Source organism: Streptomyces sp. NPDC093071 (assembly GCF_044754545.1).
Classification (GTDB): Bacteria; Actinomycetota; Actinomycetes; order Streptomycetales; family Streptomycetaceae; genus Streptomyces.
On record NZ_JBIVPH010000003.1, the window covers coordinates 167,271 to 280,177 of the forward strand.

General features: G+C 73.6%; 97 protein-coding genes, 1 tRNA gene and 2 pseudogenes (2 of these 100 cut by a window edge). 43 read left to right on the plus strand and 57 right to left on the minus strand.

The genetic code is table 11. The features are described 5' to 3' along the window. Window positions 1-352 (plus strand): annotated as a pseudogene (locus tag ACIQD7_RS12080) (pseudouridine-5'-phosphate glycosidase); its annotated part reaches 545 nt to the left of the window's first position; the annotation flags it as partial. A gap of 266 nt (window positions 353-618) precedes the next feature. Beyond that, window positions 619-1,527, plus strand: coding sequence for a carbohydrate kinase family protein (locus ACIQD7_RS12085; RefSeq protein ID WP_402441482.1), 909 nt, complete (start codon window positions 619-621; stop codon window positions 1,525-1,527). A gap of 33 nt (window positions 1,528-1,560) precedes the next feature. Here ACIQD7_RS12085 and ACIQD7_RS12090 read toward each other — a convergent pair whose 3' ends face one another. Both ACIQD7_RS12090 and ACIQD7_RS12095 read right to left on the minus strand, forming a co-directional pair. Beyond that, the gene (locus ACIQD7_RS12090) at window positions 1,561-2,196 is read right to left on the minus strand and encodes a uridine kinase (RefSeq protein ID WP_402441483.1); all 636 of its coding nucleotides are present in this window, start codon (window positions 2,194-2,196) and stop codon (window positions 1,561-1,563) included. A 4-nt stretch (window positions 2,197-2,200) separates the two neighbouring features. Continuing rightward, complete coding sequence (locus ACIQD7_RS12095; RefSeq protein ID WP_402441484.1) at window positions 2,201-2,677, minus strand: hypothetical protein; 477 nt, start codon at window positions 2,675-2,677, stop codon at window positions 2,201-2,203. Window positions 2,678-2,720: 43 nt separating this feature from the next. Here ACIQD7_RS12095 and ACIQD7_RS12100 point away from each other — a divergent pair, with 43 nt between their 5' ends. After that, the gene (locus tag ACIQD7_RS12100; protein ID WP_402441485.1) at window positions 2,721-3,473 is read left to right on the plus strand and encodes an SDR family NAD(P)-dependent oxidoreductase; all 753 of its coding nucleotides are present in this window, start codon (window positions 2,721-2,723) and stop codon (window positions 3,471-3,473) included. Window positions 3,474-3,521: 48 nt separating this feature from the next. Continuing rightward, window positions 3,522-3,878 carry a MerR family transcriptional regulator gene (locus ACIQD7_RS12105; protein ID WP_351974138.1) on the plus strand — a complete coding sequence of 119 codons (357 nt, stop codon included), beginning with the start codon at window positions 3,522-3,524 and terminating at the stop codon, window positions 3,876-3,878. On the opposite strand, the gene ACIQD7_RS12110 is transcribed toward ACIQD7_RS12105, so the two are convergent. Beyond that, window positions 3,868-4,605, minus strand: a complete 738-nt coding sequence (locus tag ACIQD7_RS12110) for a winged helix-turn-helix transcriptional regulator (protein ID WP_402441486.1) — start codon at window positions 4,603-4,605, stop codon at window positions 3,868-3,870. The genes ACIQD7_RS12105 and ACIQD7_RS12110 overlap by 11 nt on opposite strands. A 100-nt stretch (window positions 4,606-4,705) precedes the next feature. Here ACIQD7_RS12110 and ACIQD7_RS12115 point away from each other — a divergent pair, with 100 nt between their 5' ends. The 3 genes from ACIQD7_RS12115 to ACIQD7_RS12125 all read left to right on the plus strand — a co-directional run bounded on the left by ACIQD7_RS12115 (window position 4,706) and on the right by ACIQD7_RS12125 (window position 7,147). Then, on the plus strand, window positions 4,706-5,917 hold the full coding sequence (locus ACIQD7_RS12115) for a pyridoxal phosphate-dependent aminotransferase (RefSeq protein ID WP_402441487.1): 1,212 nt from the start codon (window positions 4,706-4,708) through the stop codon (window positions 5,915-5,917). An 82-nt stretch (window positions 5,918-5,999) separates the two neighbouring features. After that, window positions 6,000-6,458: a hypothetical protein gene (locus ACIQD7_RS12120; protein ID WP_121832735.1), complete on the plus strand. Its 459-nt coding sequence runs from the start codon at window positions 6,000-6,002 to the stop codon at window positions 6,456-6,458. 11 nt (window positions 6,459-6,469) lie between these two features. Next, entirely contained in the window at window positions 6,470-7,147 is a 678-nt protein-coding gene (locus ACIQD7_RS12125) for a DUF2293 domain-containing protein (RefSeq protein WP_121832734.1), read from the plus strand. A 47-nt stretch (window positions 7,148-7,194) separates the two neighbouring features. Here the strand turns inward: ACIQD7_RS12125 and ACIQD7_RS12130 are convergent, their stop codons facing one another. From ACIQD7_RS12130 to ACIQD7_RS12140, 3 genes are all read right to left on the minus strand, one after another. Then, entirely contained in the window at window positions 7,195-7,992 is a 798-nt protein-coding gene (locus ACIQD7_RS12130) for a chaplin (RefSeq protein WP_402441488.1), read from the minus strand. Between the two features lie 127 nt (window positions 7,993-8,119). Next, window positions 8,120-9,388 carry an SWIM zinc finger family protein gene (locus ACIQD7_RS12135; protein WP_402441489.1) on the minus strand — a complete coding sequence of 423 codons (1,269 nt, stop codon included), beginning with the start codon at window positions 9,386-9,388 and terminating at the stop codon, window positions 8,120-8,122. Then, the gene (locus ACIQD7_RS12140) at window positions 9,385-12,243 is read right to left on the minus strand and encodes a DEAD/DEAH box helicase (RefSeq protein WP_402441490.1); all 2,859 of its coding nucleotides are present in this window, start codon (window positions 12,241-12,243) and stop codon (window positions 9,385-9,387) included. The genes ACIQD7_RS12135 and ACIQD7_RS12140 overlap by 4 nt, the downstream gene beginning before the upstream one ends. A 345-nt stretch (window positions 12,244-12,588) precedes the next feature. Between ACIQD7_RS12140 and ACIQD7_RS12145 the strand changes: the two genes are divergently transcribed. Continuing rightward, window positions 12,589-12,924: a hypothetical protein gene (locus tag ACIQD7_RS12145; RefSeq protein ID WP_402441491.1), complete on the plus strand. Its 336-nt coding sequence runs from the start codon at window positions 12,589-12,591 to the stop codon at window positions 12,922-12,924. A gap of 113 nt (window positions 12,925-13,037) precedes the next feature. Continuing rightward, window positions 13,038-13,307: a DUF6343 family protein gene (locus ACIQD7_RS12150; RefSeq protein ID WP_402442330.1), complete on the plus strand. Its 270-nt coding sequence runs from the start codon at window positions 13,038-13,040 to the stop codon at window positions 13,305-13,307. Between the two features lie 41 nt (window positions 13,308-13,348). Here the strand turns inward: ACIQD7_RS12150 and ACIQD7_RS12155 are convergent, their stop codons facing one another. From ACIQD7_RS12155 to ACIQD7_RS12165, 3 genes are all read right to left on the minus strand, one after another. Beyond that, on the minus strand, window positions 13,349-13,717 hold the full coding sequence (locus ACIQD7_RS12155; protein ID WP_402441492.1) for a tetratricopeptide repeat protein: 369 nt from the start codon (window positions 13,715-13,717) through the stop codon (window positions 13,349-13,351). A gap of 72 nt (window positions 13,718-13,789) precedes the next feature. Next, window positions 13,790-14,395, minus strand: a complete 606-nt coding sequence (gene coaE / locus ACIQD7_RS12160) for a dephospho-CoA kinase (protein ID WP_402441493.1) — start codon at window positions 14,393-14,395, stop codon at window positions 13,790-13,792. Window positions 14,396-14,426: 31 nt separating this feature from the next. Continuing rightward, window positions 14,427-15,365 (minus strand): PAC2 family protein, encoded by a 939-nt coding sequence (locus ACIQD7_RS12165; protein WP_053648869.1) that lies wholly within the window; start codon window positions 15,363-15,365, stop codon window positions 14,427-14,429. 222 nt (window positions 15,366-15,587) lie between these two features. Here ACIQD7_RS12165 and ACIQD7_RS12170 point away from each other — a divergent pair, with 222 nt between their 5' ends. After that, window positions 15,588-16,535 (plus strand): right-handed parallel beta-helix repeat-containing protein, encoded by a 948-nt coding sequence (locus ACIQD7_RS12170; protein WP_161373454.1) that lies wholly within the window; start codon window positions 15,588-15,590, stop codon window positions 16,533-16,535. Window positions 16,536-16,632: 97 nt separating this feature from the next. Here the strand turns inward: ACIQD7_RS12170 and rpsA are convergent, their stop codons facing one another. Beyond that, a complete protein-coding gene (gene rpsA, locus ACIQD7_RS12175; RefSeq protein WP_121830289.1) occupies window positions 16,633-18,141 on the minus strand; it encodes a 30S ribosomal protein S1 in 1,509 nt (502 codons plus the stop codon). 347 nt (window positions 18,142-18,488) lie between these two features. Here rpsA and ACIQD7_RS12180 point away from each other — a divergent pair, with 347 nt between their 5' ends. After that, on the plus strand, window positions 18,489-19,328 hold the full coding sequence (locus ACIQD7_RS12180; protein ID WP_402441494.1) for a class I SAM-dependent methyltransferase: 840 nt from the start codon (window positions 18,489-18,491) through the stop codon (window positions 19,326-19,328). 175 nt (window positions 19,329-19,503) lie between these two features. Then, entirely contained in the window at window positions 19,504-22,080 is a 2,577-nt protein-coding gene (gene hrpB / locus ACIQD7_RS12185) for an ATP-dependent helicase HrpB (protein WP_402441495.1), read from the plus strand. Window positions 22,081-22,458: 378 nt separating this feature from the next. On the opposite strand, the gene ACIQD7_RS12190 is transcribed toward hrpB, so the two are convergent. Next, window positions 22,459-24,330 (minus strand): lytic transglycosylase domain-containing protein, encoded by a 1,872-nt coding sequence (locus ACIQD7_RS12190; protein ID WP_402441496.1) that lies wholly within the window; start codon window positions 24,328-24,330, stop codon window positions 22,459-22,461. A 266-nt stretch (window positions 24,331-24,596) separates the two neighbouring features. Here ACIQD7_RS12190 and ACIQD7_RS12195 point away from each other — a divergent pair, with 266 nt between their 5' ends. Further along, entirely contained in the window at window positions 24,597-25,496 is a 900-nt protein-coding gene (locus ACIQD7_RS12195; protein ID WP_402441497.1) for a DUF4184 family protein, read from the plus strand. A gap of 217 nt (window positions 25,497-25,713) precedes the next feature. Here ACIQD7_RS12195 and ACIQD7_RS12200 read toward each other — a convergent pair. Both ACIQD7_RS12200 and polA read right to left on the minus strand, forming a co-directional pair. Beyond that, window positions 25,714-26,412, minus strand: a pseudogene (locus ACIQD7_RS12200) (serine hydrolase); the annotation flags it as partial. A 247-nt stretch (window positions 26,413-26,659) separates the two neighbouring features. Beyond that, window positions 26,660-29,371 carry a DNA polymerase I gene (gene polA, locus ACIQD7_RS12205; RefSeq protein ID WP_402441498.1) on the minus strand — a complete coding sequence of 904 codons (2,712 nt, stop codon included), beginning with the start codon at window positions 29,369-29,371 and terminating at the stop codon, window positions 26,660-26,662. A gap of 122 nt (window positions 29,372-29,493) precedes the next feature. On the opposite strand from polA, the gene ACIQD7_RS12210 reads away from it, so the two are divergent. From ACIQD7_RS12210 to ACIQD7_RS12240, 7 genes are all read left to right on the plus strand, one after another. Next, window positions 29,494-31,776 carry an FdhF/YdeP family oxidoreductase gene (locus tag ACIQD7_RS12210; protein ID WP_402441499.1) on the plus strand — a complete coding sequence of 761 codons (2,283 nt, stop codon included), beginning with the start codon at window positions 29,494-29,496 and terminating at the stop codon, window positions 31,774-31,776. A gap of 97 nt (window positions 31,777-31,873) precedes the next feature. Continuing rightward, on the plus strand, window positions 31,874-32,377 hold the full coding sequence (locus tag ACIQD7_RS12215; RefSeq protein WP_161373461.1) for a PaaI family thioesterase: 504 nt from the start codon (window positions 31,874-31,876) through the stop codon (window positions 32,375-32,377). Window positions 32,378-32,963: 586 nt separating this feature from the next. Further along, complete coding sequence (locus tag ACIQD7_RS12220) at window positions 32,964-34,202, plus strand: branched-chain amino acid ABC transporter substrate-binding protein (RefSeq protein WP_121830280.1); 1,239 nt, start codon at window positions 32,964-32,966, stop codon at window positions 34,200-34,202. 100 nt (window positions 34,203-34,302) lie between these two features. Then, entirely contained in the window at window positions 34,303-35,232 is a 930-nt protein-coding gene (locus ACIQD7_RS12225; protein WP_121830279.1) for a branched-chain amino acid ABC transporter permease, read from the plus strand. A gap of 5 nt (window positions 35,233-35,237) precedes the next feature. Beyond that, window positions 35,238-37,073, plus strand: a complete 1,836-nt coding sequence (locus tag ACIQD7_RS12230; RefSeq protein WP_402441500.1) for a branched-chain amino acid ABC transporter permease — start codon at window positions 35,238-35,240, stop codon at window positions 37,071-37,073. Between the two features lie 3 nt (window positions 37,074-37,076). After that, window positions 37,077-38,048, plus strand: coding sequence for an ABC transporter ATP-binding protein (locus ACIQD7_RS12235; protein WP_402441501.1), 972 nt, complete (start codon window positions 37,077-37,079; stop codon window positions 38,046-38,048). Beyond that, a complete protein-coding gene (locus ACIQD7_RS12240) occupies window positions 38,045-38,761 on the plus strand; it encodes an ABC transporter ATP-binding protein (protein ID WP_121830277.1) in 717 nt (238 codons plus the stop codon). The genes ACIQD7_RS12235 and ACIQD7_RS12240 overlap by 4 nt, the downstream gene beginning before the upstream one ends. An 87-nt stretch (window positions 38,762-38,848) precedes the next feature. On the opposite strand, the gene ACIQD7_RS12245 is transcribed toward ACIQD7_RS12240, so the two are convergent. Continuing rightward, a complete protein-coding gene (locus ACIQD7_RS12245; RefSeq protein ID WP_062756575.1) occupies window positions 38,849-39,508 on the minus strand; it encodes an ANTAR domain-containing response regulator in 660 nt (219 codons plus the stop codon). Between the two features lie 100 nt (window positions 39,509-39,608). Between ACIQD7_RS12245 and ACIQD7_RS12250 the strand changes: the two genes are divergently transcribed. After that, a tRNA-Leu gene (locus tag ACIQD7_RS12250) sits at window positions 39,609-39,681 on the plus strand. A gap of 109 nt (window positions 39,682-39,790) precedes the next feature. Beyond that, window positions 39,791-40,570: a helix-turn-helix domain-containing protein gene (locus tag ACIQD7_RS12255; RefSeq protein WP_402441502.1), complete on the plus strand. Its 780-nt coding sequence runs from the start codon at window positions 39,791-39,793 to the stop codon at window positions 40,568-40,570. A gap of 18 nt (window positions 40,571-40,588) precedes the next feature. Here ACIQD7_RS12255 and ACIQD7_RS12260 read toward each other — a convergent pair whose 3' ends face one another. The 3 genes from ACIQD7_RS12260 to pyk all read right to left on the minus strand — a co-directional run bounded on the left by ACIQD7_RS12260 (window position 40,589) and on the right by pyk (window position 43,337). Further along, on the minus strand, window positions 40,589-40,876 hold the full coding sequence (locus ACIQD7_RS12260) for a hypothetical protein (RefSeq protein WP_402441503.1): 288 nt from the start codon (window positions 40,874-40,876) through the stop codon (window positions 40,589-40,591). Between the two features lie 108 nt (window positions 40,877-40,984). After that, a complete protein-coding gene (locus tag ACIQD7_RS12265) occupies window positions 40,985-41,809 on the minus strand; it encodes a GAF domain-containing protein (RefSeq protein WP_402441504.1) in 825 nt (274 codons plus the stop codon). 100 nt (window positions 41,810-41,909) lie between these two features. After that, window positions 41,910-43,337: a pyruvate kinase gene (pyk, locus tag ACIQD7_RS12270; protein WP_402441505.1), complete on the minus strand. Its 1,428-nt coding sequence runs from the start codon at window positions 43,335-43,337 to the stop codon at window positions 41,910-41,912. 272 nt (window positions 43,338-43,609) lie between these two features. On the opposite strand from pyk, the gene ACIQD7_RS12275 reads away from it, so the two are divergent. Further along, entirely contained in the window at window positions 43,610-45,418 is a 1,809-nt protein-coding gene (locus tag ACIQD7_RS12275; RefSeq protein WP_402441506.1) for a bifunctional metallophosphatase/5'-nucleotidase, read from the plus strand. A gap of 8 nt (window positions 45,419-45,426) precedes the next feature. Here ACIQD7_RS12275 and ACIQD7_RS12280 read toward each other — a convergent pair whose 3' ends face one another. From ACIQD7_RS12280 to ACIQD7_RS12300, 5 genes are all read right to left on the minus strand, one after another. Then, window positions 45,427-46,866 (minus strand): lysine N(6)-hydroxylase/L-ornithine N(5)-oxygenase family protein, encoded by a 1,440-nt coding sequence (locus tag ACIQD7_RS12280; RefSeq protein ID WP_402441507.1) that lies wholly within the window; start codon window positions 46,864-46,866, stop codon window positions 45,427-45,429. Next, a complete protein-coding gene (locus ACIQD7_RS12285) occupies window positions 46,863-48,248 on the minus strand; it encodes a pyridoxal phosphate-dependent decarboxylase family protein (RefSeq protein ID WP_402441508.1) in 1,386 nt (461 codons plus the stop codon). The genes ACIQD7_RS12280 and ACIQD7_RS12285 overlap by 4 nt, the downstream gene beginning before the upstream one ends. Before the next feature lie 133 nt (window positions 48,249-48,381). After that, window positions 48,382-50,868: an aminopeptidase N gene (gene pepN, locus ACIQD7_RS12290; protein WP_402441509.1), complete on the minus strand. Its 2,487-nt coding sequence runs from the start codon at window positions 50,866-50,868 to the stop codon at window positions 48,382-48,384. Window positions 50,869-50,977: 109 nt separating this feature from the next. Continuing rightward, window positions 50,978-51,331 carry a chorismate mutase gene (locus ACIQD7_RS12295; RefSeq protein ID WP_402441510.1) on the minus strand — a complete coding sequence of 118 codons (354 nt, stop codon included), beginning with the start codon at window positions 51,329-51,331 and terminating at the stop codon, window positions 50,978-50,980. 11 nt (window positions 51,332-51,342) lie between these two features. Continuing rightward, a complete protein-coding gene (locus ACIQD7_RS12300; protein WP_402441511.1) occupies window positions 51,343-52,230 on the minus strand; it encodes an AraC family transcriptional regulator in 888 nt (295 codons plus the stop codon). Window positions 52,231-52,337: 107 nt separating this feature from the next. On the opposite strand from ACIQD7_RS12300, the gene ACIQD7_RS12305 reads away from it, so the two are divergent. Next, complete coding sequence (locus ACIQD7_RS12305; RefSeq protein ID WP_402441512.1) at window positions 52,338-54,101, plus strand: beta-galactosidase family protein; 1,764 nt, start codon at window positions 52,338-52,340, stop codon at window positions 54,099-54,101. Window positions 54,102-54,217: 116 nt separating this feature from the next. Here ACIQD7_RS12305 and ACIQD7_RS12310 read toward each other — a convergent pair whose 3' ends face one another. After that, window positions 54,218-54,988: a trypsin-like serine protease gene (locus ACIQD7_RS12310; protein ID WP_121830268.1), complete on the minus strand. Its 771-nt coding sequence runs from the start codon at window positions 54,986-54,988 to the stop codon at window positions 54,218-54,220. A 178-nt stretch (window positions 54,989-55,166) separates the two neighbouring features. Between ACIQD7_RS12310 and ACIQD7_RS12315 the strand changes: the two genes are divergently transcribed. Continuing rightward, window positions 55,167-56,051, plus strand: coding sequence for a hypothetical protein (locus tag ACIQD7_RS12315; RefSeq protein ID WP_391166617.1), 885 nt, complete (start codon window positions 55,167-55,169; stop codon window positions 56,049-56,051). A gap of 93 nt (window positions 56,052-56,144) precedes the next feature. Next, window positions 56,145-57,623 carry an ankyrin repeat domain-containing protein gene (locus tag ACIQD7_RS12320; RefSeq protein ID WP_402441513.1) on the plus strand — a complete coding sequence of 493 codons (1,479 nt, stop codon included), beginning with the start codon at window positions 56,145-56,147 and terminating at the stop codon, window positions 57,621-57,623. Window positions 57,624-57,633: 10 nt separating this feature from the next. Here the strand turns inward: ACIQD7_RS12320 and ACIQD7_RS12325 are convergent, their stop codons facing one another. The 8 genes from ACIQD7_RS12325 to ACIQD7_RS12360 all read right to left on the minus strand — a co-directional run bounded on the left by ACIQD7_RS12325 (window position 57,634) and on the right by ACIQD7_RS12360 (window position 69,032). After that, a complete protein-coding gene (locus ACIQD7_RS12325) occupies window positions 57,634-58,056 on the minus strand; it encodes a ribonuclease domain-containing protein (RefSeq protein ID WP_402441514.1) in 423 nt (140 codons plus the stop codon). Between the two features lie 186 nt (window positions 58,057-58,242). Next, window positions 58,243-59,886, minus strand: coding sequence for a DEAD/DEAH box helicase (locus ACIQD7_RS12330; protein WP_402441515.1), 1,644 nt, complete (start codon window positions 59,884-59,886; stop codon window positions 58,243-58,245). A gap of 329 nt (window positions 59,887-60,215) precedes the next feature. Then, complete coding sequence (locus ACIQD7_RS12335) at window positions 60,216-60,467, minus strand: hypothetical protein (protein ID WP_402441516.1); 252 nt, start codon at window positions 60,465-60,467, stop codon at window positions 60,216-60,218. A 19-nt stretch (window positions 60,468-60,486) separates the two neighbouring features. After that, window positions 60,487-60,870: a VOC family protein gene (locus tag ACIQD7_RS12340; protein ID WP_161373711.1), complete on the minus strand. Its 384-nt coding sequence runs from the start codon at window positions 60,868-60,870 to the stop codon at window positions 60,487-60,489. Window positions 60,871-60,958: 88 nt separating this feature from the next. Continuing rightward, complete coding sequence (locus ACIQD7_RS12345) at window positions 60,959-61,678, minus strand: vWA domain-containing protein (RefSeq protein WP_402441517.1); 720 nt, start codon at window positions 61,676-61,678, stop codon at window positions 60,959-60,961. Between the two features lie 170 nt (window positions 61,679-61,848). Further along, window positions 61,849-63,309 carry a glutamate synthase subunit beta gene (locus tag ACIQD7_RS12350; RefSeq protein WP_121831843.1) on the minus strand — a complete coding sequence of 487 codons (1,461 nt, stop codon included), beginning with the start codon at window positions 63,307-63,309 and terminating at the stop codon, window positions 61,849-61,851. Then, window positions 63,302-67,864, minus strand: a complete 4,563-nt coding sequence (gene gltB / locus ACIQD7_RS12355; protein WP_402441518.1) for a glutamate synthase large subunit — start codon at window positions 67,862-67,864, stop codon at window positions 63,302-63,304. Before gltB ends, ACIQD7_RS12350 begins: the two co-directional genes overlap by 8 nt. Window positions 67,865-68,303: 439 nt before the next feature. After that, the gene (locus tag ACIQD7_RS12360; protein ID WP_402441519.1) at window positions 68,304-69,032 is read right to left on the minus strand and encodes a VIT1/CCC1 transporter family protein; all 729 of its coding nucleotides are present in this window, start codon (window positions 69,030-69,032) and stop codon (window positions 68,304-68,306) included. Between the two features lie 255 nt (window positions 69,033-69,287). On the opposite strand from ACIQD7_RS12360, the gene ACIQD7_RS12365 reads away from it, so the two are divergent. The 7 genes from ACIQD7_RS12365 to ACIQD7_RS12395 all read left to right on the plus strand — a co-directional run bounded on the left by ACIQD7_RS12365 (window position 69,288) and on the right by ACIQD7_RS12395 (window position 77,791). Further along, window positions 69,288-70,283 (plus strand): ADP-ribosylglycohydrolase family protein, encoded by a 996-nt coding sequence (locus tag ACIQD7_RS12365; protein ID WP_402441520.1) that lies wholly within the window; start codon window positions 69,288-69,290, stop codon window positions 70,281-70,283. 359 nt (window positions 70,284-70,642) lie between these two features. Further along, complete coding sequence (locus ACIQD7_RS12370; RefSeq protein ID WP_402442332.1) at window positions 70,643-72,103, plus strand: ADP-ribosylglycohydrolase family protein; 1,461 nt, start codon at window positions 70,643-70,645, stop codon at window positions 72,101-72,103. Beyond that, entirely contained in the window at window positions 71,994-73,235 is a 1,242-nt protein-coding gene (locus ACIQD7_RS12375) for an ADP-ribosylglycohydrolase family protein (protein WP_402441521.1), read from the plus strand. The genes ACIQD7_RS12370 and ACIQD7_RS12375 overlap by 110 nt, the downstream gene beginning before the upstream one ends. Beyond that, window positions 73,232-74,710: an ADP-ribosylglycohydrolase family protein gene (locus ACIQD7_RS12380; protein WP_402441522.1), complete on the plus strand. Its 1,479-nt coding sequence runs from the start codon at window positions 73,232-73,234 to the stop codon at window positions 74,708-74,710. The genes ACIQD7_RS12375 and ACIQD7_RS12380 overlap by 4 nt, the downstream gene beginning before the upstream one ends. Beyond that, on the plus strand, window positions 74,707-75,627 hold the full coding sequence (rbsK, locus tag ACIQD7_RS12385) for a ribokinase (protein ID WP_121831832.1): 921 nt from the start codon (window positions 74,707-74,709) through the stop codon (window positions 75,625-75,627). The genes ACIQD7_RS12380 and rbsK overlap by 4 nt, the downstream gene beginning before the upstream one ends. Further along, window positions 75,624-76,913, plus strand: coding sequence for a CaiB/BaiF CoA transferase family protein (locus tag ACIQD7_RS12390; protein WP_402441523.1), 1,290 nt, complete (start codon window positions 75,624-75,626; stop codon window positions 76,911-76,913). The genes rbsK and ACIQD7_RS12390 overlap by 4 nt, the downstream gene beginning before the upstream one ends. After that, window positions 76,910-77,791: a CoA ester lyase gene (locus tag ACIQD7_RS12395; protein ID WP_121831830.1), complete on the plus strand. Its 882-nt coding sequence runs from the start codon at window positions 76,910-76,912 to the stop codon at window positions 77,789-77,791. The genes ACIQD7_RS12390 and ACIQD7_RS12395 overlap by 4 nt, the downstream gene beginning before the upstream one ends. A 76-nt stretch (window positions 77,792-77,867) precedes the next feature. Here the strand turns inward: ACIQD7_RS12395 and lgt are convergent, their stop codons facing one another. From lgt to hisI, 11 genes are all read right to left on the minus strand, one after another. Beyond that, window positions 77,868-78,860 carry a prolipoprotein diacylglyceryl transferase gene (gene lgt, locus ACIQD7_RS12400; RefSeq protein WP_402441524.1) on the minus strand — a complete coding sequence of 331 codons (993 nt, stop codon included), beginning with the start codon at window positions 78,858-78,860 and terminating at the stop codon, window positions 77,868-77,870. 97 nt (window positions 78,861-78,957) lie between these two features. Continuing rightward, complete coding sequence (locus ACIQD7_RS12405; RefSeq protein WP_402441525.1) at window positions 78,958-79,779, minus strand: DsbA family protein; 822 nt, start codon at window positions 79,777-79,779, stop codon at window positions 78,958-78,960. Between the two features lie 64 nt (window positions 79,780-79,843). Continuing rightward, window positions 79,844-80,674, minus strand: coding sequence for a tryptophan synthase subunit alpha (gene trpA / locus ACIQD7_RS12410; protein WP_402441526.1), 831 nt, complete (start codon window positions 80,672-80,674; stop codon window positions 79,844-79,846). Next, window positions 80,671-81,960 carry a tryptophan synthase subunit beta gene (gene trpB / locus ACIQD7_RS12415; RefSeq protein ID WP_402441527.1) on the minus strand — a complete coding sequence of 430 codons (1,290 nt, stop codon included), beginning with the start codon at window positions 81,958-81,960 and terminating at the stop codon, window positions 80,671-80,673. The genes trpA and trpB overlap by 4 nt, the downstream gene beginning before the upstream one ends. A gap of 500 nt (window positions 81,961-82,460) precedes the next feature. Continuing rightward, entirely contained in the window at window positions 82,461-82,733 is a 273-nt protein-coding gene (trpM, locus tag ACIQD7_RS12420; RefSeq protein ID WP_402441528.1) for a tryptophan biosynthesis modulator TrpM, read from the minus strand. A 7-nt stretch (window positions 82,734-82,740) separates the two neighbouring features. Continuing rightward, complete coding sequence (gene trpC / locus ACIQD7_RS12425) at window positions 82,741-83,550, minus strand: indole-3-glycerol phosphate synthase TrpC (protein ID WP_121834028.1); 810 nt, start codon at window positions 83,548-83,550, stop codon at window positions 82,741-82,743. A gap of 139 nt (window positions 83,551-83,689) precedes the next feature. Further along, complete coding sequence (locus ACIQD7_RS12430; RefSeq protein WP_402441529.1) at window positions 83,690-84,298, minus strand: DUF2752 domain-containing protein; 609 nt, start codon at window positions 84,296-84,298, stop codon at window positions 83,690-83,692. Window positions 84,299-84,375: 77 nt separating this feature from the next. Beyond that, complete coding sequence (locus tag ACIQD7_RS12435; protein ID WP_062756547.1) at window positions 84,376-84,630, minus strand: HGxxPAAW family protein; 255 nt, start codon at window positions 84,628-84,630, stop codon at window positions 84,376-84,378. 140 nt (window positions 84,631-84,770) lie between these two features. Beyond that, window positions 84,771-85,418, minus strand: coding sequence for a TIGR02234 family membrane protein (locus ACIQD7_RS12440; RefSeq protein WP_390755289.1), 648 nt, complete (start codon window positions 85,416-85,418; stop codon window positions 84,771-84,773). 14 nt (window positions 85,419-85,432) lie between these two features. Beyond that, complete coding sequence (locus tag ACIQD7_RS12445; RefSeq protein ID WP_161374030.1) at window positions 85,433-86,935, minus strand: anthranilate synthase component I; 1,503 nt, start codon at window positions 86,933-86,935, stop codon at window positions 85,433-85,435. Window positions 86,936-86,946: 11 nt separating this feature from the next. Beyond that, complete coding sequence (hisI, locus tag ACIQD7_RS12450) at window positions 86,947-87,297, minus strand: phosphoribosyl-AMP cyclohydrolase (protein WP_402441530.1); 351 nt, start codon at window positions 87,295-87,297, stop codon at window positions 86,947-86,949. A gap of 83 nt (window positions 87,298-87,380) precedes the next feature. On the opposite strand from hisI, the gene ACIQD7_RS12455 reads away from it, so the two are divergent. Continuing rightward, window positions 87,381-88,016 carry a TIGR03085 family metal-binding protein gene (locus ACIQD7_RS12455; protein ID WP_402441531.1) on the plus strand — a complete coding sequence of 212 codons (636 nt, stop codon included), beginning with the start codon at window positions 87,381-87,383 and terminating at the stop codon, window positions 88,014-88,016. A 22-nt stretch (window positions 88,017-88,038) separates the two neighbouring features. Here the strand turns inward: ACIQD7_RS12455 and ACIQD7_RS12460 are convergent, their stop codons facing one another. The 10 genes from ACIQD7_RS12460 to hisD all read right to left on the minus strand — a co-directional run bounded on the left by ACIQD7_RS12460 (window position 88,039) and on the right by hisD (window position 95,771). Then, window positions 88,039-89,286 carry an MFS transporter gene (locus ACIQD7_RS12460; protein ID WP_402441532.1) on the minus strand — a complete coding sequence of 416 codons (1,248 nt, stop codon included), beginning with the start codon at window positions 89,284-89,286 and terminating at the stop codon, window positions 88,039-88,041. After that, window positions 89,283-89,870 (minus strand): ArsR/SmtB family transcription factor, encoded by a 588-nt coding sequence (locus tag ACIQD7_RS12465; RefSeq protein ID WP_402441533.1) that lies wholly within the window; start codon window positions 89,868-89,870, stop codon window positions 89,283-89,285. Before ACIQD7_RS12465 ends, ACIQD7_RS12460 begins: the two co-directional genes overlap by 4 nt. 118 nt (window positions 89,871-89,988) lie before the next feature. After that, complete coding sequence (gene hisF, locus ACIQD7_RS12470; protein ID WP_402441534.1) at window positions 89,989-90,744, minus strand: imidazole glycerol phosphate synthase subunit HisF; 756 nt, start codon at window positions 90,742-90,744, stop codon at window positions 89,989-89,991. Next, on the minus strand, window positions 90,741-91,139 hold the full coding sequence (locus tag ACIQD7_RS12475) for a RidA family protein (protein ID WP_402441535.1): 399 nt from the start codon (window positions 91,137-91,139) through the stop codon (window positions 90,741-90,743). Before ACIQD7_RS12475 ends, hisF begins: the two co-directional genes overlap by 4 nt. Further along, complete coding sequence (priA, locus tag ACIQD7_RS12480) at window positions 91,136-91,873, minus strand: bifunctional 1-(5-phosphoribosyl)-5-((5-phosphoribosylamino)methylideneamino)imidazole-4-carboxamide isomerase/phosphoribosylanthranilate isomerase PriA (RefSeq protein ID WP_402441536.1); 738 nt, start codon at window positions 91,871-91,873, stop codon at window positions 91,136-91,138. Before priA ends, ACIQD7_RS12475 begins: the two co-directional genes overlap by 4 nt. Window positions 91,874-91,875: 2 nt before the next feature. Then, window positions 91,876-92,526 (minus strand): imidazole glycerol phosphate synthase subunit HisH, encoded by a 651-nt coding sequence (hisH, locus tag ACIQD7_RS12485; RefSeq protein WP_121831508.1) that lies wholly within the window; start codon window positions 92,524-92,526, stop codon window positions 91,876-91,878. Then, complete coding sequence (locus ACIQD7_RS12490) at window positions 92,523-92,687, minus strand: hypothetical protein (RefSeq protein ID WP_163013881.1); 165 nt, start codon at window positions 92,685-92,687, stop codon at window positions 92,523-92,525. Before ACIQD7_RS12490 ends, hisH begins: the two co-directional genes overlap by 4 nt. Before the next feature lie 2 nt (window positions 92,688-92,689). After that, window positions 92,690-93,283: an imidazoleglycerol-phosphate dehydratase HisB gene (gene hisB / locus ACIQD7_RS12495; RefSeq protein WP_030205445.1), complete on the minus strand. Its 594-nt coding sequence runs from the start codon at window positions 93,281-93,283 to the stop codon at window positions 92,690-92,692. Further along, window positions 93,280-94,386 (minus strand): histidinol-phosphate transaminase, encoded by a 1,107-nt coding sequence (locus ACIQD7_RS12500; protein ID WP_402441537.1) that lies wholly within the window; start codon window positions 94,384-94,386, stop codon window positions 93,280-93,282. Before ACIQD7_RS12500 ends, hisB begins: the two co-directional genes overlap by 4 nt. Before the next feature lie 41 nt (window positions 94,387-94,427). After that, on the minus strand, window positions 94,428-95,771 hold the full coding sequence (hisD, locus tag ACIQD7_RS12505; protein WP_402441538.1) for a histidinol dehydrogenase: 1,344 nt from the start codon (window positions 95,769-95,771) through the stop codon (window positions 94,428-94,430). 194 nt (window positions 95,772-95,965) lie between these two features. Here hisD and ACIQD7_RS12510 point away from each other — a divergent pair, with 194 nt between their 5' ends. From ACIQD7_RS12510 to ybaK, 4 genes are all read left to right on the plus strand, one after another. Further along, window positions 95,966-97,579: an oxidoreductase gene (locus ACIQD7_RS12510; RefSeq protein ID WP_402441539.1), complete on the plus strand. Its 1,614-nt coding sequence runs from the start codon at window positions 95,966-95,968 to the stop codon at window positions 97,577-97,579. Between the two features lie 157 nt (window positions 97,580-97,736). Further along, window positions 97,737-98,777, plus strand: a complete 1,041-nt coding sequence (locus ACIQD7_RS12515) for a hypothetical protein (RefSeq protein ID WP_121831505.1) — start codon at window positions 97,737-97,739, stop codon at window positions 98,775-98,777. Between the two features lie 11 nt (window positions 98,778-98,788). Then, window positions 98,789-99,526, plus strand: coding sequence for an LON peptidase substrate-binding domain-containing protein (locus ACIQD7_RS12520; RefSeq protein WP_402441540.1), 738 nt, complete (start codon window positions 98,789-98,791; stop codon window positions 99,524-99,526). Between the two features lie 79 nt (window positions 99,527-99,605). Next, window positions 99,606-100,103 carry a Cys-tRNA(Pro) deacylase gene (ybaK, locus tag ACIQD7_RS12525; RefSeq protein ID WP_161374037.1) on the plus strand — a complete coding sequence of 166 codons (498 nt, stop codon included), beginning with the start codon at window positions 99,606-99,608 and terminating at the stop codon, window positions 100,101-100,103. A 15-nt stretch (window positions 100,104-100,118) separates the two neighbouring features. On the opposite strand, the gene ACIQD7_RS12530 is transcribed toward ybaK, so the two are convergent. From ACIQD7_RS12530 to ACIQD7_RS12545, 4 genes are all read right to left on the minus strand, one after another. Beyond that, the gene (locus ACIQD7_RS12530) at window positions 100,119-100,733 is read right to left on the minus strand and encodes a DUF2567 domain-containing protein (protein WP_402441541.1); all 615 of its coding nucleotides are present in this window, start codon (window positions 100,731-100,733) and stop codon (window positions 100,119-100,121) included. 34 nt (window positions 100,734-100,767) lie between these two features. Further along, on the minus strand, window positions 100,768-101,592 hold the full coding sequence (locus ACIQD7_RS12535) for an ABC transporter permease (protein ID WP_402441542.1): 825 nt from the start codon (window positions 101,590-101,592) through the stop codon (window positions 100,768-100,770). Between the two features lie 454 nt (window positions 101,593-102,046). Next, entirely contained in the window at window positions 102,047-103,027 is a 981-nt protein-coding gene (locus tag ACIQD7_RS12540; RefSeq protein ID WP_401502659.1) for an ABC transporter ATP-binding protein, read from the minus strand. Between the two features lie 20 nt (window positions 103,028-103,047). After that, window positions 103,048-104,379 carry an NYN domain-containing protein gene (locus ACIQD7_RS12545; protein WP_402441543.1) on the minus strand — a complete coding sequence of 444 codons (1,332 nt, stop codon included), beginning with the start codon at window positions 104,377-104,379 and terminating at the stop codon, window positions 103,048-103,050. Between the two features lie 226 nt (window positions 104,380-104,605). Here ACIQD7_RS12545 and ACIQD7_RS12550 point away from each other — a divergent pair, with 226 nt between their 5' ends. Then, window positions 104,606-104,779, plus strand: a complete 174-nt coding sequence (locus tag ACIQD7_RS12550; RefSeq protein WP_163013880.1) for a hypothetical protein — start codon at window positions 104,606-104,608, stop codon at window positions 104,777-104,779. Between the two features lie 73 nt (window positions 104,780-104,852). On the opposite strand, the gene dnaE is transcribed toward ACIQD7_RS12550, so the two are convergent. Further along, entirely contained in the window at window positions 104,853-108,392 is a 3,540-nt protein-coding gene (gene dnaE / locus ACIQD7_RS12555) for a DNA polymerase III subunit alpha (protein ID WP_402441544.1), read from the minus strand. A 190-nt stretch (window positions 108,393-108,582) separates the two neighbouring features. Here dnaE and ACIQD7_RS12560 point away from each other — a divergent pair, with 190 nt between their 5' ends. From ACIQD7_RS12560 to ACIQD7_RS12575, 4 genes are all read left to right on the plus strand, one after another. Next, window positions 108,583-109,941, plus strand: coding sequence for a DUF2252 domain-containing protein (locus ACIQD7_RS12560; protein ID WP_402441545.1), 1,359 nt, complete (start codon window positions 108,583-108,585; stop codon window positions 109,939-109,941). 37 nt (window positions 109,942-109,978) lie between these two features. After that, complete coding sequence (locus tag ACIQD7_RS12565; protein WP_402441546.1) at window positions 109,979-110,665, plus strand: hypothetical protein; 687 nt, start codon at window positions 109,979-109,981, stop codon at window positions 110,663-110,665. A gap of 70 nt (window positions 110,666-110,735) precedes the next feature. Further along, entirely contained in the window at window positions 110,736-111,551 is an 816-nt protein-coding gene (locus tag ACIQD7_RS12570; protein WP_383410967.1) for a DsbA family protein, read from the plus strand. Window positions 111,552-111,856: 305 nt separating this feature from the next. Beyond that, a protein-coding gene (locus tag ACIQD7_RS12575) for an alkaline phosphatase D family protein (RefSeq protein WP_402441547.1) crosses the window boundary here: on the plus strand, window positions 111,857-112,907 show its 5' portion. The gene runs 599 nt beyond the window's last position; only the first 1,051 of its 1,650 coding nucleotides appear in the window; the start codon lies at window positions 111,857-111,859; its stop codon lies beyond the right edge, outside the window.

Here is a 112,907-nt window from a genome sequence, read left to right on the forward strand (position 1 = left end):
GCACTTCCCCGGCTTCTACCTCTCCTCCTCGGGCGAGCCCGTGGACTGGACCCTGCGGACGCCGGAGGAGGTGGCGGGGGTGATGCGCGCGCAGGACCGGCTCACGGGGCCCCGGACGGCGCTCGTCGTGGCCAACCCGGTTCCGGAGGCGGAGCAGTTGGACCCCGCGCTGCACGACCGGGTGCTCGCGGACGGCCTGGCGGCGGCGAAGGAGAAGGGGATCACGGGCCAGGCGGTGACGCCGTTCCTGCTCGAATACCTGACGGTCCACACGGAGGGGGCGTCCCTGGAGGCCAACCTGGCGGCGGTACGGGGGAACGTGCGGCTCGCGGCGGGGATCGCGGGGGCGTACGGGGCGCTCGGAGCGGACGCGAGGGGTCCGGAAGCGCGCGGGGCGGGCACCAGGGGAAGGCCGGAGGCGTACGGGGCGGGCGCGGGAGGGCCGGAGGCCTACAGCGCGAACATACCCGGGGCGGGAGGGGCGGGCGGCACGGAGATACGCGGCGGCACGCACGACGCGGGGACGCACGACGCGGGGGTGCTCGGTACGGGGACGCTCGGCACGGAGACCCACCCCACGGGAACGCCCGGCACGGAGGCGCGCGGCGCGGGCGGCCGGTGAGCCGCGCCCGGCGCGCGCTGCTCGTCGTCGGGGACGTGGTCACGGACGTCGTCGCCCGGCACCGGGCCCCGCTCGCGCCGGCCACGGACACGGCGGCGGAGATCCGGACCCTGCCGGGCGGCGCCGGGGCCAACGCGGCGTGCTGGGCGGCGCGTTCCGGCGGCGGGGAGGTGCGGCTGCTCGGCCGGGTGGGGACGGACGCGGCCGACTGGCACGAGCGGGCGCTGCGGGCGGCGGGCGTGCGTCCGCTGCTCGTCCGGGATCCGGAGGCGGCGACGGCCACCGTCATCGCGCTCGTGGACGCCACGGCGGAGCGCACCTTCCTGACCGACAGCGGTGCCGCGCTGCGCCTCTCCCCCGCCGACTGGTCCCCGAAGCTGCTCGACGGCGTGGCCCGGCTGCACCTCTCGGGATACCTGTTCTTCGCCGACCGGAGCCGGGGGACGGCCCGGCGGGCGCTGCGGGACGCCGGGGAGGCAGGGGTTCCGGTGAGCGTGGATCCGGCCTCGGCGGGGTTCCTGGAGGAGTTGGGCGCCGACCGGTTCCTCGCGGCCGCGGAGGGCGCCGAAGTGCTGCTGCCCAACGCCGACGAGGCCCGGACGCTCACCGGGCACGCCGCACCGGAGCGGGCGGCGGCGGAGTTGAGCCGGCGCTTCCCGCTGGTCGTGGTCACCCTCGGGGCGGCGGGCGCGCTGGTCGCGGAGGGCGGCGCGGTCACCGCGCGGGTGGCGGCGCCTCCGGTGCGGCCGGTGGACTCGACGGGCGCGGGCGACGCGTTCACCGGGGCGTTCCTGGCGGCCCGGCTCGCGGGCGCGGATCCGGCGGAGGCGGCGGAGGCGGGGTGCGGGGCGGGCGCGGAGGCGGTCGCCGTGGTGGGCGGCAGGCCGCAGGCGGACGGCTTCTGAGAACCGGCGCAGGAGGACCAGCGCGTCCCGGGTCTACTTACCGAGCCCCGTCCAAGCCGGATGACGCGGGTCGTCGGCGCGTACGACGACGTCGGCCGCCTCCTCCGGGTCGACCTCCGTCGCGTACCGGGCGAAGGCGGGAAGCGTCCAGGCCTCCTCCGTGCGCCGGGCGAGGGCGGCGGGCGAGAGCCGCAGGTGCACGGCGAGGTCGAAGGGGAACCAGTGGCCGAGCAGGAAGGGGCCGTGCAGGACGAGAACACCGCCGGGCGGCAGCGTGACGTACGGGCTGCGGGTCGCCCGGTCCGTGACCGGGTCCCAGAGGTCGGGCAGCACGCGCCCGGTGCCGCCGGGCTCCAGCGGGCCGAAGACCTCCCGCCACAGGGCCCCGGTGTCGGTCCACCCGCCGTAGTACGCGTCGGGGTCCCGCTTGCCGTACTCGTACCGGAGGGAGGCGGGCCGCAGGAAGCCGTCCGTGCCCGCCAGGTGGACGGGGCGCCCGCGTGCCCGCAGGGCCTCGGCCAGCGCGGCGGCCAGTTCGGCGCCGGGCGCGGCGGGCGCCCCGTCGATGCCGACCTTGAGCCACGGGCCGCCGTCGCCGGGGGCGGCCGCGTCGACGTGCCCGGCGAGCGCCTCCGCCATCCGGTCCCAGGTGATCGCCTCGTACCGCATCCCCTCACTCCGCCCGCGCGTCCACCGGAACCGGACCGTCGTCACCGGGACCGCGCAGCGGTACGCCGAGCCGGTCGGCGAGGGTCCGCGCGGTGGCGAGGGGCTCCGTCCAGGCGGCCTCCCGCCATTGCGCCAACGGATGCGGGCGTCCGGACGGACCGGGCAGGACGGCACCGAGCACCAGGATCCAGCCCTGCGTGTCGCCGTCCCACTCCAGCTCCAGGGCCACGGGCGGCCCGGGCAGCGCGGCGGCCTTCCCGGCGAGGGCGTCCACGTCCCGGGGCGGCGGCACGAGCCGGTCGGCGAAGATCTCCGTGCGTACGGTGACGAGGCGGAAGCAGTCGTGCAGGGCGGGCCGGGGTACGACGCCGGCCTTCAGGACCTCCTCGGTCGCCGTGAGCCGTCTCCGCCGGACGACGAGCGCGTCCACGCGCTCGCGCGCCTCCTGGGGCAGGGCCGTCCACAGTTCGTGCGGGGTCATGGCTTGACCTTGTCACTGGCGTCACCGTTTGACCATCGGATTCATGGACACCACCACACCCACCAGGGTCGTCGTCGTCACGGGCGCGGGCACCGGCATCGGCCGGGCCACCGCGCGGGCCTTCGCCGGGCAGGGGGCGACCGTCGTCGCCGTCGGCCGCAGGGCGGAGCCGCTGCGGGAGACCGCCGGGGGCCGGCCGGGGATCCACCCGTTCGCCGCCGACGTCACGGCGGAGGGCGCCCCCGAGGAGATCGTCCGGACCGCCCTGGCCGCCCACGGCCGCCTCGACGTCCTCGTCAACAACGCCGGGATCTCCACCGGCGGCCCGCTCGGCACCCTCGACCGCTCCGTGATCACCCCGCTCCTGGAGACGAACCTCGTCGCCCCGACCCTGCTCACCCGGGCCGCCGCCCCCGCGCTCCGGGAGTCCCGGGGCGTGGTGGTGAACGTGTCGACGACCGTCGGCCAGCGCGGCTGGCCCGCCAACTCCTTCTACCCGGCGACCAAGAGCGCCCTGGAGACCCTGACCCGCTGCTGGGCGGTGGAGCTCGCGCCGGCCGGGGTCCGGGTGGTGGCGGTCGCCCCCGGACCGGTCGACACCCCGATCGGCCTGCACGCGGGCCTGTCCCCGGAGCGGCTGGAGGAGGTGCGGGCCTGGCAGCTCGCGCACGTCCCGCTGGGGCGGCTCGGCAGGCCCGAGGAGGTCGCGTGGGCGATCACGTCCCTCGCCGCGCCCGAGGCCTCCTTCACGACCGGCACGGTGCTGCCCGTCGACGGGGGCGCGCTGGTCTTCTGAACGGCGGTCGGCCGGGCCGTGGTACGACTGTGCGGGGAGGTGGCGTCCTTGCGCATCGGCGAACTGGCCCGGCGGACCGGGGTGTCGGCCCGGGCCCTGCGCCACTACGAGCAGGCGGGTCTGATCGCGTCGTCCCGGGCGGCCAACGGCTACCGGGTGTACGAGGAGGGCGCCGTCACGCGGGTGGCGAACATCCGGTACCTGCTGGACGCCGGGCTCACCCTGGACGACGTCTCCGCCTTCCGCTCCTGCCTGGACGGGGACGTGTCCTCGGCCCCGCCGTCCGCCCGCGGGCTCGAGATCGCCCGCGAGCGGCTGGCGGTGCTCGACGCGCGGATCGCGGCGCAGACCGCGGCCCGCGACCGCCTGGCGAAGGCCCTGGAGGCGGAGTCGGTCAGGACGTGAGGCCGACGGCCACGACCGGGCCCGGCCCTCTGTCCGAACCCGAACCCGAACCCGAACCCGACCCTGGCCCCGAACCCGAACCCGAACCCGGCCCCAAATCCGAATCCGAACCCGCCCCCGGCTCCGCCCGTTCGAACTCCGCCCGCCCCGCCGCGACCGCCTCTCCGAGCGTCACCTCCCCGGCCGCCAGCGCCCGGCACGTCGCCGCGTCGGTCCGCAGCCGGGCGTCGGGCGACTCCACCGGGCCGTCCCCGTACGCGACATCGCCGACGGGCCCGACCCGTACGTGGAACACCCCCTCGTCCAGGGTGACTTGGATGGTCCCCGGCTCCTGCTCCGCGAGCGTCCCGAGGAGCGGGATCGCGTGCCAGTGCGCGCGCACGGCGTCGGTCGGCCGCGGTTCCCCCAGGTCGGGCGCCCCCCACGCGGCGAGGGCGCGCAGGACGGGCAGCAGGTCCCGGCCGCGCGGGGTGAGCTCGTACACGAACGCCGAGGCGGGCGGGGGAAGTCGGCGGCGGGTGACGAGCCCGGTGGCCTCCATGTCCTTGAGGCGGCCGGCCAGCATGTCCGTGCTGACGCCGGGCAGATCGGCGTGGAGGTCGGTGTAGCGGCGCGGCCCGGCGAGGAGTTCGCGGACGACGAGCAGGGTCCAGCGGTCTCCGACGAGGTCGAGGGCGCGCGCGGCGGCGCAGTGCTGGTCGTAGCTGCGGCGTGTCTGACGTGGCATACGCCGCAGTCTAGACATGTCGTTGGACTTTCCAAGCTCGAACTTGGTAAAACCAAGCAACAACGAGCGGTGCTGATTCCGGGAACTGGGGAGGTCGGACATGGAGTTCCGGCAGTCGAGCAAGCTGAACGAGGTCTGCTACGAGATCCGCGGCCCGGTGATCGAGCACGCCAACGCCCTGGAGGAGGCGGGCCACAGCGTCCTGCGCCTCAACACGGGCAACCCGGCCCTCTTCGGCTTCGAGGCGCCCGAGGAGATCGTCCAGGACATGATCAGGATGCTCCCCAGGGCCCACGGCTACACCGACTCGCGCGGCATCCTCTCCGCCCGCCGCGCGGTGGCCCAGCGCTACCAGGAGATGGGCCTCCCGGAGGTCGACGTCGACGACGTCTTCCTCGGCAACGGCGTGTCGGAGCTGGTCTCCATGGCCGTGCAGGCGCTCCTGGAGGACGGCGACGAGGTCCTGATCCCCGCCCCCGACTTCCCGCTCTGGACGGCCGCCACCACCCTCGCGGGCGGCAAGGCCGTGCACTACCTCTGCGACGAGTCGGCCGACTGGTACCCGGACCTCGACGACATGGCATCGAAGATCACCGACCGTACCCGGGCCGTCGTGATCATCAACCCCAACAACCCCACCGGCGCGGTCTATCCGAAGGAGATCGTCGAGGGCATCCTCGACCTCGCCCGCCGCCACGGCCTGATGGTCTTCGCCGACGAGATCTACGACCGGATCGTCTACGACGACGCCGTTCACTACCCGGCCGCCTCCCTCGCCGACGACCTGGTCGTCCTCACCTTCGGCGGCCTCTCCAAGACCTACCGGGTGGCGGGCTTCCGCTCCGGCTGGCTGGTCGTCACCGGCCCGAAGCGGCACGCCGCCAACTACCTGGAGGGCCTCACCATGCTGGCCTCCATGCGCCTGTGCCCCAACGCCCCCGCCCAGTACGCCATCCAGGCCGCGCTCGGCGGCCGCCAGTCGATCCACGAGCTGACCGCCCCGGGCGGCAGGCTGCGCGAACAGCGCGACCGCGCCTGGGAGAAGCTCAACGAGATCCCCGGCGTCTCCTGCGTGAAGCCCAAGGGCGCCCTCTACGCCTTCCCGCGCCTCGACCCGGCCGTGCACAAGATCCACGACGACGAGAAGTTCGTCCTCGACCTGCTCCTGCGGGAGAAGATCCAGGTCGTCCAGGGCACCGGCTTCAACTGGCCGCGTCCGGACCACTTCCGCATCCTCACCCTGCCGTACGTCGACGACCTCGACGCCGCGATCAGCCGCATCGGCCGCTTCCTGAGCGGATACCGGCAGTAGCGGACACGGGCGGTGACGTCCGCCCTCCCGGCTGTCATGATCAAGGGGTCGAACGGCCGAGGGAACGGGAGGGCTGCCGGTCATGGACGCCGCACTGATAGCCGTGGCGGGAACCCTGTTGGGTGTCGTCTTCACGCACTGGTTCCAGGGGCGGGCCGCCGAGCGCACGGCCTCGCTCGCCCGGTCCGAACAGCTCCGGCAGGAGCGGATCGCGACCTACAGCGCCTTCGCCGGCGCGGTCGTCGACTACCGGCACAGCCAGAACGACCGCTGGTTCCGGGCGGCCGAGGAGCCCGGCTCGGAGGAGGCGGAGGAGTCCCGCTACGCCTCCTACCGGCAGCGCACCGCCGCCCGGCAGGCCCTCTTCCGCGTCCAGCTGGTGTGCGACGACCCGGAGACCCGGCGCCTGGCCGAGAAGGCCTTCGAGGAGACCCACTGTATGCACGAGGCGGTGGGGACCGCGGACCGCGCCCACCGCTCGGAGCGGGCGAAGGAGGCCCTCGCCCTGTTCGTCGCTTCCGCCGCGCCCGGCGTCCGCTGACGGGGGCGGACGTGGACCTCGTCGCGCCGGTCGTCGTCGAGCCGCTCAGGAGCCGCCGCTGCTCGGAGTGCCGCCGGGGGCCGCTGGAGCGGATGATCCTGGAGTTCAACGCGCCGGTCTGCCTGGACTGCGCCGACCTCGGGCACCTGGTCTTCCTGCCCCGGGGTGACACGGCCCTCACCCGCCGCGCCCGCGAGGGCAGCACCCTCTGGGCGGTGGTGGTACGGCACAACCGGCGCCGCACCCGGTACGAGCGCCGGGGCCTCCTCGTCGAGGAGGCGGCGCTGGCCGAGGCGGAGCGGGCCTGTCTGGCGGACGCGGAGGCGCGCGCCAGGCGGCGGGCCCGGGACGCGGAGCGGCGCGCGGCCCTCGACGTCGAGGTCACCGCGGCCCTCCGGGCGGAGATCCTGCGGCTCTTCCCGTCCTGTCCGGCGGACCGGGCCGGCGAGATCGCCGCCCACGCCTCGGCGAAGGGCAGCGGGCGGGTGGGGCGCACGGCCGCGGGCCGCTCGCTCGACCTCGGCGCGGTGACCGCCGCGGTACGGGCCGGCGTACGGCACGTGGACACCCCGTACGACACCCTGCTGATGCAGGGGGTGCCCCGTCACCAGGCCCGGACGAGGGTCGCTCCCGCCATCGAGGCGGTGCTCCGGGCCTGGCGCGGTGGCGGCGGGGACGCGCGCGGCTGACGGCTCGGGCGTCCGTGCGCGCCGGTCCCGCCGCGCGGACCGCTTCCTCAGGCCTGGTCTCCGGCGCGGCGGGCGCGACGGTACAGCAGGGCGCCGCCGAGGAGCAGCGCGACGCTTCCCGAAGCGGCGTAGCCGAGGGCGTCCGCCGAACCGGTGTGGGCCAGCGCGGCCTCGCCCGTCACGCCCTGCGGCGCGGGGGCCGGGGCGGGCACGGGGGCGGGCGGCACGGTCTGCGGGGCCGGGATGTTCCGCACGGGGGTCTGCGGGCGCGGCGTCGGCTTCTCGATCGGCTGGGCCGGCTTCGCGGGGCCGTTGACCGCGGTGTTGCCGAAGGCAGGGTTGCCGATGCCGACCACGTTGACCGAGTTCCCGCTGACGTTCACGGGGACATCGACGGGGAGCTGGAGGCCGTTCCCGGAGAGCACGCCGGGCGATCCCTCGGCGTGGCCCTCGGCGGAGGAGCCGCCGCCGTTGGAGGAGCCGCCGCTCTGGGAGCCGCCTCCGGAGCCGCCCTGCTCTCCGCCGCGCGGGGTGCCGGGCTCGTCCTTGTGCGCGTGGGAGCGGCCGTCGTCCTCGTCCGATCCGTAACCGCCCGGCTCGTCGGAGACGTTGGCGCAGCCGTTGCCGAAGGCCGGGTTGAGCAGCCCCACGACGTTGACCGTGTTGCCGCAGACGTTGACCGGCACGTGCACCGGCAGCTGAACCGTGTTGCCGGAACCGACTCCCGGCGAACCGACCGCGGCGCCCTGGGCGCCGGCGTCGGCGTGCGCGGCGCCCGCCGAGAGGGCGAGCGCCCCGCCCGTGACCAACAGTGTGGCCAGACCACTTCGGCGAATCTGCCTCATGGCTTCCTGCCTTCCGGAGGTGTGCACGGGCAGTTGCCCGTACCCGAATCAACGCGGCGGACGTGCGCGCCGGATCCGGCCCCCGGAGGGTTTCACCCCAACGAGTGTGGCCTGTTCGAGTGTGGACTCACCGTCCCAGGAGGCCGTCGAGGGTGCCGACCGGGTCGGGGTCGGGGTGGCCGCGCGGCCACCAGTCCTCGCGGTCGGCGTCCGACTCGTAGCCGTACCAGAGGCCGTCCCGGCCGAGGCGGAGCTGGAGGGAGCTGGCGGAGAGCCGGTTGCGCCAGGGGCGGAAGGCGGGGAGTCCGGCGGCGAGCAGCGCGGGTCTGGCCCGGTCGAACGGGCCGGCCGGCGGGTCCCAGGCCTCCTCCAGGACCGCGAGGCCCTCGGCCCCGCCCTGCCGCCAGGCGGCGACGGCGCGGGCCAGGTCCGTGGGGGTGCGGTCGAGGGCGTGGGCCAGGCCCCGGTAGAGCGCGCGGGTGGAGGCGGTGAGCCCGGAGCCGGGGTGCGCGGCGGCGAGCCGGACCGCGTCCTGCCAGGGGGTGAGGGCGGCGACCGGGTCGAGGCCCGTGGTGAGGAAGGCGTGGGCGCGGGCGGTGGCCTCGGTGGCGAGGAGGTCGAGCGCGAGCGGGTCGGGGGCGGCGGGGTCGGGCGGGAAGACGGCCGGGCGGCCGGGCCGGTCGGGGAGCGGCAGCGGGGCGGGCAGCGGCGGGAGCCCGGCCCCGGCGGCGTCGAGGGCGGTGCGGGCGGGGACGGTGGGCATCGGGGACGCGGCGGCGTCCGTCTCCGCGGCGGACCGGGCCGCGTTGCGCCGGGTCAGTTCGGCGAGGAGCTCCTGCTCGCCGCGGCCGCGCATCAGGAAGAGGACGAACGGGTCCTCGTCGAGGAGCCGGGCGGCCTGGTAGCAGAGGGCGGCGGCGTGCTTGCAGGGGTAGCCGTCGTCCGGGCAGGAGCAGTCGGGGACGAGGTCGCCGGGCGCGGGCAGCAGTCCGGTGACCGCCTCCAAGGCGTGCGGCACGTCCTTGTCGAGGAGGGCGGCGATGTGGTCGGGGCGCGCGGCGGCCCCGTCGAGGAACTCCTCCCAGCCGTCGTCGCCGAGGGTCCGCATCCTGATCTCGGTGCGGTACGGGCGGGGCCGGCTGCCGTGGACGTAGGCGACGACCCGGCCGGGGGTGACCGTGATCGCGTCGACGTGCCCGCGTCCCGCGTAGGCCTTGCCGCGGGCGAGGCGGGCCGGGTCGAGGGCGGTGTCCTCCAGGGCCTCGACCCAGGCGTTCCCCCACCAGGTGGCGGCGAACCGCCCGTCGGGGGCCGCGCGGGGCGCGACCTGGGGGAAGGAGCGGCGGCGGTCGTCGTGGCGGGGGACGGCCGCGCGCACGGCCCGGGCGCGGTTCACGAGGGCCTCCTCAGGGACACCAGGTCGGCGAGCTCCCGGTCGGTGAGTTCGGTGAGGGCGGCCTCGCCGGAGCCGAGGACGGCGTCGGCCAGGGCCCGCTTGGCGCGGAGCATCTCGGAGATCCGGTCCTCGACCGTGCCCTCGGCGATCAGCCGGTGGACCTGGACCGGCTGGGTCTGGCCGATGCGGTAGGCGCGGTCGGTGGCCTGCTCCTCGACGGCCGGGTTCCACCAGCGGTCGTAGTGGATCACGTGGCCGGCCCGGGTGAGGTTGAGGCCGGTGCCCGCGGCCTTGAGGGAGAGCAGGAAGACGGGGACCTCGCCGTCCTGGAAGCGGTCGACCATCCGCTCCCGCTCAGCCACCGGGGTTCCGCCGTGGAGGAGTTGGGCGGGGATGCCGCGCGCGGCCAGGTGGTCGGCGAGGAGCCGCGCCATCGACACGTACTGGGTGAAGACGAGCACGGACCCGTCCTCGGCGAGGATCGTGTCGAGGAGTTCGTCGAGGAGGGCGAGCTTTCCCGAGCGGCCGGCGAGGCGGGCGGTGCCGGGGCCGCGCGGGGCCTGCTCCTTGAGGAACTGGGCGGGGTGGTTGCAGATCTGCTTGAGCGAGGTGAGCAGCTTCATGACGAGGCCGCGCCGTGCCATGCCCTCGGACTCCTCGATCCGCGCCATGGTCTCGCGGACGGTCGCCTCGTAGAGGGAGGCCTGCTCCCGGGTGAGGGGGACGGGGTGGTCGGACTCCGTCTTGGGCGGCAGCTCGGGGACGATGCCGGGGTCGGACTTGCGGCGGCGCAGCAGGAAGGGCCGCACCAGCCGGGCGAGCCGCTCGACGGCCTCGTCGTGCTCGATCTCCTCGTGGTTCTCCACGGCCCGGGCGTGCCGGGAGCGGAAGGCCTTGAGCGGTCCGAGGAGTCCGGGGGTGGTCCAGTCGAGGAGGGCCCACAGCTCGGAGAGGTTGTTCTCGACGGGGGTGCCGGTCAGGGCGACCCTGGCGGGCGCGGGGATCTCGCGCAGCGCCTTGGCCGTCGCGGAGAACGGGTTCTTGACGTGCTGCGCCTCGTCGGCGACGACCATCCCCCACTCGTGCGCGGCCAGCCGGGCGGCGCTGGTGCGCAGGGTGCCGTAGGTGGTGAGGACGAAGCCGTCCCCGGCGCCGTCCAGGTCCCGGTCGGCGCCGTGGAAGCGCCGCACGGGCACGTCGGGGGCGAACTTCCGCACCTCCCGCTGCCAGTTGCCGAGCAGGGACGCCGGGCAGACGACGAGGGTGGGGGCGCGGCGGGCGCGGCGCAGGTGGAGGGCGATGAGGGTGACGGTCTTGCCGAGGCCCATGTCGTCGGCGAGGCAGCCGCCGAGGCCGAGCGAGGTCATCAGGTCAAGCCAGGCGAGGCCGCGCAGCTGGTAGTCGCGCAGGGTGGCGGTGAGGCCGGGCGGGGCCTGTACGTCCTCGGGTCCGGCCAGGAGCCGGTCGCGGAGGGCGGCGAGCGCCCCGACGGGGACGGCGGGGACGGTCTCGCCGTCCACCTCGGCGGTACCGGTGAGGGCGACGCCGAGGGCGTCGACCGGTTCGAGCAGGCCGAGTTCCCGCTTGCGGGCCTTGCGGACCAGGTCGGGGTCGACGACGACCCACTGGTCGCGCAGGCGCACGACGGGCCGGTGGGCCTCGGCGAGGAGGTCCATCTCGTGCTCGGTGAGCGGGTCGCCGTCGAGGGCCAGCTGCCAGTCGAACCGCAGCAGTTCCTCGCTGTCGAAGAAGGAGGTGCCGTCGGTCGCGGAGCCGGGCGCGGCGAGCGCCGGGCGGACGACGGCGGAGGCGCTGAGCGTGCGGGCCAGCTCGCGCGGCCAGTGGACGGCGACCCCGGCGTCGGCGAGCCGGGCGGCGGCGGGGCCGAGCAGCTCGTACAGCTCGTCCTCGGTGACGGCGAGGACGTCGGGCACGTCCCGCTCCAGGAGCCGGGCCAGCGGGGGCCAGACCCGGGCGGCGCGGCGCAGGGCGAGGACGGCGTCGATCCGGGCGCGGGGGCCGAAGTGCTCGCCCTCCCCCGTCCACAGGGCCGTGGCGTCGATGACGAGGGTGGGGTCGGCGAGGCTGTGGACCTGAAGGAGGGCGGCGGCCGCGTGCCGCTCGCCGCCGCTCCTTTCCGCGCTCCCTTCGCCGGGGGCGCCGATGTCGAAGAGTTCGTACGCGGACAGGTCGAGGCGGAGCGAGACGCGGACCCCGGCGTCCATCCCGGCCGCCGCCTCGGCGGCCCAGGCACGCGCGCGGGGCAGGTGCTGCGGGGCGCGGGCGGCGAACGGCGCCCCGACCGCGTGGGCGGCGGCCGGGGTGCGGGGCAGGGTGTCGGCGACGGCGTCGAGGAAGGCGCGGACGAGGGCTTCGGGCTCGGGCAGCCGCAGCGGTCCGCGGCCGGGGACGGGCACGGCGTGGGCCTCGGCCGGCAGGGCGGCGGCGACGGCCCGCAGATGGGCGATGTCGTCGGCGTCCAGGGGTCCGGCCCGCCAGGCGTCCAGGTCGTCGGCGGTGAGCCCGGGCAGGAGCCGTCCCCGGGCGGCCAGGTGCAGGGCGTGCAGGGCGGCGGCGCCCCAGCCCGCGGTGGCGGGGTGGGCGGCCGGGTGGTGGCGGGCGGCGACGAGGTGGGGCAGGGCGGCCTCGACCGGGAGCGTGACGGCGGGGACCAGGCGGCTCCGGGCTCCGGTGCCGTGCCGCCGGGCGACGGTCAGCTCGACGCGCTCCGCGCCGGCCGCCGTCCCCGGATCCGGCAGCGCGCCGCCGTCGGGGGCCCAGAAGGCGACCCGGCCCTCGCGGGGAAGGGCGGCGGGCAGGAAGACGGCAGCGCCGGTGATCCAGGTGTGTGTCACGGCTCCGCTCTCCTCCCCCGGCCGTCCGCCGCGCGTCGGAGTTCGGGCGAACTCCGACGTGGACCTCCGACCTTACGGGCGGGGTCTGACAACGGGACCGCCGACGGGTCCGGCCATGGGACCGGCCACGGGTCCGGCCGTGGTCGCCGGGCGGTTCCCCCGGGCGGCCCAGCACCGGATGACACGGGGGTCGGCGGGCGGGAGGGTGGGCCTGGACCGGGGTCGGGCCCGGAGGCACCGCCCACCACGGCCCACCACGGCCGATCACCGTCCGTAGCGGTTCGACACCGTGCCGTCGCCGTCCGTCGCCGTCCGTCGGCTTTGCCCGACAGAAGAGGAACCGCCATGTCCGTTCGCCGGCGTCTCACGACCGCCACCGGGGCCGTGCTGCTCACTCTCGCCGTCGCCGGCTGCTCGGGCCTCGGCCGCACCGCCGTGGGCACGATCGAGTACGAGACGGGGCGCGACGTGGGGGTGATGGTGACGAGCCCCTCGGTGAAGGGCTGCCACCGCCTGGCACCGGCCGGCGCGACCAGCGTCGAGAACAACACCCTGGTGGACATCGTGCTGTACCCGACCACCGACTGCCGGGGCAAGGAGTCCACCTATCTGCCGGCCAGCACCGGGGAGCACATCGTTCCGGACACCCCGCCCTGGCGCAGCTACAGCGTCATCCACTAGGGCGCCGGGCCGCCGGGGCCGGTCCGGCCCCCTCCTTCGGTTTCGCCCGGAACGGGTCCATGCTGGAAGTGTCCGGAAGTGTCCGGGAAACCCTCACGGGAGACGTGACCGCCATGCGAACCGGGAGCGAGCCGGTGACCGCGCGCAGTCCCTTGCGGATGCGGTTCTGGCTGAGTGTGTGGGGGCTGCTGTGGGCGGCCTTCGGCACGGTCGCGTTCGCCCTGGTGGGCCGCCCCGGCTGGGCGGCGGCCTGCGGGGTGCTGTTCCTGGTGGTCCTGTGCGACCTGGTCCTCGTGGTGCGCCGGATGCGGCAGGGTCCGCACTGGCAGCCGGGCCGGGACGTCCCTCCGTACGACTCCGACCGCGGCGGCGGGAAGCGCTGAGCGCCGTAACCCCGCCCCGTACACCCCTTGCCCCGTACGTCTCAGCTCTGCGAGTCGAAGCCCGCCGCTTCCAGGTACTCCGGCTTGGGGTCGAGCGCGGCGGCGAGGCGGAAGTGCCGGGTGGCCCGGTCGGTCTGTCCGGAGCGCTCGAAGGTGCGGGCGAGGGCGAAGTGCGCGAACGCGTTGTCCGGCTCGCGCTCCAGGACCAGTTCGAATTCCAGCTGCGCGGGCCGCAGCTGGGCGGCGGCGAAGAAGGCCCGCGCGCGCAGCAGGCGCGCGGCCGTGTTCTCGGGATGGGCGGCGATCACCGAGTCCAGCAGCTTCACGGCGCCCCGGGGGTCCCGCGCGGCCAGCAGGTGCTCGGCGGCGCGGAAGTCGATGACGTGCGTTTCCGGATTGCTGTCGGCCACGATGGCATCCTTCCCCTCGTTCGGTGGTTGAACACCGGACCCGGCGGCCGCATTCCGCCCGGTCTCCGGGGCCTAGGACGGGGCGGCGGCCCGTCGGGCCAGTTCGTCCCAGGCCTTTCGCACCTGCGGCTCCAGCTCGTCGAGCGGCCCGTCGTTGTCGATGACGAGGTCCGCGACGGCCAGCCGCTGCGCGCGCGTGGCCTGGGCCGCCATCCGGGCCCGGGCCTCGGACTCCTCCATGCCCCGGAGCCGTACGAGCCGGTCGAGCTGGGTCTCCGGGGAGGCGTCCACGACCACGACCAGGTCGTAGAGCGGCGCGAGCCCGTTCTCGGTGAGCAGGGGCACGTCGTGGACGACGATGTCCCCGGTCTCCGCGCGGCTCTCCAGCTCCGCCGACCGGGCGCCGACCAGGGGGTGGACGATGGCGTTGAGGGTGGCCAGGCGGTCGGGGTCGGAGAACACGAGGGAGCCGAGCTTCGGCCGGTCGAGCACCCCCTCCGCGGTGAGGACGTCCTCGCCGAAGGCCTCCACGACGGCCGCGAGCCCCGGGGTGCCGGGCTCCACGACCTCGCGGGCGATCCGGTCCGCGTCGATGAGGACGGCTCCGTACGAGACGAACAGCCGTGACACTTCGCTCTTGCCGGCGCCGATCCCGCCGGTCAGGCCCACCTTCAGCATGAGCGGCAGCTTAGGGCCTGTCCCGGCGGGGCTACGCGTCGCCCTCCCGCTCGGCGAGGAAGCGCTCGAACTCGCGGCCCAGCTCGTCCGCCGACGGCAGGTCGGCGGGCTCGGCGACGAGGTTGCCACGGGTCTCGGCCCCGGCCACCGCGTCGTACTGGTGCTCCAGGCCCTGCACGAGCGCCACCAGCTCCTCGTCGCCCTCGCCGATCTGGCGGTCGATCTCGGTCTGGGTGCGGCGGGCCTCCGTCCGCAGCGAGTGGGCGACGCCCGGCAGGACGAGGCCCGTGGCGGCCGTGACGGCCTCGAGCGCGGTCAGGGCCGCGTCCGGGTACGCCGAGCGGGCCACGTAGTGCGGGACGTGGGCGGCGACGCCGAGGGTGTCGTGGCCGGCCTCCGTGAGCCGGTACTCGACGAGGGACTCGGCGCTGCCGGGCACCTGGGCCTCGTCGAAGGGGCTGCGGTGGCCGGGCATGAGGTCGGTGCGGCTGCCGTGCGGGGTGAGCCCGACCGGGCGGGTGTGCGGCACGCCCATGGGGATGCCGTGGAAGTTGACGGCGAGGCGCACGCCGAGGCGCTCGACGATCTGCCGGACGGCGGCGGCGAACCGCTCCCACTCCACGTCCGGCTCCGGGCCGGAGAGGACGAGGAAGGGGGCGCCGGTGGCGTCCTGCACGAGGCGGACTTCGATGGACGGCGTTTCGTACGCGGTCCAGCGGTCGCGCCGGAAGGTCAGCAGCGGGCGGCGGGCCCGGTAGTCCACGAGCCGGTCGTGGTCGAAGCGGGCCACCAGCTGGTGCGGAAGGGTGTCGAGCACGCGCTCGACGATCTGCTCGCCGGTCTCGCCCGCGTCGATGTAGCCGTCGAAGTGGTACAGCATGACGAGGCCGGCCGACTCCTGTGCCAGAGCCATGTCGACGACGGCCACGCCCTTCGGGTCCCATTCGTACAAATCCTGCGGATCAAGCACGATTACCGCTCCTCCTCGTGTTCTCTCTGGGAACGCGCCGGGTGCCGCCGCCATTCCCGGGGCGCGCGATCTTTCGGCGGGAACGGCTCGAACTCCGGGCACTGGTCCAGACCTTGACACGGTCAGGGCGGCTCCCTACCGTCTCCGGACAGCGTCGCGTTCAGTCTCTCGATCCCCGTGCACATACAGGAACACCCCCCATTCCTGCCCCGGAAGGCTTCCATGCGCACTCGAACGCTGCTCCTCCCCCTCCTCCCGGCGCTCCTCGCCGTCCCCCTCACGACCTCTCCGGCCGCCGCGGCGACCATCGAGGTCGCGACCGCCGCCCAGCTCAAGTCGGCGCTCACCGCCGCGCGCCCCGGCGACACGATCCACCTCGCGGACGGCACGTACACCGGGAACTTCAAGGCGACCGTGCCGGGCACCCCGTCCGCCCGGATCACCCTGACCGGCTCCTCGCGCGCGGTGCTGACGGCTCGCGGCGGCTACGGGCTGCACCTCAACGGCGCCTCGTACTGGACGGTGGAGGGGGTCACGGTAACCGGCGGCCAGAAGGGGATCATGACCGACGCCGCGGACCACGTGGTGATCGACGGGGTGACCGTGCACAACCTGACCATGGAGGGCGTGCACTTCCGCAACTCCAGCAGGAACGGCGTCCTGAAGAACTCGCGGATCCACGACACCGGGAACGACGGCCGGGGCATGGGCGAGGGGGTGTACGTCGGCACCGCGAACGACCTCTCCGACCGGAGCGACGGCGCGCAGATCCTGAACAACGTCATCGGGCCGGACGTGGGCGGCGAGAGCGTCGACGTCAAGGAGGGCACGACCGGGGCGAGGATCGTCGGCAACACCTTCGACGGGCGCGGGCTGACCGGTGCCAACTACGACGACTCCTGGGTCGACGTGAAGGGCAACGACGTCCTCGTGGAGGACAACACCGGGGTGAACACGACGAACAACGGCTTCGAGACCCACAGTCAGCAGAGCGGCTGGGGCTGCGGGACGGTCTTCCGCGGCAACCGCGCGAACCTGACGGGCGCGACCGGTCCGCAGCGGCTCGCGATCAACGTCACCCACCAGAGCGGCTCGTGCCGGACCACGGTGTACGCCTCGAACACGGTGACCGGCGGGAACGGCCTGACGAACATCGCCGTCACGCCCTGAGCGGGCCCCGGGGGAGAGGAAAAGACCCGAGGCCCGCTCCCCCGGAGGGGAGCGGGCCTCGGTTTCGCTAGCGGCTAGCGCTCAGCGGAGAGCCTGTTCAGCTCTGGCCGCCGGCCAGCTTCTCGCGCAGGGCGGCGAGCGCCTCGTCCGACGCCAGGGCGCCGGAGTTGTCGTCCGACTCCGAGGAGTACGAACCGCCCGAGATGCCCGCACCGGCGTTGCCACCGGCGGCCGGGGCGGCAGCGCCCTCGGCAGCGGCGGCCTCGTCGGCCTCGCGGGACTTGATGACCTGCGCCTGGTGCTGCTCGAAGCGAGCCTGCGCCTCGGCGTACTGGGTCTCCCAGGCCTCGCGCTGGGTCTCGAAGCCCTCGAGCCAGTCGTTGGTCTCGGGGTCGAAGCCCTCGGGGTAGATGTAGTTGCCCTGGTCGTCGTAGGACGCGGCCATGCCGTACAGGGTCGGGTCGAACTCGACCGAGGCCGGGTCGGCACCGAAGGACTCGTTGGCCTGCTTCAGCGAGAGGCTGATGCGGCGGCGCTCGAGGTCGATGTCGATGACCTTGACGAAGATCTCGTCGTTGACCTGGACGACCTGCTCCGGGATCTCCACGTGGCGCTCGGCCAGCTCGGAGATGTGGACCAGACCCTCGATGCCCTCGTCCACGCGGACGAACGCACCGAACGGAACCAGCTTGGTGACCTTACCCGGGACGACCTGACCGATCTGGTGGGTCCGGGCGAACTGCTGCCACGGGTCCTCCTGGGTCGCCTTCAGCGACAGGGAGACGCGCTCGCGGTCCATGTCCACGTCGAGGACCTCGACGGTGACCTCCTGGCCGACCTCGACGACCTCGGACGGGTGGTCGATGTGCTTCCAGGACAGCTCGGAGACGTGCACGAGACCGTCGACGCCGCCCAGGTCCACGAAGGCACCGAAGTTGACGATCGAGGACACGACGCCGGAGCGGACCTGACCCTTCTGGAGGGTCGTGAGGAAGGTCTGGCGGACCTCGGACTGGGTCTGCTCCAGCCAGGCGCGGCGGGACAGGACCACGTTGTTGCGGTTCTTGTCCAGCTCGATGATCTTCGCCTCGAGCTCCTTGCCCACGTAGGGCTGGAGGTCGCGGACACGACGCATCTCGACGAGGGAGGCCGGCAGGAAGCCACGGAGGCCGATGTCGAGGATGAGACCACCCTTGACGACCTCGATGACGGTACCGGTGACGATGCCGTCCTCTTCCTTGATCTTCTCGATGGTGCCCCAGGCGCGCTCGTACTGGGCGCGCTTCTTCGAGAGGATCAGGCGGCCTTCCTTGTCCTCCTTCTGGAGAACCAGGGCCTCGATCTCGTCGCCGACCTTGACGACCTCGTTCGGGTCGACGTCGTGCTTGATCGAGAGCTCGCGGCTCGGGATGACACCTTCGGTCTTGTAACCGATGTCGAGCAGGACCTCGTCCCGGTCGACCTTCACGATGACGCCGTCGACGATGTCGCCGTCGTTGAAGTACTTGATCGTCTCGTCGATCGCGGCGAGGAAGGCTTCCTCGTTACCGATGTCGTTGACCGCAACCTGCGGGGTGGTGGCGGTGGTCTCGGTGCTGCTCGTCATGTGGGAAAGGGCTCCGGTTACGGACAGAAAGTCGTAGGTACTGCTACGCCGAGAGCCCGTATCGCACCAAGAAGCCGGACAGCCAATGAGGCCCCCTGCCCGCGGACGGGAGGAGCCTCGAAAACCGAGGGGACATACACCAGGTACGAGCGCGGCCTGCTCCGTCTGAGGCACGCAGACCCGCAGCGCAACCTTTAGCATACGGAAGCAGCCGGACAGGGTCAATGCGCGAAGCGCGCACCCGGGGCAGATCCGCTCAACTCCGGCACCACTCATGTCCTTCCACGCCGTGTCGGCGTGGCCCGCCGCACGGCGGTACTGACGCGCAAACTACATCGGCGGGCGAGATGAACCAAGAGTACGGACACGAAGACGCGGTCGAGGACGGCGCCGACGGGGCGGAGGCGACCCGGCGTGACGCGGGGGACGCGGAGAGCAGCCGGGCGAGCCGCGGATGGTGGGACCGGAACGCCGACGAGTACCAGAGCGAGCACGGCTCCTTCCTGGGCGACGACCGGTTCGTGTGGGGTCCCGAAGGACTGGACGAGGCCGAGGCCGGGCTGCTCGGCCCCGCCGCCTCCCTGAAGGGCCTCGACGTCCTGGAGATCGGCGCGGGCGCCGCGCAGTGCTCCCGGTGGCTGGCGGCGCAGGGGGCACGGCCGGTGGCGCTCGACCTCTCGCACCGGCAGCTCCAGCACGCGCTGCGGATCGGCGGCGGGGTGCCACTGGTGGAGGCGGACGCGGGGGCGCTGCCGTTCCGGAACGACTCCTTCGACCTGGCCTGCTCGGCGTACGGGGCGGTGCCGTTCGTCGCCGATCCGGTGCGGGTGTTCCGGGAGGTGCGCCGGGTGCTGCGGCCGGGCGCGCGCTGGGTGTTCTCGGTGACGCACCCGATCCGCTGGGCCTTCCCCGACGAGCCGGGGCCCGAGGGGCTCTCGGTCGCGGCCTCGTACTTCGACCGCACGCCGTACGTCGAGCAGGACGAGGAGGGGCGGGCGGTGTACGTGGAGCACCACCGGACGCTCGGTGACCGGGTGCGGGACGTGGTGGCCGGCGGGTTCCGCCTCGTGGACCTGGTCGAGCCGGAGTGGCCGTCCTGGAACGGCCAGGAGTGGGGCGGCTGGTCCCCGCTGCGGGGGAACCTGATCCCGGGGACGGCGATCTTCGTGTGCGAGCGGGCGGAGTAGCCGGGGGCGGAGTAACCAGGGGTGGAGTGGCCGGGGGCTGAGCAGCCAGGGGTGGAGTAGCCGGGGGCGGACGCGCCGCCCTCACCGGCCGTGTTCATATACGGCAGTCGTACTTATGGGTGGGCCCTGTGGACAACGGGGCCCGCCTTTTTCTTCCGCGTACGAGACTGAGTGCGTGATCCGACACGAAGCGCTCGACCGTCTCCCCGTCCGCCATGCCGTCCCCGAGCTGCTCTCCGCGCTCGCGGAGCGCGGCACGGCGGTGCTGTCCGCTCCTCCCGGCACCGGCAAGACGACGCTGGTGCCGCTGGCGCTCGCGGGGCTCATAGGGGACGGGCCGGCGCGCCGGGTGCTGGTGGCCGAGCCGCGCCGGATGGCGGTGCGGGCGGCGGCCCGGCGGATGGCGTGGCTGCTCGGCGAGGAGGTCGGCGGCGCGGTCGGCTTCTCGGTGCGCGGCGAGCGGCGGGCCGGACCGGCGACCCGGGTCGAGGTGGTGACCACGGGCATCCTGCTCCAGCGGCTCCAGCGCGACCCGGAGCTGGCGGGAGTCGACGTGGTGCTGCTCGACGAGTGCCACGAGCGGCACCTGGACGCGGACACGGCGATGGCGTTCCTGGTGGACGTACGGGCGGCCCTGCGACCGGAGCTGAACCTGATCGCGGCCTCGGCGACGAGCGACGCCGAGGCCTGGGCCCGGCTGCTCACGACCCTCGACGGCGGCGATCCCGCGCCGATCGTGCGGAGCGAGGGCGAGGGGCACGGGTACGAGGTCCGGTTCGCCGCGCCGCCGTCCGGGATCAGGCCCGCGCACGGCACCTGGGTCGATCCGGAGCTGCTGCGCCACGTGGCGGCGACGGTACGGACCGCGCTGGAGCGGCACGCGGGCGACGTCCTCTGTTTCCTGCCGGGTACGGGGGAGATCGCGCGGACGGCGGGGCTGCTGTCCGGGCTGGACGCCGAGGTGCTCCAGCTGCACGGGCGGGCTCCGGCGGCGGTGCAGGACGCGGTGCTGCGGGGCGTCGAGCCGGGCGGGCGGCGCCGGGTGGTGCTGTCGACGTCGGTGGCGGAGTCGAGCCTGACGGTTCCGGGGGTGCGGGTGGTGGTCGACTCGGGGCTCGCGCGGGAGCCCCGGACGGACCACGCCCGGGGGCTCGGGTCGCTGGCGACGGTGCCGGTGTCGACGGCCGCGGCGACGCAGCGGGCCGGGCGTTCGGGACGCGAGGCGCCGGGTGTGGTCTACCGCTGCTGGTCGGAGGCGGAGGACGGCGGCCGGGCGCGGTTCCCTTCGCCCGAGATCAGGATCGCGGACCTGGCGGACTTCGCCCTGCGGGCCGCCTGCTGGGGCGATCCGACGGCCGGGGGGCTCGCGCTGCTCGACGCGCCGCCGGCCGGGGCGATGGAGGCGGCCCGTTCGGTCCTCGGGTCGATCGGCGCCGTGGACGCGGCGGGCCGGGCCACGGAGCGGGGGGTGCGGATGTCCCGGCTGGGGCTCCACCCCCGGCTGGGCCGCGCCCTTCTGGACGGTGCGCCGGAGGTCGGGGTCCGGCGGGCCGCCGAGGTGGTCGCGCTGCTCGGCGAGGAGCCGCCGCGCGACTACGGGGACGACCTGGCGGCGGCCTGGCGGGCGGCCCGCCGGGGCGCGGACGGGTACGGCGCGCGGTGGAAGGCGGAGGCGCGGCGTCTGGAGCGGGCGGCGGGCGAGGCGGCGGCCGGGGACATTACGGCGGAGGCCGGGGCAAGGGGCGGTGTTCTGACGGCGGTTGGGGAGGGTGACGACGCCGTGGCGGGTCTGGTGACGGCGCTCGCCTTCCCGGAGCGGGTGGCCAGGGCCCGGGAGCAGGGCGGCTATCTGATGGTGTCGGGGAGCGGCGCGCGGCTCTCCGAGGGCTCCGGGCTGCGGTCCGCGCCGTGGCTGGCCGTGGCGGTGGCGGACCGTACGGCGCGGGACGCCACGGCGCGGGTGCGGCTCGCGGTGGCGGTGGACGAGGCCGTGGCGCGGCGGGCGGCCGGGCACCTGCGGTCCACCGGCGAGGAGGTCCGCTGGGAGGACGGGGACGTGGTCGCGCGCTCGGTGGACCGGCTGGGCGCGGTCGAGCTGACGGTGCGGCCCCTGGGCGCCGGGGCCGACCGCGCGCTGGTCCGGGAGGCGCTGCTCGACGGTCTTCGGCGCGAGGGGCTCGGGCTGTTGCGGTGGAGCCGGGAGGCCGGGGAGCTGCGCGAGCGGCTGGCGTTCCTCCACCGGGAGGTCGGCGGGACGTGGCCGGACGTGTCGGAGGAGGCGCTGGTCGAACGGGCCGGGGAGTGGCTGGAGCCGGAACTGTCCCGGGCCGGGCGCCGCGCCGATCTGGGGCGGATCGGCGCCGGTGAGGCCCTGCGGCGGCTGCTGCCGTGGACGTCGGGCGAGGCGAGCCGGCTGGACGAGCTGGCGCCGGAGCGGATCGAGGTGCCGAGCGGTTCGCGGATACGGGTGGAGTACGGGGGCGACCGGCCGGTGCTCGCGGTGAAGCTCCAGGAGATGTTCGGTCTGGCGGAGACGCCCCGGGTGGCGGGGGTGCCGGTGCTCGTCCACCTCCTCTCCCCCGCCGGACGGCCGGCGGCGGTGACGGCCGACCTGGCGTCGTTCTGGCGGGACGGCTACCGCGCGGTGCGGGCGGAGTTGCGGGGGCGGTATCCGAAGCATCCGTGGCCGGAGGACCCGTCCGCGGCGGTGGCGACCCGGCACACCAGCGCGCGGCTCAGAGGGGGGCGGTGATCCCGGGGTCGGGGTAGGGGCCGGGGACCTGGCAGGGGCCGGGCGGGGCTCCGGAGGGCGGAGCGGGGGCGGGTCGGTGGGCGGCGGGCCGGTGGACCGGTGGGCCGGTGGACCAGGGCAGGTGGACCGGGGCGCTCCGGGGACGCGAAGCGCCGCCCCTCTCGTCCGGTGCGGACGGAGGGGCGGCGCGGGGAGACGCGGTGCGGTCGGACCGTGCCGGTCCTCGGACGGGTTGGCCAGGTCCCGTCCAGGCGGTCAGGCCCTGGCGAGGCCGGACAGTCCTTGGTGGGTCCGGTCAGTCCTTGGCGAGGCGGTGTCAGGCCTTGGCGGAGCCGGACACACCTTGGCGGGGGAGCCGGACACACCTTGGCGGGACGGTCAGTCCTTGGGCGTGGCCGAGGAGGAAGAGGCCGTCGGCGCGGCGGACGACGACGAGGGAGAGGTGGACGGTGAAGGGGAGGTGGACGGCGAGGGGGTGGCCTCGGGCGTGCCGCTCCCGGTGGGCTCCGGAGTGGGGGTGGTGTCGGGCTCGGTGACGTCGAGCTCGACGAAGAGGGTGCCGCCGCCGGGCGCGGTCAGCTTGAGGTAGTACGTGCCCTTCTTGTCGCCCGCGAGGAGGTCGCCCGCCTTGAGGGTGAGGGTGCCGTCCGTGGCGGTCGTGAGGGTGGCGGTGCGGGAGGACGTGCTCTTGAAGGTCGGGCCCTCGGTGCTCGCCCCCTCGGCCGTCTTCGAGGTCACGATCTGCGCGGTGACGCGCACGCCGGGGGCGAGGGCACTCTTGTCGGTGGCCTTCACCTGGACCTGCTGGTCGAAGGCGGTGCCGGTGGCGGCCGACAGCGGGTCGTCGCCGACGCGGACGAGGGTGTCCGCCTGCCGCTCGGTGACGGTCACGGCGAAGTCGGCCGCGCCCAGGCTCCGGCCCACGACGGTGGCCCGGATCGTGAACGCCCCGGTCTTCTCGCCGGCCCGCAGTGCCGGGGAGGAGGCGATGCCGGCCGCCGTGGTGGTGGCGGTGACGGCGGTCTTGCCCCCGGCGAAGCGGGTGTCGGTGGCGCCGACGATCTCGAAGCGGACGCTCACCTTGGAGACCGGCTTGCCCGAGGCGTCGAGCGCCGCGACCCGGGGGGTCTTGGCGAAGTCGCTGTCGGTGGTGGCGGTCAGCTTTCCGTTGGCGGCGACCGCGAGCGTCGCCACCTTCCCGGCCGGCGTGGTGGGCGGCGTCGGGTCGGTGGTGGGGGGCTTGGTCGGAACGGTCGGCGGCTTGGTCGTGCCGGGCTTGGACGGCTCCGCCGGCTTCGGGTTCTGGGTGCCCGGCTTCGGCGCGGGGGACGTCGGGGAGGGAGACGTCGGCGCGGGGAGGAACGGGGCGGTGGGGCTGGGGAAGCCGCCCGGGCGGCGGTCGTCGCTACGGTCGACCGGCAGCACGCCCGTCCCGTCCGGGACCTGGTGGGTGCCGCGCTTGTAGTACTCGAACCAGGACAGGACCGTGTTCAGGTACTCGGTCGAGCGGTTGTAGCTGAGGATCGCGCGGTCGAGGTCGGCCCGGAGCGCGAGGTTGCGGTCGTTGGCGCAGAGGTAGAGACCGGCGGCCTGCGCCGCGTCGTAGATGTTGTTCGGGTCCTTCTTCCCGTCGCCGTTGGCGTCCTGGCCCCAGGTGGCCCAGGTGGACGGGATGAACTGCATCGGGCCGACGGCGCGGTCGTGGACCTTGTCGCCGTCGTAGGCGCCGCCGTCGGTGTCGGAGATGTTGGCGAAGCCGACGCCGTTGAGGGCGGGGCCGAGGATCGGCGAGGTGGTCGTGCCGTTGGCGTCGACCCGGCCGCCGCGCGCCTGCCCGGACTCGACCTTGCCGATGCCGGCGAGCAGTTGCCACGGCAGGTTGCAGCCGGGGTCGGTCGAGCGGATCGACTGCTCGGCCCGCTTGTAGGCGGAGAGGACGGACGCGGGTATGCCGGCCTCGGCCGGTCCCATGATCACCGGCAGGTTGACGCTCGTCCCGGGCTTGCCCGGCTTGTTCGGCGTCTTCAGCGGCGGCAGTTCCGTGTAGTACGGCGAGTCACCGGTCGCGGAGCCCACGCCGGACGGCGGGGCGGTGTCCCCGGCACCGACGGCGCGGTCGCCGCCGGAGTTGTCCGTGGTCGGCTGGATCGCCTCCGGTGCCTGCGAGGCGGCGAGCGCGGCGACCGCCGCGGCCACCACCGCCCCGCTGGTGGCCCCCCTGCGCAGCCGGCGGCCGATGTCCGGTGCCATATGAGTCGTCCCTCCCCGATCGACTGAGGCCCCGCGCTCCCCGCGCGTGGCCTCCGGTGACCCTATGCCAACTCCGTACCGGCGAGTACCGGCCGGTGACCGTGTTTCACGCTTTCGTCACCTGTTGGCCGCCTCCCGATCAAACGGGGACGGGAACCGACCGGGCCGCCCGGCGCCTCTTGCACTGCGACCGATCATGGACCGCCGGCCCGTGCCCACCGGACCACGTCCACCGGCCGTCGCCGGCCGAACCCCGGGAGCCCCCCTTGCCGTTCACGCTGAGCCACGCCGCCGCCGTGCTGCCCGGGCTGCGCCGGAACGGGACCGCGCGCGGGCCGCTGGTCGCGTCCGCCCTCGTCGCGGGTTCCTTCGCCCCCGACACGACCTACTTCGCGGCCACGGCGTTTCCCGACGCGATGGCCTTCGGGGACGTGACCCACTCCCCCGTCGGGATCGTCACGGCCGACGTCCTGATCACGGCCGCGCTCGTCGCCCTCTGGCTGACCGTGCGCGAACCGCTCGTGGCGCTGCTGCCCGCCCGGTGGCGGGGCAGGGTGTACGGGCTCGTCGTGGGCCGCCGCTGGCGGGAGCGGCACCCGGCCGCGCTCGCGGGCTGGTTCTTCCTCTCGGCGGCGCTGGGCGCCACCACCCACGTGGTGTGGGACTCGTTCACCCACATCGACCGTTGGGGCACCCGGGCGATCCCCTTCCTCGGCGAGATCGTGGCCGGCTTCCCGGTCTACCTCTACGCGCAGTACGGGGGTTCGGCGCTGGCCCTGGGGCTCCTCGGCCGGTTCGCCGTCCGGGCGCTGCGCGCCACCGCGCCCGGGGCGGAGCCGCCCGCCGGCGTGCCGGTCCCGGACCGACGCGGGCGACTCCTCGCGGCCGGGCTCATCGGCGGCTGCGTCCTCGCCGGGGTCGCCCACCGGGTGCTGCGCTGGGCCTCGTACTGGGGCTGGGACCGGATCGAGACGCCCTTGGACGTCATTCCGACGGCGTGCTTCGGGGCCGGCGCCGGGCTCGCCGTCGGGCTCGTGCTGTACGGGACGGGGGCGCGGCTGCGGGCGGTGTCGCGCGCTCCGGGTGCGGGGACCCCGGCCCCGGCCACGGCTCTCCCGAGCGCGGAGGAGGACCGGGTGTCCCGGCCGGAGCGCTCCCGTCCGTGACCTCGCCGATCTTCTCCGAGGGGGTGAAGCCGCGGGCCGCCGCGCCGTCGGAGAGCCTGCGGTGCACGGCCAGGGCGACCCCCTCCAGGGTGCGGATGCCGTACCGCATGGTGGGGTTGCCGTGGCTCAGGAGGGCGAGCCGGTAGTCGGTCGCGGAGGCCCCGGCCGTCCCCCTCGCGGGGCCCGTGCCCCTGGTCCTCCCCTTGCCGGCGGCCGGGCGCACCACGCCGACGCTGTGGACCCGCCAGGCGTGGGTGGCGCGGGGCAGCCAGCCGTTCTTGAGGTGGACCTTGACCGTGCGGGGCGCGCCCGAGGTGACGCCCCAGGCCTGGTCGCGGACGATCTGGCCCATCAGGGACAGCGCCTCGGCGCGGCGGGACACCGCGGCGAGGAGGGCCAGTTGGTCGCGGGCGGTGGTCCGGGTCAGGCCCCAGTAGCCGCCGTGGCCGGGGACGGTGTCCCGGGCCCCGACGTCGCGCAGCACCCGGGTGAGGCGGGCGCGGGAGAGCCCCTGCCACAGCTCGCCGGCCGCCTTGTTGTCGGAGCGGGTGATCATCGCCCTCATCCGCTGGGACTCCAGGCGGGTGGGCGCACGGCCGAGTTCCGCCGCGCGCCCGAGGACGGCCTCCAGGATGAGGACCTTGGCGACGCTGGCGGAGTCGTACACCAGGGTGTCGTCGAGCCGGCAGCGCAGTCCGCGCCCGGGGTCGTGCAGGGCGACGGAGACCGTGCCGTCGCGGTTCCGGAGGGCCGTCGCGATGTCCCGGGACAGCCGGGCGGCGAGGGCCGGTTCGCGGGACGAGGTGCAGAGTGCGGGCGCCCGGTGCGCCTCGGCGGGCCAGGCGGTGCCCGATGCCCCGAGTACGGCTCCGAGCAGGGCCCAGGCACGGAGGCGGGCGCGGAGGCTCGTGATCATGCTGCTCAGTCTCGTGAGCCCGGCCGCCGGGACGCCCTCCGGAGTGGTCCATCCGGCGCAAACCACGCGCTCCCGGGGGCCGGTGACAACGACCGCGCGACCGACCCCGGGACCGTGGGGCCGCCCCCGGGCCCCACCACCGGCGACCGCGCGACCACCCCGGGTCCCACCGACGGCTGAACGACCGAACGACCGAACGCCCCCGGGCCCGTACGGCGTCCGTACGGCCCCGGGGGCGGGCGGTGTGTCAGTGCGCGGCGGAGTCCCAGTCGCGGCCGACGCCGACGGAGACGTCGAGCGGGGCGCGCAGATGGGCCGCGCCGGACATCTGCTCGCGGACCAGGGCCTCGACCTGCTCGCGCTCGCCGGGGGCGAGTTCGAGCACGATTTCGTCGTGGACCTGGAGGAGCATCCGGGAGGTGAGGCCCGCCTCCGTGAGCGCCCGGTCGACGTTCAGCATGGCGACCTTCACGATGTCGGCGGCCGTGCCCTGGATCGGGGCGTTGAGCGCCATCCGCTCGGCGGCCTCGCGGCGCTGGCGGTTGTCGCTGTTGAGGTCGGGCAGGTAGCGGCGGCGGCCCAGCATCGTCTCGGTGTAGCCGGTGGCACGGGCCTCGTCGACGACGCGCCGCAGGTAGTCCCGGACCCCGCCGAAGCGCTCGAAGTAGGTCTCCATGAGGATCCGGGCCTCGGCCGGGTCGATGGTCAGCTGCTGCGCGAGGCCGAAGGCGGAGAGGCCGTACGCCAGGCCGTACGACATGGCCTTGATCTTGCGGCGCATCTCGGCGTCGACGGCGGACCCCTCGACGCCGAAGACCTGGGAGGCGACGGTGGTGTGCAGGTCCTCGCCGGAGGTGAAGGCCTCCAGGAGGCCCTCGTCCTCGGAGAGGTGGGCCATGACCCGCAGCTCGATCTGGCTGTAATCGGCGGTCATCAGGGACTCGAAGCCCTCGCCGACGACGAAGCCGTGCCGGATGGCCCGGCCCTCGTCGGTGCGCACCGGCACGTTCTGCAGGTTCGGGTCGGTGGAGGAGAGGCGGCCGGTGGCGGCGACGGTCTGGCTGAAGGTGGTGTGGATCCGGCCGTCGGCGGCGACGGTCTTGATCAGGCCCTCGACGGTGGAGCGGAGCCGGGCCTGCTCGCGGTGGCGGAGCATGATCACGGGCAGCTCGTGCTCGGTCTGGCCGGCCAGCCAGGCGAGCGCGTCGGCGTCGGTCGTGTAGCCGGTCTTGGTCTTCTTGGTCTTCGGGAGGTTCAGCTCGCCGAAGAAGACCTCCTGGAGCTGCTTGGGCGAGCCGAGGTTGAACTCGTGGCCGACGGAGGCGTGCGCCTCCTTCACGGCCTGCTGGACGGCGCCGGCGAACTGCTGCTCCATGGCCTCCAGGTGCTCGCGGTCGGCGGCGATGCCGTGCCGCTCCAGGCGGGCGAGGAGGGCGGAGGTGGGCAGCTCGACCTCGTGGAGGAGCTCGCGGGCGCCGACCTCGCCGAGCCGCTCCTCGAAGGCCCCGCCGAGGTCGAGGACGGCGCGGGCCTGGGCCATCAGGGCCTCGGCCTCCGCGGTGTCGTCGGCGCCGAAGGCGAGCTGCCCGTCGGAGGCGGCCGCCGGGGCGAGCTCGCGGCCGAGGTACTCGACGGAGAGCGCGTCCAGGGCGAAGGAGCGCCGGCCGGGCTTGACGAGGTAGGCGGCGAGGGCGGTGTCCATGGTGACGCCCGCGACGCTCCAGCCGTGCTCCGGGAAGACCCGCATGGCGCCCTTGGCGTTGTGCATGACCTTGGGGCGGTCGGGGTCGGAGATCCACGCGGCCCAGGCCCGCTCGTCGGCCTCGTCGATCTCGCTGGGGTCGAACCAGGCGGCGGCGCCCCCGGCGGCGGCGAGGGCGACTTCGCCGACGCTGCCGGTGCCGAGCGCCCAGCTGTCGACGGTGGCGACGCCGAGGGGCTCGGTGCCGTGCTCGGCCAGCCAGGGGGCGAGCTCGCCGGCGGAGAGGACGGCACCGTCGAGCTCGACGCCTGCGGCGGGCGCCGGGGCGTCCTCCTCGGCGGAGCCCGGGTCGACGGCGAGGAGCCGCTCGCGCAGGGAGGGGTTGCGGATCTCCAGGGTGTCGAGGACGAGGGCGACGGCCGCGCGGTCGTAGGGCTCGCGGGCGAGGTCGGCCACCGTCTTCGACAGCTCGACGTCCCGGACCATCTCGGTCAGGCGCCGGTTGAGCTTGACCGACTCCAGGTGGTCGCGGAAGTTCTGCCCGGCCACGCCCTTGACCTCGTCGGCCCGCTCGACGAGCTGGTCGAAGGAGCCGAACTGACCGATCCACTTCGCGGCGGTCTTCTCGCCGACCTTGGGGATGCCGGGCAGGTTGTCCGACGGGTCGCCGCGCAGGGCCGCGAAGTCGGGGTACTGCGCGGGGCTCAGTCCGTACTTCTCCTGGATCTTCTCCGGGGTGAAGCGGGTCAGCTCGGAGACGCCCTTGGTGGGGTAGAGCACGGTGACGCGGTCGGTGACGAGCTGGAAGGAGTCCCGGTCGCCGGTGACGATCAGGACGTCGAAGCCCTCGGCCTCGGCCTGCGTGGCGAGGGTGGCGATGACGTCGTCCGCCTCGAAGCCGTCGACGGCGAAGCGCTGCGCGCGCATCGCGTCGAGCAGCTCGCCGATCAGCTCGACCTGGCCCTTGAACTCGTCGGGGGTCTTCGAACGGTTCGCCTTGTACTCGGGGAACTCCTCGGACCGCCAGGTCTTGCGGGACACGTCGAACGCGACCGCGAAGTGGGTGGGCGCCTCGTCGCGCAGCGTGTTCGCCAGCATCGAGGCGAACCCGTAGATCGCGTTCGTCGGCTGCCCGGTCGCGGTGGTGAAGTTCTCCGCGGGCAGCGCGAAGAAGGCCCGGTACGCGAGCGAGTGCCCGTCCATCAGGAGCAGGCGGGGGCGGGTGTCTGCGGTGTTCTTCGATGCTGTCTCGGCCACGGGACGATCCTGCCACGGCCCACCGACAATCCCCTCCTCACCGGCCGGGGTGCCGGGCTGTCGGTGCCGCGTGACAGGATCGGAGACGTACGCCGCAGGACGACCGCTCAAGGGAGAGCGCGATGGTCAGCAAGCCGCCGGCCGGTGACCCGGTCCAGGACGCACCGCAGGTCACGCCGCCGCAGCACGCCGCCGCCGGGCTGCCCGCCGTCGGGCACACCCTGCGGATCGCCCGGGAGCAGATGGGGTCCCTGCGCACCGCGCGGACCCTCCTCAAGGTCAATCAGAAGGACGGCTTCGACTGTCCCGGCTGCGCCTGGCCCGAGGAGGACAAGCGGCACGTCGCGGAGTTATGCGAGAACGGCGCGAAGGCCGTCGCCGAGGAGGCGACCCTGCGCCGGGTCACCCCGGAGTTCTTCGCCGCGCACCCGGTGGCCGACCTGGCGGAGCGCAGCGGGTACTGGCTGGGCCAGCAGGGCCGCATCACACAGCCGATGCTCCTCCCCGAGGGCGGCGACCGGTACGAGCCGGTGACCTGGGAGCGGGCCTTCGGGATCCTCGCGGAGGAGCTGCGGGCCCTGGACTCCCCCGACGAGGCGCTCTTCTACACCTCGGGCCGGACCAGCAACGAGGCGGCGTTCCTGCTCCAGCTCTTCGCCCGCGAGTTCGGCACGAACAACCTGCCGGACTGCTCCAACATGTGCCACGAGTCCTCGGGTTCGGCGCTGACGGAGACCATCGGCGTCGGCAAGGGCAGCGTCTCCCTGGAGGACCTGCACCGGGCGGACCTGATCGTCGTGGCCGGGCAGAACCCGGGGACGAACCACCCCCGGATGCTGTCGGCCCTGGAGAAGGCGAAGGCCGCGGGCGCCCGGATCATCTCGGTGAACCCGCTGCCGGAGGCCGGCCTGGAGCGGTTCAAGAACCCGCAGACCCCGCGGGGGATGCTCAGGGGCGCCGCGCTCACCGACCTCTTCCTCCAGATCCGGATCGGCGGCGACCAGGCCCTCTTCCGCCTCCTCAACAAGCTGGTCCTGGCGACCCCGGGCGCCGTCGACGAGGAGTTCGTACGCGAACACACCCACGGGTACGAGGAGTTCGCGGCGGCCGCCGGGGAGGCCGACTGGGACGAGACGCTGGCGGCGACCGGCCTGGAGCGCTCCGAGATCGAGCGGGCCCTGGAGATGGTCCTCGCCTCGGAGCGCACGATCGTCTGCTGGGCGATGGGCCTCACCCAGCACAAGCACTCCGTGCCGACCATCCGCGAGGTGGTCAACCTGCTGCTGCTCCGCGGGAACATCGGGCGGCCGGGCGCGGGCGTGTGCCCGGTGCGCGGCCATTCGAACGTGCAGGGCGACCGGACGATGGGCATCTTCGAGCGCCCCGCGCCCGCGTTCCTCGACGCCCTGGACAAGGAGTTCGGGATCGTCTCGCCGCGCCACCACGGCTTCGACGTGGTCCGCTCCATCCAGGCGCTGCGCGACGGCGAGGCGAAGGTGTTCTTCGCGATGGGCGGCAACTTCGTGGGGGCGACGCCCGACACGGAGGTGACGGAGGCGGCGATGCGCCGGGCCCGGCTGACCGTCCACGTGTCGACGAAGCTGAACCGCTCGCACGCGGTGACGGGCGCGCGCGCCCTGATCCTGCCCACCCTCGGCCGCACCGACAAGGACGTCCAGAAGGGCGGGCGGCAGTTCGTGACGGTCGAGGACTCGATGAGCCTGGTGCACGCCTCCCGGGGCAACCTGCCCCCGGCGAGCCCGCACCTGCTGTCCGAGCCGGCGATCGTGGCGCGGATGGCCCGCGCGGTCCTCGGCGACGGATCGGCCACGCCCTGGGAGGAGTTCGAGGCCGACTACGCCCGGATCCGGGACCGCATCGCGCGCGTGGTGCCCGGTTTCCAGGACTTCAACGCCCGGCTCGCGGCGGACCCGGGCGGCTTCGCGCTGCCGCACGCCCCGCGCGACGAGCGCCGCTTCCCCACGAAGACCGGCAAGGCGAACTTCACGGCCGCGCCCGTCGAGTACCCGAAGGTGCCGGAGGGCCGGCTGCTCCTCCAGACGCTGCGCTCGCACGACCAGTACAACACCACGATCTACGGCCTGGACGACCGCTACCGGGGCATCAAGGGGGGCCGCCGGGTCGTCCTGGTGCACCCGGAGGACGCGGCGGCGCGCGGCCTGGCCGACGGGGCGTACGCGGACCTGGTGAGCGAGTGGACGGACGGCGTCGAGCGGCGGGCGCCCGGTTTCCGGGTGGTGCACTACCCGACGGCCCGGGGATGCGCGGCGGCCTACTACCCGGAGACGAACGTGCTGGTGCCGCTGGAGTCGACGGCGGACGTCAGCAACACCCCCGCGAGCAAGTCCGTGATCGTCCGTCTGGAACAATCCCCTTCCACCTGAGCGAACGCTTAGTACGCTCGGGCGGAAGCGACGCGATCGGCGCGACCGACGGCACCACGCCGGTCGGCGGCCGCACGAAGACGAACGGAGCCGGGCCATGGGTGAGCAGCAGCACGTGAAGTTCCCGCAGGAGGTCATCGACGAGTACGCGGCGCTCGGCGTCGACCTCCCGGCCCTCTTCTCTGCCGGGCACCTCGGCAACCGGATGGGCGTGCAGATCCTGGAGGCCTCGGCCGAGCGGGTCGTCGGCACCATGCCGGTGGAGGGCAACACGCAGCCGTACGGGCTGCTGCACGGCGGGGCGTCGGCGGTCCTCGCCGAGACGCTCGGCTCCGTGGGCTCGATGCTGCACGGCGGGGTCTCCCGGATCGCGGTCGGCGTCGACCTCAACTGCACCCATCACCGCGGGGTCCGCAGCGGTCTGGTGACCGGCGTGGCGACCCCGGTGCACCGCGGGCGGTCCACCGCCACGTACGAGATCGTGATCACCGACGAGCAGGACCGGCGGGTCTGCTCGGCGCGGCTGACCTGCCTGCTGCGCGAGATCGGCCCCAAGGACGCGGAGAACGTCCCGGGGGCGGGGACGGGCGCGGGCGCCTGAGACCCGCACGCGGAGGAGGACGGAGGGGCGGCACCCGAGGGGTGCCGTCCCTCCGCCGTTTCCCCGCCACCCTGCCGCCCCTCCGCCACCCTGCCGCTCCCCCGCCGCCCCTCCCCGCGTCATCCCGCCCCCGCCCCTTGTCACTCTCCGTGATCTTCGCACGATGTGGAATCCCGGGAAGCGGAGGAGCCGGTTCGTCCGCTGAGGTTTCTGCCACTGTCCGATATCCGGAGAGTCGCCGAGAGCCTCCGTCAGGACCAAGAATCACTCAAGCCCCTTAGCGGAACTGCGCGTTCTCACTATGTGATCACCGCGTAAAGAACCCTTATGCCCCGGTTTGCCCAGTCGCCGCGCACACTCTTTCCCCGTCGGCATAACAAGACAGTCACATCCTGACCTCGCCGCTCCCCGACCCTCCCCACCTGCGCTTAGAGTCACCGCCAGTCACCGCGCCGCCGGGCGCGTCCTACTGCACGGCCCTGTACCAACCCCAGTACGGCCCGGCGTTCCAAAACGGCACCCCTCACTCCGCAGCTTCACGGCACCGCTCTCGTCCGAGGGGGCCGCGCCAGGGAAAGGACCCTTCGTGCGAAACCGTTCGTTGCTCATACTCACCACCGCGGTCACCGCGGGAGCCCTCACGCTCACTGCCTGTGGTTCGCGCGACGACAAGGGCGGCGCCGGGAACGGCGGCAGCGGCAACGTCACCGTGACCATCGGCCTCGACGCCCCGCTCACGGGTGAGCTGTCCGCCCTCGGCCTCGGCATCAAGAACTCCGCCGACCTCGCGGTCAAGACGGCCAACAAGAAGGAGTACGTCAAGGGCGTCACCTTCAAGCTGGAGTCCCTCGACGACCAGGCCCAGCCGTCCTCCGGCCAGCAGAACGCCACCAAGCTGGTCGCCGACAAGACCGTCCTCGGCGTGGTCGGCCCGCTGAACTCCGGCGTCGCCGAGTCCATGCAGAAGGTCTTCGACGACGCCAAGCTGGCCCAGGTCTCCCCGGCCAACACCAACCCGGCGCTCAGCCAGGGCATCAACTGGGCCTCCGGCGACAAGAAGCGCGGCTACAAGTCGTACTTCCGCACCGCCACCACGGACGCCATCCAGGGCCCGTTCGCCGCCCAGTACGTCGTCAAGGAGGCCAAGAAGACCAAGGCCTTCATCATCGACGACAAGAAGACCTACGGCGCCGGCCTCGCGGGCACCTTCAAGGGCGAGTTCGAGAAGCTCGGCGGCAAGGTCGTCGGCACCCAGCACGTCGACCCCGAGGCCAAGGACTTCTCCGCGGTCGCCACCCAGGTCAAGAGCTCCGGCGCCGACGTCGTCTACTACGGCGGCGAGTACCCGGCCGCCGGCCCGCTGGCCAAGCAGATCAAGGAGGCCGGCGCCAAGGTCACCGTCGTCGGCGGTGACGCGCTCTTCAGCCCCGAGTACGTCAAGCTCGCGGGTGCCGCCGCGGCCGAGGGCGACTTCGCCACCTCCGTCGGCGCCCCGATCGAGGAGCTCGCCTCCGCCAAGGAGTTCCTGACCAACTACAAGGCCGAGAACTACAAGGAGGCCTTCGAGGCCTACGGCGGCTACTCCTACGACTCCACCTGGGCCATCATCGAGGCCGTCAAGAAGGTCGTGGACGGCAACGGCGGCAAGCTGCCGGACGGTGCCCGCGCCAAGGTCGTCGAGGCCCTCCAGGGCGTCTCCTTCGAGGGCGTGACCGGCAAGGTCGCCTTCGACGAGTTCGGCGACACCACCAACAAGCAGCTGACGGTCTACAAGGTCGAGGGCGGCGCGTTCAAGCCGGTCAAGTCCGACACCTTCGGCGGCTGACCCCACCACCCCACTTCCAGCACCACCTTCACCGCGCGGGGGGCCGCACCAGGCTCCCCGCGCGGTGTCACATCCGTCGAAAGTCTCGGAGGACAATGCGGTGAACGAACTGCCGCAGCAGCTGGTCAACGGCCTGCTACTGGGATCCATGTACGGGCTGGTCGCCGTCGGCTACACGATGGTCTACGGCATCGTCCAGCTCATCAACTTCGCCCATGGCGAGATCTTCATGACCGGCGGCTTCGGGGCGCTCACGGTCTGGCTCATCCTGCCCGGCGGCACCAGCCTCTGGGTCGCCCTGCCCCTCATGATCATCGGCGCCGTCATCGTCGCCACGGCGATAGCCGTCGGAGCGGAACGTTTCGCCTACCGACCGCTCCGCGGCGGACCCCGACTCGCCCCGCTCATCACGGCGATCGGCCTCTCGCTCGCCCTCCAGCAGGCCGTCTGGGCCTGGTACCCCGAGGCGAAGTCCGCCCGGACCTTCCCGCAGATCCCCGGCGGCCCGATCGAGATCGGCCCGGTCACCATCCAGACCGGCGACGTCTTCCTCGTCATCGCCGCCCCCGTCTGCATGGCCTTCCTCGCCTTCTTCGTCATGCGCACCCGCACCGGACGCGGTATGCAGGCCACGGCCCAGGACCCGGACACCGCCAAGCTCATGGGCATCAACACCGACCGCATCATCGTGGTCGCGTTCGCCCTCGGCGCCGCCTTCGCCGCCGTCGGAGCCGTCGCCTACGGCCTCAAGTACGGCGTCGTCGACTACAAGATGGGCTTCCTCCTCGGCCTCAAGGCGTTCACCGCCGCGGTCCTCGGCGGCATCGGCAACATCTACGGCGCCATGATCGGCGGCGTCGTCCTCGGCGTGGCCGAGACCATGGCCACCGCCTACATCAGCCACATCCCCGGCATGGAACAGCTCGGCGGCCAGTCCTGGGCCAACGTCTGGGCCTTCGTACTCCTCATCGTCGTACTCCTCGCCCGGCCCCAAGGCCTCCTCGGCGAGCGCGTCGCGGACAGGGCGTGAGCACCATGACCACCATCTCCGAGAACCCCACGGCACCCGCGGCCGACCCCGCGACCGTCCCGGCCACCGGCCTCATCGGCTTTATCCCGGTCCACGTCGCCCGCGCCCTCACCCTGGGCGGCGGCCTCCTCACCGTCGTGAGCTGTTTCCTCTCCTGGACCTGGACCGCCACCTTCCCCGGCGACCTCACGTTCTACGGCTCCCCGGCCGGCCTCCAGATGCAGGTCCTGGTCGCCGGACTGCTCACCACCCTCTTCGCCCTCTCCGCCTACGACGTCAAGGGCACCCGCTGGCTCACCCCGGCCGGCGCCGACGGCGCGGTCAAGCTCGCCGCCCTCGCCGCCTTCGCCACCGCCTGGTACACCGTCGCCGCCATCAGCATCCAGCTCGGCGGCCCGGTCAACCTGGAGCCCGGCGGCGTCGTCGTCGCCGTCGCCACCCTGCTCGCCCTGGTCGGCGCCCTCGCGCTGCCCTTCGAGCGGCCCGCGACCCACCCCGCCGACCCCGAGGACACCGGCTGGGACCAGTTCAAGCACCGCGCGGGCAACGGCTGGACCTCCTTCAAGGCCGCCTTCGCCGCACCCCACGCACCCCGCAAGCTCCCCCCGCTGCCCACCTCCGTCGAGATCCTGATCATCGCCGGCGTCCTCGCCGTCGCCCTCGGCGTCTTCACCTACGGCATCGGCACCCAGTACGACGAGCTGTTCATCGGCTTCCTGATCACGGCCGGCCTCGGCTTCGCCGCGGTCAACAAGTCCGGCCTGATGCAGCAGGCCACCCAGCTCACCGGCAAGCACCAGAACCTGACCATCGCGGGCGCGTTCACCGCGGCGGCGCTGTTCCCCTTCACCCAGACCGACGACCAGTACGCGACGCTCGGCGTCTACATCCTGATCTTCGCCACCGTCGCCCTGGGCCTCAACATCGTCGTCGGCCTCGCCGGCCTCCTCGACCTCGGATACGTCGCCTTCCTCGGCGTCGGCGCCTACGCGGCCGCCCTCGTCTCCGGCGCCCCGACGTCCCCCTTCGGCGTGCACCTCCCCTTCTGGGCCGCCATCCTCGTCGGCGCCGCCGCCTCGCTCGTCTTCGGCGTCCTCATCGGCGCCCCCACCCTGCGACTGCGCGGCGACTACCTCGCCATCGTGACGCTCGGCTTCGGCGAGATCTTCCGCATCGCGGTGATGAACACCGACGGCACCTCCGGCCCCGACATCACCAACGGCTCCAACGGCATCGCCTCCATCCCGAACCTCAACTTCTTCGGGTTCGACTTCGGCGCCGAGCACACCATCGCCGGCTTCACCATCGGCCGCTTCGCGAACTACTTCTTCCTGATGCTGCTGATCATGGCCGTCGTCGTGCTGGTCTTCCGGCGCAGCGGCGACTCCCGCATCGGCCGCGCCTGGGTCGCCATCCGCGAGGACGAGACCGCCGCGCTCGCCATGGGCATCAACGGCTTCCGCGTCAAGCTCATCGCCTTCGCCCTCGGCGCCGCGCTCGCCGGCCTCGCCGGCACCGTGCAGGCCCACGTCACCTACACCGTGACCCCGGAGCAGTACCTCTTCGCCGGTCCCATCCCGCCCAACTCCGCCTTCCTGCTCGCGGCCGTCGTCCTCGGCGGCATGGGCACGATGAGCGGCCCGCTGGTCGGCGCCGCGCTGCTCTTCCTCATCCCGAACAAGCTCCAGTTCATGGGCGAGTACCAGCTCTTCGCCTTCGGCCTCGCGCTCGTACTGATCATGCGCTTCCGCCCGGAGGGCATCATCCCCAACCGGCGCAACCAGCTGGAGTTCCACGAGAAGGACGAGACGCCCGCCACGCTCGCCAAGGCAGGTGCCTGAACCATGACGACCACCACCACCAAGGCCGACGCCACCACGGAGCCGGCCGCCCCCGAGACCGTGCTCGACGCACGCGGGGTCACCATGCGCTTCGGCGGCCTCACCGCCGTCCGCGACGTCGACCTGACCGTCCGCAGCGGCGAGATCGTCGGTCTCATCGGCCCCAACGGCGCCGGCAAGACCACCTTCTTCAACTGCCTCACCGGTCTGTACGTCCCCACCGAGGGCGAGGTCCGCTACAAGGGCCAGGTCCTCCCGCCCAAGTCCTTCAAGGTCACCGCGGCCGGCATCGCCCGCACCTTCCAGAACATCCGTCTCTTCAACAACATGACGGTCCTGGAGAACGTCCTCGTCGGACGCCACACCCGCACCAAGGAAGGCCTCTGGTCCGCCCTCCTGCGCGGCCCCGGCTTCAAGAAGGCCGAAGCCGCCTCCGAGAAGCGGGCCATGGAACTCCTGGAGTTCATCGGCCTCCAGGACAAGGCCCAGCACCTCGCCAAGAACCTCCCCTACGGCGAGCAGCGCAAGCTGGAGATCGCCCGCGCCCTCGCGAGCGACCCCGGCCTCATCCTCCTCGACGAGCCCACCGCCGGCATGAACCCGCAGGAGACCCGGGCCGCCGAAGAACTCATCTTCGCCATCCGGGACATGGGCGTCGCCGTCCTCGTCATCGAGCACGACATGCGCTTCATCTTCAACCTCTGCGACCGGGTCGCCGTCCTCGTCCAGGGCCAGAAGCTGATCGAGGGCGACAGCCAGACCGTCCAGAGCGACGAGCGGGTCATCGCCGCGTACCTGGGCGAGCCCATCGAGGGGGACGCGCCGGCCGGCACCCCGGCCGACGACGCCCCGGAGGCCGAGGCTCCGGCGGCAGCCGACGCCCCGGAAGAGGACACCGCTCCGGAGGAGACCGCCGAGAAGCCCTCGGCGGACACCCCGCACGACCCTGCTTCGGGCAAGGAGAACGACGCATGACCGCACTGCTCGAAGTCGAGGACCTGCGCGTCGCCTACGGAAAGATCGAGGCCGTCAAGGGCATCTCCTTCTCCGTCGAGGCCGGTGAGGTCGTCACCCTCATCGGCACCAACGGCGCCGGCAAGACCACCACCCTGCGGACCCTCTCCGGCCTCCTCAAGCCGGTCGGCGGCCAGATCAAGTTCGAGGGCAAGTCCCTCCGCAAGATCCCCGCCCACAAGATCGTCTCGCTGGGCCTCGCCCACTCCCCCGAGGGACGCCACATCTTCCCCCGGATGTCGATCGAGGAGAACCTCCTCCTCGGCGCCTTCCTCCGCAAGGACGGCCCCGGCATCGCCAAGGACGTCCAGCGCGCCTACGACCTCTTCCCCATCCTGGGCGAACGTCGCAAGCAGGCCGCCGGCACGCTCTCCGGCGGCGAGCAGCAGATGCTCGCCATGGGCCGGGCCCTGATGTCCCAGCCCAAGCTGCTCATGCTCGACGAGCCCTCCATGGGCCTCTCCCCGATCATGATGCAGAAGATCATGGCCACGATCGCCGAGCTGAAGGCCCAGGGCACCACCATCCTGCTCGTCGAGCAGAACGCCCAGGCCGCGCTCGCCCTCGCGGACCACGGCCACGTCATGGAGATCGGCAAGGTCGTGCTCTCGGGCACGGGCCAGCACCTGCTCCACGACGAGTCCGTCCGCAAGGCGTACCTCGGCGAGGACTGACCCTCCCCGCCCGCACCGAGACGGAAGGCCCGCCCCACAGTGCCGTGGGGCGGGCCTTCTCCTTCTCCGTACGCGTACGGGCCGGAGCTACTGCTCCTTGTTCTTGGCCGCCTTCTTCTCCTCGGCGTCCTCGATGACCGCCTCGGCGACCTGCTGCATCGACATGCGGCGGTCCATCGACGTCTTCTGGATCCAGCGGAACGCGGCGGGCTCCGTCAGGCCGTACTGGGTCTGCAGCACCGACTTCGCCCGGTCCACCAGCTTCCGGGTCTCCAGGCGCTGGGAGAGGTCGGCGACCTCCTTCTCCAGGGCCCGCAGCTCGGCGAACCGGGAGACGGCCATCTCGATGGCCGGCACCACGTCGCTCTTGCTGAAGGGCTTCACCAGGTACGCCATGGCACCGGCGTCCCGGGCCCGCTCGACCAGCTCGCGCTGCGAGAAGGCGGTGAGCATGAGGACGGGGGCGATGGACTCGCCGGCGATCTTCTCGGCGGCCGAGATGCCGTCGAGGACGGGCATCTTCACGTCGAGGATGACAAGGTCGGGGCGGTGCTCACGGGCGAGCTCGACGGCCTTGGCACCGTCCCCGGCCTCGCCGACGACCGTGTAGCCCTCTTCCTCGAGCATCTCTTTGAGGTCGAGGCGGATCAGGGCCTCGTCCTCGGCGATGACGACACGGGTCGTCAGCGGCGGGACGTGCGGCGCCTCGGCGTCGTCGGCGGGCTGGGGCGACTCGGGGGCGGTCACGGGGGCTCCTCGTTGCAGGGCAGGTACTGCTACATGAGCCTACCTAGGTCCTGTATGTTTGAGGCACAGCAGGTTGCCCATGACCTTCGTTTCGAAGGATGCCCCGGTAGCCCAGCGGAAGAGGCAGTGGTCTCAAACACCATACAGCGTGGGTTCGAATCCCACCCGGGGCACTTCCCCTTCGATTCCAAGGACTCCAAGGGTGCTGTCGATCTTCACTCGTCGCAGTGAACGTTCCTACGGCTCCGGTCACGCGGATCGCGGCTCGGCAAAGCTGCCGTCATGGAACAGCACAACCCTTCGACCCGCGAAGAAGCACTCGCACTTCTACGCCGGGGCCTGAGCAACCGGGCGGTCGCCGAGCGTCTCAACGTGCCGAGGGGCACGGTCGGTTGGTGGCTGTCCGAGGACCGCCGGAAGCGCGGCGCCCCGTTCGAGCGCCCCACGGACTGCCCCGTGTGCACCCACCGCACGTTCGACGCACCGGCGTACGCCTACCTCCTGGGGCTCTACCTCGGTGACGGCCACATCACGTCGAGGGCCAAGCAGCACCACCTGTCGATCTTCTGCACCACCTCGTGGCCGGCGTTGATCGACGCCGCCGAAGCGGCGATGCGCAGGGTGATGCCCCTGCCGACCGTCCGGCGAAGGTCCAGGCAGGGGTGCACCGAGGTGAAGTCGTACACCAAGCACTGGGCGTGCATGTTCCCCCAGCACGGCCCCGGCAAGAAGCACGAACGCACGATCGCCCTGGAGCCCTGGCAGCAGGAGATCGTCGACGCGCACCCCTGGGAGTTCATCCGCGGACTGGTCCACTCGGACGGCTGCCGGACCATGAACTGGACCACCCGCCTCGTCAACGGGCAGCGCAAGCGGTACGAGTACCCGCGCTACTGGTTCACCAACGTCTCGGACGACATCCGGCGGCTGTACACCGACACGCTCGACAAGCTGGGTGTCGAGTGGACGCACTGCACCCGGGGCGGGAAGCCGTACAACATCTCCGTCGCCCGCAAGGCCTCCGTCGCGCTCATGGATCTTCACGTGGGGCCCAAGTCCTGAGCCGCCCGTACCGAAACGTCAGCGTCGGGTCCGGCCTCCCGTGCGGCGGGCGATCCTGCGTGCGTATCCCACGACGGCGACTCCGGTCGCGAGGGCAGCCGCCGTCGGGCCGGTCCACCACCAGCCGTCCGTCATCCGAGCCAGGGCGAAGCCGACCACCGTGAAGGCGCAGGTGGCCAGTGCGGTGACGGCGAGGTGCGGCAGGGCCTCGTCCTGCGTGCGTGCCAGGTCCGCGTCGACTCGTTGTGTCGCGCGCAGTCGCGCCTGGCGGCGCCTGGCGTCCATCTCCAGCAGGGCCTCGGACACGGGAGGGGATTCCTCGCGTCGGGACTCCGCGTCGCGGTCGTCTTCGCGCGGCCCGTCTCCCGGTGTCCCCGCCATGATTCACCTCGTTCCGTTCGGCCGGTCGTCCGCTCAGGGTGTGATGGGCACCCGGCCGGCGACCAGCAGCGTGGCCAGTGCCTCGATCAGGCGCAGGTGTTCGGCGGCGAAGCGCTCCGGTTCGGAGGCGTCCACCGCCAGCATGCCGAACTGCCGGGTGCCGTCGACGACAGGGGCGGCGATGACCGTCGTGTAGCTGTTGGCCGAGGTGGGGAGCAGGTGGCTGATCCTGCTGGTGGTCCCGTCCACCACCCACAGTTGGCCGGGGTCCAGGATCTCCGTCCTGATGTGGGTACCCCCGGTGCCGGTCCCGGGAATCACCTGGCGGGGCGGTGCGGCGTTCGGGGGGTAGAAGTCGACGCGTTGGAAGTCTCCCGCCGAGTCGAGCTCGTAGTAGGCGCTTCGGGCGCGTGCCGGGGACAGGGGGGTGACCGGTGGGATGGTCAGGTTCACCGATGCTTCCAGCACCGTCCGTACCAGGGAGTCGAACTCGGTGGTCATGGTCGGGTCCGGTGCCGCGCCGGGCGGCGGTGGGTTCAGCGCGGTCTGGCGGGAGGCCTGTGCGCGGATGTGCGCCGCGACCTTCGGCAGCACCGTCGCGCAGAGGAGGGCCAGTTCGGTCTCGGCCTTGATCGCCCGTTCGCGTGCCTTCGTCCGTGCCCGTTCGGCCAGGTGGTTCTCCACGAAGGTCCCCAGCACCGCCACCATCGCCAGTGACATGCCGACCAGGTAGATCGGGCTCTTGTCGTCGTCCTTGGCGAAGCCTTCGCCGTAGGTGCCGACGGCCACCAGGCCCGCACCGGAGAGTGCGGATATGGAGAAGAAGAAGATCACTTTGCGCCAGTACGCCCACCCCATGCGCGCTTCCTCCCCTTGTTCGGCGCGGCCGCCCCACCCGGGTCCATCATCGTCGCACAGCCTCCGGGCGTCGGGCCGTGGGCGGCCGCGGTCGCCCGGGTTATGTCAGGGGGTCGCCGATGTGGTGGACGCGGACGAGGTTGGTGGAGCCGGCGACGCCCGGTGGGGAGCCGGCGGTGATGACGACGGTGTCGCCCTTGGTGCAGCGGCCGATGCGGAGGAGTTCCTCGTCGACCTGGGCGACCATGGCGTCGGTGGAGTCGACGTGGGGGCCGAGGAAGGTTTCGACGCCCCAGGTGAGGTTGAGCTGGGAGCGGGTGGCGGGGTCGGGGGTGAAGGCGAGGAGGGGGATCGGGGAGCGGTAGCGGGAGAGGCGTTTGACGGTGTCGCCGGACTGGGTGAAGGCGACGAGGAACTTGGCGCCGAGGAAGTCGCCCATTTCGGCGGCGGCGCGGGCGACGGCGCCGCCCTGGGTGCGGGGTTTGTTGCGTTCGGTCAGTGGGGGGAGGCCCTTGGCGAGGACGTCCTCTTCGGCGGCTTCGACGATGCGGCTCATGGTGCGGACCGTTTCGACGGGGAAGCGGCCGACGCTGGTCTCGCCGGAGAGCATGACGGCGTCGGTGCCGTCGATGACGGCGTTGGCGACGTCGGAGGCCTCGGCGCGGGTGGGCCGGGAGTTGTCGATCATGGAGTCGAGCATCTGGGTGGCGACGATGACCGGTTTGGCGTTGCGCTTGGCGAGTTTGATGGCGCGCTTCTGGACGATCGGGACCTGTTCCAGGGGCATTTCGACGCCGAGGTCGCCGCGGGCGACCATGATGCCGTCGAAGGCGGCGACGATCTCTTCGATGTTGTCGACGGCCTGGGGCTTCTCGACCTTGGCGATGACGGGGAGGCGGCGGCCCTCCTCGTCCATGACGCGGTGGACGTCCTCGATGTCGCGGGCGCTGCGGACGAAGGAGAGGGCGATGACGTCGGCGCCGGTGCGCAGGGCCCAGCGGAGGTCTTCGATGTCCTTGTCGGAGAGGGCGGGGACGGAGACGGCGACGCCGGGGAGGTTGAGGCCCTTGTGGTCGGAGACCATGCCGCCCTCGACGACGCGGGTGCGGACGCGGGGGCCGTCGACGGCGGTGACTTCGAGGGTGACGCGGCCGTCGTCGACGAGGATGCGTTCGCCGGTGGTGACGTCGTCGGCGAGGCCGGGGTAGGTGGTGCCGCAGGTGTGGCGGTCGCCTTCGACGGGTTCGACGGTGATGGTGAATTCGTCGCCGCGTTCAAGGAGTACGGGGCCTTCGCGGAAGCGGCCGAGGCGGATCTTCGGGCCTTGAAGGTCGGCGAGGACGCCGACGCTGCGGCCGGTCTCGTCGGAGGCTTTGCGGACGCGCTGGTAGCGCTCCTCGTGCTCGGCGTAGGTGCCGTGGCTGAGGTTGAGGCGGGCGACGTCCATTCCGGCCTCGATCAATGCCTTGATCTGGTCGTATGTTTCGGTGGCGGGCCCAAGGGTACAAACGATTTTCGCTCGGCGCATGGGACGAGCCTAGGGCTTACCGGTCGGTAGTGAATCCGCCTGTCATGACTACCCAACGTCCTTTCCGTGAAAGGTTGTTGACAAGACTTGAATCTGTGCGGCGGGGTGCTCCGATGAGCGTTTTTCGGCTCTTTTCCGGCGGCCCGACGCCGTCCGCAGATCGAACACTTTTCCACTCCGTAACCCGCGAGACCTGTTGCGGACGGGTCTCCTGGGCCAGAATCTACGCGCGTTGTGCACCTGAGCGACGCCACTGGACCAAGGAGAAGCACATGCCGTTGAACCGCCGGACGTTCCTGGAGGGCTCCGTCGCCGTCGGAGCCGGGGCCGCCCTCACCGCCGGGGCCGTCGCCCCCGCCGAGGCCCACGGACCCGGGCACGGACACCGCCCGAAGCCGGCCGAGCGGTACTCCTTCACCGTCATGGGGACGACCGACCTGCACGGGAACGTCTTCAACTGGGACTACTTCACGGACAAGGAGTTCGACGACAAGGCGCACAACGACGTCGGCCTCGCCAAGATCTCCACGCTCGTCGAGCGGGTGCGCGAGGAGAAGGGGAGGCGCAACACCCTCCTCATCGACGCCGGCGACACCATCCAGGGCACCCAGCTGTCGTACTACTACGCCAAGGTCGACCCGATCACCGCGCGGCGCGGCCCGGTGCATCCGATGGCGCAGGCGATGAACGCCATCGGCTACGACGCCGCCGCCCTCGGCAACCACGAGTTCAACTACGGCATCCCGGTGCTGCGGAAGTTCGAGGAGCAGTGCGACTTCCCGCTGCTCGGTGCCAACGCGCTCGACGCGAAGACGCTGCGGCCGGCGTTCGCCCCGTACAGCATCCACCGGCTGCGGACCCCGCGCGGCCGGGAGGTGAAGGTGGCCGTGCTCGGTCTGACCAACCCGGGCATCGCGATCTGGGACAAGGCGAACGTCAGCGGGAAGATGGTCTTCCCGGGCCTGGAGGAGCAGGCCGCGAAGTGGGTGCCGAAGCTGCGCTCGATGGGCGCGGACGTGGTGGTCGTCTCGGCGCACTCCGGTTCCAGCGGCACCTCCTCGTACGGCGACCAGCTGCCGTACGTCGAGAACGCGGCCGGGCTGGTGGCCGAGCAGGTGCCGGGGATCGACGCGATCCTCGTCGGGCACGCGCACACCGAGATCCCCGAGTACCGGGTCGCGAACAAGGAGACCGGCAAGGAGGTCGTGCTGTCCGAGCCGCTGAAGTGGGGCCAGCGGCTCACCCTCTTCGACTTCGACCTGGTGCGGGAGCGGGGCCGCTGGACCGTCGAGAAGGTCGGCGCCCAGGTCCTGAACTCCAACACGGTGGAGGAGGACCGGAAGATCGTGCGGCTGCTCTCCGACGAGCACCGGAAGGTCGTCGCGTACGTCAACCAGGTCATCGGCACCTCGACGGCGGCGATGACGACGGCCGACGCGCCGTGGCGGGACGAGCCGATCATCGACCTGATCAACGCGGTGCAGGCGGAGACGGTGAAGGCGGCCCTGGCGGGCGGCGCGCATGCGGGCCTGCCGGTGCTCTCGCAGGCCTCCTGCTTCTCCCGTACGGCCCGGATCCCGGCCGGTCAGGTCACGATCAAGGACGCGGCCGGGCTGTACCCGTTCGAGAACACCCTGGAGGCGCGGCTGCTGACGGGCGCCCAGCTGAAGGACTACCTGGAGTTCTCGGCGCGGTACTACGTGCGGACCCCGGCGGGCGCCCCGGTGGACACGGCGAAGCTGACGAACGCGGACGGCACGCCGGACTACAACTACGACGCGGTGTCGGGTCTGACGTACGAGATCGACATCGCGAAGGAGGCCGGGTCGCGGATCGTGAACCTGGCCTTCGAGGGGAAGCCGCTGGACCCGGCGGCGAAGTTCGTCCTCGCGGTGAACAACTACCGGGCGAGCGGCGGCGGCGCGTTCCCGCACGTGGCGAACGCGCAGCAGCTGTGGGCGAATTCGGACGAGATCCGCAACACGATCATCCAGTGGGTGCGGGCGAAGGGGACGGTCGACCCGGGGCAGTTCGCGTCGGTGGACTGGAGGCTGACCCGGGACGGCGTGCCGGTGTTCTGACCGGCGCGTCAGTGCTGGACGAGAGGCGTCAGCTTCCGGCCCTGGGCCGGGATGCCGGGCGCCTCTCGCGCTTCCAGGCCGAAGCTGGTGAAGGCGGTGCGGCGCGGCAGGGGGTAGGGCTCCTTGCCGGTGATCGCGTTGAGGATGGTGGCGCTGCGCCAGGCGGCGAGGCCGAGGTCGGGGGCGCCGACGCCGTGGGTGTGGCGTTCGGCGTTCTGGACGTGGACGGCGCCGGTGACGGAGGGGTCGAGGACGAGGCGGTAGTGCTCGTCGATCCGGGGGCGTCCGGCGGAGTCGTGGCGGACGTAGGGGTCGAGGCCGGCGAGGACGCGGTCGAGGGGGCGTTCGCGGTAGCCGGTGGCGAGGACGACGGCGTCGGTGGTGAGGCGGGTGCGGGCGGACTGCTGGACGTGTTCCAGGTGGAGTTCGACGCGGGTGGTGGCGACGCGGCCGGCGGTGCGGACGCGGACGCCGGGGGTGAGGACGGCGTCGGGCCAGCCGCCGTGGAGGGTGCGGCGGTAGAGCTCGTCGTGGATGGCGGTGATGGTGGCGTCGTCGATGCCCTTGTGGAGCTGCCACTGGCGGGGGACGAGGCCGTCGCGGACCTGTTCGGGCAGGGCGTGGAAGTAGCGGGTGTAGTCGGGGGTGAAGTGCTCCAGGCCGAGCTTGGAGTACTCCATGGGGGCGAAGGCCTCGGTGCGGGTGAGCCAGTGGATGCCCTCGGCTCCGGCGGGGCGGGCACGCAGCAGGTCGAGGAAGATCTCGGCGCCGGACTGGCCGGAGCCGATGACGGTGACGTGCCCGGCGGCGAGGAGGGTCTCGCGGTGGGTGAGGTAGTCGGCGGAGTGGACGACGGGGACGCCGGGGGCGTCGGTGAGGGGGCGGAGGGGTTCGGGGACGTACGGCTCGGTGCCGACGCCGAGGACGACGTTGCGGGTGTAGGCGCGGCCGAGGGCCTCGGCCTCGCCGTCGGGGTCGATCTGGGTGTAGTCGACCTCGAAGAGGCGGCGTTCGGGGTTCCAGCGGACGGAGTCGACCTGGTGGCCGAAGTGGAGGCCGGGGAGGCGTTCGCTGGCCCAGCGGCAGTAGGCGTCGTACTCGGCGCGCTGGATGTGGAACTTCTCGGCGAAGTAGAAGGGGAAGAGGCGTTCGCGGCTCTTCAGGTAGCTGAGGAAGGACCAGGGGCTGGCGGGGTCGGCGAGGGTGACGAGGTCGGCGAGGAAGGGGACCTGGAGGGTGGAGCCGTCGATGAGGAGTCCGGGGTGCCAGTGGAAGGCGGGGCGCTGTTCGTAGAAGGCGGTGGAGAGGCCGCCGGGGACGCCGTGGGCAAGGGCGGCGAGGGAGAGGTTGAAGGGGCCGATGCCGATGCCGACGAGGTCGTGGGGTCGGTCGGTGTCCGGGGTGTTCTGGGGCCGGTCGGTGTCCTGTTCGGGGGTGCTGCCGGTCATCGGTGCGCGCTGCCTTCCACGAGGGTGATGAGCTGGTCCAGGTCGCCGGGGGTGGCGTGGGGGTTGAGCAGGGTGGCCTTGAGCCAGAGGCGGCCGTCCGCGCGGGCCCGGCCGAGGACCGCCCGGCCTCCGGTGAGGAGGGAGCGGCGGATCGCGGCGACGGCGGTGTCGTGGGCGCCGTGGGGGCGGAAGAGGACGGTGGTGAGGACGGGCCGGGCGCGCAGGTCGAGGCCGGGGGTCTTCTCGATCCGGTCGGCGAGGTCCTGGGCGAGGTCCATGCAGGTGTCGACGAGGGCGCCGAGTCCGGTGCGGCCGAGGGCGCGGAGGGTGACGGCGGCCTTGAGGACGTCGGGGCGGCGGGTGGTGCGCGGGGAGCGGCCGAGGAGGTCGGGGAGGCCGGCGTCGGTGTCGTCGTCGGCGTTGAGGTAGTCGGCGGTGTGGGCGAGGGCGGCGAGGTCGGTGGTGTCGCGGACGGCGAGGAGTCCGGCGGCGGCGGGCTGCCAGCCGAGTTTGTGCAGGTCGACGGTGACGGTGCGGGCGCGGTCGAGGCCGTCGAGGAGCCGGCGGTGGGTGCGGCTGAAGAGGACGGGTCCGCCGTAGGCGGCGTCGACGTGGAGGTCGGCGCCGTGGGCGGCGCAGACGTCGGCGAGGGCGGGCAGCGGGTCGATCAGGCCTTCGTCGGTGGTGCCGGCGGTGGCGGCGACGAGGAGCGGGCCGGGGGTGGCGGTCAGGGCCGCGTCCAGGGCTCCGGGTTCGAGGGTGCCGTGGGGGGTGGGGACGACGACGGGGGCGGGGAGGCCGAGGAGCCAGGCGGCGCGCCGGAAGGAGTGGTGGGCGTTGGCGCCGACGACGGTGCGGACGGGGCCTTTTCCGGTGTGGCGTTCTCTGGCGAGGAGGAGGGCGAGTTGGTTGGACTCGGTGCCGCCGGTGGTGACGAGGGCGTCGGGGCGGGGGGCGCCGGGGTGGATCTCGGCGGCGAGGGCGGTGGTGACGAGGGCTTCGAGGGCGGAGGCGGCGGGGGCCTGGTCCCAGGAGTCCATGGAGGGGTTGAGCGCGGAGGCGGCCAGGTCGGCGGCGGCGGCGAGCGCGAGGGGCGGGGTGTGGAGGTGGGCGGCGCAGAGCGGGTCGGCGGGGTCGGCGGCGCCGGCGGCGAGGGCGTGGACGAGGGTGCGGAGGGCTTCGTCGGGGCCGGTGCCGGTCTCCGGGAGTACGGCTCCGAGTGCCGCCGTGCGGCGTGCCACGGCCTCCGGTCCTCCGGCCGGGAGGGGGCCGCCGCGTTCCTCCGCCCCGGTGCGCAGCGCGTCGAGGACGGCGCCCAGGAGGGGCCGCAGGGCGTCGGCGCCGGGGACGCCTCCGGCGAGGGGTGGGGGTGCGGCACGCATGGACGACAGGGTGCCGGGGGGTGCGGGGGTTTGTCCGGCGAGTGCGGGGGTGTGACCCGAACGGGGGACACGGGGTGGTGTTTCGGGGGCGGGTGGTGCGGGGAGCGGGGTCGTTCCCCGCACCACCTGCGGGTCAGGCCTCCCTGATCCGCAGGGCCCGGCGGAGGTCGTCGAGCTGGTCGACGAGCTTGCGGTGGAGGGCCGGGATCATGGGGGTGTCGGCCAGGTGGCGTTCGCCGAGGGCCAGGGAGTCGGCGTCGACCGCGTGGGCGGGGAAGGCGTGGCGTCCGGCGGCTTCGGCCATGGCGGGGCCGCGCCGGTCGCCGAGGGCGACGGCCGCCTCGTAGAAGCGGGGCACGTACGCGCTGACGAGGTCGGCCTGTTCGGGCTGCCAGAAGCCCTGGGCGGTGGCGGTGAAGAGGTAGTTGGAGAGGTCGTCGGAGTCGAAGAGGGCGGACCAGGCGGCCGCCTTGGCCTCGGGGGTCGGCAGGGCGGCGCGGCAGCGGGCGGCGCCCTCCCGGCCGGTGGCGCTGGGGTCGCGCTCCAGCTCGGCGGCGATGGCGGCCTCGTCGACGGCGCCGAGGACGGCGAGCCGGGCGAGGATGCGCCAGCGCAGTTCGGGGTCGAGTTCGGGGCCGCCGTGGACGGTGCCCTCGTCGAGCCAGGAGGCGATCTTGTCGGGGGTGGTGGCGCTGTCGACGAAGGCGCGGACGGCGGTGAGGCGCAGTCCGGGGGCCTCGCCGTCCTCGGTGCGGCGGAGCAGGGCGCGGGCGATCCCGCTGATGGTGGCGAGGGCGGCGGGGCGTTCGTCGGCGGTGACGTAGTGGTCGGCGATCTGGTGGCGGGCGAAGGCCAGGACGCCCTGGACGAGGGCGAGTTCGGTCTCCTCGGTGAGGTGGGCTCCGGCGACGGCGAGGTATTCGACGGGGGCGAGGTCGCCGTCGCGGACCATGTCGCGCAGGGCGTTCCAGACGACGGCGCGGGTGAGCGGGTCGGGGATGCGGGAGAGGCCGTTCAGGGCGGACTCGGCGGACGTCTCGTCGAAGCGGAGCTTGGTGTAGGTGAGGTCGCCGTCGTTGAGGACGACGAGGGCGGGGCGGGGGCCGGTGAGTTCGGCGGGGGCTTCCTGGGGGACGTCGAGGGCGTGGCGTTCGCGCAGGACGAGGTCGCCGGAGGGGTCGCGGTCGTAGAGGCCGGCGGAGAGGCGGTGGGGGCGGGCGCCGTCGCGGTCGACGGTGAGGTTCCAGTGGAGGCCCTCGCCGTCGAGGCGGGGGGTGAGGGTGTCGACGCCGGTGGTGCGCAGCCACTGCTCGGCCCAGCCGTGGACGTCGCGGTCGGTGGCGGCGGCGAGGTTGTCGATGAAGTCGGCGAGGGTGGCGTTGCCGAAGCGGTGCCGCTTGAAGTGGATGTTGATGCCGGCGAGGAAGTCCTTCTCGCCGAGCCAGGCGACGAGCTGGCGGAGGGCGGAGGCGCCCTTGGCGTAGGAGATGCCGTCGAAGTTGAGGAGGGCGGAGGCGGTGTCGGGGACGGCCTCGGGGTCGGGGGCGACGGGGTGGGTGGAGGGCCGCTGGTCGGCCTCGTATCCCCAGGCCTTGCGGGTGACGCCGAAGTCGACCCAGGTGTCGGGGAAGAGGTCGGAGCAGGCCTCGTTGACGGTCTGGTAGCCCATGTACTCGGCGAAGGACTCGTTCAGCCAGATGTCGTCCCACCAGCGCAGGGTGACGAGGTCGCCGAACCACATGTGGGCCATCTCGTGGGCGATGACCATGGCGCGGGTCTGGCGCTCGGTGACGGTGACGGCGGAGCGGAAGACGAACTCGTCGCGGAAGGTGACGAGGCCGGGGTTCTCCATGGCGCCGGCGTTGAACTCGGGGACGAAGGCCTGGTCGTACGAGTCGAAGGGGTAGGGCTCGTCGAACTTCTCGTGGTACCGGTCGTAGCAGGCCCTGGTGACGGCGAGGATCTCGTCGGCGTCGGCGTCGAGGTGGGCGGCGAGGGAGCGGCGGCAGTGGATGCCGAAGGGCAGGCCCGCGTGTTCGGTGCGGACCGAGTGCCAGGGGCCGGCGGCGACGCAGACGAAGTAGGTGGAGAGCAGCGGGGTGGGGGCGGCCTTCCAGGTGCCGTCGGGCTGCCGCTCGGTGATGCCGTTGGCGAGGACGGTCCAGCCGTCGGGGGCGGTGACGGTGACCTCGAAGACGGCCTTGAGGTCGGGCTGGTCGAAGGCGGCGAAGACGCGCTGGACGTCCTCCATGAAGAGCTGGGTGTAGACGTAGGACTCGCCGTCGCTGGGGTCCGTGAAGCGGTGCATCCCCTCGCCGGTGCGGGAGTAGCGCATGGTGGTGGTGACGCGCAGCTCGTGCTCGCCCTCGGTGAGGCTCAGCGGGAGCCGGTTGCCGTCGAGGGCGGCGGGGTCGAGGGGCTCTCCGTCGAGGGTGGCGGAGTGCAGGGTGACGGGCTTGAGCTCGACGAAGGTGTCCCCGGCGGCGCGGGCGGTGAATCGGACGGTGCTGGTGGACTCGAAGGTCTCTGCGCCGGTGGTGAGGTCGAGGTCCACCAGGTAGCGGTGGACGTCGAGGAGCTGGGCACGGGTCTGCGCTTCGTCGCGCGTCAGTACGGACATGGGGCCTATGCTGCCCGATGCCCGGGGCCGTCGGCAGGGGTGCGGGGAGAACCTTGCCGGGGCGTGACCTGCTGGTGCTTCCCGCGGGGCCTTCCGTCCACGCGCTTCGTCAGCGCGTTCCGTCCGCGATCGTCTCGTGGTGGCGGATGACCTCGGCGATGATGAAGTTCAGGAGCTTCTCCGCGAAGGCCGGGTCCAGTTTCGCGCTCTCGGCGAGTTCGCGCAGGCGGGCGATCTGGCGGGCCTCGCGGGCGGGGTCGGCGGGCGGGAGCTGGTGCTCGGCCTTGAGGACGCCGACCTGCTGGGTGCACTTGAAGCGCTCGGCGAGCATGTGGACGACCGCCGCGTCGATGTTGTCGATGCTGTCGCGCAGCCGGGTCAGCTCGGCGCGGACGGCCGCGTCGGCGGCCGGGGTCTCTTCGGCGGCCGGGGTCGGGGTCGGGGTCGGGGTGGAGTCGCTCATGACCTGCGAGCTTAGACCGAGCGCGGGGGGATCGTCGGCGGGTGTTCGGGATCCGGGACGCGATGGCTCCAGCCGCCGGGCACGGACCGCCCCTGCTGTTCGCGGAAGCGGATCGGGGCGGTGCCGACCCGGCGGGTGAAGAGCCGGGAGAAGTAGGCGGGGTCGTCGTAGCCGACGCGCCGGGCGACGGCGGAGACCGGCAGCTCGGTGGCGGCGAGGAGTTCCTTGGCGCGGCCGAGGCGGACGGTGAGCAGGTAGTCCTTGGGGCTGCACCCGGCGGCGCGGCGGACGGCGGTGCGCAGTTCGGCGGGGGTCATGCCGTGGCGGGCGGCGTGCTCGGCGACGGAGAGCGGCTGGAAGGCGTCGCGGGCGAGGGCGGCGAGGACGGGGTCGCCGTCGGCGTTGGTGTCGGCGCGGGCCCGGCGCAGGGCGACGAGCAGTTCGTGGACGGCGGCGCCGGTCTCGACCTCCAGGAGGGGGTTGCCGGGCCGGGCGGCGCGGGCGATCCGGGCGATGGCGGCGCGGGCCGGGGCGGCGTCGGAGAGGGGGACGACGGGCCGGTCCGGTTCGATGTAGCCGAGTTCGGTGTACGTGGCGGTGGCGGGTCCGGAGAAGTCGACGAAGGCCTCGTCCCAGCCGGTGCCGGGGTCGGCGCCGTAGTGGTGGGGGGTGCCGGGGGTGAGCCAGATCAGGGCGGGGGCGGTGACGGCGGCGCGCCGCCCGTCGGCGCCCCGGTACCAGCCGGCTCCGGCGGAGACGACGACGGCCACGTGGTGGTCGAGGGTGCGGGGCCCGACGGTGGGCAGGGCGCCGTGCTGGAGGCCGACGCCGAGGCAGACGAGGCCGAGGCGGTGGTGGACGGGGCCGGGCGTGAAGTAGCGCATCCAGGTGTGGTACATGCGGTGGTGCCCCTTCCCCGGGGCCCCGGTCGGGCGGGCCCTAACGTCCAAACTGCGACGATCTTTGTCCATGGACGGGTTCCCCGCCAGGGGGTGAGGTGGTGCCCATGAGCACGTTCGCTGTGGGTGACGAGGACTTCCTGCTCGACGGGCGGCCGGTGCGGCTGCTCTCGGGGGCGCTGCACTACTTCCGGGTGCACGAGGGCCACTGGGAGCACCGGCTGGGGATGCTGCGGGCGATGGGCCTGGACTGCGTGGAGACGTACGTCCCGTGGAACCTGTACGAGCCGGAGCCCGGCCGGTACGGGGACGTGGCGGCGCTCGGCCGGTTCCTGGACGCGGTGGGGCGGGCGGGGATGCGGGCGATCGTGCGCCCGGGGCCGTACATCTGCGCCGAGTGGGAGAACGGCGGGCTGCCGCACTGGCTGACCGGGCCGCTCGGGCGGCGGGTGCGGACCCGGGACCCGGAGTTCCTGGCGCCGGTGGAGGCCTGGTTCCGGCGGCTGCTGCCGCAGGTGGTGGAGCGGCAGGTCGACCGGGGCGGTCCGGTGGTCCTGGTGCAGGTGGAGAACGAGTACGGGAGCTACGGCAGCGACGGGGAGTACCTGGAGTGGCTGGCGGGGCTGCTGCGGGAGTGCGGGGTGGTCGTGCCGCTGTTCACCTCGGACGGCCCGGAGGACCACATGCTGACGGGCGGGTCGGTGCCGGGGGTGCTGGCGACGGCGAACTTCGGCTCGGGGGCGCGGGAGGGGTTCGCGACGCTGCGGCGGCACCGCCCGTCGGGGCCGCTGATGTGCATGGAGTTCTGGTGCGGCTGGTTCGACCACTGGGGCACGGAGCACGCGGTGCGGGACGCGGCGGACGCGGCGGCGGCACTGCGGGAGGTCCTGGAGTGCGGGGCCTCGGTCAACGTATACATGGCGCACGGCGGGACGAACTTCGGGGGCTGGGCGGGGGCGAACCGGGACGGGGAACTGCACGACGGTCCGCTGCGGCCGACGGTGACCTCGTACGACTACGACGCGCCGGTGGACGAGGCGGGGCGGCCGACGGAGAAGTTCTGGCGCTTCCGCGAGGTCCTCGCGGAGTACGCGGAGGGGCCGCTGCCGGAGGTGCCGGAGCCTCCGGCCCGGCTCGCGGCTCCGGTGCGGGCCGGTTTCGAGGAGTGGGCGGCGCTGGACGCGGTCCTGGAGGTGCTCGGCGACGAGGAGGTGGTGGCGGGGGCGCCGCCGGCCTTCGAGGAGCTGGGGGTGGACCGGGGCCTGGTCCGCTACCGGGTGGCGGTGCCGGGTCCCCGGCAGCCGTACCCGCTGGGGGTGACGGGGCTGCGGGACCGGGCGGTGGCGTACGTGGACGGGGCCTTCGCGGGGGTCCTGGACACGGGGGCCGGCGAGGACGTGACGCTCGCGGAGCCGGTGGCGGGTCCGGCGGTGGTGGACCTGTGGGTGGAGTCCCTGGGCCGGGTGAACTACGGGCCGCGCCTGGCGGAGCCGAAGGGGATCACCGGGGGCGTGCGGCACGAGCGGCAGTACCTGCACGGGGTACGGGCGCGGGCGCTGCGGCTGGACGCGTTCGGGGCGGCGGCGGTCGGGAAGGTGGCGTTCGCGTCGGGCGCGGGCCGGGACGGCGGCCCGGGGCTCTACCGGACGGCCCTCGACATGGCGGGCGCGGGGGACGCGGTGCTGCGGCTGCCGGGGGCGACCCGGGGCTTCGTCTGGGTGAACGGCTTCTGCCTGGGCCGCTACTGGTCGGCGGGCCCGCAGGAGGCGCTGTTCGTGCCGGGTCCCGTGCTGCGGGAGGGGCCGAACGAGGTGTGGGTCCTCGAACTGGAGGGGGACGCGGGGTCCGGGGTGGTGCTGGACCCGCTGTGATCCCCTTCCCTCCCGGGAGGAGTCCGTGCACACCGGGCCGGCCCACACCGGCCCGGTGCACGGGAGGGGTGCTCCGGGGCCGAGGCCGCCCCGGAGCGCCCGTTCACGGGGTGCCGCTACAGCGTGGCGGCGGCGGACTTGATGGCGGCGGCGAAGGTCGAGACCTCCGTGTAGACGCCGGGGTAGTTGGGCCGGGCGCAGCCCTGGCCCCAGCTCACGATGCCGACCTGGACCCAGGCGCCGGCGTTGTCCTTGCGGAACATCGGGCCGCCGGAGTCGCCCTGGCAGGTGTCGGTGCCGCCCTGGGCGTAACCGGCGCAGATCTCCTCGGCGGGGACGAGCTCGTTGCCGTAGGAGGCCTTGCAGGAGGCGTCGGAGACGAACGGGACGTTCGCCTTGAGCAGGTAGCGCTGCTGACCCCCGCCCTCGCGGGCGGCGCCCCAGCCGGCCACCGTGAAGGTGCCGGTGTTGTAGGCGGTGGTCTCGGCGAGCTTCAGGTTGGGCAGGGAGGTGATGGGGCTGGCGAGCTTGATGAGGGCCCAGTCCTTGCCCTTGCCGTTGTAGCCGGGGGCCTGGAGGACCTTGGTCGACTTGACCTTGATGGCGCTGCCGCTCTGGAGGTCCACGACTCCGGCGGTGGCGGTGATGCTGGTGTTGTTGCCGGAGCCGCTCACACAGTGGGCGGCGGTGAGGACGACCTGCGGGCTGATCAGCGAGCCGCCACAGCCCATGGAGAGCCTGACCATCCAGGGGAACTCGCCCTGGGCGGCGCGGGTGCCGCCGACGACGGGGGCCGGGGCGGCGGAGGCGGTGGTGGTGGGCTGGAGGCTGACGGCCGCGAGGACGACGGCGCCGGCGGCGGCCAGCTTCTGGAGCGCGCGGACCATTCTGTTCTTCGTCACGTATCTGCCTTCTCTCGTGGGGGGTCGACCTCGACGGCTCATGACATGCGCCCGTCAAGGTGTGGTCCGCATTATGAACAGCGCTCAACCGCCGTCACAAGGAAGCCTTTTCGGCCAGATGAGATGTGAGGGACCGTACAGTGGGCGGGAGGGGGGATCCGGTATGCCGCACCGTCAGGAGCCCGACCGTGTCGTCCACGGCTTTCCGCACCGGGCCGCGGTCGGGGCCTCGCTCACCGCGCTCTACCGCCGCCTCTCCCCCGACGGCGTGCGCCGCTGGCCGACGAGCGTGACCGCCGCCGACGTGGCCCTCGGCGACCACGAGGACCTGCACCTGGGCACCCAGCGGGTGGCCGGCGCCCTGGTCCGGCACCTGCGGCTGCCCGAGGCCCGGATGGTGGTGACCTTCCGGCGGATGGAGCACGCCGGCACCGTCGAACTCGCGCCCGGACCCGAGTACTTCGTGGAGGTGAACGAGCGCTTCCGGACCCGCCGCCGGGACATCGGCGCGGTCCTCGCCCACGAGATCACCCACGTGCTGCTGCACCGGCTCGGCCTGCGCTTCCCCCGGACCGCCGAGAACGAGATCCTCACCGACGTGGTCACCGCCTATCTGGGCGCCGGCTGGCTGCTGCTCGACGCGTACCGCGAGGACGGCGTCGAGCACCAGAAGCTCGGCTATCTGACCCCGGAGGAGTTCGGCTACGTCCTCGCCAAGCGGGCCGAGGCGTTCGGCGAGGACCCGTCGCCGTGGTTCACCAGCCAGGTGGCGTACGAGGCGTGGGTGCGGGGCCGGGCGGAGGCCGCCCGGGAGCGGACGGCGCCGCCGCTCGCCGCGGCGGGCCGGATCGAGCGCGGCCGGTACGCCTGGGAGCGGCGCCGGGGCCGGGCCGGCGGGGACGCCCCGTACGCCTTCGACGGCGGGGCGCCCGCCGCCCGCGTCTCCTTCCCCTGCCCGGTCTGCCGCCAGCGCCTGCGGATCCCGGCCGGGCGGACGCTGCGGGTCCGGTGCGGGGTGTGCGCCGCGGTCCTGGAGTGCGCGGCCTGAAACCGCGCCCCGGATCCCGGGGCTCCGGCCCGTGCCGCGCGCCCTCCGGCAATCGATTTGCGCCATGTGCCGACGGCGGGTCAGGGTCGGTGCATGAGCACGCTGTTCGACGCGATCCGGGCCGGGGACGAGAACGGGGCCGTACGGGCCCTGAGGGACGGGGCCGACCCCGAGGAGCGGGAGGACGGGGAGAGCGCCCTGTACCTGGCATCCGTCGGCGGTGAGGACGGGATCGTCCGGGTGCTGCTCGCCGCCGGGGCGGACCCCGGCCGGGGCAGCGGCGAGGAGGACGGCGACCTGCCGCTGTGCGGGGCGGCCTGCTGCGGGCACACCGGGACGGTGCGGGCGCTGCTCGCGGCGGGCGCGGGGGCCGACCAGGAGGAGGCGTACGGCTTCACGGCCCTCGCCTGGGCCCTGCGGCTCGGATACGCCGACATCGCGCGGCTCCTCCTGGAGCACGGCGCCGACCCCGACCGGCCCGGCCCCGACGGCGTCGGCCCGCTCCTCGCCGCCGCCCGGCGCGGCTCCACCGGCTGCGTGCGGGCGCTCCTCGACCACGGGGCGGGCGGCGGGGAGGCCGCGCTGCGGGAGGCGCGGCGGTGGATCGGCGCCGACATGGCGGCCGAGCTGCGGCGCGGGCTCGTCGCCGGGAACGAGGGCGGGCAGACGTACGAGGCGGTGGTCCGCCGGGTCCGGGAGGACGGCGGGATCACGGTCGTCGTGGAGCTGCTGCGGGAGAACGGCGCCCCCGGGCGCGGCGACGACCGCCAGACCGGGCACGCGGCGATCGCCACGCTCCTGGAGGCCTCGCTCGGCCTGCGCACCCCCGCCGAGGAGCTGGCGGCGCGGGCGCTGCGCTGCGGCGACCCCGAGCTCGACGACTGGACGACGGCGGTGGCCGAACTGGCGGGCCGGGCCGACGAGGAGACCTTCGTGGCGGCGGCCGGCTGGTGCGCCTACCGGGACCCGCTGCGGCGGGCGCTCGGCGCCCGGGTCCTGGGGGCCCTGCCGGGCTTCGCGCCGAGCGCCCTGCCGGTGCTGCGGCGGCTCGCGGCGGAACCGGCGGGTCCCGCGGGCCCGGCGCGCGAGCCCGTCCTGTCGGTGGTGACGGCGCTCGGGGCGTGCGCGGACCCGGCGGCCGTGCCCGAACTGCTCGCGGCCGCCGGGCATCCCGACGCGGTGGTGCGGCGGGCCGTCGCCGGGGCCCTGGCCGGAATCGTTCCGGCCGGGCACGTCGAGGCCCTCGGGGTGCTGCTCGCGCTGAGCAGGGACGGCGACGCCCGGGTGCGGGACTGGGCCACGCTCGCGCTCGCCGAACTGCCCGACGACACCCCGCTCGTACGGGAGGGGCTTGCCGAGCGGCTCGCCGACCCCGATCCGGAGACGGCGGCGGAGGCGGCGCGCGGGCTCGCGATCCGCCAGGACCCGCGCGCCGTCGACGCGCTCGCGGCGGTCCTCGCGGACGGGGAGGCGGACGGCGCGGCGCGCGAGACGGCGCTCGCCGCCCTCGAACACGTCCGGGACCCCCGGGTCAGGACCCGTCTGGAGTGGACGACCCCGCGCCGCGCCTGAGGAGCGCCCTTCAGCAGTCGTGGTCGATCCGGTCGAACGAGGCGTAGTGGTCGGCGGTGTAGTAGTCCTCCCGCGTCGCGTTCCCGGTGACGATCCGGCGGGCCCCGCGGTCCGGGGAGCCCGGGGTCTTCACCGTGTACTCGTGGTAGTACCCGGACGCGCGGGCGGGCAGGATGCCCTCCCTGTTCTGGAAGACCGACCCGTCCTGGCTGTACGGGAAGGGGCCGCCCGCGTCGATCAGGCTCAGGGTGGTGTGGGCCTGGGAGGGCAGGGCGGAGGAGCAGATCTCCCCGACGGCCGCGACGACGGCGCGGGCGGCGACGGGTGCGGGCGCGGGGGCCAGCGCGGCGGTGGCCGGGGCGCCCAGGAGGAGGGAGGAGAGGAGGGCGGTGGCGACACCGCCGGCGAGGGTGAATCGAGGGGGGATGCGCATGAGGGGATGATGATGCGCGTAGACCCCGCCGGGAACCCCGACGGCTTTCCATTCGCCGGATGTTGACCGCTTGCCCGCGAACGTACGGGACCGGTGAAGACGGGACCTACGGAGACGAGACGGGCGCGGGCGGTGCCGTCGTCACGACACCGCCCGCGCCCTGATCCGTGCGCCCGTACTACGGGGTTACGTGTTCTCGGAGGGCCGCTGGCGGGGACCGCGGGGGCGGCCCGTGCCCGCCGTGCGGCGCCCGCCGCGGGCGGTCCCGGCGGCGGGGGCGGCGGCGCGGCCGGTGCCCGCGCCCCGGCCCGTGCCGGAGCCCCGGCCCCCGGCCGTACCCGTGCCGGAGGCGCGGGCCGAGCCGGTGGCGGCGGCGGTGCCGGTGTTCCCGGAGCCGGCCGGGCGGCGACGGCGGCGACCGCCACCGCTGCCACTGCCGCCGCTGCCGCCGGATCCGGCGGGCTTGCGGGGCGGGGTCGGCTGCGGGGTCTCGATGACGACCGGGACGCCCGAGGGCTCCCGGGCGCCGGTGAGCTCGGCGAGCTCCTCGTCGCTGGACTTGATCCGGGCCGTGCGGGGGTTGATGCCCGCGTTCGACATCAGGCGGCCCATGTCGCGCTTCTGGTCGGGCAGGACCAGGGTGAAGACGCTGCCGGACTCGCCGGCGCGGGCGGTGCGGCCGCCGCGGTGGAGGTAGTCCTTGTGGTCCATCGGCGGGTCGACGTTGACGACCATGTCGAGGTCGTCGACGTGGATGCCGCGGGCCGCCACGTTCGTCGCGACGAGGGTGGTGACCTGGCCGTTCTTGAACTGGTCCAGGGTCCGGTTGCGCTGCGGCTGCGAGCGCCCGCCGTGCAGGCCGGAGGCCCGTACGCCGTTGGCGAGGAGCCGCTTGACGAGCCGGTCCACGGACCGCTTGGTGTCGAGGAAGAGGATCGTGCGCCCGTCGCGGGCCGCGATCCGCAGCGTGACGGCCTTCTTGTCGGTCTCGTCGGCCACGTACAGGACGTGGTGCTCCATGGTGGTGACCGCACCGGCCGACGGGTCGACGGAGTGCACGACCGGGTCGTCGAGGAACATCTTGACCAGGCGGTCGATGTTCCGGTCGAGGGTGGCCGAGAACAGCAGGCGCTGGCCGCCCGGCTCGACCTGCTTCAGGAGCTTGGTGACCTGCGGCAGGAAGCCCATGTCGGCCATCTGGTCGGCCTCGTCGAGGACGGTGACGGCGACCTGGTCGAGGCGGCAGTCGCCCCGGTCGATGAGGTCGTGGAGGCGGCCGGGGGTGGCGATGAGCACCTCGGCGCCGCGTCGCAGCGCGGAGGACTGCCGGCTGATCGACATGCCGCCGACGACGGTGGTGATCCGCAGCCGCAGGGCGCCGGCGTACGGGGTGAGGGCGTCGGTCACCTGCTGGGCGAGCTCGCGGGTGGGCACCAGGACGAGCGCGAGCGGCGCGCCCGGCTCGGCGCGGCGGCCCGCGGTGCGGGCGAGCAGGGCGAGGCCGAAGGCGAGGGTCTTGCCGGAGCCGGTGCGCCCGCGGCCGAGGACGTCGCGTCCGGCGAGCGAGTTCGGCAGGGTGGCGGCCTGGATCGGGAACGGCTCCGTGACGCCCTGCTCACCGAGGGTCCGCAGCAGGCCCTCGGGCATGTCGAGGTCGGCGAAGGAGTCCACGGCGGGCAGCGCGGGCGTCACCGACACCGGCGGCGTGAACTCGCTCGGCGGCGGGGGCGCGGCGGGACGGCGGCCGCCGCGGGGGGCCTTCGGCTGGGACGTGGACTTCGCCTGCGCGGTGCGGGGGCCGCGCTTGTGGGGGCGCTCGGAGCGGGTCATTCGTGCCTTTCTGGCCGGTGCGCCGCCGAGCCCTTCTGGCCGGGTGCGCGGCGCAGCGGGGGCCCGTACCTGCGCGGTACGGGCCCCGGCTGCTCTGTCCGGAACACGTGGTACGGGCTCCGGGCTGTCTGTGCTGCCGGGACACCCCGTGCGGGCCCCGGCGTCTCTTGCTTCTGGTCTTGCTTCTGCTCTTGTTCCTGCCGCCGGGGCGCGCGCTGCGGCTCCGGTCGTCTCTACCGGAACAATAGTGCGCCCCGGGACCTTCCCGCCCCGCCCGCCCGATGCCCGGACGGATCGCCCCAGCCCAGCCGCCCGCGACGTGGCCCACCTCACAGGCCGGGGGCGTCCCGGCGGGGCGGGGCGTCGTCGCCGCGCCGGGTGGTCCGGGCGGGCCGGCCCGGCACCCGGCTGCGGAGGGCGATCTCCTCGCCGTCCACCCGGGTCCGCACGGCCTCGGTCGGGGCGGCCCGGAAGAGGTGGAAGGGCAGGAGCGCCCCGGCCCCGGCGGCGTACCGCTCCAGGGCTCCGGGGTCGGTGACCTCGACCGCCCTCCCGGAGATCCGGACGTCCCCGCCGCCCATGCCGGTACCGGGGCCGGGGTCAGGCGGTGGTCGCCTCGCGCTCCGCCCGACTGCGCTCGACGCAGAATTCGTTCCCCTCGGGGTCCCCCAGGGTCGCCCAGCCGGTGCCGTCCGGGTTCCGGCGGTCGTCGAGCAGGGTCGCGCCGAGGCCGATCAGCCGCTCGACCTCCTCGTCGCGGGTGCGGTCCTGCGGCTGGAGGTCGAGGTGGACCCGGTTCTTCACGGCCTTCGGCTCGGGCACCTGGATGAAGAGGAGGGAGGCCCCGGACGACTCGACGAGCGCCTCCGGGTCCCCCGGCGCGTCGTCGTCGGAGAGCTTGGAGTCGAGGACCCGGGCCCAGAAGGAGGCGAGGGAGTAGGCGTCGGCGCAGTCGATGGTCACGTGGCGTACGAGAGAGCTCATGGCGCCATGATCCCCGCCGGTCCGGGAGGACGGCCACTGCTTTCCGGCCCCCTCACCCCCGGACGATCCCCCGGGCCCGGGCGGCGGCTCACCCCCGGACGATCCCCTGGGCCCGGGCGGCGGCGAGCCACGCCGGGAACTCGGAGACGAGCCGGTCGTACAGCTCGCCGTCCGGGACCCGGTCCGGGTCCTTCCCGGCGTGGAAGAACCCGGCGTTGTCGACGGGCCGTTTCGCCGGGACGTCCAGCTCGTCCAGCCTCCGCAGGAAGTCGAACTGCCGGCTGTCGGGGTCGCCGAATCCGATGAACTGCCAGAAGAGCGGCAGCCGGGCCGCCTTGCACACGTACCGCTCGGCGGCGAGCTTGTTGATCGGCCCGCCGTCGGTCTGGAAGACCACGAGCGCGGGCGCGGTGGAGCCGCTGTCCACGTAGTGGTCGATGACCGCGTCCATGGCCAGGTGGTAGCTCGTCTTCCCCATGTGCCCGAGCCCGGCGACGATCCGGTCGATCCGCCCCTCGTGGTCGTCGAGCCGGATCTCGGTCTCCGCGTCGATGTCGGTGGAGAAGAACACCACCGGCACCCGCCCGTCGTCGTCGAGGTGCGCGGAGAGCCCGAGCACCCGGTCGGCGAGCGCCTGCACGGCACCGCTCCGGTAATACGGCTTCATCGACCCGGAATGGTCGACGACCAGGTAGACGGCGACCCGCTGCCCGTCGATCCCGTGCCGCCGCAGCGACTCCCCCGCCGACTTGTAGAGACTCACGAGCGCGGGCGCGGCCTCCTCGACCTTCCGCAGGCTCAGTGCCATGGGCGTTCCCCCTCGTACGTCGCCGTGTCCCCGGCGTGCGGTCGAGCGTACGGCAGCGTCCGGACGCGCCGCGGCGCCCACCCAGTCGTCCGGTCGGGGACAGGTCGGGGGGCGCCGCGCTCAGTTCCGTACGTCGTTGTACGGGACGTTCAGGGGGTGGTGCGGTGGGATCAGACCGTCAGGGCCCGGTCCGTCGGGCGGATCGGGGCCGGCAGGGAGCTGGCGCCGGTCAGGTGGCGGTCGACGCCGCGGGCGGCGGAGCGGCCCTCGGCGATGGCCCAGACGATGAGCGACTGGCCGCGGCCGGCGTCGCCGGCGACGAAGACGCCGTCGACGTTGGTGGCGAAGTCCGCGTCACGGGCGATGTTGCCCCGCTCGTCGAGCTCCAGGCCGAACTGGGCGACCAGGCCGTTCTGGACGTCCGTGCCGGTGAAGCCCATGGCGAGGGTGACGAGCTGGGCGGGGATCCTGCGCTCCGTGCCCGGCTTCTGGGTCAGCTTGCCCTCGACGAACTCGACCTCGACGAGGTGGAGGAACTGGACGTTGCCGTCCTCGTCGCCCTCGAAGTGGGTGGTGGAGACGGAGTAGACCCGCTCGCCGCCCTCCTCGTGCGCGGAGGTGACCTTGTACAGCATGGGGAAGGTCGGCCAGGGCTGGCCCGGGTTCCGCTCCTCGCCCGGGCGGGGCATGATCTCCAGCTGCGTGACCGAGGCCGCGCCCTGGCGGTGGGCGGTGCCGACGCAGTCGGCGCCGGTGTCGCCGCCGCCGATGACGACGACGTGCTTGCCCTCGGCGGTGATCGGCGGGGCCACGAAGTCGCCCTCGACGACCTTGTTGGCGAGCGGCAGGTACTCCATCGCCTGGTGGATGCCGTTCAGCTCGCGGCCGGGGACGGGCAGGTCGCGGGCGGTGGTGGCGCCGGCGGCGATGACGACCGCGTCGAACCGCTTGCGCAGGTCGGTGGCGGTGATGTCGCGGCCGACCTCGACGCCGGTGCGGAACTTGGTGCCCTCCGCGCGCATCTGCTCGATGCGGCGGTTGATGTGCCGCTTCTCCATCTTGAACTCGGGGATGCCGTAGCGCAGCAGGCCGCCGATGCGGTCGGCGCGCTCGTACACGACCACGGTGTGGCCGGCCCGGGTCAGCTGCTGGGCCGCGGCGAGGCCCGCCGGGCCCGAGCCGATGACGGCGGCGGTCTTGCCGGAGAGGCGCTCGGGCACCTGCGGCTTGACGTCGCCCCCGTCCCAGGCCTTGTCGATGATGGAGACTTCGACGTTCTTGATGGTGACGGCCGGCTGGTTGATGCCGAGCACGCAGGCCGACTCGCACGGGGCGGGGCAGAGGCGGCCGGTGAACTCCGGGAAGTTGTTGGTGGCGTGCAGGCGCTCCTGCGCCGCCGACCAGTCCTCGCGGTAGGCGTAGTCGTTCCACTCGGGGATCAGGTTCCCGAGGGGGCAGCCGTTGTGACAGAACGGGATGCCGCAGTCCATGCAGCGGCCGGCCTGCTTGCTGATGATCGGCAGCAGGGAGCCGGGGACGTAGACCTCGTTCCAGTCGCGGACGCGCTCGGCCGCGGGACGGGTCCGGGCGACCTCGCGGCCGGTGGTGAGAAAGCCCTTCGGATCAGCCATGGGTCGCCGCCTCCATCATCTTCTCGGTGGTCTCGGCCTCGGAGAGACCGGCGAGCTCAGCGGCGTCCTTGGCGGCGAGCACTGCCTTGTACGTGGTGGGGATGATCTTGCTGAACCGGGCCGCGGCGGCGTCCCAGTCGGCGAGGAGCTTCTCGGCGACCGTGGAGCCGGTCTCCTCGTGGTGGCGGCGCACGACATCGTGCAGCCAGGCCGCGTCGGTGGCCGACGGGGTCTCGACCGCTCCCAGGTTCCCGGAGTTGACGTTGTCCCGGTCGAGGTCGATCACGTAGGCGACGCCGCCCGACATGCCGGCCGCGAAGTTGCGTCCGGTCTCGCCGAGGACGACGGCCGTGCCGCCGGTCATGTACTCGCAGCCGTGGTCGCCCACGCCCTCGGAGACGACGAGGGCGCCGGAGTTGCGGACGCAGAAGCGCTCGCCGGTGCGGCCGCGGAGGAACAGCTCGCCGCCGGTCGCGCCGTACGCGATGGTGTTGCCCGCGATGGTGGAGTACTCGGCCAGGTGGTCGGCGCCCCGGTCGGGGCGGACGATCACGCGGCCGCCGGAGAGGCCCTTGCCGACGTAGTCGTTGGCGTCGCCCTCCAGGCGGAGGGTCACGCCGCTCGGCAGGAAGGCGCCGAAGGACTGGCCGGCGGAGCCGGTGAAGGTGATGTCGATGGTGTCGGCCGGGAGGCCGGCGCCGCCGAACTTCTTGGTGACCTGGTGGCCGAGCATGGTGCCGACCGTGCGGTTGATGTTGCGGATGGCGACCTGGGCGCGGACCGGCTGGGCCTCCTCGGCGGAGGGGGCGTTCAGGGCCTCGGCGGCGAGCTGGATCAGCTGGTTGTCGAGGGCCTTCTCCAGGCCGTGGTCCTGCTCGACCAGGGCGTGGCGGACCGCGCCCTCCGGGAGGTCCGGCACGTGGAAGAGGGGCTCCAGGTCGAGGCCCTGGGCCTTCCAGTGGGTGACGGCGCGGCTGGTGTCGAGCAGCTCGGCGTGGCCGACGGCCTCTTCGAGGGTGCGGAAGCCCAGCTCGGCGAGGAGCTCGCGGACCTCCTCGGCGATGAACTCGAAGAAGTTGACGACGTACTCGGCCTTGCCGGAGAAGCGGTCGCGCAGGACCGGGTTCTGGGTGGCGATGCCGACCGGGCAGGTGTCGAGGTGGCAGACGCGCATCATGACGCAGCCGGAGACGACGAGCGGCGCGGTGGCGAAGCCGAACTCCTCGGCGCCGAGCAGCGCGGCGATGACGACGTCGCGGCCGGTCTTGAGCTGGCCGTCGGTCTGGACGACGATCCGGTCGCGCAGGCCGTTGAGCAGCAGGGTCTGCTGGGTCTCGGCGAGGCCGAGCTCCCAGGGGCCGCCCGCGTGCTTGAGGCTTGTCAGGGGAGACGCGCCCGTGCCGCCGTCGTGGCCGGAGATGAGGACGACGTCCGCGTGGGCCTTGGAGACGCCGGCGGCGACCGTGCCGACGCCGACCTCGGAGACCAGCTTCACGTGGATGCGGGCGACCGGGTTGGCGTTCTTGAGGTCGTGGATCAGCTGCGCCAGGTCCTCGATGGAGTAGATGTCGTGGTGCGGCGGCGGGGAGATCAGGCCGACGCCGGGCGTCGAGTGACGCGTCTTGGCGACCCACGGGTAGACCTTGTGGCCGGGCAGCTGGCCGCCCTCGCCGGGCTTGGCGCCCTGGGCCATCTTGATCTGGATGTCGTCGGCGTTGACCAGGTACTCGCTGGTGACGCCGAAGCGGCCGGAGGCGACCTGCTTGATGGAGGAGCGGCGCGCCGGGTCGTACAGGCGGTCCGGGTCCTCGCCGCCCTCGCCGGTGTTGGACTTGCCGCCCAGCTGGTTCATGGCGATGGCGAGGGTCTCGTGCGCCTCCTGGGAGATGGAGCCGTACGACATGGCGCCGGTGGAGAAGCGCTTGACGATCTCGGAGGCGGGCTCGACCTCGTCGAGGGGGATCGGGGTGCGGCCCTCGGCGGCGAAGCCGAAGAGGCCGCGGAGGGTCATCAGCCGCTCGGACTGCTCGTTCACCCGGTCGGTGTACTTCTTGAAGATGTCGTACCGCTTGGTGCGCGTGGCGTGCTGGAGGCGGAAGACGGTCTCCGGGTCGAACAGGTGCGGCTCGCCCTCGCGGCGCCACTGGTACTCGCCGCCGATCTCCAGGGCGCGGTGCGCCGAGGGGACGCCGGAGGCGGGGTACGCCTTGGCGTGGCGGGCGGCGACCTCCTTGGCGACGACGTCGAGGCCGGCGCCGCCGATCTTGGTGGCGGTGCCGTTGAAGTACGTGGCGACGAAGGTCTCGTCGAGGCCGACGGCCTCGAAGACCTGGGCGCCGCGGTAGGAGGCGACGGTGGAGATGCCCATCTTGGACATGACCTTGAGGACGCCCTTGCCGAGGGCGTAGATCAGGTTCCGGATGGCCTGCTCGGGCTCCAGGCCCTCGATGAAGGTGCCGGCGCGGACCAGGTCCTCGACGGACTCCATGGCGAGGTACGGGTTGACGGCGGCGGCGCCGTAGCCGATGAGCAGGGCGACGTGGTGGACCTCGCGGACGTCGCCGGCCTCGATGAGCAGGCCCACCTTGGTGCGCTGCTTGGTGCGGATGAGGTGGTGGTGGACGGCGGCGGTGAGCAGCAGCGAGGGGATCGGGGCGTGCTCGGCGTCGGAGTGCCGGTCGGAGAGCACGATGAGGCGGGCGCCGCCCTCGATGGCGGTGTCGGCCTCGGCGCAGATCTCCTCGATGCGGGCGGCGAGGGCGTCGCCGCCGCCGGAGACCCGGTAGAGGCCGGAGAGGGTCGCGGCCTTCATGCCGGGCATGTCGCCGTCGGCGTTGATGTGGACGAGCTTGGCCAGCTCGTCGTTGTCGATCACCGGGAAGGGCAGGGTGACGCTGCGACACGACACGGAGGTCGGGTCGAGCAGGTTGCCCTGGGGGCCGAGGGAGGAGCGCAGCGAGGTGACGAGCTCCTCGCGGATGGCGTCCAGCGGCGGGTTGGTGACCTGCGCGAAGAGCTGGGTGAAGTAGTCGAAGAGCAACCGCGGGCGGGCGGACAGGGCCGCGATCGGGGAGTCCGTGCCCATGGAGCCGAGGGGCTCGCCGGCGGTGCGGGCCATCGGGGCGAGGATGACGCGGAGCTCTTCCTCGGTGTAGCCGAAGGTCTGCTGGCGGCGGGTGACCGAGGCGTGGGTGTGGACGACGTGCTCGCGCTCGGGGAGGTCGGAGAGCTCGATCTCGCCGGTCTCCAGCCACTCCGCGTAGGGCTTCTCGGCGGCGAGGGCGGCCTTGATCTCGTCGTCCTCGACGATGCGGTGCTCGGCGGTGTCGACGAGGAACATCTTGCCGGGCTGGAGGCGGCCCTTGCGGACGACCTTGGCGGGGTCGATGTCGAGGACGCCGACCTCGGAGGAGAGGACGACGAGGCCCTCGTCGGTGACCCAGTAGCGGCCGGGGCGCAGACCGTTGCGGTCGAGGACCGCGCCGACCTGGACGCCGTCGGTGAAGGTGACGCAGGCCGGGCCGTCCCAGGGCTCCATCATCGTGGAGTGGTACTGGTAGAAGGCGCGGCGGGCCGGGTCCATGGTCTCGTGGTTCTCCCACGCCTCCGGGACCATCATGAGGACCGCGTGGGGCAGGGAGCGGCCGCCGAGGTGGAGCAGCTCCAGGACCTCGTCGAAGGAGGCCGAGTCGGAGGCGTCCGGGGTGCAGATCGGGAAGATCCGGTCCAGGGAGCCGTCGCCGAAGACGTCGGAGTCGAGCTGGGCCTCGCGGGCGGTCATCCAGTTCCGGTTGCCCTTGACGGTGTTGATCTCACCGTTGTGGGCGACGAAGCGGTACGGGTGGGCCAGCGGCCAGCTCGGGAAGGTGTTGGTGGAGAACCGGGAGTGGACCAGGGCCACGGCGGTGGCGCAGCGGCGGTCCGACAGGTCCGGGAAGAAGGGCTCCAGCTGGCCGGTGGTCAGCATTCCCTTGTAGACGAGGGTGCGGGCGGAGAGCGACGGGAAGTAGGTCGCGGCCTCGCGCTCGGCGCGCTTGCGCAGGACGAAGGCCTTGCGGTCGAGCGCGATGCCGGTGTGCTGTCCGTCGGCGACGAAGAGCTGGCGGAAGACCGGCATGGTGGAGCGGGCGGAGGCGCCGAGCAGCTCGGGGGCGACGGGGACCTCGCGCCAGCCGAGGACGTTCAGGCCCTCTTCGGCGGCGATGCCCTCGATCTTCGCGACGGCGGCGTCGATGCCGTCCTCGGGGAGGAAGGCGATGCCGACGGCGTAGGCGCCGGCATCGGGGAGCTCGAATCCGGCGACCTCGCGGAGGAAGGCGTCCGGGACCTGGAGCAGGATGCCCGCGCCGTCACCGGAGTCGGCCTCGGCGCCGGTGGCGCCGCGGTGCTCGAGGTTGCGCAGTACGGTCAGCGCCTGCTCCACCAGCGCGTGGCTGGCTACACCGGTGAGGGTGGCCACGAACCCGACACCGCAGGCGTCGTGTTCGTTACGGGGGTCGTACATTCCCTGCGGAGCAGGGCGACCGTCCATGGGCGACCAGGCGTCGGAACGCATCGGCTCTCCCGTCGTCGTCGTGGCATATACAGCTGCCGAGGGACGACGTTGGCCCTCCGCGAAATTTCGTGCAGGTTACATGATGGCTGGCTTCTCGCGAAGCGGATAGCGCGTTCCAACATGCGGACGCCGCAGACACGCAGCGCTGGTACTGGTTCACCTGTGGGGTGCGGCGACAGGCACTGTCCCGCGGGGACGGATCGAGGGGGTCCGCACGATCTCCGGATCTCCGGCGAGCCGTCGCTGGGTGGGCTTCGTTGCCCACGGGCGCTCATGCCTCTTTCCCGTTGGTCACGGGTCCGAAACCGCCGGATAACCGGCTATGTATGTGGCGCTCCGCATAGTGTCTCATCGCCACGGCGGATCGGGCCAGGGAGATACGTCACAGGCGATATGCGGTGTACGTCCGCAAAAGAGGGGCGCTCCGGGCACCCGGGGGCTACAGGGCGGCGCCGAAGACCATGCCGAGCCCGTACGTGACGGCTGCGGCGGCGCCTCCCAGGGCGAGCTGGCGCATCCCGCTGAAGAGCCAGCCGCGCGCGGTCACCCGGGCCACCAGGGCGCCGCAGGCGAAGAGCCCGAGCAGGGCGAGCAGCACGGCCGGCCAGAGGGCGGTCGCCCCGAGCAGGTACGGCAGGACCGGAAGCAGCGCGCCGAGCGCGAACGAGCCGAACGACGAGACGGCGGCGACCGCGGGCGACGGCAGGTCGTCGGGGTCGATGCCCAGCTCCTCGCGGGCGTGGATCTCCAGGGCCCGGTCGGGGTCCTTCGACAGCTGCATCGCGACCTCGCGGGCGAGGGCGGGCTCGACGCCCCGGGAGACGTAGAGCGCGGCGAGCTCCTCCATCTCGTCGACCGGGTGCTTGCGCAACTGGCGGCGTTCGACGTCCAGTTCGGCCTGGACGAGTTCGCGCTGCGAGGCGACGGAGGTGTACTCGCCGGCGGCCATGGAGAAGGCGCCGGCGGCGAGGCCCGCGAGGCCGGTGACGGCGACGGTGCCGGAGGAGACGGCGCCGCCCGCGACGCCGGTCATCAGGGCGAGGTTGGACACGAGCCCGTCCATCGCGCCGAAGACCGCCGGACGCAGCCAGCCGCCGTTCACGTCGCGGTGCGTGTGGTTGTCGCGGTGGGCCTCGTGCAGTGGCGCCCGGGCCTCGATGACGGACATGGTACTCCCCTCTCCGGGGCGGACCGGAACGACCCGCCTCCCCTTCAACTCCCCTCGAAAATACGCTCGATGTAAGGGTCGCGCCAGCAAGGCAGACCGTACTTACTGAGGCTCGCCTCAGTGGCGGTCCGGATGCCGGCGGGGTGTCAGGCGGGTGACAGAGACGTTTCTCCGGCGAGTTCGCGGGCGGTGGTGGCACAGATCCAGGCAACGGGGCGCCGCCGGTGCGCCTCCCCGGGGAAGGAGCCGCCGCACATGGTCACCACCACCACACGCGATACGCGGGAACGGGCGAGGGGGGCGCTCCTCGGTCTCGCCGTCGGCGACGCGCTCGGCGCGCCCGCCGAGAACATGCGGCCCTCCGAGATCCGCCGCCGCTGGGGCCGGATCGAGGGCTTCGTGACCGAGAACCCTGCGGGCACGGACGACACCGAGTACGCCGTCTTCTCGGGGCTGCTGCTCGCCCGGCACGGCTCGGCCCTCACCGTCCGCCACGTCGAACGGGCCTGGCACCGCTGGATCGCCGACCTCGACGAAGGGCCCTTCCGGGGCGCGGGCTTCTCGGAGCGGGGCACCCTGGAGAACCTCCGGCGGGGGCTCGCGGCGCCGATCTCCGCGCAGCACCGGCACGCCTGGAGCGACGGCCTCGCGATGCGCGCGGCGCCGTTCGGGGTGTTCGCCGCCGGGCGCCCGGCGGAGGCGGCGCGGCTCGTCGCGATCGACGGCAGCGTCAGCCACGAGGGCGAGGGCATCTACGGGGGCCAGGCGGTCGCGGCGGGGGTCGCGGCGGCGATGGCGGGGGCGAGCGTGACCTCGGTGGTCGCGGCGGCCCTCTCCGTCGTCCCGATGGACTCGTGGACGGCCCGCTCGCTGCGCCGCGCGGTCGTGGCGGCCCGACGGGTCCAGCCGGACCCGCTCGTCCGCGAACGCCAGGTCCGCTCGGCGGTCGTCATCGGCGGCTACCCGTGGACGGACCTGGCCCCGGAGGCGGTGGGCCTGGCGTTCGGCGCGTTCGTGGCGGCCCGCGGGGACTTCCGTACGGCCGTCCTGACCGCGGTCAACATGGGCCGCGACGCCGACACCACGGCGGCGGTCGCGGGCGCCCTGGCCGGCGCGGTGTCGGGCGCCCGGGCGATCCCGGCGGAGTGGGCCACGGCCATCGCCCCGGTCACCGGCAGCTGCCTCCCCTCCATGCGCGGCTACCACGTCCTGGACATCGCGGACCTCCTGACCCCGGAGGAGGCGGCATGACCACGAACCCACCGAACCGACCGCCCCAGCCGGGAACGGGTACGCCTACGACTGCGGTCACGGGTGCGGGGGTGCTTTCGGACACCGGTACGGCCACGGGGGCGGGCCCGTTCACACCGGCACTCGCCGCGGGCATTGCCGCTGCGCCCATGGGCGGCACCGTACTGGGGGCGGGCGCCGCCACCGCCCCTGCGGGCAGCACCGCGCTGGGCGTGGGCATCGCCGCGACCTCTGCGGACGGGACCGTACTGGGGGTGGGCATCGCGACCACCTCCATGGGAAGCACGACGCCGGATGCGGGCACCGTTACCGCCCCTGCGGGCAGCACCGCGCCGGGTGCCGACATCGCCACCGCCCCTATGGGCGGCACCGTACTGGGGGCGGGCATCGCCACCACCCCTGTGGGCAGTCGTCCCGCCGGGCGTGGGGGTGCCCCCTCCGGGGGAGGGTGGGCACAGGCCCCGGTGCCGGGCACCGACCTCCTTGACGCGGCCCACGAGGACCCGGCGGCACCCCCGGTACGGGACCCGCACGGCCGGACCCCGGCGCCGACCGCCCAGGTCACGGAGCCGACCGCCCAGGTCTCCCCGAGGCGGGACGCCATCGAAGGGCTGCTCCTCGGGCTCGCCGCGGGCGACGCCGCCGGGTGGCCCGCCGCCCGGCACCGGGCCGCCCGGATGCCCGAGTGGACCCGCCGCCTCACCCGGGAGCTCGACACCTTCGCGGAGCAGAACGCGACGACCACCCTCCCCGTCCCCATCGCCCTCAACCAGCCCCCCGAGCCCCTCCGGCTCGGCCCCTCCGACGACGCCGAGTGGGCGGTCTTCACCGCCGAGGCGATCCTCGCCTCCACCGCTCCCGCTCTCGCGGGACTCCCCCCGGAGCGCCGCCTCCGCGCCTCCGTCGACCTCGCCTGGAACGCCCTCGCCGGCCAGGTCGCGGCCGCCGCCGACCGCGCCCCCGAGGTCGAGTCCGCCGTCCTCCCCCTCCGCGCCCGGATCTCCGTCCGCGCCGGTCTCGGCAACCTCGCCACCGGTCTGCGCCCGCCCGCGACCGGGCACGACAACCCGCACTACTTCGACGACGCCGCCTGCGTACGGGCCGCCGTCCTGGCCCTCGTCCACCCGGGCGACCCCCGCGCCGCCGCCGAACTCGCCGAGTTCGACGCCCGGTACACCCAGGACGGCGACGGCGTCCACGGCGCCCGCGCGACGGCGGCGGCGGTCGCCGCGGCCCTCGGCGGGGCGACGGTCGACGCGTCCGTCGGGGCGGCGCTCGCCGAACTCCCGCCCGCCACCGAGATCGGGCGCAACGCCCGGCACGCCGTGGAGCTCGCCCGGTCCGCCGGCTCCGCCTTCGCGCTGGTCCCGCTCCTGGAGCACCAGATCGTGGACCACGTCTACAGCTACGGCGTCGCCGCCGCCGAGACCGTCCCGGTCGCCCTGGCCCTCGCCCTCGCCGCGCGGGGCGAGATGACGGCCGCGGTACCGGCCGCCGCCTGCCTCTCCCGGGTCGCGGACTCGGCACCGGCGCTCGCGGGCGCGCTCACCGGGGCGCTCGGCGGCGGCCGTTCGGTGCCGGCGAGCTGGCGCGCGGCCTGCCGGACCCTCGCGGGCTGCGCGCTGCCCCGGCTCGCGGGGACGGACTTGGTGGAACTCGCCGGGCTGCTCGGAGCCACGGAACCGGCCGCCCCAGGTGGACAATTCCGACATGGAACCCACACTGGACGTGCCCACCCCGGCTGTACGCACACCGAACGCGCCCAGCACGCCGACCGCATCGACCGCGCCGACCGCACCGGGCCTTCCCACCCTGGATGACCGGATCACCGGCAGCCTCCTCGGGGCCGCCGTCGGCGACGCGCTCGGCGGCCCCGTCGAGGGCTACACCCCCGAACAGATCCTGGAGCGCCACGGCGGCCGCGTCACCGGGATCGTCGGCCCCTGGAACGGCGACGCCTGGCGCACCGCCCGCCCCATCGCCCCGTACCACAAGGGCGACGGGCACGTCACCGACGACACCCTGATGACCCACACCCTGATCCGGGTGTACGAGAAGGTCCGCGGCCACCTCGACGCGTACGCGGTCGCGGACCACCTCGTCCCCGAGCTCATGAACTCCCCCGTCTGGATCCCGGAGCTGGAGGCCGAGGCGCTGCCGCTCCAGCGGATCTTCCTCGCCGAGAAGTGGATCGTGACCCGGCTCCACTACGGCCACGTGGACCCTCGCGAGGCCGGCAGCGGCAACATCGTCAACTGCGGCGCCGCGATGTACATGGCGCCGGTCGGGCTCGTCAACGCCGCCAACCCGCAGGCCGCCTACGCCGAGGCCCTCGACCTGGCGGGCGCGCACCAGTCCTCGTACGGCCGGGAGGCGGCGGGCGTGTTCGCGGCGGCGGTGGCGGCGGCCTGCGTGCCGGGCGCGACCCCGGCCTCGGTCGTGGACGCGGCCCTGTCGCTGGCGAAGGACGGCACGGAGGCGGCGATCGAGGCGGTGGCCGAAGCGGCCTCCGGCCACACGGACTTCGAGACCGCCCTCACCCCGCTGCGCAGGGCCGTCGCCCCCTTCGACACAGTCGGCCCCGACTACCGCGCGCCGTCCCTCGGCGCCCGGCGCCCCTCCCGGCTCCACGCGATCGAGGAGCTGCCGATCGCCCTGGGGATGCTGCTCGTCGGCGCGGGCGACTTCCGGCGCACGGTCCTGGGCGCGGTCAACTACGGCCGGGACTGCGACTCGATCGCCACGATGGCGGGCGCGATCGTGGGCGCGCTGCACGGCGAGGCGGCCGTCCCCGCCGACTGGGCGAAGCGGGTCGCGGAGGCCAGCCGCCTCGACCTGCACGCCCCGGCGCGGGCCCTGGCCGGGGTCGCCCGCGAGGTCTTCGCGCGGGACGCGGAGGCGCGCCGGGCGCACGAGTCGGCGTTCGCGGCGCTGACGGGCACGGACCGGTGAACCTCCGGGTGACCTGGGTCCAGCCGGAGGACCTGGTGGGCCACGAGCTCCGGCAGGCGGCGGAGGACGGCCGCGACGCCCGCGCCCCGGCGGCCCGCTGGGCGGCGGCGGGCGGCCCGCCCGCCCCGGAGACCGCCGGCGCCTCCACCACCCCCCGCCCGGACCTCCGCCCCCTGGCGGAAGAACTCCTGGACGCCCTGGCCGCACTGCCCTCCCCCCTCACGGAACACGAACCGACCGCCCTCCCGGACATCCGCGCCCTGACCACCACCCCCACCGGAACTCCCCCCGCCGAACCGGAAACCGGAGCCGGACGGCCCTCGACACCGGACTCCCTGTACGGGGGCCATACGGCCCCGACCCCGAACACCTCCCCACCCGAAGCCCCGAACCCGAGGAACCGGCCCGCGCACGACCCCGCCCTCCTCCCCCGTCTGCACGCCGCCTGGCTCGGCCGGGCCGCCGGGTGCCTGCTCGGCAAACCCGTCGAGAAGCTGCCCCTGCCCGCGATCAGGGCGCTCGCCCGCGCCACGGGCAACTGGCCGCTCGCCACCTGGTTCACCGCCCGGGGCGTGCCCCCCGAACTGCTCGCCGCCCACCCCTGGAACCGGCGCTCCGCCGCCACCTCCCTCGCCGAGAACATCGACGGGATGCCCGAGGACGACGACCTCAACTACCCCCTCCTGGGCCTCCTCCTGCTCCAGCGGTACGGCCGCGACTTCACCACCGCCGACGTCGCCCGCCTCTGGCTCGACGAACTCCCCGCCGGCCGCACCTTCACGGCCGAGCGCGTCGCCTACCGCAACCTCCTCGACGGCGTCGAACCCCCGCTGACCGCCGTCCGCCGCAACCCCTTCCGCGAGTGGATCGGCGCCCAGATCCGCGCCGACGTGCACGGCTGGACCCGTCCGGGCGACCCGGTCGCCGCCGCCGCGCAGGCGTACCGGGACGCGGTGCTCACCCACACCGGCAACGGCGTGTACGGCGCCATGTTCGTCGCCGCCACCGTCGCCGCCGCCGCGTCCGGCACCGCCGACGTCCACCGGGCGCTCGCCGCCGGGCTCTCCGTGGTCCCGCCGCACTCCCGCCTGGCGCGAGCCGTCCGCCGGGGCATCGCGCACGCCCGCGCCCACTCCGACTTCGACACCGTCGTGGACCTGCTGCACGCCGAACTCGGCGGGTACCACTGGGTCCATGCCGTCCCCAACGCCGCCCTGCTCGCCGCCGCCCTCACCCACGCCGACGGCGACTTCTCCCGCTCCGTCTGCGCGGCGGTCTCGGGCGGCTGGGACACCGACTCCAACGGCGCCACCGCCGGCTCGGTCGCCGGGCTGCTCGCCGGCCACCCCGACCGGCTGCCCGAGCGCTGGACCTCCCCTCTCAAGAACCGCCTGTCGACCTCGGTCCCGTCCTTCGACGGCATCGGCTTCGACGCCCTGGCCGAACTGACACACCTGGAGGCAGTACGCCCATGACCAGCATCGTCGTGCTCGGCAGCACGAACATGGACCTCGTCGCCTACGTGCCCAGGGCCCCGGCCCTCGGCGAGACCGTCACCGGCCGCTCCTTCCGTACGATCCCCGGCGGCAAGGGCGCCAACCAGGCCGTCGCCGCCGCCCGGGCCGGCGCCGAGGTGGCGATGATCGGCGCGATCGGCACGGACGGCTTCGGGGCGCAGCTCCGGGCCACCCTGGAGCACTGCGCGGTGGACACCGACCTGCTGCGCACCGTCGAGGGCCCCTCGGGCACCGCCCACATCGTCGTGGACGACGAGGGGGGCAACGCGATCGTCGTCGTCCCCGGCGCCAACGGCACCGTCACCTCCCTCACCCACGGCGACGAGGCCCTCATCGGCACCGCCGACTCCCTGCTCCTCCAGCTCGAACTGCCCCTCTCCGTCGTCGTCGAGGGCGCCACGACCGCCCGCCGGCTCGGTGTCCGCACCGTCCTCACCCCCTCCCCCGCGCGGCCGCTCCCGCCCGAACTCCTCGCCGTCACCGACCTGCTGGTGCCGAACGAGCACGAGGCCGCCGCACTCACCGGCCTCGCCGACCCGCGCGCCGCCGCCGAGGCCCTGCTGCGGGACGTCCCCGAGGTGGTGATCACCCTGGGCGCGGCCGGCAGCCTCCACGCGGCGCGCGGCGCCGAACCGGTCGCCGTGCCCGCCCGCCGGGTCCGGGCCGTGGACACCACCGGCGCCGGCGACACCTTCGTCGGCGCCCTCGCGGTCGCCCTCGGCGAGGGCCGCCCCGCCCCGGAGGCGCTCGCCTGGGCGCAGACCGCCGCCGCGCTCTCCGTCCTGCGGGAGGGCGCGTCGACCTCGATGCCGTACCGCGTCGACATCGAAGGGGCCTTCCGCTCCCCCGACACCCTGGAGGCCGATCCCGTATGACGACTCTCCCCGCACAGGACACCGCACAGAGCACCGAGCAGGACACCGCGCAGGGCATCCCACAGGGCGTCCCCCAGGACACCGCGCCGGAAGCCGCGCCCGTCCCGCCCCTCCACGGGCTGCGCGTCCTGGACCTCGCGACCCTCTTCGCCGGGCCGCTCGCCGCCATGATGCTGGGCGACTTCGGCGCCGACGTCGTCAAGGTCGAGCACCCCCGCAAGCCCGATCCGTCCCGGGGCCACGGCCCCGCCAAGGACGGCGTCGGCCTGTGGTGGAAGGTCCTCGGCCGCAACAAGCGGACGATCACCCTCGACCTGTCCACGCCGGGCGGCCGCGACACCCTCCTCGCGCTCGCCGCCGACGCCGACGTGATCGTGGAGAACTTCCGCCCCGGCACCCTGGAGCGCTGGGGCCTCGGCTGGGAGGAGCTCTCCGCCGCCAACCCGCGTCTGGTCCTCGCCCGCGTCACCGGCTTCGGCCAGTTCGGCCCGTACTCCCACCGTCCCGGCTTCGGGACCCTCGCCGAGGCGATGAGCGGCTTCGCCGCCATCACCGGCGAGCCCGGCGGCCCGCCGACCCTGCCCCCCTTCGGCCTGGCCGACTCGATCGCCGCCCTGGCCACCGCGTACGCCGTGATGACCGCGCTCACCGCCAGGACGACGACCGGCCGCGGCCAGGTCGTCGACATGGCCATCATCGAACCGATGCTCTCCGTCATCGGACCCCACCCCCTCTGGTACGACCAGCTCGGATACGTCCAGCCCCGCACCGGCAACCGCTCCCGCAACAACGCCCCGCGCAACACCTACCGGACCGCCGACGGCTCCTGGGTCGCCGTCTCCACCTCCGCGCAGTCGATCGCGGAACGGGTGCTGGGCCTGGTCGGCCGCCCGGAGCTGATCGACGAGCCCTGGTTCGCCGACGGCGCGGGCCGGGCCGCGCACGCGGACGTCCTGGACGAGGCGGTCGGCTCCTGGATCGCCCGGCACACCCGCGACGAGGCCGTGGCGGCCTTCGAGAAGGCGGAGGCGGCCATCGCCCCCGTCTACGACGTCCGGGACGTCCTCGACGACCCGCAGTACCAGGCGCTCGGCACCGTCACCGAGGTGGAGGACCCCGAGCTGGGGCCGATCAGGATGCAGAACGTCCTCTTCCGGCTCTCCGAGACCCCCGGCGGCATCCGCTGGTCCGGCCGCCCGCACGGCGCCGACACCGCCGCCGTCCTCGCCGAGCTCGGCCTCACCCCCGCCGAGATCGGCGCCCTCCGCGAGCAGGGGGCGGTATGAGCGGCCCCCACGGCGTCCAGAACCTCGGCCGGGTCAGCGGTCCCCGCGAGCGGACCGGCGCGCCCGTCGCGAGCGGCACCGCCGGGCCGCACACCCCCCTCACCTGGCTGTACGCGCCCGGAGACCGGCCCGAGGTGGTCCGCAAGGCGCTGGCGTCCGGCGCCGACGTCGTGATCGTCGATCTGGAGGACGCGGTCGCCCCGCACCGCAAGGCGTACGCCCTGGACGCCACCGCCGATCTCCTCGCGGACGTCCACCCCGTCCCGGTCCACGTCCGCGTCCACACCCCGCTCGACATCCCCGTCCTGACCCCCCTCCCCGGCCTCTGCGGTCTCCGTGTCCCCAAGGTGACACACGCCACTGACATCCACCGGATCGCCGGCCTCGCCCCGGGCCTGCCCCTCTATCCGCTCCTGGAGAGCGCCCTCGCCGTGGAGAACGCGTACGCCGTCGCCTCCGCCCACCCCGCCGTGCGCGGCATCGCGCTCGGCGAGGCCGACCTCCGCTCCGACCTGGGGGTACGGGAGGACGCCGGGCTCGACTGGTCGCGCGGCCGGCTGGTGGTCGCGGCCCGCGCGGCCGCCCTGCCGCCCCCGGCGCAGTCGGTCCACCCGCACGTCCGCGACCTGGAGGGACTGGCCGCCGACTGCGCCCGGGGCCGGGCGATGGGCTTCCTCGGCCGGGCGGCCATCCACCCCCGCCAGCTCCCGGTCATCGAGCGCGCCTACCTCCCCACCCCGGAGGAGGTCGACGCGGCCCGGGAGATCGTCGCCGCGACCGGGCAGGGCGCGCTGGCCCTCCCGGACGGCCGGTTCGTGGACGCGGCGGTGGTGGAGGGCGCCCACCGGGTCCTCGCCCTCGCCGCGCGCGCCGGGTGACCCGTGCCCCCGCACGGGGAAGGGCCGCCGGAACCTTTCGGCTCCGGCGGCCCTTCCGGCCGGTGTGGGCGGGCGGTCAGCTCTTGCCGGCGCCGTGCCCCGCCTCCTTGCCGTTCGTGCCGTCCTTGCCGAGGTCGACGGCGTCCGGGTCGGCGCCGGATCCGGTGTCGGCGGAGGCGTCCGGGTCCCCGGCCTTCTCCGAGCCCTCCGCCTTCTCCTCCGCCTTCTCCCCGTCCTTCTCCCCGGCCTTCTTCTCCGCCTTCGGCTCCACGATCTCCTCGCGGCCCGGGCGGAGCCGGGACGAGACGACGATGTAGACCACCGCGAGCACGAAGACGACGATCGCCGTCCACACGTTCAGGCGCAGGCCGAGCACGTGGTGCGCCTCGTCGACGCGCATGTACTCGATCCAGCCCCGGCCCGCGCAGTACGCGGCGACGTAGAGCGCGAAGGCACGCCCGTGGCCGAGCTTGAAGCGGCGGTCGGCCCAGACGACGAGGAGGGCGACGCCGACGCACCAGAGCGACTCGTACAGGAAGGTCGGGTGGTAGGTCCCGGCCTCGCGGTTCGCGCTCTCGGTGATCTTCAGGGCCCAGGGCAGGTCGGTCGGCCGGCCGTACAGCTCCTGGTTGAACCAGTTGCCCCAGCGGCCGATGGCCTGGGCGAGGGCGATGCCGGGCGCGATGGCGTCGGCGTACGCGGGGAGCGGGATGCCCCGGCGGCGGCAGCCGATCCAGGCGCCCACCGCGCCGAGCGCGATGGCGCCCCAGATGCCGAGGCCGCCCTCCCAGATCTTGAAGGCGTCGACCCAGTTCTCACCCTCGCTGAAGTACAGCTGATAGTCGGTGATCACGTGGTACAGGCGTCCGCCGACGAGGCCGAAGGGCACCGCCCAGACGGCGATGTCGGCCACGGTGCCGGCGGTGCCGCCCCGGGCGATCCAGCGCTTGTTGCCGTACCAGACAGCGACGAAGACACCGATGATGATGCAGAAGGCATAGCCGCGCAGCGGGATCGGTCCGAGGTGGATCACGCCGGTCGACGGGCTGGGAATGTAGGCAAGGTCCATGGCAGGTCCGACGCTACCCTGCCGGGCGGGCGCGACGGCAGCCCGCCCGGCAACGTCTGGGTAACTAACCCCGGCGGGCGGACCCGCCGGGGGCGGTTCAGCCGGCCGACGGGGAGGCCGTGCCGGGCTTCTTGCCCTTGTTGGCCTCGGCGACCCACTTCTTCAGGTTCTCCGGGGAGAGCTGCTCGTTCCCCTTGGTCGGAAAGATCGATTCTCCGTTGAGCAGGACGGTCGGGGTGCCGCGGAAGCCGCCCTTCTGGAAGGCCTCGTTGGACTTCACGACCCAGCTGTCGTGCGTGCCGTCCTCCACACAGCCGCGGAACGCGGGCGTGTCGAGGCCGGGGACCTTCGCCGCCAGCTCGATCAGCTTCTCGTTCTTGCCGAAGGCGTCGTCCGTCTCCTGCGGCTGGTTGATGTAGAGCGTGTCGTGGTACGGGGTGAACTTGCCCGCGTCCTGGGCGCACGCGGCGGCGTTCGCCGCGCGCAGCGAGCCGCTGCCGCCCATGTTCCCGTCGATGAGGGTGGCGAGGTGGTACTCGGTCCTGAGCTGGCCGGAGGCCTCCAGCTCGTGGATGGAGTCCCGCATGACGTTCTCGAACTGGGCGCACGCCGGGCAGCGGAAGTCCTCCCAGATCTGGAGGGTGGCGGGGGCGTCCGGCCGGCCCGTGGGGATGGCGGGCTTGTCGCCCTCGACGGACCCCGTCGGCGCGACCACGGGGCCGGCCTTGTCGGATCCGCCGCCCTTGTCGGCGTTCGCGGCGATCACGCCGACGACCGCGGCCAGGGCGAGGACGCCGACCACCGCCGACGACACGATCAGGACGCGTCGCTGCCTGTCGCGGGCCTTGTCGCGCTCGCGCTGCTGCTGAAGGCGCTCCCGCGCGTTCCGGTTGCCGTCACCACGGCTGTTCTGGCTCACGCCCCGGTCAACGAACCGGGGAGGCACGTACGCGCCTCCCCGGTCCCAGATCCACCCGGACGGGTTACGAATCCCGGCGGACGCCCTCGGCGAGTTCGGCCGCCAGTTCCCTTACGGCGGCGAGTCCGGCGGCCTCGTCGCCCTCGGCGTCGAGGATCCGCTTCACGAAGGCGGAGCCGACGATGACGCCGTCGGAGAAGGCGGCGACCTCCTTGGCCTGGGCGGCGTTGGAGACGCCGAGCCCGACGCAGACCGGGAGCGTGCGGCCGGGTTCGACGGTGGCGCGGGTGCGGCGGACCAGGTCGGCCGCCTGCTCGCCGACCGACTCCCGGGTGCCGGTGACGCCCATGAGGGAGGCGGCGTAGACGAAGCCGGACCCGGCGGCCGTGATGGTGGCGAGGCGCGCGTCCCTGCTGCTGGGCGCGACGACGAAGACGGTCGCGAGGCCGTGCTTGTCGGCGTGCTCGCGCCAGAGCGCGGACTCCTGGACCGGCAGGTCGGGCAGGATGCAGCCCGCGCCGCCGGCGGCGGCGAGCTCCTCGGTGAAGCGCTCGACGCCGTACCGGTCGATCGGGTTCCAGTAGGTCATGACGAGGACCGGCTTGCCGGTGGCCTCGTGGGCCTCGCGGACCGTGCGCATGACGTCGGCGATCCGGACACCGCCGCGCAGGGCGATGTCGTCGGCGGTCTGGATGACCGGGCCGTCGAGGACGGGGTCGCTGTGCGGGAGGCCGACCTCGACGACGTCGGCGCCGCCGTCGAAGACGGCCTTGACGGCCGCGATGCCGCCGTCGACGGTCGGGAAGCCGGCCGGGAGGTAGGCGATGAGCGCGGCCCGGTCCTCGGCCTTCGCGGCGGCGAGGGTGTCGCTCAACAGCTGGATGTTGCCGCTCACTTGGCGTCCCCCTCGATCTCGGCGGTGTCGTCGGCGCCGGCGTCCGCGGCGACCTCGGCGTCGGTGTCGTACAGGCCGAAGTAGCGGGCGGCGGTGTCCATGTCCTTGTCGCCGCGCCCGGAGAGGTTGACGACGATCAGGCCGTCGGGGCCCAGCTCCTTGCCGACCTCGATGGCCCCGGCGAGGGCGTGCGCCGACTCGATGGCCGGGATGATGCCCTCGGTGCGGGAGAGCAGGCGCAGGGCCTGCATGGCGGCGTCGTCGGTGACGGCCCGGTACTCGCCGCGGCCGCTGTCCTTGAGGTGGGCGTGCTCGGGGCCGATGCCGGGGTAGTCGAGGCCGGCCGAGATCGAGTACGGCTCGGTGATCTGGCCCTCGTCGTCCTGGAGGACGTAGCTGCGCGAGCCGTGCAGGATGCCGGGTTCGCCGGCGGTGAGGGTGGCCGCGTGCTCGCCGGTCTCGACGCCGTGGCCGGCCGGCTCGCAGCCGATCAGGCGCACGCCGGCGTCGGGGAGGAAGGCGTGGAAGAGGCCGATGGCGTTGGAGCCGCCGCCGACGCAGGCGATCGCCGCGTCGGGGAGGCGTCCGGCGCGCTCCAGGATCTGGCGGCGGGCCTCGACGCCGATGACGCGGTGGAAGTCGCGGACCATGGCGGGGAAGGGGTGCGGGCCTGCGACGGTGCCGAAGAGGTAGTGCGTGCGGTCGACGTTGGCGACCCAGTCGCGGAAGGCCTCGTTGATGGCGTCCTTGAGGGTGCGGCTGCCGGACTTCACGGCGACGACCTCGGCGCCGAGCATCCGCATCCGGGCCACGTTCAGCGCTTGGCGCCGGGTGTCGATCTCGCCCATGTAGATGGTGCAGTCGAGGCCGAAGAGGGCGCAGGCGGTGGCGGTGGCGACGCCGTGCTGTCCGGCGCCGGTCTCCGCGATGACCCGGGTCTTGCCCATGCGCTTGGTCAGGAGGGCCTGGCCGAGCACGTTGTTGATCTTGTGCGAGCCGGTGTGGTTGAGGTCCTCGCGCTTGAGGAAGATCCGGGCGCCGCCGGCGTGCCCGGCGAACCGGGGGACCTCGGTGAGGGCGCTCGGGCGGCCCGTGTAGTCGACCATGAGGTCGTTGAGCTCGCGGGCGAACTCGGGGTCGCCCTTCGCCTTGTCGTACTCGACGGCGACCTCGTCCACGGCGGCGACGAGGGCCTCCGGGATGAACTTGCCGCCGTAGGCGCCGAAGTAGCCCTCGGCGGTGGGGACCCGACCCTCCGGGTCCGGAATGAAGAACTCGCTCGACATGCGGTTGCTCCTCGCGGGGCGGTGCCCCGGGGTTACGTGTGGATGATGGTCACGGTATGCGCGTCGCTCGCGTGCGGCGTTGCCCTGGCCGGTGGCGCGGGTGCGGTGGCCGTTGCCGGGCACCGGCTTACGGGCCTCCACCGCACCGGTTACGGGCCTTCGCCCCGCCCCGTTGTGGGCCGCCGCACCGCCCCGTTGTGGGCAGTCGTTCCGCTGGGCGTGGGGGTCCCCCTGGGGGAGGGTGGGCACAACGGGACGGCGCCCCTTGCCGGGCCTAGGCTCCTGTGCCTTGAGCCGCACCCTGTGCTCGCCGCGCCGGTGGTGCGGACGGGTACGGGTGCGGAGGCGCCCGCAGAGGGCGCCGTCCCGTGTGCCCACCCTCCCCCAGAGGGGGACCCCCACGCCCAGCGGGACGATTGCCCACACGGGGGGGGTGGCGGAGGCGTCCGCACGGGTGCGGGGCCTACCTCACAGGACCAGGTAGCAGAGAGCCGGAGGCGCTAGGCGTTGGCGGCGCGCGCGAGGCGCGGGCGCCATCGCATTCCGTTGACCTGGCCGGGCTCGTCGCCGATCACGTACCGCACCCGGCGCCCGAGGACCCGTCGGGCGGGCGCGCGGCAGCCGCGCGGGCGGCAGCCCCGGGCCAGGGGGGCGTGCGCGGGAACGGGCGCGGCGGCGGTGCGGAGCCGGCCGCGGCGCCCGGGTGCCGACGGCACGGCGACGCTCCCCCGGGCGGTGCCCGGAGGGGTCGGCGCGTCGTGGCGGGGGGTCATGGTCCGGTCAGCTCCGGCCGTGGCGGAGGGCCGGGTGGGCGCCGGCGGCGACCAGGTCGGCGACGGCGGCCTTCGGGTCGCGGCCGGTCACCAGGGACTCGCCCACCAGGACCGCGTCGGCGCCCGCGTTGGCGTACGCAATGAGGTCGTGCGGGCCGCGGACGCCGGACTCGGCGACCTTCACGATGTGGGCCGGGATCTCGGGGGCGACGCGCTCGAAGGTGGAGCGGTCGACCTTGAGGGTCTTGAGGTTGCGGGCGTTGACGCCGATGATCCGGGCGCCGGCGTCGACGGCGCGCTCGACCTCCTCCTCGTCGTGCACCTCGACCAGCGGGGTGAGCCCGATGGACTCGGCCCGCTCGATGAGGGAGACGAGGGCCTCCTGCTCCAGGGCGGCGACGATGAGGAGCGCGAGGTCCGCTCCGTACGCCCGCGCCTCCCAGAGCTGGTACGCGGTGACGATGAAGTCCTTGCGCAGGACCGGGATGTCGACCTTGGCGCGGACGGCCTCCAGGTCCGCGAGGGAGCCGCCGAAGCGGCGCTCCTCGGTGAGGACCGAGATGACGGCCGCGCCGCCCGCCTCGTAGTCGGCGGCGAGTCCGGCCGGGTCGGCGATCGCGGCGAGCGCGCCCTTGGACGGGCTGGAGCGCTTGACCTCGCAGATCACCTTGACGCCGTCGCCGCGCAGTGCGGCGACGCCGTCCTTGGCCTGCGGCGCCTTGGCGGCGCGCTCCTTGAGCTCGTCGAGGGTGACCCGCGCCTGCCGCTCTGCGAGGTCGGCGCGCACGCCTTCGATGATCTCGTCGAGCACACTCACGCGAGGGGCCCCCTTCCGGGACGGTGTTGATGAACCAGGTTCAGCCACATCGATCCTATCCGCAGGACGGCCCGGGTCTCGCATCGACCGGAGCCGCGTCCCATCTGCTGGGACGTCCGGCGGGGGTTCCGGCGGGCCCTCACGGGACCAGCGCGGAGCCGAGGGGAAGGTTTCTGACCAGGGTGAAGAGGGCGAGGACGGCGCCGATCCCCCACCACCAGACCGGGGGGACCGCGAGGCGCGTCGGCACGCCCCGGTAGGCGCGAACCAGCCACAGGACGGCGACGACGGCGAACACGCCGTAGCCGACGACGGCGAGGGCGTTGGCCCCGAGGGCGGTCGGGAGGTCGCCGTGGGCGAAGGCGTGGGCGCTGCGGAGGCCGCCGCAGCCGGGGCAGTACAGGCCGGTGAGGCGGAACAGCGGGCAGACGGGGTAGTGCCCGGGTTCGTTGGGGTCGACGGCCCCGACGTACGCGAACGCCGCGACGACCCCGGCGACGGTCCCCACGGGCGCGAGCAGACGCCGCGCGCGCGACCGGGACGGGGCGGGGGGTGCGGGGGGTACGGGACGCCCGTGTCGGGCGGCACCGCCGGACGGTGACGGGGACACGGCCGAAGCCCCCCACGACGGGTCCGGGGCGGGCGGCCCCCCGGGCGGAGGGGCCGGGACATTCGTGTCCCCGGGTTCCGCCGACCGGGTGCGGTGGGCGGGGGCAGTCGTGGGTTCGGGCGTCGGGTGTGGGTCCACGCGGTGATTCTCGCCCCTCACGCGCGAGGGCGCAGCCCGGCATGGCCGGACCGCGCCCTCGGAGGCGTGGGGTCGCGTCAGGAGCGGGCCCGCGCGGTGGTGGTCGCGGCCTCGCGCGCGGCGACGACGTCGGCCGACTGCTTCGGCATCCCGAGGCCCGCGACCTTCATCGCTCCGCCGACGACGCCGCCGAGGACGACGACGGCCATGCCCGCCCAGAAACCGGGCACGTTGGCGGCCACCATGAAGACCCCGGCGATGCAGAAGCCGATGAAGGAGATGATGACACCGGTCCAGGCGGCCGGGGTGTGTCCGTGGGCGCTGCCCGCCATGAGTTGCTCCTCGTTGCTGTTGCTCGGTGGTGAGGTCACGCGTGCGCGGACGCTCGGCGCTCATTGTCCCGCACGCGGGCGCGCGAGGATGAATCGGGGGTACCGGGACGATCACGCGTCGCGGTCGGCGCCCCGGCCCGTCAGCCCCGGGTGGGGTCCTCGCCGCGGTCCAGGGCCTTCCACAGGTCCTCGGGCCGGTCGGGGTCGGCCGTGGGGGCCTTGCGGGCGGCGCGGGGGGCGCCGGAGCGCTCGTAGCGGCCTCCCATGGCCGGCCAGTTCTTGCCGAAGCGCAGGGCGAAGAGGCCGGCGAGCAGGATGAGGGCGGCGCCGGCGGCGGTCACGTACGGCCAGGCGGTGTGGGTGAGGCCGGCGACGGCGGCGGCCGTGTCGCCGCTGATCCGGGCGGCCTCGGCGTCCAGGGCGGCCCGGTCCGACGCGCCGAGGACGGCGGCGAGCGCGGCGCCGGCACCGCTCAGCGCGAGGAGCGCGGCGACGAGGGTGCGGCCGGTGCGGCGGACGGCGAAGACGGCGAAGAGGGCGGCGAGGCCGACGATCGCGAGGGCGGTCGGCACGCCGGTGACGGTGCCGCCGTCGGCCTCGACGGGGACGCTGCCGCCGCCGACGGACGCGGTGCCCTCCGCCCAGATCTGTCCGGCGGAGAGCAGGACGACGGTGGCGCCGAGGGCGCCGAGGAAGAGGGCCGCGGCCAGGCTGCGACGGCCACCGGTGGGGGCGGCCGCTCGGGCGGCCCGGGGCTGGGGTACGGGTACGGCACTCACGTACCCCACTATCCCCTACGGGCTCAGGTGGCGTTCATCCGGTTGGCGGTGTGGACGGCGCGGAGCACGGCCGCCGCCTTGTTGCGGCACTCGTCGTCCTCGGCGACCGGGTCGGAGTCGGCGACGACACCCGCTCCGGCCTGCACGTACGCGGTGCCGTCGCGGAGCAGGGCGGTGCGGATGGCGATGGCGGTGTCGGCGTCGCCGGCGAAATCGAGATAACCGACACATCCGCCGTACAGGCCGCGCCGGGAGGGTTCGAGCTCCTCGATGATCTGCATGGCGCGGGGCTTGGGGGCGCCGGAGAGCGTCCCGGCCGGGAAGCAGGCCGTGAGGACGTCGAAGGCGGTGCGGCCCTCCGCGACTCGGCCGGTGACGGTGGAGACGATGTGCATGACGTGGGAGTAGCGCTCGATCGACATGAAGTCGACGACCTCCACGGAGCCGGGGGCGCAGACCCGGCCGAGGTCGTTGCGGCCGAGGTCGACGAGCATGAGGTGCTCGGCGCGCTCCTTGGGGTCGGCGAGCAGCTCCTCGGCGAGGTCGTGGTCCTCCTGCGGGGTGGCGCCGCGGTGCCGGGTCCCGGCGATGGGGTGCAGGAGCGCCTGCCCGTCCTCGACCTTGACGAGGGCCTCGGGGCTGGATCCGACGACGTCGAAGCCGTTCTCGAAGCGGAAGAGGTACATGTACGGGGACGGGTTGGTGGCCCGCAGGACCCGGTAGACGTCGAGCGCGGAGGCGGTGCAGGGGGTCTCGAAGCGCTGCGAGGGCACGACCTGGAAGGCCTCGCCGGCCCGGATGCGCTCCTTCACGTCCTCGACGGCGTCCTGGTAGGCCGGGCCGCCCCAGAGGGCCGAGTACTCCGGCAGCTCAGAGGCGGGCAGGGCGGTGGGGGCGGTGGCGACCGGGCGGGCCAGGTCGGCCTCCATGGCGTCGAGGCGGGCGACGGCGTGCGCGTACGCCTCGTCGACGCCGGTCTCCAGGTCGTTGTGGTTGATCGCGTTGGCGATCAGGAGGACCGAGCCGTCCCAGTGGTCGAGGACCGCGAGGTCGCTGGTGAGGAGCATGGTGAGCTCGGGAAGCTCCAGGTCGTCGCGGCCGTGCTCGCCGATCTTCTCCAGGCGGCGGACGATGTCGTAGCCGAGGTAGCCGACCATGCCGCCGGTGAAGGGGGGCAGTCCCCCGTCGACCAGGACGGCGAGGTCGCGGGGGGTGTGGAGGGTCTCGACGGTGGCGCGCAGGGCCTGGAGCGGGTCGCCGTCGGCGGGGACGCCGACGGGCGGGGTGCCGAGCCAGTGGGCCTCGCCGTCCTTCACCGTCAGGGTGGCGTCGCTGCGGACCCCGATGAAGGAGTAGCGGGACCAGCTGCGGCCGTTCTCCGCGGATTCGAGGAGGAAGGTGCCGGGGCGTTCGGCGGCGAGCTTGCGGTAGAGCCCGACCGGGGTGTCGCCGTCCGCGAGCAGCCTGCGGCTGACGGGGATGACGCGGCGGTCGGCCGCCAGCTTGCGGAAGGTGTCGAGATCCATGGCACCGGACCTTACTGGGATACGGGGAGCACGTCGGCGTCGAAGCAGGTGCGGGCGCCGGTGTGGCAGGCGGCTCCGACCTGGTCGACCTTGACGAGGAGGGTGTCGGCGTCGCAGTCGAGGGCGACGGACTTGACGTGCTGGACGTGCCCGGAGGTGTCGCCCTTGACCCAGTACTCGTTCCGGCTGCGGGACCAGTAGGTGCAGCGGCCGGTAGTGAGGGTGCGGTGCAGGGCCTCGTCGTCCATCCAGCCGAGCATCAGCACCTCGCCGGTGTCGTACTGCTGGGCGATGGCGGGGACGAGTCCGTCCGGGCTGCGCTTGAGGCGGGCGGCGATCGCCGGGTCGAGATTGCTGCTCATGGCGCCATTGTGCCGCGCCCGGGGGCGGTGTCCGGCGGGCGTCCACTGGGCGGACCGCCGGGGCCCGCCGTACGCTGGCGGACATGTCGACCCATGCCAAACGTGAACGTCTCCTGCTGGCCGACCTGTTGGAAGCGGCCGGTCCCGACGCGCCGACGCTCTGCGAGGGCTGGCGGACCCGGGACCTCGCGGCCCACGTGGTGGTGCGGGAGCGGCGGCCGGACGCGGCGGCCGGTTCGCTCGTGCCGGCGCTGAAGGACCGGCAGGACCGGGTGCAGGCGGAATTCGCCGACAGGCCGTACGACGAGCTGATCCGGCTGATCCGTACGGGTCCGCCGAAGTTCTCGCCGTTCACGATCAAGCAGGTGGACGAGGGGGCGAACGTCGTCGAGTTCTACGTGCACGCGGAGGACGTGCGGCGGGCGCAGCCGCACTGGTCGGCCCGCGAGCTGGACCCGGTCTTCGCGGACGCCCTGTGGTCCCGGCTGGAGCGCACGGCCCGGCTGCTCGGCCGCAAGGCCCCGGTGGGCCTGGTGCTGCGCCGTCCGGACGGGCAGACGGTGGTCGCCCACAAGGGCACTCCGGTGGTGACGGCCTCCGGGGAGCCGGGCGAGCTGACGATGTACCTGTACGGGCGGCAGGACGCGGCGAAGGTGGCGCTCGACGGCGAGCCGCAGGCGATCGAGCGGCTGCGGGAGACGAAGCGGCTGGGGATCTGAACCGGGCCGCGCGGGCGGACGGTCACCCCTTCGGCAGTTCGGCGCGGCGCAGGGCCGGGGTCAGGAGGCCGTAGACCCCCGCCAGGGCGCAGACGGCGGCGCTGGCCGCGAAGACCGGGCCGGTGCCCCACAGGCCGATCGCGGCGCCCGTGACCGGGAAGGTCAGCGGGGCGAGGCCCAGGCTGCACAGGCCCGCGACGGCGGAGACGCGGCCGAGGTACGCGGGGTCGCACGCGGTCTGGAGGAGGGCGCCGGCCAGGGCGCCGGAGAGCCCGGCGAGCAGGCCGACGGAGCACGCGAGGAGCACGGCGAGGGGCAGCAGCGGGGCGTGGGCGAGGGCGCCGACGGAGACGGCGCCGAGGGCCATGGTCCAGCAGAGGACGGCTCCGGCGCGCGGGACCCGGCCCTTGACGCCGAGCAGCAGCGAGGAGGCCGCCGCGCCCGTGCCGAAGCCGGCGAGGATCCAGCCGATGCCGGAGGCGCCCCAGCCGCGCTGGTCGGAGAGGAGCGCGAGGCCGACGTTGAGGGGGCCGACGAAGCCGAGGTCACTGAGGGCGATGACGATCATGAGGGGTCCGAGGACCCGGTGGCCGCGCAGGTAGCGCAGTCCGTCGGCGAGGTCGCCGAGGGCGGTGTCCTTCCGGGCCGGTGCCCCGGGCGCGGCGGGCAGCGGGCGCAGGCGGAGGCCGAGCAGCAGGGGCAGGGAGAGGGCGAAGAGCAGTCCGGCGGTGGCGAACGCGGCGCCGGGTCCGCCGAGGGCGACCGCGAGGCCGCCGAGCGGGGCGCCGAGGACGGCTCCGGCGCGCTGGCCGAGGCCGCGCATCCCCTGGACGCGGGCGAGCTGGTCGCGCGCGGCGATCCGGGGCGGCAGGGCGCCGACGGCGGGCAGGAAGAGGGCGTCGAGGACGCCGAAGACGAGGGCGACGGCGGCGAGCACCCAGAGGGTGGGGGCGGTGGCCAGGACGAGCGCGGCCAGGGCGAGGACGACGAGGCAGCGGACGGCGTCGGAGGCGATGACGACCCGGCGGGGGCCGAAGCGGTCGGCGATCACTCCCCCGCCGAGCATGAGCAGGGCCCGGGGTACTGCGGAGACGGCGAGGACGAGTCCGGCCTGCGCCGGGGTGCCGCCGCTGACGGCGGCCCAGGAGAGGGCGAGGTGGTAGACGCCGTCGCCGAGGGTGGAGGCGGTGTAGGCGCCGAGCCAGCGCAGGACCCGGGGGTCGCGGTGGGCGGGTCGCGACGGGGCGGCGGCGAGGACGGCGGCGCTCATGCGCGGTAGGGGAAGCCGTAGAGGTGGACGGCGACGTTCTCGCGGCCCTCGGTGTCGCCGGCCTCTTCGGCGGCGCGGGCCCGCCGGTCGTACTTCTCGACGACGGCGTCCAGTTCGGCGGCGAGCGCGGCGAGTTCGGGGGCGGTGAGGCGGGGCAGCCACTCGGAACTGGTGGAGGCGGTGCGCCACTCGGCGGACCAGGTGGGCCGCTCGTCGAGGAAGCGGGCGTACATCCCGCTGCGCTGCTCCTCGACCGTACGGCTGAAGGCGGCGTTCGCGGCGACGAGTTCGGGGGCGTCGCGCATGTCCTCGTCGTGGATGCTGAAGCCGTAGGAGCTGGGCCGCCACCAGCGTTCGCGGCCGTCCGTGGACTTGGCCTCGGCCTCCTCGATGAGGCCGTGCTCGGCGAGCTTGCGCAGGTGGTAGCTGACGAGGGAGACGGCCTCGTCGACCTGGTCGGCGAGCTGGGAGGCGGTGGCGGTGCGGGCCGTGAAGAGGGCGCGGTAGAGGCGCATCCGCAGCGGGTGCGAGATGGCCTTGAGGGTGCCGAGGTCGGTGATCCGGCGGTTCTCCGGTGAGGTCATGTCCACGACCCTAGATGCGAAAGAAAAGTTGCACAACTGAAATTGCGAAATAAATGCTGCACGTCCGGACGTGAAGAAGGGCCCCCGAGGGGGCCCTTCCGGGAAGCGGAACCGGGTCTCAGCGGACCGGGTGGCCCGCTTCCCGCAGCGTCTCCTTGACCTGGGAGATCCGCAGGTCGCCGAAGTGGAAGACGGAGGCCGCGAGCACCGCGTCCGCGCCCGCCGCGACGGCCGGCGGGAAGTCGGAGAGCTTCCCCGCGCCGCCGGAGGCGATCACCGGCACGGTCACGTGCGCGCGCACGGCCGCGATCATCTCGGTGTCGTAGCCGTCCTTCGTGCCGTCCGCGTCCATCGAGTTGAGCAGGATCTCGCCCGCGCCGAACTCGGCCGCGCGGTGCGCCCACTCGACGGCGTCGATGCCGGTGCCCTTGCGGCCGCCGTGCGTGGTGACCTCGAAGGAGCCGGTCGCGGTACGGCGCGCGTCCACGGACAGCACGAGCACCTGGCGGCCGAAGCGCTCCGCGATCTCGCGGATCAGCTCGGGGCGCTCGATGGCCGCGGTGTTCACGCCGACCTTGTCGGCACCGGCCCGCAGCAGCTTGTCGACGTCCTCCGCCGACCGGACGCCGCCGCCGACCGTGAGCGGGATGAAGACCTGCTCGGCGGTGCGGCGCACCACGTCGTAGGTGGTCTCCCGGTTGCCGGAGGAGGCGGTGATGTCGAGGAAGGTCAGCTCGTCGGCGCCCTCGGCGTCGTACAGCTTCGCCATCTCGACGGGGTCGCCCGCGTCCCGCAGGTTCTGGAAGTTGACGCCCTTGACGACCCGGCCGTTGTCCACGTCCAGGCAGGGGATCACGCGTACGGAGAGGCTCACGAGGCCTCACCCCGGTAGGCCTCGACCTCGACCTCGACGACCAGGCGGGGGTCGACGAAGCCGGAGACGATGATCATCGAGGCGGCCGGGCGGACGGCGTCGAACAGCTCCTTGTGGGCGCGACCGACCTCCTCCACGTCCCGGGCGTGCGTGAGGTACATCCGGGTCCGGACGACGTGCTCGGCCCCCAGGCCCAGCTGCCCCAGCGCCGCGAGGGCCACGCGGAAGGAGTTCACCGCCTGCTCGTGCGGGCCGCCGTCGGCGATCTGGCCGTCGACCACCGACGTGCAGCCGGAGACCAGGACCGTGCCGTTCGGCAGCTCGACCGCGCGGGAGTAGCCGAACTGCTCCTCCCAGGGGGCGCCGGTGACGACCTTCTTGACGCCGTCGGTCATGCGGAAGCCACCGCCTCCAGGGCCTCCTCCAGGGTGAACGCCTCGGCGTACAGCGCCTTGCCGACGATCGCGCCCTCGACGCCCAGCGGGACCAGACCGGACAGGGCCCGCAGGTCGTCCAGGGAGGAGACGCCGCCGGAGGCGACGACGGGCTTGTCGGTGGCCGCGCAGACGTTCCTCAGGAGCTCCAGGTTGGGGCCCTGGAGGGTGCCGTCCTTGGCGATGTCGGTGACGACGTAGCGGGCGCAGCCCTCGGAGTCGAGGCGGGCCAGCGTCTCGTACAGGTCGCCGCCGTCGCGGGTCCAGCCCCGGCCGCGCAGGGTCGTGCCGCGCACGTCCAGGCCGACGGCGATCTTGTCGCCGTGCTCGGCGATGACCTTGGCGACCCACTCGGGGGTCTCCAGGGCGGCGGTGCCGAGGTTGACGCGGGTGCAGCCGGTGGCGAGGGCGGCGGCGAGGGAGGCGTCGTCGCGGATGCCGCCGGAGAGCTCGACCTTGATGTCCATGGCCTGGGCGACCTGGGCGATCAGCTCGCGGTTGTCGCCGGTGCCGAAGGCCGCGTCGAGGTCGACCAGGTGCAGCCACTCGGCGCCGGAGCGCTGCCAGGCGAGGGCCGCTTCGAGCGGGGAGCCGTAGGAGGTCTCGGTGCCGGACTCGCCGTGCACGAGGCGGACGGCCTGGCCGTCGCGGACGTCGACGGCGGGGAGGAGTTCGAGCACGTTCGTGGACGACACGGTCACAGGGTTCCGATCCAGTTGGTGAGGAGCTGGGCTCCGGCGTCGCCGGACTTCTCGGGGTGGAACTGGGTCGCCCACAGGGCGCCGTTCTCGACGGCCGCGACGAAGGGCTCGCCGTGGGTGGCCCAGCTGACCTTGGGAGCGCGGATGTTGGGGTTGCCGACCTCCAGGGTCCACTCGCGCACCCCGTAGGAGTGCACGAAGTAGTACCGGGCGTCGGCGTCGAGCCCGGCGAACAGCTCGCTGTCCGCGGGCGCGTCGACGGTGTTCCAGCCCATGTGGGGGACGACGGGGGCGTCGAGCGGCTCGACCGTGCCGGGCCACTCGTCGAGGCCCTCGGTCTCCACGCCGTGCTCGATGCCCTGGGCGAAGAGGATCTGCATCCCGACGCAGATGCCCATGACGGGCCGGCCGCCGGAGAGGCGGCGGCCGACGATCCAGTCGCCGCGGGCCTCCTTGAGCCCCTGCATACAGGCGGAGAAGGCGCCGACGCCGGGGACGAGGAGCCCGTCGGCGTTCATGGCGCGCTCGTAGTCGCGGGTGATCTCGACGTCGGCGCCGACCCGGGCGAGGGCGCGCTCGGCGGAGCGCACGTTGCCGAAGCCGTAGTCGAAGACGACGACCTTCTTGGGGCTTCCGGATGCGCTCATGACCACACGTCCAGACGGAGCACGCCGGCGGCGAGGCACATCGCGGCGCCGAGGGAGAGCAGCACGATGACGCCCTTGGGCATCTGCTGTTTGGCGAAGGAGTAGATGCCGCCGAGCAGGAACAGCCCGACGACGATCAGGATGGTGGAGAGGCCGTTCACGACTAGAGCGCGCCCTTCGTGGAGGGGAGGATGCCGGCGGCGCGGGGGTCGCGCTCGGAGGCGTAGCGCAGGGCGCGGGCGAGGGCCTTGAACTGGCACTCCACGATGTGGTGGGCGTTGCGCCCGTACGGGACGTGGATGTGCAGGGCGATCTGGGCCTGGGCGACGAAGGACTCGAAGATGTGCCGGGTCATCGTCGTGTCGTACGAGCCGATCATCGGCGCCATGTTCTCGGGCTCGGTGTGCACGAGGTACGGGCGGCCGGAGAGGTCGACGGTGACCTGGGCGAGCGACTCGTCCAGGGGGACGGTGCAGTTGCCGAAGCGGTAGATGCCGACCTTGTCGCCGAGGGCCTGCTTGAAGGCGGCGCCGAGGGCGAGGGCGGTGTCCTCGATGGTGTGGTGCGAGTCGATGTGCAGGTCGCCGTCGGTCTTGACGGTCAGGTCGAAGAGCCCGTGGCGGCCGAGCTGGTCGAGCATGTGGTCGTAGAAGCCGACCCCGGTCGACACGTCGACCTTTCCGGTGCCGTCGAGGTCGATCTCGACGACGACGGAGGTCTCCTTGGTGGTGCGCTCAACGCGGCCTACGCGGCTCATCGTTCCTGCTCCTTCATCAATTCACGGACCGCGTCGAGGAACGCGTCGTTCTCTTCGGGGGTGCCGGCGGTGACGCGCAGCCATCCCGGTACGCCGTTGTCCCGGACCAGGACGCCCCGGTCGAGGATCGCCCGCCAGGCGGCGTGGGTGTCGGGGAACTTCCCGAACTGCACGAAGTTGGCGTCGGACTCGGTGACCTCGTAGCCGATCGCCCGCAGTTCGGCGACGAGCCGGTCGCGCTCGGCCTTGAGCTGCTCGACGTACCCGAGGAGGGTGTCGGTGTGCTCCAGGGCGGCGAGCGCGGTGGCCTGGGTGACGGCGGAGAGGTGGTACGGCAGCCGGACCAGCTGCACGGCGTCGACCACGGCGGGGTGGGCGGCGAGGTAGCCGAGGCGGAGTCCGGCGGCGCCGAAGGCCTTGGACATGGTCCGCGAGACCACCAGGTTCGGGCGGCCCTCGATGAGGGGCAGCAGCGAGTCGCGGTGGCTGAACTCGACGTACGCCTCGTCCACGACGACCATCGACGGCCGGGCCTCCTGGGCCGCCTCGTACAGGGCGAGGACGGTGTCGGCGTCGACGGCGGTGCCGGTGGGGTTGTTGGGCGAGGTGACGAAGACGACGTCCGGGCGGTGCTCGGCGATCGCCTTCCGGGCCGCCTCCACCTCTAGGCGGAAGTCCTCGTTCCGGGGCCCGGAGATCCAGCCGGTGCCGGTGCCGCGGGCGATCAGGGCGTGCATCGAGTACGAGGGCTCGAAGCCGATCGCGGTGCGGCCGGGGCCGCCGAAGGTCTGGAGGAGCTGCTGGAGGACCTCGTTGGAGCCGTTGGCCGCCCAGACGTTCTCGACGGCGACCGGGTGCCCGCCGGTGCGGGTGAGGTAGCGGGCGAGCTCGGTGCGCAGCTCGACCGCGTCCCGGTCGGGGTAGCGGTTGAGGCCGCGGGCGGCCTCGGCGACCCGCTCCGCGATCCGGGCCACGAGCGGCTCGGGCAGCGGGTAGGGGTTCTCGTTGGTGTTGAGCTGGACGGGGACGTCGAGCTGGGGCGCGCCGTAGGGGGACTTGCCGCGCAGCTCGTCGCGGACGGGGAGGTCGTCGATTCCGGTCACGCCGGTTCCGGTCGTTCGGTCTGCGGTCGTTCGGTCTGCGGTCACTTGGTCTCCGGCACCTTCCATCCGAACCGCGCCTTGATCGCGGCGCCGTGGGCCGGCAGGTCCTCGGCCTCCGCGAGGGTCACCACGTGGTGGGCGACGTCCGCGAGGGCGTCGCGGGTGTAGTCCACGATGTGCACCCCGCGCAGGAAGGACTGCACGGAGAGGCCCGAGGAGTGGCAGGCGCAGCCGCCGGTGGGCAGGACGTGGTTGGAGCCGGCGCAGTAGTCCCCGAGCGAGACGGGGGACCAGGGGCCGACGAAGATCGCTCCGGCGTTGCGGACGCGGTCCGCGACGGCGGCGGCGTCGGCGGTCTGGACCTCCAGGTGCTCGGCGCCGTAGGCGTCGACGACCTTGAGGCCGTCGGCGAGGTCGCGGACGAGGACGATCGCGGACTGGCGGCCGGCCAGGGCCGGGACGATCCGGTCGTCGACGTGCTTGGAGGCGGCGACCTGGGTCTTCAGCTCGGCCTCGGTGGCCCCGGCCAGCTCCTCGGAGTCGGTGACGAGGACGGAGGCGGCCATCGGGTCGTGCTCGGCCTGGCTGATGAGGTCGGCGGCGACGTGGACGGGGTCGGCGGTGGAGTCCGCGAGGATCGCGATCTCGGTGGGTCCGGCCTCGGCGTCGATGCCGATGCGGCCCTTGAGGAGGCGCTTGGCGGCGGCCACGTAGATGTTGCCGGGGCCTGTGACCAGGTTGACGGGGGCGCAGCCGGGCTCGTCCCCGCGGGCTTCGGTGCCGTACGCGAACATGGCGATGGCCTGGGCGCCGCCGGCGGCGTAGACCTCGTCGACGCCGAGGAGGGCGCAGGCGGCGAGGATGGTGGGGTGCGGCAGGCCGCCGAACTCCTTCTGCGGGGGCGAGGCGACGGCGACGCCCTCGACGCCGGCCTCCTGGGCCGGGACGACGTTCATCACGACGGAGGACGGGTAGACCGAGCGGCCGCCCGGCACGTACAGGCCGACGCGCTCGACGGGGATCCACTTCTCGGTGACGGTCCCGCCGGGGACGACCCGGGTGGTGTGGGTGGTGCGGCGCTGCTCGCGGTGGACGAGCCGGGCGCGCCGGACGGACTCCTCCAGGGCGGCGCGGACGGCCGGGTCGAGCTCGTCGAGGGCGCGGGCGAGCTCCCCGGCGGGGACGCGCAGGGCCGGGACCCGTACGCCGTCGAACTTCTCCCCGTAGTCGATCACCGCGGCCGCGCCATGATGCCGTACGTCCTCGCAGATCGGCCGCACCTTCTCCAGGGCGGCTTCCACGTCGAACTCGGCACGGGGCAGCAGGTCACGCAGGGCGGAACCCTCGGGGAGGGCCTCGCCGCGCAGATCGATTCGAGAGATCACGGGTCAATTCTCTCAGACGCCCCACGGCGCCGGACGCCCGTATCACTGGCTGATACACACCACAGTGGCGTCTTGTCGCCACTCCTGACCGTTAGCGTTCAGCCCGTCACACAGCGGGAAGAACGGCTGTACGAATCCACGAATCCCGGGAAGCGGAATCGTGGATGCGGATCGTGGAAAGCGAGGGGGCGGCAGTGACCGAGCCGCACGAGGACGGGATGCCGGACGGTCTCACGGATCCGGAGCGGGCCCTGTGGCACGCGTTCCGGGTGGGCAGGACGTGCGATCTGACGGAGGGGATCGCGGAGCGGGACGACCCGTTCGGGGCACGGGAGTGGGGGGAGGAGCGGAGCGTCCGCGCCGAGGTGGTGGCGCTGCTGCTGCTCTCCGGGCCGGAGGCCAGGACCGGGCGGGTGGCCGCGCTGAAGCTGCGCGGGGCCAGGATCACGGGCGTCCTGGACCTGGCGGGCGGGACGATAGGGCCGTACGTGGAGCTCCAGGGCTGCCGGTTCGACGGCGAGGTGGCGGTGCCCGAGGCCCGGTTCGGCACCCTGCGGATGGTCGAGTGCGCGCTGCCGCGCCTGGAGGCGGCCCGGCTGCACACGGAGGGGGACCTGCACCTGCCGCGCTGCCGGGTGCGCTGGGGCATCCGGCTGACGGACGCCCAGATCGGCACGGACCTGCTGCTCAACCAGATCCAGGTGTGGCCGGACCGGCGGGGGCGGGCGATCGCGGCGGACGGGATGGTGGTGGCGCAGGACCTCCAGGCCGAGCTGATCGAGACGTACGGCGAGGTGAGCCTGCGCGGGGCCCAGGTCGGGGTCTCGCTCAGCCTGCGGGGCAGCGTGCTGCGCGGGGCGCAGGGCCGCCGCGCGCTCAACGCGCCGCAGCTGACGGTGGAGCGCTCGCTCTATCTGAACGCGGCCTGGGTGTACGAGGGGACGGGCACCGCGGGGCCGGTGCTCGGCTCGACGGCCACCCCGCCGTACGGGCTCACGCCCGCCCGGGGCACCCGGCGCAAGCCGGTCGAGTTCCACGGCGGGGTGCGGCTCGACGACGGGCGGTTCGGGGACGCGGTGGACCTGAAGCACGCCCGGTTCCTGCTCGACGGGGCGCGCCGGGAGGAGGTGTCGCTGCGCCGGATCGTCACCCCGGAGCTGCGGTTCAACGGCGAGCGCCCGGAGGAGGGGCGGGTGGTGCTCAACGGCGCCAAGATCGTCACGCTCATCGACCTGTGGAGCAGCTGGCCGGGGCCCGGCGGCCTGGCGATGGGCGGCTTCGTCTACGAGAACCTCGTGCCGTACGAGCGCTTCCCGCTGGCCCTGCGCCTGGAGTGGGTGGCGGCGGCGACCCCGGAGTACGCCCCCGAGCCGTACGAACGCCTCGCGACGGTGCTGCGCAACAGCGGGGAGGACGCGGACGCCCGCGAGGTGCTGCTCGCCAAGCAGCGGCGCCGGCGGGAGACGCTGCCGCTGGCCGGGAAGCTCTGGGGCTACCTCCAGGACTGGACGGTGGCGTACGGCTACCGGCCGGGCCGGGCGGCGCTCTGGATGGCGGTGCTGTGGGCGGCGGGCACGGTGGCCTTCTCCCACTACCGGCCGGTGCCGCTGAAGGAGGACGAGGCGCCCGAGTGGAACGGCCCGCTGTACGCCCTCGACCTGCTGCTGCCGGTGATCAACCTCGGCCAGGACGGCTACTGGCGGCTCGAAGGCATGTGGCAGTGGGCGGCGGCGGTGCTGATCCTGCTGGGCTGGATCCTCGCGACGACGGTGGCGGCGGGTGCGACCCGGTTGCTGAGCAGGGGGTGAGGGGGCGCCCCGAGGGGCGGGCGCGGAGGGGTCTGCGCGGCGGGTCCGGGCGTGTGCGCCCGGCGTGTGGAAGCTGTCACGGAGGGGTGAGAAACCTGTCACGACCTGCTGGGACGGCTGCGGCGGCAGGGGGCGCCGGGGGACAATACGTCACGCCATGTCCTTGTTCCGCGCCCTGGTCGGCGCCGCCCGCTCGGCCCGGCACGCCCCGCGGCTCGCCGCCGGGCTCGTGCCGGACGACGACGTGCTGCTCGACGCCCCCGACGAGCGGCTCGCCCCCGCCCTGGTCGCCGCCGCCCTCGCCGATCCCGAGCCCGCGGCGAAGCTGCTCGCCACCACCCGGGACGCCGCCGAATGGGAGGACCGCGACCGGTACGTCACCCGGCTCGCCACCTTCGCGTACCGCAGGGACGAGTGGCTGTCCCGGTGGCTCTCCGCCGCGCCGCACGACCCGGACGCCCTCCTCGTCACGACGCACCTCGCCGTGCGCCGGGCCTGGGAGTCCCCGGCGCGGGCCGAGCGGCTGCGCGAGCTGGGCCCGCTGGTCCGGGAGGTCGCCGAGGCGTCGCCGCACGACCCGGTGCCGTGGCGGCTCGCCCTGGACCACGCGCGCGGGGCGCAGGCCGGGCCCGCCGTCTTCGAGTCGCTGTGGGAGCAGGCCGTGCGCCGCTCCCCGCACCACTACGGCTGCCACGTCGCGGCGCTGAAGTACCTGTCCGTCCAGGGGCACGGCTCGCGCCGCGCCGCCTTCGACTTCGCCGAGCGGGCGGCCGACGACGCCGCCCCGGACTCGCTCGTGCGGGCGCTGCCGGTGCGCGCCGCCCACGACGCGCTGCGGGTGCCGCCGGGGCAGGACGGGTCCGAGCCGCCGGCCGTGCTCGACCGGGCGGCGGACCGGGCCCTGGCCCTGTCGGCGGTGTTCCCGGCGGGCGACCCGTGGCCGGCCGGGGTCCGCAACCTGCTCGCGCACGTGCTGATGGAGCGGGGCCGATGGGCGGAGGCGCGGGAGGAGTTCGGCCGGATCGGCCCCTACGCGACCTCGTTCCCCTGGGGGTCCGACCGGGACGCCGTACCGGGGGATCCCCTGCGCCGTTTCCTGGCCGCGCGGGACCGGACGCGGTTCGAACTGGCCCGCCGGACGCCCCTGTGGACGCCCGGTCGCGGACGGGCCGGACGGGCCGGGCCCGGCGGCCATTAGGCTTGGCGGCTGTGACCACCGCCCGCCTGCCCCTCTTCCCCCTCAACACGGTGCTGTTCCCGGGTCTCGTGCTGCCGCTGAACGTCTTCGAGGAGCGTTATCGCGCCATGATGCGCGAGCTGCTCACGATCGACGACACGGAACCGCGCCGCTTCGTCGTCGTCGCGATCCGCGACGGCCGCGAGGTCGCGCCGACCGCGCCCGGGATGCCGGACCCGACGGCGCTGCCCGAGAAGGGTCCGGCGGCCGGTTTCGGCCCCGACCCGATCCAGTCCTTTCACCGGGTCGGCTGCGTCGCCGACGCGGCGAGCATCCGGGAGCGCGCCGACGGCAGCTTCGAGGTGATGAGCACCGGCACGACCCGGGTGAAGCTCCTGTCGGTCGACGCGAGCGGCCCGTTCCTGACGGCCGAGGTCGAGGAGATCCCGGAGGAGGCGGGCGAGGAGGCGGGCACGCTCGCCGAGGGGGTGCTGCGGGCCTTCCGGAGCTACCAGAAGCGGCTGGCGGGGGCCAAGGAGCGCTCGCTGACCACGAGTGAGCTGCCGGACGACCCGTCGGTGGTGTCGTACCTGGTCGCGGCGGCGGCGGTGCTCGACACGCCGTCGAAGCAGCGGCTGCTCCAGGCCCCGGACACGGCGACGCGGCTGCGCGAGGAGCTGACCCTGCTGCGCGCGGAGACGGCGGTCATCCGGCACCTGCCGTCGCTGCCGGCGGTGGATCTGACGCAGGCCCCGACGTACCCGAACTGAGCCGGTCGGAACCGGCCGGGACCCGGCCGGCAAGAAGCCCCGGGAAGAAGCCCCGGGAAGAAGCGGCGAGGAAGAGCGCGTGGCGAAGAAGCAGAAGAAGAACGCCGGGGGCACTCCGGCGACGGTGGCCCTGACGGCGGCCGGCACGCCGTTCACCGTGCACGCCTACGAGCACGACCCGGCCTCCCCCTCGTACGGCGAGGAGGCGGCGGAGGCCCTGGGCGTCTCCCCCGACCGGGTGTTCAAGACGCTGGTGGCGGACGTCGACGGCGAGCTGACGGTCGCGGTGGTCCCGGTGGCGGGCCAGCTGGACCTGAAGGCGCTGGCGTCGGCGGTCGGCGGCAAGCGCGCGACGATGGCCGACCCGGCGGCGGCGGAGCGCACCACGGGCTACGTGCGGGGCGGCATCTCCCCGCTGGGGCAGCGCAAGCGGCTCCGTACGGTCCTGGACTCCTCGGCCTCGGAGCACGCGACGATCTGCGTGTCGGCGGGGCGGCGCGGCCTGGAGGTGGAGCTCTCCCCCGCCGATCTCGCCGCCCTCACCTCGGCGGTGGTGGCCCCGGTCGGCCGGGCCTGACCGGGGGCAGGTGCCTCAGAACTCCTTCGGCCGCTCCCAGGGGTCCGGGTCGCGCGGGCCGAAGGCGGCCGTCAGGGCCAGGTGCGCGATCATCGCCGCGAGCGGCCAGGCGAGGAGCGCGGCGATCCCCAGGTTCAGTTCCAGCGGGGCCTCGAAGGTGACGTTGGGGCCGACCTCCTTCGCGTGGGCGACCACGTCCGAGGTGGGGCCGAAGTGCGTGCCGACGCCCCACGCGAGGAGCGAGCCCAGGATGCCGCCGACGGCCAGGCCGAGTACCAGCGGGACCCCGCCCCGGCGGCGCAGCAGGAAGACGACCAGGCCGGCGACCGCGCCGAAGGCCAGGGCGAGGAGGACGAACGTGCCGTCCGCGCCGATCGCGGACTCCCCCTCGGAGTTCCGCAGGTAGACGCCCTTGCCGTCCGAGACGAGCAGGACGCGGGGGGCCAGGTTCAGCCACAGCACTCCGAGCAGCGCTCCCGTGACCGCCGAGACGGCGGTCACCAGAACGCCCTGGATGACCTCGGCCGCCGTGATCGGATCGCCGGCCGGGCCGGGCGTGGGCGGGGGCGGCGGGGGCCGGTCGGGGTCGTGCGGCTGCGGCTGGTGAGGCGGAGTCAGAGGTGCGGTCACCCCGCCATCGTGCCAGGTGTGCCTGTGCCCCGCCTCAGCGGACGGCGGCCTTGCGGTACGCCCAGGTGGCGACCGCGAGCGAGACCGCGCCGACCGCGCCGCAGACGGCGAGGTCGCGGGTGACGGCCGCCCAGTCGGGGTGCGGGGCGAAGGTGCGGGCCAGGGCCTCCACCCCGTACGTCGACGGCAGTAGGTCCCGCGCCCAGCCGATGGGGCCGGGGAGGCGCTCCGCCGGGAGCACGCCGAGGAGCAGCGCCGCCGACATGCCGAGCTGGCCCAGGAGGGTGGCCAGCTCCGGCCGGGGGGCGAGGAGCCCGAGGGCCGCGCCGAGGCCCGCGAGGGCGGCGCCGGAGAGCGGGACGACGGCGACGAGGATCCACAGGTGGGTCAGCGGGAGGCCGAAGAGGAGGGAGCCCGCGACGGCGGTGAAGGCGGTCCCGGGGACGGTGAAGGAGGCGTACGCGCCGGCCGCGCCGAGCACGACGGCGGCGGGCGGCACCGGCAGGGTGGCGTAGTGGTCGAGGCCGCCGGTGGCCCGCAGCTGTCCGAAGTACTGGGCGAGCAGGTTGAGCGCGACGAAGGCGACGACGAGGACGGTGGAGCCGGCCACGACGGCGTGCGCCTCGGAGCCGCCGTCGACGACCCCGCGCATCAGGACCATGATCCCGATGGACTGGAAGGTGGCGACGAAGAGCAGCGGGATGCGGGCGACGCGGGCCCGGGAGAGCTGGGCGCGGTAGACGGCGGCCAGGGACGGCAGCAGCCGGGCACGCGGGGCGAGGGGCGCGGCGGCCTCGTCCTCGCGCGGCCGGACGCGCGGCGCGCGGGTCGGCAGGGCCTCGGCGGGCACGGTGCTCACTGCGGACAGCTCCTGACGGTCACGTGCGGGTACGGAACGCGGGGCCCTCCGGGGGTGGGGAGGAGCGCGTACGGGGGGCGGCCGCCCCCGGAGGCCCGGGGGGTGCCCCGGGTGCCGAGGCGACGGACCGCACCGGAAAGACCGAGCGGCCCGGCGAAGACGGGCGCCCGTGCGGGGGCAAGAGCCGTGGCGGGGCCTGGTGCGGCGGGCAGGCCGGAAAGGCCGGGCGGTCCGGCGGAGGCCGGCGTCCCCGTAGGTACGGGGCTCGTGGCGGGGCCTGGTGCGGCGGGCAGGCCGGAAAGGCCGGGCGGTCCGGCGGAGGCCGGCGTCCCCGTAGGTACGGGGCTCGTGGCGGGGCCGGACGCGGCAGGCAGGACGGAAAGGCGAGGCGGTCCGGCGGAGGCCGGCGTCCCCGCGGGGGCGGGGACGGAAAGGCCCGGCGCGTGGTGGGGCGTCATCCCTTCACCAGCCCCTCCGTGCCCTTCGTCGCCCCGCCGAGGGCCAGGTAGACGTCCTCCAGGCTGGGCGTGGCGAGGGTGAAGTCGTCGAGGGCGGCGAAGGCGGCGCCGCCGGTGACGGTGGCGACGGCCGCGCGGGCCGCGTCGGGGGCGAGGCGGAGGGTCCAGCGCCGTCCGGTCTCCTGGGCGAGGCCGCGCAGGGCGGCGACCTCGGGGAGGTGGAGGGGGGCGGTCTCGCGCCACACCAGCTCGACGCGGACCTCGCCCGCGACGCGCTCCTTGAGCCCGGCCGGGGTGTCGCAGGCGATGACCCGGCCGTGTTCGAGGACGGCGACCCGGTCGAGGACGGTCTCGGCCTCGATGACGTTGTGGGTGACGAGCAGCACGGTGGTGCCGTGCTCGGCGCGCCGCCGGTCGACGGCGGCCCAGACGGCGCGGCGGGCGACCGGGTCCATGCCGGTGGTGGGCTCGTCGAGGACGAGGACGGGCCGCCGGCCGACGAGGGCGGCGGCGACGCAGGCGAGGCGCCGCTGTCCGCCGGAGAGCTTCTTGAGGGGCCGGGAGGCCAGCCCGGTGAGACCGAGCTCCTCCAGGACGGCGTCGCGCTCGGCGCGCGCGTCGCGGGCGGCGAGGCCGCGCAGCCGGCCGGTGGTCTCGGCGGCGAGGGCGACGGTCAGCTCGTCGAGGGCGGTGGACTCCTGCCCGAGGTGGGCCAGGAGGCGGGACGCCCGCTCGGGGTGGCGCACCAGGTCGTGGCCGAGGAGCTCGACGGAGCCGGAGTCGGGCCGCATGAGCCCCGTCACCTGGCGGACGAGGGTGGACTTGCCCGCCCCGTTGGGCCCGAGCAGCCCGAAGATCTCGCCGCCGCGCACGTCGAGGCTGATCCCGTCGGTGGCCCGCACCTCGGGGGTCGCCGGCGCACCGCGCCCGCCGCGCGTGGCGGGGTACGTCTTGACCAGATCCCGCACCGCGCACACCGTACTCACGGAGGAAGAGCCTACGGGGTCGCCGGGCCCGCTCCGGGCGCGGGGGCGTGTTCGGCGGCGGCGCGGACGTCGATCTCGCGCCAGAAGCCGGCCCGGATCGCGTACCGGTCGTGCTCGTCGATCTGGTCGTCCTTGTGGGCGAGGAGTCCGAAGCGGGCCGCGTAGCGGAGGAGTTCGCCGTCGATGCGGTGCGGGATGCGGGGGTAGAGGGTGGAGAGCTTCTGGACGTGGCTCTGCTCCGGGAGGCGTTCCATCCAGCGGCGGGCGAACACCTGCCCGACCTCGAAGGGGTCGCCGCCGACGGTGGTGATGTCCTCCTCGCGGTCGGCCCAGCGCTGCTCGGCGCTGGTGAGCGTGGCGAGGGTGGGCAGGGACGCGGTCTCGGCCGGTTCGCCGAGGGGGGCGGGGCGCTCGACCCAGCCCCGGTCGGAGGACCAGCGGAGCGCGCTGGCGCTCTGCGCCGTGGCGGAGCCGTGCGGGCCGTGGACGCCGTGGGTGCCGTTGGCGGCGGGGCCGCGCAGCCCCGCGAGGTCCTTGGGGGTGGGGACTCCCCTGCTCTGGGCCGGGGCGCGCCCGTTCTCCCCGGCGCGGTCGTGGTCGTGGCCGTGTCCGTCGTCGGCGGGGGCGGAGGAGCCGTTCACCTCGGCCGGGGCCGCGCTCCCGTTCCGTACGGCCGCCGCCGCCCGTTCGGCGGAGGCCGCGAGGGCGGCCTCGGGCAGCGGCGCGGAGAGGATCGCGGCGATCTCGGGGCGCGGGGCCGGCGGGGGCGCGCAGAGCCCGGTGAGGTCCTTGGCGCGGACGGCGCGGGTGATCCAGGCCCGGTCGAGGACCCGCCGCTCGTCGGCCTCGGCGACGAGGTCCTCGGACTGGTTGTAGTCGCCGTCGGCGGCCTGGACGGCCCAGAGGTGGACGGCGACGCCGTGCTCCTTGGCCGACATGAGGCCGGGCAGCAGGTCGCCGTCGCCGGTGACGAGGACGATGTCGGAGCAGGCCCTGTTCCGGGCGAGCTCGGTCAGCTCGGTGTGCATGGCCGCGTCGACGCCCTTCTGCGCCCAGCGCCCGTCGCTCCTGGTCAGGGCGCCGAGCCGGACGGTGACCCGGGGCATCACGCGCAGCCTGCGGTGCTCGGGCTGGGGCACCCGGTCGGGCGCGCCGTCGAACCAGTAGATCCGCAGGAGGGGCAGCGCGGTCTCGGCCTCGGCCCGCTGCCGCAGCTGCTGGATCAGCGCGGCGTGGTCGACGGTGATCCGGGAACGGGCCGGTTCCCCGGCGAGGAGACTGGCGGCGGCGCCCAGCAGGTAGCCGGCGTCCACCAGGACGACGCAGCGGTCCACGTGTTCCACCCTCTTTCGGCCCTGGGGGTCGGACTCGGGATCGGAAGTTGCTCCGGGTTTCCTTCGAGTCTGCCCGACCGCCGGTGGCTTGACGGTCGGAACTGGATCATCGGCGTGGCGAATGTCCTGTTCGGCGGGGCACTGACGCTCCGTAATGATCCAACATGCGGCGGTTCGTACCGTATGTGAGTCTGACAGCGGCCCTGGCCCCTAATTCCCTTGAGGAGGCATCACCATGGCCAAGAACCGGAACCAGAACCGCGGTCAGAAGCAGCAGTCCCCGGCCGAGCGCGGCGCCCAGCAGGCGCAGCAGTCGGCGATGGAGTCCGAGGCCGCGCAGCGCGCGTCCCAGGTCCTCCCGAGCGACGTCGCCCGCAAGGGCCGCCAGAAGCGCTTCGGCCACAACTGACGGCTTTCGCGTACGGCAAAGGGGCGCGCCCGTGACGACGGGCGCGCCCCTTGCGCGTGCGGGCGGGACGGGATCAGCCGGCCAGGCAGGACGGGCCGAGCAGCACCTTCAGGTCGCCGAAGAGCGCCGGGTCGGCCGTCACCCGGTGCCGGTCGAGCCGCAGCACGGTGGTCTTGCGCGGGCCCTGGAGCCGGATCCGCACCTCGGTGTTGCCCTTGTGGTGCTTGAGGATCTCGCCGAGCCTGCTGACCATCGGCGGGGTGACCTTGACCGTGGGGATGGTGAGGATCACCGGCGCGTTGGTCCCGGCATTCGACAGGTCGGGGACCTGGAGCTCCATGGCGACGAGCCGGGGCACGTCCTCGCGCTTGTCGAGCCGGCCCTTGACGAAGACGACCGTGTCCTCGACGAGCTGGGTGGAGACCAGCTGGTAGGTGGCCGGGAAGAACATGCACTCGATGGAGCCGGCCAGGTCCTCGACGGTGGCGATGGCCCAGGCGTTGCCCTGCTTGGTCATCTTGCGCTGGAGGCCGGAGATGATGCCGCCGATGGTGACGACCGCGCCGTCGCTGTGCTCGCCGCCGGTGAGCTGGGAGATCGCCGCGTCCGTCTTGTCGGACAGGACGTGCTCGATGCCGAAGAGCGGGTGGTCGGAGACGTAGAGGCCGAGCATCTCGCGCTCCTGGGCGAGCAGGTAGGACTTCTCCCACTCGACGTCGGAGAAGACGACGTCCAGGCCGAAGCCGGGCTCGTCGCTGGTCTCCTCGCCCATGCCGCCGAAGAGGTCGAACTGCCCCTCGGCCTCCTTGCGCTTGACCGCGACCACGTTGTCGATCATGGGTTCGTGGTGGGCGACCAGGCCCTTGCGGGTGTGGCCCATCTCGTCGAAGGCGCCGGCCTTGATCAGCGACTCGACGGTCCGCTTGTTGCAGACGACGGCCTCGACCTTGTCGAGGAAGTCGGGGAAGGAGGAGTACTTCCCCTTGGACTTGCGCGTCTTGATGATCGACTCGACGACGTTGGTGCCGACGTTGCGGACGGCGGTGAGGCCGAAGAGGATCACGTCGTCGCCCTGGGCGGCGAAGTTCGACTCGGACTCGTTGACGTTGGGCGGCAGCACCTTGATGCCCATGCGCCGGCACTCGTTCAGGTAGACGGCGGACTTGTCCTTGTCGTCCTTGACCGAGGTGAGGAGCCCCGCCATGTACTCGGCCGGGTGGTTGGCCTTGAGGTAGGCGGTCCAGTAGGAGACAAGGCCGTACGCGGCGGAGTGGGCCTTGTTGAAGGCGTAGCCGGCGAAGGGGACCAGGACGTCCCAGAGGGACTGGATGGCCTCGTCGCTGTAGCCGTTCTTCCGGGCGCCGGCCTGGAAGATGGTGAAGTTCTTCGCCAGTTCCTCGGGCTTCTTCTTGCCCATCACGCGGCGGAGGATGTCGGCCTCGCCGAGCGAGTACCCGGCGATGATCTGGGCGGCCTTCTGGACCTGCTCCTGGTAGACGATGAGGCCGTAGGTGACCGCGAGCACCTCTTCGAGCGGCTTCTCCAGCTCGGGGTGGATCGGGGTGATCTCCTGCTGCTTGTTCTTGCGCAGGGCGTAGTTCGTGTGCGAGTTCATGCCCATCGGGCCCGGCCGGTACAGGGCGGACACGGCGGAGATGTCTTCGAAGTTGTCGGGCTTCATCAGCCGGAGCAGCGAGCGCATGGGGCCGCCGTCGAACTGGAAGACGCCGAGGGTGTCGCCGCGCTGGAGCAGTTCGAAGGTCTTCGGGTCGTCGAGCGGCAGGGCGAGCAGGTCGAGGTCGATGCCCTTGTTCGCCTTCACCATCTTGACGGCGTCGTCCATGATGGTGAGGTTGCGCAGGCCCAGGAAGTCCATCTTCAGGAGGCCGAGCGACTCGCACTGCGGGTAGTCCCACTGCGTGATGGTGACGCCGTCGGTGTGCCGCACCCAGATCGGGGCGTGGTCGACGATCGGCTCGCTGGACATGATCACGCCGGCGGCGTGCACGCCCATCTGCCGGACCAGGCCCTCGACGCCCTTGGCGGTGTCGATGACCTTCTTCACGTCGGGCTCGTTCTCGTACATCGCCCGGATCTCGCCCGCCTCGCTGTAGCGCGGGTGGGAGGGGTTGGTGATGCCGTCGAGGTCGATGCCCTTGCCGAGGACGTCGGCGGGCATGGCCTTGGTGAGCCGGTCGCCCATGGCGTACGGGTAGCCGAGGACGCGCGCGGAGTCCTTGATGGCGTTCTTGGCCTTGATCTTGCCGTACGTGCCGATCATGGCGACCTTGTCGGAGCCGTACTTCTCCGTGACGTACCGGATCACCTCGACGCGCCGGCGCTCGTCGAAGTCGATGTCGACGTCGGGCATGGAGATGCGCTCGGGGTTGAGGAAGCGCTCGAAGATCAGTCCGTGCGGGATGGGGTCGAGGTCGGTGATGCCCATGGCGTACGCGACGATCGAGCCGGCCGCGGAGCCACGGCCGGGGCCCACGGCGATGCCCTGCTTCTTCGCCCACATAATGAAGTCGGCGACGACGAGGAAGTAGCCGGGGAAGCCCATCGAGATGATGGTGTCCATCTCGTACTCGACCTGCTTCATGCGGTCCTCGGGGATGCCCCCGGGGAAGCGGCGGTGCATACCGCGCATGGTCTCCTCGCGGAACCAGGTGACCTCGGTGTAGCCCTCGGGAATGTCGAACCTCGGCATGAGGTTCTTGGCCTCGAACATGCCGGTGGTGTCGATCTGCTCGGCGACCAGGAGGGTGTTGCGGCAGCCCTCCTGCCAGGCGTCCGAGGAGTCGACGGCGTACATCTCGTCCGTGGACTTCAGGTAGTAGCCGGTGCCGTCGAACTTGAAGCGGTCCGGGTCGGAGAGGTTCTTGCCGGTCTGGATGCAGAGCAGGGCGTCGTGGGCGGTCGCCTCGTGCGCGTAGGTGTAGTGCGAGTCGTTGGTGACGAGCGGCGGGATGCCGAGCTTCTTTCCGATCTCCAGGAGGCCGTCGCGGACCCGGTGCTCGATCTCGATGCCGTGGTCCATCAGCTCCAGGAAGTACCGGTCCTTGCCGAAGATGTCCTGGTACTCGGAGGCGGACTTCAGGGCCTCGTCGAACTGGCCGAGGCGCAACCGGGTCTGGAGCTCGCCGGAGGGGCAGCCGGTGGAGGCGATCAGGCCCTCGGACCACTGGGAGATGGTCTCCTTGTCCATCCGGGGCCACTTCTGGAGCCAGCCCTCGGCGTAGGCGTCGGAGGAGAGCCGGAAGAGGTTGTGGAGTCCGGTGGCGTTCGCCGCCCAGATCGTCTTGTGGGTGTAACCGCCGGAACCGGAGACGTCGTCCCGCTTCTGGTGCGGCTGGCCCCACTGGATCTTCCGCTTGTTCCGCCGGGACTCGGGGGCGACGTACGCCTCGATGCCGATGATCGGCGTGACCCCGGCCTTCTTGGCCGTGTGGAAGAAGTCGTACGCCCCGTGCAGGTTGCCGTGGTCGGACATGGCGATGTGCGTCATGCCCATCTCGTTGCACGCGTCGAACATGTCCTTCAGCCGCGCGGCACCGTCCAGCAGCGAGTACTGGGTGTGGACGTGGAGGTGCGTGAAGGGCGGCTTGGTCACGGCGGGAGGCCTCCGGGAACGACGACGGGCAGGCTGCGGGCAGGCTGCGGGGGACGGTGTCGGAGTCTAGTCGGGCGGGAGGGTCGGACGGGGCACTCGGGGGCTAGGGTCGCGCGTTGGGGGATGGGGAACAGCTGTCCCTTTTGTCGTGAACACTCTGCGTGCACGTCCCGTACCAGGAGGCATCCCGATGTCGGTCCCCCAGCCCACCGCCGCCGAGCGCGGTGAGCACGTCCTCGCCGTCTTCGACACCGCCTTCGGCGAGCTGCTCGCCGCCGACCCGGCGGCCTTCCGGGTCAAGTTCCGCAAGATGGCCGGATCCGCCTTCGCCTTCTACCGGGGCACCGCCTGCCTGTTCTACTCCGACCTGGAGCGGGAGGCGGACGGCGGGCCGTACCTGGACGGGCGCACCGGCCGGGTCTGGATACACGGCGACCTGCACGCCGAGAACTTCGGCACGTACATGGACGCCAACGGGCGCCTGGTCTTCAACGTCAACGACTTCGACGAGGCCTACGTGGGCCCGTTCACCTGGGACCTGAAGCGGCTCGCGGCCTCGCTCGCCCTGATCGGCTACGCCAAGGCGCTCAGCGACCGGCAGATCACCGAGCTGGTGCGGATCTGCGCCGCCGCCTACCGGGAGCGGATCCACGCCCTGGCGACCGGCGCCGAGGACGACGAGGCGCCCGGCTTCACCCTGGAGACCGCCGCCGGGCCGCTGCTCGGCGCCCTGCGCCGGGCCCGGTCGCTGACCCGCTTCGGGCTGCTCGACTCGATGACCGAGATCCGGGACTTCGAGCGCCGCTTCTCGGCGGGCGGCGGCGCACTCGCGCTGGACGCGGACACCCGCCGCGAGGTCCTGGCGGCCTTCGAGGGCTATCTGGAGACCCTGCCGGAGTCCAGCCTGGCCCGCCCCGACTCGTACCGGGTGAAGGACGTGGTCGGGCGGCGCGGGATCGGCATCGGCTCGGCCGGCCTCCCCTCGTACAACATCCTCCTGGAGGGCAACAGCGACGCCCTGGAGAACGACGTCGTGATCTACCTCAAGCAGGCGCAGACCCCGGCGGTCTCCCGGCACGTGACGGACCCGGCGGTGCGGGACTACTTCCGGCACGAGGGGCACCGGACCGTGATCTCGCAGCGGGCGCTCCAGGCGCACGCGGACCCCTGGCTGGGGTGGACGGAGCTGGGCGGCGCCGGGCAGCTGGTGGCGGAGGTCTCGCCGTACGCGGTGGACCTGGACTGGTCGGACATCGACGACCCGGCCGAGATCGCGGCGACCGTGGCGGACCTGGGCCGGGCGACGGCCACCATGCACGCGGCGGCGGACGACTCCAGCGGCCACTCGCTCGTGCCGTTCTCGACGGAGCGGGCCATCGACGCGGCGATCGGCGACGACGGGGAGGGCTTCGCGGAGTTGCTCGTGGACTTCGCGCACGCCTACGGGGCCCGGGCCCGGGCGGACCACCAGATCTTCGTGGACCTCTTCCGCAACGGCCGGATCCCGGGGCTCCGGGGCCCCGGGGAGACGTCCACAGCTTCCCTTTAGGGACCCCTTACGCGCCCCCGTGGGACACTCCTGGGCGATGGACATGGCAGGGACGCAGCTGAGGGCGCTGCGGGCGGCGTTCTTCACGGCACTGGTCGTGACGCTGTCCGTGGCGTCCCACGTGCTGCTCTCGGGCGTGCCGCTGCCGGTGGGCGCGGTCGTCCCGGTCGCCGCCGCCGTCTTCGCCGTGGCGTACGCGCTGGCCGGCCGCGAGCGCGGCCTCGGCCCGATCGCCGGGCTCCTCGTCCCGCTGGAGCTGGCCGCCGACACGCTCTTCACCAGCGGCCAGGCGGTCTGTTACGGCTCCGCCGGCGGCCCGGTCGCCGGGTCGCTGCGCGCGGTGGGCGTGGAGGTCTTCTGCGGCGGCGCCGTGGGGGCTCCGCTGCCCGGCGTGGCGGCCCCGGAGAGCGGGCACGCGGCCGCGCTCCTCTCCTCCCCCGACCCGGCGCTGCCGTGGCTGCTGCTCCTGGCCCACGTGGGCGTCGGCTTCTCGGCGGCGTGCTGGCTGCGCGGCGGGGAGCGGGCGCTGGCCCGGCTGGTGGGCGCGGTGGAGGCCTTCGCGTTCCGGCCGCTGCTGCTCGTGGCGGCCTTCTTCCGTACGGGTGGTCCGGCGCCCCGGCGCACCGGGCGTCCCGGGGGCCCGCTCCGGTCCTCGCGCACCCGGCTCCTCGTGCACTCCGTGGGGCGGCGGGGGCCGCCGCGTCCGGGTCCCGCTCTCGTCTGAGCGGGCCCTCGCGGCCCCTTCCCCCCTTTTTCCACGGACTTTTCCACGGATCCCCACGGAGACAACGATCATGAGTGCACGCAACAGCAAGGCCAACAAGGCGGCGGCCCGCGAGCGGCTGCGCGAGGAGCGCGAGCGGCAGGCGAAGAAGGACCGGGCGCGCCGGCAGCTCGTCGTGGCCGGCTCGGCCGTCGCCGTCCTGGCCCTCGCCGGCGGCGTCGGCTACGCGGTGGTGCAGGCCAACAAGCCCTCCCACTGGGAGGCGGCGGCCGAGGCGACGACCGTCACGGCCCCGAAGAACACCTCGGGCGCGAACGGCACGACGGTCGTCGTCGGCAAGGCGTCCGCGAAGAAGACCCTGGAGCTGTACGAGGACTCGCGCTGCCCGGTCTGCGCGACCTTCGAGCAGGGCGTGGGCTCCACGGTGGAGAAGGACGTCGAGGCGGGCAAGTACAAGATCCGGTACGTCGGCGCCACCTTCATCGACGACGCCGTCCCGGGCGAGGGTTCGAAGAACGCGCTCTCGGCGCTCGGCGCGGCCCTGGACGTGAGCCCGGAGGCCTTCCTCACGTACAAGTCCGCGCTCTACTCCGCCAAGTTCCACCCGGAGGAGAACGACGACAAGTTCGCCGAGGACTCCTACCTCCTGGAGGTCGCGGAGTCGGTCCCGGCGCTCAAGGGCAACGCCGCGTTCAAGAAGAACGTTGAGGAGGGCACCTTCGACGCGTGGGCGATGAAGATGTCCAAGGCCTTCGACGACAGCGGGGTGAAGGGCACCCCGACGCTGAAGATGGACGGCAAGCCCGTGACGGTCCAGGGCACGGACAACCCGCCGATGACTCCGGAGCAGTTCACGACGGCGATCACGGCGGCCCTCAAGGGCTGACGCCCGCCCCCTGTCCAAAGAGCGCCCCCCGTTCAAAGGGCGCTCCTCGTTCAAAGGACGCCCCCGCCCCTGACGGCGCGCCTTCCCCCCGGCCCCGGACCCGAGACGGTCCGGGGCCGGGGGGCATCCGGGGCCGGGGTGTGCCCGAGGCCGGGGTACGTCCGAGGCCGGGGCCCGTCCGAGGCCGAGGTCCGTCCGGGTCGCCGGACCGGCTCCCGGCATCCCGGCGTCCCTGCGGCGACCGACCGGCGAACTTCCGGATTTCGTCTGCCCTCCGGTCATACCCGTCAGTAATCTGACTGCCCGTGACCAGTCGTTTCATATCCTCCGCCCCCACCCGCCGGACGGTCGTGAAGGCCGCCGCCGCCACCGCCGTCGCCGCGCCCGCCCTCCTGGGCACCGCGTCGCCCGCCCTCGCGGGGACCGGGGCGCCCGCCTTCCTCCACGGCCTCGCCTCCGGCGACCCGCTGCCCGACGGCGTCCTGCTCTGGACGCGCGTCACCCCCGTCCCCGAGGCCGTACCCGGCTCCGGCCTCGGCCCCGACGTCCGGGTCGGCTGGGAGGTCGCGGAGGACCGCGCCTTCGCCCGGGTCGTGGCCTCCGGCACGACCACGGCGGGCGCCGCCACCGACCACACCGTGAAGGCGGACGTCCGGGGCCTGCTCCCGGCCACCGCCTACTGGTTCCGCTTCACCGCGGACGGCGTGGTCTCGCCGCCCGCCCGCACCCGCACCGCCCCGGCCGCCGACGCGGCCGCGCCCGGCGTCCGCTTCGGCGTGGTCTCCTGCGCGAACTGGGAGTCCGGATACTTCTCCGCCTACCGCCACCTGGCCGCCCGCGCCGACCTGGACGCGGTGCTCCACCTCGGGGACTACCTCTACGAGTACGCGAGCGGGGCCTACCCCGACGCGAAGTACACCGTCCGGGCCCACGAGCCGCGTCACGAGACCGTCTCGCTCGCCGACTACCGCGCCCGGCACGGAACGTACAAGACGGACCCCGACCTGCGGGCGCTGCACGCGGCGCACCCGGTGATCGCCATCTGGGACGACCACGAGTTCGCCAACGACGCCTGGACGGGCGGGGCCGAGAACCACACTCCCGGCGCCGAGGGGGCGTGGGCGGCCCGGGTGGCGGCCGCCAAGCAGGCGTACTTCGAGTGGATGCCGGTCCGGGCCTCCACCGAGGGCACGGTCTTCCGGCGCCTGCGCTTCGGCAGGCTGGCCGATCTGCACCTGCTCGACCTGCGTTCGTTCCGCTCGGCGCAGGCGAGGACGGGCAGCGGGGCGGTGGACGACCCGGAGCGGAGCATCACCGGCCGCGCCCAGCTGGACTGGCTCAAGGCGGGGCTGGCCG

Coding starts and splice junctions, on each gene's coding strand:
- ACIQD7_RS12090 (WP_402441483.1), bottom strand. CDS start 2,196: ATGCGGTACGAGGCGATCACCTGGGACCGGATGGCGGAGGCGCTCGCC.
- ACIQD7_RS12095 (WP_402441484.1), bottom strand. CDS start 2,677: ATGACCCCGCACGAACTGTGGACGGCCCTGCCCCAGGAGGCGCGCGAG.
- ACIQD7_RS12100 (WP_402441485.1), top strand. CDS start 2,721: ATGGACACCACCACACCCACCAGGGTCGTCGTCGTCACGGGCGCGGGC.
- ACIQD7_RS12110 (WP_402441486.1), bottom strand. CDS start 4,605: ATGCCACGTCAGACACGCCGCAGCTACGACCAGCACTGCGCCGCCGCG.
- ACIQD7_RS12115 (WP_402441487.1), top strand. CDS start 4,706: ATGGAGTTCCGGCAGTCGAGCAAGCTGAACGAGGTCTGCTACGAGATC.
- ACIQD7_RS12120 (WP_121832735.1), top strand. CDS start 6,000: ATGGACGCCGCACTGATAGCCGTGGCGGGAACCCTGTTGGGTGTCGTC.
- ACIQD7_RS12130 (WP_402441488.1), bottom strand. CDS start 7,992: ATGAGGCAGATTCGCCGAAGTGGTCTGGCCACACTGTTGGTCACGGGC.
- ACIQD7_RS12145 (WP_402441491.1), top strand. CDS start 12,589: ATGTCCGTTCGCCGGCGTCTCACGACCGCCACCGGGGCCGTGCTGCTC.
- ACIQD7_RS12150 (WP_402442330.1), top strand. CDS start 13,038: ATGCGAACCGGGAGCGAGCCGGTGACCGCGCGCAGTCCCTTGCGGATG.
- coaE (WP_402441493.1), bottom strand. CDS start 14,395: ATGCTGAAGGTGGGCCTGACCGGCGGGATCGGCGCCGGCAAGAGCGAA.
- ACIQD7_RS12170 (WP_161373454.1), top strand. CDS start 15,588: ATGCGCACTCGAACGCTGCTCCTCCCCCTCCTCCCGGCGCTCCTCGCC.
- rpsA (WP_121830289.1), bottom strand. CDS start 18,141: ATGACGAGCAGCACCGAGACCACCGCCACCACCCCGCAGGTTGCGGTC.
- ACIQD7_RS12180 (WP_402441494.1), top strand. CDS start 18,489: ATGAACCAAGAGTACGGACACGAAGACGCGGTCGAGGACGGCGCCGAC.
- ACIQD7_RS12190 (WP_402441496.1), bottom strand. CDS start 24,330: ATGGCACCGGACATCGGCCGCCGGCTGCGCAGGGGGGCCACCAGCGGG.
- ACIQD7_RS12210 (WP_402441499.1), top strand. CDS start 29,494: ATGGTCAGCAAGCCGCCGGCCGGTGACCCGGTCCAGGACGCACCGCAG.
- ACIQD7_RS12215 (WP_161373461.1), top strand. CDS start 31,874: ATGGGTGAGCAGCAGCACGTGAAGTTCCCGCAGGAGGTCATCGACGAG.
- ACIQD7_RS12230 (WP_402441500.1), top strand. CDS start 35,238: ATGACCACCATCTCCGAGAACCCCACGGCACCCGCGGCCGACCCCGCG.
- ACIQD7_RS12235 (WP_402441501.1), top strand. CDS start 37,077: ATGACGACCACCACCACCAAGGCCGACGCCACCACGGAGCCGGCCGCC.
- ACIQD7_RS12240 (WP_121830277.1), top strand. CDS start 38,045: ATGACCGCACTGCTCGAAGTCGAGGACCTGCGCGTCGCCTACGGAAAG.
- ACIQD7_RS12255 (WP_402441502.1), top strand. CDS start 39,791: ATGGAACAGCACAACCCTTCGACCCGCGAAGAAGCACTCGCACTTCTA.
- ACIQD7_RS12265 (WP_402441504.1), bottom strand. CDS start 41,809: ATGGGGTGGGCGTACTGGCGCAAAGTGATCTTCTTCTTCTCCATATCC.
- pyk (WP_402441505.1), bottom strand. CDS start 43,337: ATGCGCCGAGCGAAAATCGTTTGTACCCTTGGGCCCGCCACCGAAACA.
- ACIQD7_RS12275 (WP_402441506.1), top strand. CDS start 43,610: ATGCCGTTGAACCGCCGGACGTTCCTGGAGGGCTCCGTCGCCGTCGGA.
- ACIQD7_RS12280 (WP_402441507.1), bottom strand. CDS start 46,866: ATGACCGGCAGCACCCCCGAACAGGACACCGACCGGCCCCAGAACACC.
- ACIQD7_RS12285 (WP_402441508.1), bottom strand. CDS start 48,248: ATGCGTGCCGCACCCCCACCCCTCGCCGGAGGCGTCCCCGGCGCCGAC.
- pepN (WP_402441509.1), bottom strand. CDS start 50,868: ATGTCCGTACTGACGCGCGACGAAGCGCAGACCCGTGCCCAGCTCCTC.
- ACIQD7_RS12295 (WP_402441510.1), bottom strand. CDS start 51,331: ATGAGCGACTCCACCCCGACCCCGACCCCGACCCCGGCCGCCGAAGAG.
- ACIQD7_RS12300 (WP_402441511.1), bottom strand. CDS start 52,230: ATGTACCACACCTGGATGCGCTACTTCACGCCCGGCCCCGTCCACCAC.
- ACIQD7_RS12305 (WP_402441512.1), top strand. CDS start 52,338: ATGAGCACGTTCGCTGTGGGTGACGAGGACTTCCTGCTCGACGGGCGG.
- ACIQD7_RS12310 (WP_121830268.1), bottom strand. CDS start 54,988: ATGGTCCGCGCGCTCCAGAAGCTGGCCGCCGCCGGCGCCGTCGTCCTC.
- ACIQD7_RS12315 (WP_391166617.1), top strand. CDS start 55,167: ATGCCGCACCGTCAGGAGCCCGACCGTGTCGTCCACGGCTTTCCGCAC.
- ACIQD7_RS12320 (WP_402441513.1), top strand. CDS start 56,145: ATGAGCACGCTGTTCGACGCGATCCGGGCCGGGGACGAGAACGGGGCC.
- ACIQD7_RS12325 (WP_402441514.1), bottom strand. CDS start 58,056: ATGCGCATCCCCCCTCGATTCACCCTCGCCGGCGGTGTCGCCACCGCC.
- ACIQD7_RS12330 (WP_402441515.1), bottom strand. CDS start 59,886: ATGACCCGCTCCGAGCGCCCCCACAAGCGCGGCCCCCGCACCGCGCAG.
- ACIQD7_RS12335 (WP_402441516.1), bottom strand. CDS start 60,467: ATGGGCGGCGGGGACGTCCGGATCTCCGGGAGGGCGGTCGAGGTCACC.
- ACIQD7_RS12340 (WP_161373711.1), bottom strand. CDS start 60,870: ATGAGCTCTCTCGTACGCCACGTGACCATCGACTGCGCCGACGCCTAC.
- ACIQD7_RS12345 (WP_402441517.1), bottom strand. CDS start 61,678: ATGGCACTGAGCCTGCGGAAGGTCGAGGAGGCCGCGCCCGCGCTCGTG.
- ACIQD7_RS12350 (WP_121831843.1), bottom strand. CDS start 63,309: ATGGCTGATCCGAAGGGCTTTCTCACCACCGGCCGCGAGGTCGCCCGG.
- gltB (WP_402441518.1), bottom strand. CDS start 67,864: ATGCGTTCCGACGCCTGGTCGCCCATGGACGGTCGCCCTGCTCCGCAG.
- ACIQD7_RS12360 (WP_402441519.1), bottom strand. CDS start 69,032: ATGTCCGTCATCGAGGCCCGGGCGCCACTGCACGAGGCCCACCGCGAC.
- ACIQD7_RS12365 (WP_402441520.1), top strand. CDS start 69,288: ATGGTCACCACCACCACACGCGATACGCGGGAACGGGCGAGGGGGGCG.
- ACIQD7_RS12370 (WP_402442332.1), top strand. CDS start 70,643: ATGGGCGGCACCGTACTGGGGGCGGGCATCGCCACCACCCCTGTGGGC.
- ACIQD7_RS12375 (WP_402441521.1), top strand. CDS start 71,994: ATGGAACCCACACTGGACGTGCCCACCCCGGCTGTACGCACACCGAAC.
- rbsK (WP_121831832.1), top strand. CDS start 74,707: ATGACCAGCATCGTCGTGCTCGGCAGCACGAACATGGACCTCGTCGCC.
- ACIQD7_RS12390 (WP_402441523.1), top strand. CDS start 75,624: ATGACGACTCTCCCCGCACAGGACACCGCACAGAGCACCGAGCAGGAC.
- ACIQD7_RS12395 (WP_121831830.1), top strand. CDS start 76,910: ATGAGCGGCCCCCACGGCGTCCAGAACCTCGGCCGGGTCAGCGGTCCC.
- lgt (WP_402441524.1), bottom strand. CDS start 78,860: ATGGACCTTGCCTACATTCCCAGCCCGTCGACCGGCGTGATCCACCTC.
- trpB (WP_402441527.1), bottom strand. CDS start 81,960: ATGTCGAGCGAGTTCTTCATTCCGGACCCGGAGGGTCGGGTCCCCACC.
- trpM (WP_402441528.1), bottom strand. CDS start 82,733: ATGACCCCCCGCCACGACGCGCCGACCCCTCCGGGCACCGCCCGGGGG.
- ACIQD7_RS12435 (WP_062756547.1), bottom strand. CDS start 84,630: ATGGCGGGCAGCGCCCACGGACACACCCCGGCCGCCTGGACCGGTGTC.
- ACIQD7_RS12445 (WP_161374030.1), bottom strand. CDS start 86,935: ATGGATCTCGACACCTTCCGCAAGCTGGCGGCCGACCGCCGCGTCATC.
- hisI (WP_402441530.1), bottom strand. CDS start 87,297: ATGAGCAGCAATCTCGACCCGGCGATCGCCGCCCGCCTCAAGCGCAGC.
- ACIQD7_RS12455 (WP_402441531.1), top strand. CDS start 87,381: ATGTCGACCCATGCCAAACGTGAACGTCTCCTGCTGGCCGACCTGTTG.
- ACIQD7_RS12460 (WP_402441532.1), bottom strand. CDS start 89,286: ATGAGCGCCGCCGTCCTCGCCGCCGCCCCGTCGCGACCCGCCCACCGC.
- ACIQD7_RS12465 (WP_402441533.1), bottom strand. CDS start 89,870: ATGACCTCACCGGAGAACCGCCGGATCACCGACCTCGGCACCCTCAAG.
- ACIQD7_RS12475 (WP_402441535.1), bottom strand. CDS start 91,139: ATGACCGACGGCGTCAAGAAGGTCGTCACCGGCGCCCCCTGGGAGGAG.
- hisH (WP_121831508.1), bottom strand. CDS start 92,526: ATGAGCGCATCCGGAAGCCCCAAGAAGGTCGTCGTCTTCGACTACGGC.
- hisB (WP_030205445.1), bottom strand. CDS start 93,283: ATGAGCCGCGTAGGCCGCGTTGAGCGCACCACCAAGGAGACCTCCGTC.
- ACIQD7_RS12515 (WP_121831505.1), top strand. CDS start 97,737: ATGTCCTTGTTCCGCGCCCTGGTCGGCGCCGCCCGCTCGGCCCGGCAC.
- ACIQD7_RS12550 (WP_163013880.1), top strand. CDS start 104,606: ATGGCCAAGAACCGGAACCAGAACCGCGGTCAGAAGCAGCAGTCCCCG.
- ACIQD7_RS12560 (WP_402441545.1), top strand. CDS start 108,583: ATGTCGGTCCCCCAGCCCACCGCCGCCGAGCGCGGTGAGCACGTCCTC.
- ACIQD7_RS12565 (WP_402441546.1), top strand. CDS start 109,979: ATGGACATGGCAGGGACGCAGCTGAGGGCGCTGCGGGCGGCGTTCTTC.
- ACIQD7_RS12570 (WP_383410967.1), top strand. CDS start 110,736: ATGAGTGCACGCAACAGCAAGGCCAACAAGGCGGCGGCCCGCGAGCGG.